Raw genomic sequence first — 110,420 nt, 5'->3', positions numbered from 1 at the left:
TCGTCATCATGCCATCCGACCCGGACGACGAGGTGGCGGCGCTCCGGCGCCTTGCGATCAGCGGCAATGTCGATGCGCTGTTCGTCGCCTATATGCGCGGCCACGACCCGCGGCTTCCCATGCTGAAATCCCTCTCCATGCCCTATGTCGTGCATGGCCGCTCCTTCGGAACGGATCCGGACTATCCCTATCTCGACATCGATAATGAGGGCGCCTTCTACGATGCGGCGCGGCTCCTGTTGCAGCTCGGCCATACGCGCTTTGCGCTGATGAACGGGCCAATGCATCTGGATTTCGCGATTCGCAGGAGGAATGGCGTGACAGCCGCTCTTGCCGAGCGCGGGCTCACTCTCGACGAGGATTGCATCAGCCATGCGTTGATGACCGATGAGCAGGGCCTGCTTTCGATGGAGCGCTTCCTGCAGCTGCCGAACCGCCCGACGGCAATCCTCTGCTCCAGCACGGTACTGGCGCTCGGGGCGATCCGCGCAGTGAACCAGGCCGGATTGCGGCTCGGCGAAGACATCTCGCTGATCGCCCATGACGACGTGCTGCCGCTGTTGAAGCCCGAGAGTTTTTCGGTGCCGCTGACGACGACACGCTCTTCGCTGCGGGCCGCAGGCGTTCGCATCGCGCAGCGGCTGATCGGCACGGTGAAACAGGCAGGCCCCTTTCCCGAACAGGAGCTCTGGAAAACCGAACTGATCGTCAGGGCCTCGACCGGCCCTGCCCCGCAGCAGCCTTAATCAGAACTGCGGCGGCGTCTGCCCTGCGGCCCGGTGGGCGGCGATGACGGTGTTGGCCATCAGCATGGCGATGGTCATCGGACCGACACCGCCTGGAACCGGCGTAATGGTGCTGGCGATCTCGGAGACTTCGCGGAAGGCAACGTCGCCGACGAGCCGGGTCTTGCCCTCGCCTCTTTCGGGGGCCGGGACGCGATTGATGCCGACGTCGATAACGGTTGCGCCCGGCTTGACCCAATCGGCCTTGACCATCTCCGGCCGGCCGACGGCAGCGACCAGAATATCGGCATTGCGGCAGACCTCGGCGAGGTTCCTGGTTCTGGAGTGAGCCATCGTCACCGTCGCATTGGCGTTGAGCAGCAATTGCGCCATCGGCTTGCCGAACAGGTTGGAACGGCCGATGACGACAGCATTGAGCCCGGAGAGATCCTCGCCATGGGTGCGGCGGACGAAGACCATGGCGCCGGCCGGCGTGCAAGAGACCAGACCGGTCTTCAGGTCGCCGGTGGCGAGCTTGCCGGCATTGACGACGCTGAGGCCATCGACATCTTTTTCCGGCAGGATCGACTGGATGATCGGTTCACTGTCGAGCGGTTTCGGCAGGGGCAACTGCACCAGGATGCCGTGGATCGACGGATCGGCGTTAAGCGTGGCGACAAGCGCTGCGAGCTCTTCCTGCTTCGTGTCCGCCGGCAGCGTGTGCTGCACGGACTTGAAACCACACTCCTTGGCCATGCGGCTCTTGGAGCCGACATAGGCATGGCTTGCCGGATCGTCGCCGACGATGATGACCGCAAGGCCTGTCGTGACGCCGCTCATCTTTTCCAGCGCTGCCGTCGCACTCTTGACCGTCTGAATGACCGATGCAGCTACGTTCTTGCCGTCGATTACTGTCGTCACGCGTATCTCCGCCCTGTTTTGCGTCAATCTAGGAATAGTTGACGAGCGTCAAATGCCCGCTAACGCCCTATCCTGTCGGAAAGCGGCAAGGCAATAACAAATTTGCAAGGAAATGGGTGCTTCAGCGCCGCGGTTGCCGCGTTTCCATCACATGAACCCGAAGCCGGTCCCGCAGGCCTGAGATTTCGGAGCGCAGCAGCGCGATCTCGTCGACCGCCGCCGGGGCTGGCAGGGGCAATGGCGGCGGAGAAGCAACGGGCGGAGATGCCGGCAACTCCGTTGCAGGAGACGCGACGGATTTGCGCAAGGACAGCAGGAAAGCCAGGGCAAGACCGAATGCCAGGCCCGCGGCGGCGCCGGCCAGAGCGCGGCCGGTCAGACCACTCTTTGCCGATATCGCCGATGTCAGCGGCGGTTTCAAAACGGTGACATGGCCGTCGCCGGCTGTCGCCGATGCGGACGTCGCATCATCCAGGCGCGAGCGGGCGGCATTCGCCTTCTCTCGCAGCTCGGTCAACCGCGACAGATCGACGCCGGTATCCCGGCTCTGGGCGATCAGCGTGTTGCGGCGGTCGTTCAGGCCCTTGCGTGCATCGACCGCAGCCTTGGCGGCGGCATTGGCGACCTGTGCGAGCCGGGCAAGCTCCCTGCCCATGTTCTCCTTGAGGCCGTCGGTTTCGGCCTGCTGTTGCAACAGGCGCGGATGACGCGGGCCAAGCTCAGCCGAAAGCTGCGCAAGCGTCGTCCTGGCGACCGAATATTTGTCGCGCCAGTCCTGCATCGCTGGCGAGAGCATGTCGGAGGGCACGGAACCGTCCAGCACGCCGGCAAGCTTCGCCGCCTTCAGCCGGTCGGCCTGCGCCTTGGCCGCGAGAATGTTCTGGTCTGCCTCTTTCAGGTCGGCATCAAGCCGGTCGATCTGGCGGCGAAGATCGATCGCCACCTTGACGTTGCCTTCGCCGCTCTTTGCCGTGAAGGCGGCAAGCTCCGCCTGAGCCTCGTCATAGGCCTTGCGCAAAACCGCGTCGGTTTCGGCGTTGCCGCCGCGTGCGTCGCCGCCCGCTGCCTCGGCCAGCCTTGCGGCGATACGGGTGGATTTGGCACCGTCGCCGGTCGTCACCCGCACCCGGATCGTGCCGGCGGCGGCATCGGGCACAATCTCGACTGCACGTCTCAGCGCGACCTCGGCGCGCGAGGCCGGATCGGCGGCAGCACCGGTCGCCGAGAGAAGATCGAGCGCAACGGCGAACGCATTGGCGCCCGTGCCGACGAATTCGGGATCGTGATCGAGCTTCAGGGTGGCGACCGTCGACGCAGCCACGCGCGCCGACAGCAGTCCCTTCGCCGCAGCCTGCGTGAAAGCGGCGCGGCTTGCGGCATCCGTTTTCACAGCAAGCGTCGCTTCGGCGCGGTAGAGGACGGGCGCAGCCGGCATCAGCATCGGCAGGCCGGCGCCCAGGATCGTTGCCGCAGCGACCGTTACCGCAAGGCCGGCCCTGTCCGCACGGCGTTGCGGTGCTGCCGGGCGGGGCTCGAGCGTTTCCTGATGAATTGCGGGTTCGACCGAAATCGCCGGCTGTCCGGCGGAAGCCACCGGCTCTTCATATCGCGCTGGTTCCGGCGGAAGACGACGGCCGACATCATTGGCAGCCCGGAGGCGATTGCCGAGAATTGTTTCGATGCGGCCGACGAGCGGCGCCTCGGGCGCCGCCCTCATGCGCTGCTCTTCCAGCACGCGGCCGATGGCGCGCAGCAGGTCGGCTTCGGGCTGGGCGATGTCCAGTCCGTTTGATCGGGGCGGCCGATAGGGATCGTCATGGGCGCGCGGCCTTGCGGCTGCGTGATCGAGAAAACTACTTCTGGCCCTGCTATCGTACATTTGCGCCACATCTCATGCACATGATGGCCGAGTTTACTCATCCGCATGCGAAGCAGATGATTAAGTCACTCTAAATTTTCATGGCAAAGAAATGGTTAACCGCAGCCGGCAAGAATTGCGGTTCGATTCTCGATAGCGCTGCTGCGCGTCAAACGCGCGGACACTGCAGGCTCAGCTCGCCTTCTTGCGATCGGCCGCCGGCTGCACGACGTTGCGGGCCTCTTCCGGATGGCTCAGCATTCTTTCGCGCCGGCGGAAGCGGTAGCGCAGGACATGAAAGAGGAAGACCGGAATGCCGACGATGTAGCGCCGCCACAGGCGCGCGGGCTCCTGTATCAGGCGATAGGCCCATTCCAGACGCATCATCCGTACGGTCTTCGGCGCCCGCGGCACGGCGCCGGAGACGAAATCGAAGAGCGCGCCCACCGTCAGCACCAGGCGCGCATGGTCGGCACGGATATTGTCATGAACCCATTTCTCCTGCAGCGGCGTCCCCATGCCGACGATCAGAATATCGAGTTTCTGGCGCTCGACCTCCTCGATGACATCCGTGGAGTCGACCTTGTCGAAAAATCCATCGGAAATAACCACAAACTCATGCCAGGGCGTGTGCTTGCGGAAATTTTCCGCCGCCGCCTCGACGACCGAGCGCTTGCCTCCGATGAGACCGATGCGGCGCGGGGTCTCCATGAAGGTGAGCAGGGCCGGCACGAAGTCGGTGCCGTTCAGATTGGCGGGAAATGGCCCACCATGGGCGATCTGCGATGCTATATTGAGGCCGATACCATCCGGCAGCACCAAGTTGTGCGACATGATCCGGTAATATTCATCGTCGCGCAGCGCCGTCAGCATGTTATGGGCATTGACGAAGCAAACCACGGTCTGGCCGACGGGAATGGACGCCAGCTCGTTGATAAAAACGAGGGCATCGTCCCAGCCGAGATCGCAGACCGGCAGATCGAAGATCGTCCGCCGCGACGCAAGCACCGCGAAGTTTGCAATCAAATTCATTCCTACCTCCTGCCGAGGGTGCGTCATGCGCCCGAAATCCCGGAAAACAAGCCCATATTTCCGCACCCCGGAGGTCTCGAAAGAACCGGTCGCGTCACGCATGGACGGCGTCGCCCCGATCGCGGAAAACGGCGCATGCCAAGCTGTGCCACCTGATATAGCAGGACGGTTTCAAACAACCCTTAGGAAAATTCCTTGGATTTTGATGCTCGCATAAGTAGTTTGTTAACCAAAGGCGGCCCAACGACAAACGGCGCCCGACGGCGCCGTTTGTGCATCGATGATCGGTTGCTTCAATGTGCGGGGGCCGATGCTTCCTCGGCTGGGGCGCCCTCGACGATCTTGACCGGTGCGCCGAGCTTCTTCGGTTGACCGGCCGAATTTTCCTTGACCTCTTCCTTGGAGAGATAATCGAGCTGCTCCAGCATCACGTCAGCGACATACTCGCCGCCGAGGCGCTCGTTCATGCCCTTCCTGATCTCCTCGCGAAAGGCTTTCGGGTCGAAGGATTTGATGTGGGCAAGATCGACCATCTTGTTGCCGACGAGCAGGCTGAAAAGTTCGTCGGTCGTCATCTCGGTGAGCGGCAAGGTCACGCCCTTCAGCATGTCCTTGTTCATCATGAAGGAAATGCGGCCGAGAAAATAACCGGTGATCGCACCGTCGCCGATGACCGGCACAGTGATCGTTTCACCCTTCACCAGTTCGAGCGCGCTCTGCTTGGAATCCGTTGCCGCGGGCGCCGGCGCCGTCGCCAGGTACACCGAAAAATAGACTGAGGCCAAGGTGATGGCGCAAACCCAGATACCGGTAAGGACGAGCTTGACCATCAGTTTCCACGCGCGGCGAATTGTTCCTGGGAATAGGTGCCGTCGGCGTCGGCGTCCTGAACCGCATTCTTCAGGAGGTCGGCCACGGCACGAACCGCTTCCAGATGCGCCTCGACACGCCTGGCGTTCAGAACCAGTTTCTTTTTCAGGCCGTGCAGCTGATCGAGATGGGCAGCGGCAAGCTCGGCCGGATCGGTATCGCGGAAAAGCATCGACAGCTCGTAGAGGCAACGGCTCTTGTGCGCGTTGGAGACCTTGAGATCAAATTGCGGATCGTTGCCGATCCGGGTGTTCTCATTGTCGATGATCATCTCGAGGCGTCCGAGAACGGATTTGATCCTGTATTCGTTCGAAACTATTTCCATTGTGTCCTCGATTATGTGTCGCTTGCTGTCTTGGAGTCGGCGGTCGGCGTGCCGAAGGTCCTGCGCTGGAAGTCGTCGATCATGCTGAGCGCTGTGTTGCGGTCGCGATCATCGGTCGAAGCGTTGACGATCTTGCCTTCCTGGCGGCGCAGCTGCTCGCTGTACATCTGCTTGGCGATGCCGATGCCATCGCCCTTGGCCATGGTGTTGCCGAGCTGCTCGGCCATCATGCCCTTCCAGATATCGCCGGTCGCGCCCTTGCCGTAAACGTCTTCGCTCTCGCTCGGCAGCATCGACTTGACGAAGTTCTGCAGCACCATGGCCTCGAACTTCCGGTAGCTTTCCGGAACCTCCTCGGTCTTGGCGCGGTTCTGGATGTTGGAGAGGCCGCTCTTCTGGCCGATATGATCGAGAACGTCGACCGTATTGGAGAAGCCCTTGCCGTTCTCGGCGAGGCTCGTCGCGGCAAAAGCCGCACGGTTTGCCTTCAATTTTTCCTGGGCTGCCTGAACCTCCATGGGGTCGGCAGCTTTGACCACGTCCAGGACCAGATCACTGGGGGGCGCAATAGCCACGTTACAATCCTCTGAATTAAGATCGCAACGATTATGGTTTTTGAAGCTTGCTGGAGGCTGGCGTTGCGAATTGCTGATCGATTACATCGTAAACGGCATTGTCGTCGGCCTCGCGGCGCTCAGCGTCCAAGGCCTCTTTCATGCCCTCTTGCAGCCGATCGGCCTTGGCGCGCTCGCGCGACAGCCGCATCTCGTGGATCTGCTGCATGCCGGTCAGCTGCTGATCCTTGATGGTGAGCCTGCCGAATCGATCGGCATAATTCTGCGAGAAAGCGTGGTGGACGGGATCCATCGAGCCAAGCGCGACGATGACATCGTCCATCGCCGCATTGACCTCGATGCGTTGACGGCTGGTTTCGGCCAGATCGTTTTCCGCCATCCTTTCGATATGCCGCTGCACCGACAGGAGACGCTTGAGCTTCTGGGAGCGGCTCTTCTCGATCATGACAGCCTCATCGCCCGATATAGATCGAACTGAAGGCTTGGCCGAACTGGCTGACCAGCGCCGCAATCGAGATGTAAAGAAGGAAGAGCCCGCCCATCAGGAGATAGGGCGTGGAAATGAAATAGACCGGGATCTGCGGCGCCAGCTTGTTGATGAAGCCGATCGAGACGTTGAAGATCATGCCGTAGATCAGAAAGGGGCTCGACAGCCGCAGCATGATGTAGGTCGTCTGCTCGAGCGTGTCGGTGAAGGAGATCAGCGTCGCGCGCATCTGCACCAGGCCGCCGAAAGGCATGGTCGTGTAGGAATCGATCAGGGCGCGGAAGACGATGTGGTGGAAATCCATGATGAAGAGAATCATGATGCCGGCAAAGGTGATGAAGGCGGAAAGGCTGGTCTCGGGAGTGTCTTCGATGACATCGGCCGAACCCGGCTGGGTATAGCCGACCATCATGGCGAGGATCGTCGCAGCGAATTGCATGCCGAGCGTATAGAGTCTGGCCAGCATGCCGTACATCACGCCGATCAGTGATTCGCTGAAGATCAGGCCGATATAGGTCGCGGATCCCGTATGAACGGCGGGATAAACGGTATCCCAGAGCAGCGGCATGACGGCGATCGACAGCGCGAGAGCAATGAAGACGCGCAGCTGCTCAGGCACGCGCGCCGAGGAAAAACCCGGAAGAACCAGCACACAGCCGCCGATCCGGCAGAAAACCAGAAACAGCGCAAGAACCGTCCCTTGCGGGTCTGTTATCATGAAATCGAGCCCAAAATCTTTATCTCGATGCCCTTGGCCAATTCGACATGCGACAGGACCGGGAGCGTGGCGAACAGCCGTTCGATGATCATGCGCACATAGGATCGTGTTTCCGGCGACGTGACAAGGGCGAATGGCAGGCCGCGATCCATGAACTCACGGATAACTTTGCTGGCCTGCTCGCTGAACTCCTCCAGGCTGCGCGGATCGATGTCGAATTCGATCACCTCGCCCTTGGCATCGCGCTTCAGCGCCTGGTGGAAGGCGAGATCCCATTTGCTGCCGAGGCGCAAGACACGCAAGACGCCATTATCGGCGAGATCGCCGCAGAGCTGCTGGGCCATGCGGATGCGGACATGCTCGACGATCTGCTCGGTCTTCCTGACATGCGGGGCAAGCTCGGCCACCGCTTCGAGAATGAGATGCAGGTTGCGGATCGAAACGCGCTCGGCAAGCAGGAGCTTGAGCACCGCCTGCAGGCCGGAATAGGACATGTGCGACGAGCAGATCTCATCGGCAAGCTTCTTGTATTCCGGATCGAGGCGGTCGATCAGCACCTTGACGTCCTTGTAGGATAGAAGTTGCGGCAGGTTGTTGCGGATGACCTCGCTCATGTGCGTGAGCACGACGGAGACGTTGTCGATCGGCTGGAAGCCTTCGCGTTTCAGATCGTCGGCGAAGTTTTCGAGGATCGAGACAGCCGGCATGCCGAAAGCGGGTTCGCGGATTTCGTCGCCGGGAATGCTCGGCTTGCGACCGGCGCCGGTGACGACCAGGACTTCACCTACGCGCAGCAGGTTGGATGCGACCGTCGTGCCATGGATGCGGATCTGATAGGACTTCTCGGGAATGGCGATGTCGTCCGTGACCTTGATTTCCGGCACGACGAAACCGTATTGAGTGGCGAACTTCTTGCGCATCTTGCCGACGCGGAACGCCAGCTCCTGGTGAGCGCCGAGCAGGCGGGTCGACACCATCTTGCCGAGCGCGAGCTCGATCTCGGAGGTGCGGAGCACCGACTTGACCGAATCCTTCTCCAGCTCCTTGCTTTGGACGACCTTCTTTTCCTCCTGTTCGCGGCGAAGCTTGTTTTCAGCCTCGACCTGCCGCGGAATGAACCAGGCGCCGAAGGCGAGAAGACCGCCGAGAACGGTGAAGGGAATGGTCGGCAGGCCCGGCATCAGGCCGAGAACGAACATCAAGACGGCCGAGACGGAGAGCGCGCGGGGATAGCCGCTCAGCTGGTTGACGACAGCCTGGTCCGTGGAGCCGGTCGTACCGCCGCGTGACACGAGAAGGCCGGCTGCGAGCGAAACGATGAGGGCCGGCATCTGCGAGACGAGGCCGTCGCCGACGGAGAGCTTGACGAAGACGTCGGCCGCTTCGCCAATCGGCATGCCGTGACGGAAATAGCCGATGATGATGCCGCCGAAGACGTTGATCGCGGTGATGATGAGGCCGGCGACGGCATCGCCGCGCACGAATTTCGACGCACCATCCATCGCCCCGAAGAAGGAGCTCTCCTCTTCGAGCTCTCTGCGCCGGCGCTGGGCTTCCTTTTCATCGATGATGCCGGCCGAGAGATCGGCGTCGATCGACATCTGCTTACCGGGGATGGCGTCCAGGGTGAAACGCGCGCCGACTTCGGCGATACGCGTGGCGCCCTTGGTGATGACGATGAAGTTGATGGTGATGAGGATCAGGAAGACGATCAGACCGATGACGAAGTCGCCGGACATGACGAGACTGGCGAAACCGGCAATGACGCCGCCGGCCGCATCGTGGCCTTCATTGCCGTGGGACAGGATGACGCGGGTCGTCGCGATGTTCAGCGCCAATCGTGTCATCGTTGCGATCAGCAGAATGGTCGGAAAAGACGAGAAATCGAGCGGCTTCTGAATCCATAGCGCGACCATCAGGATCAGCACCGAGAAAGCAATCGAGAAGGCCAGCCCCATATCGATCAGGAACGGCGGGATCGGCAGGAAGAGAATGCAGATGATGCCGATGATGCCGAGGGCAAAACCGATATCGCGCAGGCTCGGGGCGACTTTCGGAAGGGGGAGTGCAGGTGGTTGCGCCATGACGATTCCGTCTCTTCATGAGAGGAGGCGGACATGAGTCCGCCCAATTCGGATCGAGAATTAAATGGCGAAGCTTGCGCGAAGGTGGCTCAGAAACCCGACTGAATGCGCGAAAAGACCAGATTGGTGAAAATGGAGATCTGCGAGCCGACGAAGGGGGCGGTGATTCCGACCACGACCAGCACCGCGACAATCTTCGGCACGAAGGTCAGTGTCGCTTCCTGCACCTGGGTCAGCGCCTGGATCAAGGCGATGACGAGACCCACCACCATCGCAGCGAGAACCGCCGGACCGGAGGCAATCAGGACCGTCCAGATTGCGGCCTGGAACAGATCCAATGCATCAGCTTCATTCATCTGAAGGCAACCTCATATCGCCCCGAAGCAGCCCCGTTATGACAGGGCTGCGATTGATCGGCATTGTCAGGCGCGCTGACACCCCTTTGCGTCAGGAGCTGCTGCTCGGCGCCTCGTCGGCGACAGTGATTCCCGCCTGCACGAGTATCTTATCGCCATCCGTGGTCGTCGCAATGATGCCGTCGGAATAAACCTTGACGGAATCGATGACGCCTTTGACGGTGCCGTCGGCGCTTTCCATATATTTGCCGACATAGCTGCTGGCCTGGGTCAGGCTTGAGCTTGCCAGGAGCGTATCCAGCTTGGTGTTGGTCTGGATCGTCTGCTCGACCTGCGAGAAGGTGGCAAGCTGAGCGACCTGTTCGCTTGCATCCATCGGATCGGTCGGATCCTGGTTCTTCATCTGCGCGATGAGCAGCTGAAGGAAGTTGTCGTAGTTCAGCGTCGCCTTGCTCTGAGTTGAGCTCGAGCTCGTCGTGGTCGAACTCGTCACGCTTGACGTTGCGTCTACCGCCATGGTGCGATCTCCCTGCGAATTTGCTCGACCATCGTCGGGGGCAGTTCGTGATTGTTGAGGATATTGTCTTCGATCGCGTAGAGACCGCGGATCGCCTTCAAGGCGTCGAAGGCGCGGCCGGTCGACACAAGCGCATCGATCCGCTTCAACTCAGCGAGGATCTCTTCGTTCTTGAAGCAGGTGAGCAGCATGGTGATCGACTTGCGGAACATCGCCGTCGAGTGATCCTTGCCCTCGGGATTGATGAGGATCATCTGCGCGATGAAATAGAGCTGGCGCAGGGGCGTCGTTGCGCCTTCCGGCTGGAGGACGTGATTCTCGAGAAGGAACGTCACATCGTTCAGGAATTCCAGCGCGACCTTGCGGTCGACACGCAGGACGGCGCCGTTGATGAAGATTCTTTCTCCGGCCTTCAGAGAAATGCGAAGTGTACTTTTCATTTAAGTCCATCCCTGATGATGGTGGTAACGTCGATGATGCCCTGGTAGTTATTAGACAGACGTTTTCTGATCCTGTCGCATTCCTTCAATATCCAGATCGCAATCGAGATGAGGTTGGCCCTGAGCTGGATATCCAGCTGGTTTTCCGGATGTTTCAGATCCTCGATAAAGCTGATCCAAACCCGGCGCGTATAAAACAGGGCTTCGATGGCTTCCCGACCGTATTTTTCCTTGTCGCGCGCCAACGCCAGCAGTTCTATGGACCGGTCAAGAACCTGCCATTCCCGCTCTTTCGCGTCGGCCACCGAGTCCTGCATGACTTCGGCATATGAGAACTGATACATTCATGCATCCTTCTGTGCGCGCCTTTGATCATCAAAGGTAGTTTACGAGACTCAACTGCTGGATCTTCGAGACGATCGTGTAAGCGGTTTCAAGCTGCGTTTCCAAAGTCTTGACGAGGGTCGAGGCTTCGTAGGGATCGACGCCCTGGAGATCGACCAGCTTGTTCTTGATGATGTTCGACTGAGCGTCGAGAGCGTCATTGGACTTCTTGACGCGCTCCTGGGAGAGGCCAAGCTGACTTGCCTGCGTCACGAGGCCGCTTGTGGCTTTGGCCGTGTAGCTGATGGCCTGCTTGGACACCGTCGTCATTGCATCGGTGCTGAGGTTCTGGCCGAGCAGGGCGGTGGTCATGACCGAAGCAAGCGCCAAATAGCGCATGCCTTCGGAATTGGCATTGGTTGAAGATTCGATCACTTCCGAGTTGCTGATGCGGCTCGTCATGTTCTGGCTCGACGCCTGCGACCAGCCGGTCCCTGCAGCCGTCCAGTTCGCTTCGCTGAACATCGGCTCGACCGTCGACGTGATGAAGGTCTCCATTTCAGCGCCGGTGAGGTCGCTGACCGCTTTCGGCGGAACGAGACCGGCCGCATAAGTGTTGAGCGCAGTGACGATGGCGGCGCTCGTGGCCGTCGTCTTGTCGGTCAGCGGCTGCACGTCCGTGTTGATGCCGGAGAACAGATATTCCCCGTTCACCATGGTGTTGGCCGTATCCATCATGGTCGAAAGTGCGCTGGTGGCCGACTGAATGGCGACGGTTATGCTGCCCGGATCATGGCTACCCTGCAGCGCCGTCAGTTTCGAAACGAGGCCATCGCCGACGTCCTTCATCTTGGAAAGACCGAGCTGCGAGGATTCCATGCGTGCGCTGACAAGCGAATTGCTTGATTTGATTGAATCGATTCTGTCGGTCTCGCGGGTGAAATCTACGCTTCTGGCTGCATTGCCGCCGAGCGAGACGCCGATATCCGCATAGACCCCCGTGGTCGCTTCCATCGTCGCCTTCGTCATCTGGTTCTGCGCCTGACGGATCGTCAACCGCATTGCATTCTGAATGGCTGAACTTGAAATAAATGAGCTCTTCATGGCTTAACTCGCAATATCCAGCAATGACTTCAGCATTTCGTCTACGGCGTTCAGAATCTTGGTCGCCGCTTTGTAGGACTGCTCGATATCAAGGAGCAGCGTCAGCTCCTCGTCGAGGTTGACGCCGGTCTCATTGGAATAGGCTTCGTCGGAGCGCGACAGTGCCGCCGAAGTGTTTTCGGCCGCCGTCGTCGCGTTGCTGCGGTACTGCTCGAGCCAGCCGAGGGAATTCGTGGCATATTCCATGATGCTGACGTTGGAATCGATGCCCGTCGTGGCGTCGAAGCCGACCGGCGCTCCAGCTGCCGGGTCGAAATCCATGTCGGATGTCATCGCCGTATAAAGGCGGTCGAGTTCAGCCGTATAACCGCTGACGCCTGACGTGTTCAGGACGACGCCGGCGGCGTTGACGCCACCATCGCGCAGACGCATCGGATCGCCGCCCTGCGAGGTGATTACGCGGGTGCTGACCGTGATGGTAGACGCCATCCCAGCGACCGCGGTGGCGCCAGTATCGACCGTGCCGCCACTCCAGGTGAAAAGGCCTGGCACATAGGCCGGCGGCCCTGCCGTGTTCTGCTCCTTGAAGAGCGAGACGAGGCCACGGGCGATTTCGTCGAGCTGCTTCTGGAAGTTGGGGGCAATCTCGTCGCGAATCTGCAGGAGCGACTGGAGGCTTCCCTGCCCCGTCGTCGTCGAACCTTTGCCGAGCGGCAGCGCAACACCGTCGATATAGACAGAATTGCCGATCGTGGTGGCGGTATAGATATCCTGGGACTTGAACGTCACCTTGCGCGGGATCGTCTCGAAGAGGATCGTTCCGTCCGGCGTGCTCAGCACCATGTCGTTGTTGTCGCGCGTCGTCGCACTGACGCCGACGATTTGCGAAATCTGCTTCAGAACTTTCTCGCGTTCATCGAGAGCGCCGGATGCATCCGTACCGGAGGCAGTGGCGGTCTTGACCGCATTGTTAGCCTTCTCGAACTGGCCGAGGAGCGTATTCAGCGTATCGACGGCGGTGGTGATTTCCTTGTCGGCGTTGGCGCGAACGTCCTGAACGGACTGCGAGGCATTGTTCAACGAGTTGGCGACATCCTGGGCGGCGGTGATGGCCCCCTGTGCGGCGACGGTGCTGCCCGGCGAGGTTCTGAAAGCCTGCAGTTTCTGTTGGAAAACACCGAGATAAGTCGACGGCGAGGTTTCGTAGTCGTTGCCACCCATGATCGATTTGAGATCTTCGAGGCCGCCCAGCAGGGTCTGCTGAGCGCTGTCCTGAGAGGATGTCTTCAGATACTGGCGCAGCAGGGCGTCTTCCTGTGCCCGGTTGATCTGGACGACCTGCGCGCCATTCAGGGACGTGGTGAGCATCGCCTGCCGGCGCACATAATCTTTATTGCCCGCATTCGAGATATTGTTCGATACGACACTGCTCTGCGTGCCGGTATTGTTGAATATGTTCTGCGCGGTATTAAGTGCGGACGTGAGCGACATGGCTTACCCGTTACCCTACTTATCTCTTGAGGTTGACGAGGACGTCCATGATGTCGGACCCCGTCTGGAACACTTTCGAATTGGCGGTGTAGCTGCGCTGCGCTTCGATCATCTCGGTCAGTTCGCCGGCAAGATCGACGTTCGAACCTTCCAGAGCGCCTGACTTGATCGTGCCGAGGCCGTTGGTCTGAGGGAAGCCGGTGACGGTGACGCCCGACTGGCCATTGGCACTGTAGACGTTGCCGCTCATCAGCGTCAGCTTGTCCGGGCTTGCGACATTGGCGAGCGGAATACGATAAAGCGGCTTGGTACTGCCGTCTTCGTATTTGGCGTAGACGATGCCATCGCCATCGATCGTGACATCCTTGACCGGGCTCGCCGCCTGGCCGTTCGGTGTACCGGTGCCGGCAAAGGCGGCGCCCAGCTGCGTGAAGCCGGAGAGATCCATGTTGATCGATAGAGCATTCGTCGTATCGGCAATGGTGAGGGCGCCGCCCGTCAGCATCTTGCCGTTGCGGTCGAATGTGAGGTTTCCGGAGGCGACAACGGCGCCGGCGCCGCCGGTGTAAGGGAAGGAGGTCGTACCGCCCGTCGCCGCATCGGCGTTGCGGAAGACCGCGACCTCCCAAGTGCTCGCCGTACCGGTTGCCGGCGGCGGTGTCACGACCGAGGTCTTGGTGAAGTAGAAGTCGTACATCACCTTGTTGCCGAGATGGTCGTAGGCGACCATCGAAAACTTCTTGGTGTCGGCGGTCGTGGTGGCGGCGTTCGCGCTCGGCAGCGTCGCCGGAGCGACCGGAGCGATATTGGCGCCGGAATCGAGATTGCCCTTGAAGACACCCGATGTCGAGGCGATCGCGGTCAGCCCCTCCTGATTGACGTTGACGGGAACGAGGCCGTCGAAGCCGTTGACTACGACGGCGGGAGCGCCGGAGTCGTAGGAATAACCCATCAGCTGGAAGCCGGCGGCATTGACGAGATTGCCTTCATCGTCCTTCTGGAAGTCGCCGGCGCGGGTCAGAACCGGGGTGCCGTCGGGACCCTGGACGATGAAGAAGCCGTCGCCCGAAATCGCAAGATCGGTGGTGGAGGTCGTGTAAGAAATATCACCCTGGTCGGAGACGGCCTGGCGCACGGAGGTCTGAACGCCGCCGGAATTGTAGTTGCCGCCCGAGGAGGGAAGAACCAACGAGGAGAAGCTCGTCGATACGGCCTTGTAACCGGTGGTGTTCACGTTGGCGATGTTGTCGGAGACGGTGCTGAGGCGGTTGGCCTGCGCGTTCATGCCCGACACTGCCGTCTTCATGCTGCCGAAAATGCTCATCTGAAAACCTCGTTTTACCTGTTAAACTCGAGAGTATTTGTCGGGCCTTGCGTGAAGCTGTCTGTCATGGCGAGCAGCAAGGCCAATATCGAGGTTCAGCCGGGGGCCGCCACCCGGCCGGAAAAATCAGGCCCAATCGATGCAGTAGCCGAGGAAGCGCTTGGAATCGACCGGATCGACGCCGAGCTTCTTGCGCAGCTTCTTGCGCAGCTTCGAGATGTGGCTTTCGACGACGTTCTCCTCGACCTCTTCATCGAAGATGCCGTAGATGGCGTTGAAGATCTGGGTCTTGGTGACCCGGCGACCGCGGTTGGCGATCAAATATTCGAGGATGCGGCGCTCGCGCCGGGGAAGCGCAAAGACCTCGCCGTTGATTTCGGGGTCACGGCCATCCGAGAAGACGCGGATGCCACCGATATCGGTGTAGTTGGCGATCGCCTTCAGCCGGCGCCGGATCGCGGCCGCTCTGGCAAGAATTTCGCGCGGATGGACCGGTTTGCGCACCACGTCGTCGACGCCGCAATCGAAAAGCGCAAGGGTGTTTTCAAGCGAGGGCTGGTCGCTGACCGCGATCACCGGCGCCATCGAACGGTCCCGGATGGCCCGGGGCAATTCGAAGCTGCGCTGGCCCTGACCGATCAGGAAGGCCTCGACCGCCGCAATATCCGAATCGGCGGCAGTCTGCACCCACTCGCCGAATTCCGATGGATCAAAGCCGGTGGAGGGAATGCCCTCCCGGCCAAACAGGGATGTGTATCCGTCTTTTACGAGCTCACGCTCATCAACCACTACGATCATTCGTCCGCCTCCGAATCAGTGTGGCACTTCGATGATCTATGGGTACGAATCGCACGAATCGGCGACAACTCGTTAAAGTGAATGGCGGAAATTAATAATTGATTAAGACCTGCGTGGCGATTTGATCTACATCTAGTGGCTACGCCTGGATATCCACACAAAAGTTTCGTGGAAAAGTTAACGCTCGGTTAATTGTGACTTGCGTACCGATTTGGCGCCGGATTCCTGCCACATTGCGACACAGTTCGGTCACAATTTGGCAATTCTCTCTTTGGTTGAATTAATTCTGGCAGAAGTTACTCGCATTGGGAGTCCACTTGCCATAGCCGGTCGCCACCAAATTGGCGATAACGCGGCAGACATAATGCTTCTGCGCGGGATTGTTATTCGGACCCGCGTGGTATCTTGCTACCGCCATCGTCCAGGTCTCATGACGGTCATGCAGGTTGCGGAGAAACTTCGCCGCATATTCCACATTGCGATGCGGATCGAACATATCTTCGGCGGAGGGGAAATTCTCGCCGTGATAATAGTGATTGATCTGCATGCATCCGATGTCGATGAGCTTCGCCCCGCTTCTGCGGGCCACATCGAACTGCCTCATCGCATCCTGTTCCGAGGGCGGGAAAATCGCCTTGCCTTCGACGTTCATGGCATAGGGATAGAGTGAGCCCCTGCGGCCGGTCTCCGTCAGGCCGACCGAATAAAGGATGCCTTCCGGGATACCGTATTTGACCGCAGCCGACTGGATTTCGCGTTCGCAGGCACCGGTGGAAGCGGCTGCCTCAGAGGTAAACGCCGCCAGCGCCGCTGCTGCGAGCACCGCCAGCAGCGACGTCTTCGATACCGGTCTCGCCTGCGCCATTGAAGCCTCCATTCGTCCGCTGCGCCATCTGATTGTGGCGCTCGCGCGCCTCGCCGCCCTGCCCTTGCTGAGGCAGCGACTGCTGCTGGGAGGCCTGCCCCTGGCTGCCGGCCTGGTTGCCGGCGTCGGATCGCTCGACGGGGGCCATGCTGATGGTGACGTTGTCGACCGCATAGCCCTGGCTGCGCAGCGCTTCGAGAATCTTGCCGTGATCTTCCTTCAGCTGCCGGTAGGCGGCGCCGGTTTCGACCTTCAGGTCGACGTTCAGGGCGTCGCCGGCCAGGCGCATGGTCGCCGTCACCAGGCCGAGATCGATCGGGTTCATCTGGATCTTCAGCGTATTGACCACCTTGCCGGTGCTCGTCCATTCCGCCGCGTTGGAGAGCGCCGAACTCGGCTGCATGGCGCGCGCCCATTCGGAATCACCGGAGAGAGCGGCGGTGACCGCAGCGGAATTGGTATTCTGCGCCAGGCCGATATAGCGGCGCGATTCGAGGACCGAGACATTCTCGACATCGGTCTTCTTCGCACCGTCCTTGGACCCGGCCTGTTCCGCGCCGAGGTGAACGTCCATCGAAACGCCGCGGCCATCGGCGCGGCTGATCCGGAACGTCCGGCCGTCGGCGGCTTCGGTATTCTCGGCGCCGGGAACCTTGATATCATCAGACTTGACGCTTTCGACATTGCCGCTGACAACCCCCAGGGCGTCGGATGCGTGCCCGCTCGTTTTGGCGACGATACCGGCGGCCGACTTCTCGGCAGATCCGGCCTCGCCGGTCTTGGTAACGGCTTGATGGGCGGCTGCGGCGGCCGGCAAAGCGACCGTGCCATCAGCGGGCTCCTGCTGCAGCAGGCCGAGCACATCGGAAACGCCGCCGTCCTCGGCCTCACCGTCCGTATCCGCATCTGTTTTCGAGACGTCCGTCTTGACGCGCTTGACGCCTTTGGCCACCTGCGCGGCCTCGTCGGCGGACTGATCCTTGGGATCGGGCTTGCCGACGCCTGCCGGCAATTTGAGCCCATCCTTCGCCGGCTTTGCGGCGACCTTTTCGGCATTGGCGACCGTTTCTGGCTGCACCTCGGCCTGTGCCTTCAGTGCGGCGTCGCTGAGATCGATCAGCGGTCTGGCGCCGTTGCGGCTGCGGATCGTCCGCGCCACCTTCCCCGGATCGCCATTGGCGACACTCTGATCCGGCTGTGCATCGTCCGGCGCGCCGTCGACGGCGCTGCCGCCTGTCTCAGCAAGCACATGGGAGAAGCCGCCCTGCTGACCGGCGGCATCCCCCTTTGCAGCCTTTGCAGATTTCGCGGCCGCAGCCGCCTCCGCACCAGAGGCTCCGCCCGAGACGCTCAAGTCCATCATTGTTCGTTGCCTTCCTGCGCCAGAAGACCATCGATCTCGTCGAGCTTGGATCGGCTGGTCGTCACAAATGCGTTGAATGAGGTGTCGGTATCCTGGCTCTGGCCAGTCGATGCCACACCTCCTGGAACAGGCTCGGGAGGCGCGCCTGGCGTCCCCGGTTGCGTGGCTATCGCCGCAGCCTTTTCAGAAGTGATTTCTTGATGAGAAGTGTTAGGATTCGATGCTTGCGTCAAGCTTGCCGGATCCGGCGCACGCAGGATCTGCTCGGCGACGGACCGCGCCGCCGCCTGCAGGGCCTGATCCCGCGGCGAGAGCGTTTCGCCGTCGATGCCGCTGACATTCTTTGCCGCCTGGTCGATATCCTCCGTGGGAAGGCCGGCCATGCCGCCATAAAAATCGGCGAGCGGGCCGAAAGCGTTGTCGGTGCCCGCGCCAAGGAACTGCACATGTTCGACCGCCATGCGCGCCAGCTCGGGCTTGCCCGCTATCGCGGCAGCGCGGGCGATGCGCAGATAGACCTCGCGCTGGCGCGGGGCATCCATGAATGAGAGGATATCGACGACATCCTGCGGTTTGACGTCGTGATCATGGGCGACGACGAGCTTGACGAAAAGATCGGCGAACTGACTGGCATAGGGCGAATGCAGGAAGCGCCTGGCATAACGCTGCGAATAGGCGAGCCCCTTGTCGAGCATTCGCTTGTCGACGCAGATGGCGAGGGAACGGCGCAAGGCTGCCTCCTCGACGATCGTGCCCGGCGCGGCAAGGCGTGCCTGGTCGTAGAGATCAAGCGCATCTGTCGGTTTCGTGGCGATCAGCACGTTGCCGCCGATCAGCGCCAGGTATGGACCGATCTTCTTGTCGCGATATTCCCTGGCGGTTTCCTCCAGCGTCTTGGCGACGAGCAGCCCCTTGCCGGTCAGATATTTGCGCAGCACATCGGTGACGCGGTTATCGAAATAACCGTCGACGTCATGGGCGATCAGATATTCGAGCGTCTGGGGATTGCCGCCGCTCATTGTATAGATCAGCGCCGCATCGACATTGCGGTCATCATCGAAAATCTTTGTATCGGCGGTTCGCAGCCGCTCGTCGATGGTGCCCAGCATGAAGCGCTGCATTTCGCCGGCCGAATGATCACCGGCGACGACGGAATCCTGCACGAACTGCAGCGACCGCAGCATCTTGTAGGGCGCAAGATCGTCCGGATCCTGCGCTTTGCCTGCGGCAGGCGAAAGCATCGCCAGGCCGAGGGCCATAAATCCGACGTAGCGATGCTGCCGACGCGCCATCCGACTATCCCTATTCCGCCTGCACCAGGATCTCGATCCGGCGGTTGGCCGCATTGAACGGGTCGGCGGGGAGCTTCAGCCGACGGTCGGCGAAACCGGAGACCTGGGAAACGCGCGTCTCGTCCAGTCCGCCGCGCACGAGCATGTAATAGGCGCTCTGGGCGCGATCCATCGAAAGCCGCCAGTTCTCGTTCTGCCCGCCCTTGTATTGGCGCCCGTCGGTGTGGCCGCGGATGGCGACTGCGCCACCCCTCTCCTTCAGGATCGTCCCGATCTTTTCCATGGCGAGCACCATCTCCTGGCGCGGAACAGCCGAACCGATATTGAACATCGAATCATCGTTCTGGTCAGAGATGCTGACCAGCAGGCCGCCTTCGGCCGCCGTCACTGTCAGGCCTTCCGCGAGCTTGCCGGCAACACCGCCGATCTGTTGGGAGATCTGCGCTTGAAGCTGTTCAGCTTCCTTCTTCTGCTGCTCGGGCTCAGCCGCGCTCTGGTCGGCTTCCTTCTGATGCTCGGCGTCCTTCCGAGCTTCCGCCTTCTTCTGCTCGACCGCTTTGCCCTCCGTCACCTTGCCGTCCTTGGCCTCTGCGGCGCCCTTCATTTCCTTGGCTTCCTTAGCAGGGGCTTCCTTTGCGGACTTCTGGTCGGTCGCCAAAGGCACCGGCTTCATATCCTCGGCCTTGGCGATCTCCGTGGTCTCGCTCTCGGTCGGCTGCTCCTCGCTCTTGCCGGGCGGCAAGGGTTTTCCGGCCGTTGTCACCTCGACCTGCTTCGTCCAGAAATCCGGATCGAAGGGATCGCGATAGGCTTGCCCGCCATCGGCGCCGGTGGCAGGGCCGGAATCGGCCGCGCCGCCATCGCCCTTGGCGCTGACATTGGCCTGCTGGCCGACCTCCTGGGCGATCTCGGCGAGAACCGAATAGGGATTCTCGAAGAAATCGGCCTCGGAATAATTGGTCTGGTCGCCTGAGGTCGATGTCTGGTCGTCACCATCGGCGGCGGACTTACCCTCGGTCGGATTATCTTCCTTCTGTTTCGACTTTTCCTTCTTCTCCTCGCCCTCGGCGTGGTCGACAGGCTTCTTCAGGCCTTTCTCGGTCGGCTTTTCGTCGGCAAGCTTGATCGGATTGAAATAGGTCGCAACCGCGGCCTTGGTCTCCTCGTTGGCGGCGTTGACCAGCCACATGACCAGGAAGAATGCCATCATCGCCGTCATGAAGTCGGCATAGGCAATTTTCCACGCACCGCCATGGGCACCATCGTGATCACCGCCGCCATGCCGCTTGACGATAATGATCTCGTTTCTGCCGTGGTGATGGTTTTCGCCGTCGCTCATTCGAGAACTTTCTTCAAGCTGGCCGCCCAGGCGGACATACGGGTAACGATGACGGACTCACCGATTTCGACGGCTAGATCGACATCTTCGGCCTCGATGTGCCGAACCGCCGTGGCATGTTCGCCGAGCTCGGCTTTCAATATGTCGAAAAGGCCGGTCGGCCCTCTGACGACGATTGGTCCGGCCGCACCTTCGAGAATTGCTTCACGCAGCAAAGCGGCGAGACTTTCGGCAGCCTTGGCCGCAAGCGCTTCCGTCACGACGGGCGCAATGGCGATCGCCGCGCCGGCGCTGACGAGCTGAGCGACTTCTTCGGCGATATCGCGGACGCGGGATGCAATGACCGCGGCCGCCTCCACTTCGTAGCGAATCTTCAGTTCCTCGAGCGCGCGCGTATGGGCCTCGGCCAGAGCGCGCGCCTCGCTTTCGTATTTCTCGGTCAAATCAGCGGTCGCCGCCGCATGGCCTTGCGCATAGGCCTCGCGCCGCTCCGCCTCAATGTCGACCGGAGGTTCGCTCGGCGTCTCCGGAAAACCATCTCCGGCCAAATCGTCGATATCGATGATCGGCGCTGACGGCTTCGGTTCGCCGAAGTCCTTCAAATACCGAGAAAGCGAAATGCTCATAGAAACCATCCAGCATCCGGGAGACGTGCGGCTTGCCCGCCCCCGTTCAAAATGACCTTGCGCGCGACATGTCCTTCGCAGCGAACAAGGGCTTGACCTTGCGCCGGCACGATTTTCGGACGATGCCTTCATGCCGGAAACTAGGAAGTCAAACTTGCGCGAGGATGAATGGCGCCGCCGCCATTGGTGATCGCGCCCAGCTCTACTCCAGCAGAATGAGGATCTTGCTTGCCGCCGTGTTGAGGATCGAGATCGCTTCGACTGCCATCTGCTTCTGAGTTTCGATCGCCTTCTGGCGGATCGAGGCCTCATCCATATCGGTATCGACCAGCGCGCCGACGCTCTTGTCGATCGAATCCGACAGATCGGCCGCGTAGTCGATCTGGTCGTCAATACGCGTCTTCATCACACCGATGGAGGCGGCCGTCGTCGTCAGCGAGGAGAACAGGGAGTCGGTCACATCGAGCATGTCGACGAGCTGGGCGTCGGTGGTGTTCTTGTCGATCACGATCTCGCTGCCCGTCGCCGGCGTGGTCGACCCGGCGTCCAGCAGGTAATAGTTCCGCGGTCCCGTGCCGCTGTTGTTGATCGCCTGGGCATCAATCGCCTTGGTGAACAGGCCGCCGCTCGCATTGTTCTTGTCGATGAGGATGGTCTGCGACGAAGGGAAGTCGATGGTCTGGGCCTGGTATTCGCCCGTCGAGGCGCGCACGAAACCTGAAATGACCGACCATGTCGGTGGCGCTGCCTTGTCACTGTTCAGCAACCAGTTCTCGCCTGCAAACGACGTCGACCCGACAACGGTCTTCAGCTGCTCCTTATATTCGCTGATCTCGGCATTGATCTTGTCCTTATCGGTGCCGGGCTCTCTTGCCGCAACCAGCTTGGCGCGGATCTGGCTGACGAGATCGATCGCCGAATTCATTGCCGTGTAGGTCGCATCCACCTTGGCAGCCCCGAGACCGAGCGCATCGCCGATCGTGCCGAGATTGGTGCTATCCGAGCGCATGACAGTGGCGACCGACCAGTAGGAGGCATCGTCTGCGGCCGTCTCGATCCGATAGCCCGAAGACACTTGCTGCTGGGTCTGACTGGCTTCTTTGTTGATGCTGCGCAGCACCGCAAGTGCATTCACCGCGGCCGCGCTGGTAATCTTAACGGTCATCGACAGGGTCTCGGAATAAGATGAAAGGGCAGGCCGGATTGCCGGCGGCGACTGAAGTGGCCTCATGCCTCCGGCGAAATTTCACCGGCGCGTCGCAAAAGCAAATCAACTCAAGGCGAAGTTAACTCGATATCAACTTGTTGGGCAAGAGCGGCGCCAAGAGCGCGACAAGCGGATTATCTCGTACGTTAAGCTATTGATATAAAACAAAGAACCGCGCCGTTTCGGGCGCGGTCCGGAAGGTTTCCTGCTTGCGGCCGATCGGCGGCGCAAGATTCGATCCAGCTTCAGCGGCTGATTTAGCTGCGGAACAGCGTGAGGATGTTCTGCGCGCTGGAGTTGGCGATCGACAGCGACTGGATCGCCAGCTGCTGCTGGGTTTGCAACGCCGTCAGCTTGCTCGATTCCTCTTCCATGTCGGCATCGACGAGGCGGCCGACGCCCGAGTCGATCGAATCGCTGAGCGCTCCGACGAAGTTCTCCTGCAATTCGATACGGGTCGAAATCGAACCGAGCTGCGATGCAGCCTTGGTCATCGCTTCGAGGCCGGCCTCAATCGAGGTCAGGGCCATGGAGATCTCAGCCGAACCGAAGGTGCTGATGTCCATAGAGTAGATCGAACCGATCGTGCCGTAGGATGTGCCGATGATGCCGGAAGTTGTCTCGATCGTACCGGTCGAGGTCATGCCGAAGAGAACGTTGCCCGTGGAGCTCGTGTCCAGGACGTAGTCGGTCGTCTTGACCGAGACATTGCCGTTACCGTCGCGGACAAAGGTCGACACGACGCTCTTGGTGCCATCGGCGCCGGCGACCCAGTTTTCACCGGAGAAGGAAGCCGACTGTGCGATGCTCAGAAGCTGCTGCTGCAGCTGACCGATTTCCTCCTGGACCTTGGTCTTGTCGACGCCCTTTTCGGTTGCGGCAACGATCTTCGCCTTGATCTCGCTGATGACGTCGATGGCGCTGTCCATGGCGGAGTAGGCGGTGTCGACCTTGGCGGCGCCGAGGCCAAGAGCGTCGGACACGGCCGAAAGCGCCTTGTTGTCCGAACGCATGGTCGTTGCGATCGACCAGTAAGCGGCATTGTCGGCAGCCTTTTCAACACGATAACCCGACGAGACGTGGTTCTGCGTGTCTTCGAGGCTGTCGTTGATTCCGCGGAGTGTCTGAAGTGCGGCCATTGCCGCGACGTTCGTCAAAATGCTGGTCATGAAATGATTGCCCCTTGTTGGCATCTGGGAAAAAGGGACATTCCGGAATGTTACCGGGAACGGGGATCAGCCTCATGCCTGTTAACCGGTTTTTAATGTCGGTTAACCCGCCGTCTCGTTGAGCTGAGAAGACAACATTATGGTTAATCAATCGTTAACGGAAATAAGAAAGCCGCGCTTCATCGAAGCGCGGCTCGAGCAGAGGTGCCCGCCGGAGACCGGCGGGCCATATTTTCTGGCGTTTATTAGCCGCGGAAGAGCGACAGGATGGTCTGCGAAGAGGAGTTCGCAATCGACAGGGACTGGACGGCGAGCTGCTGCTGGGTCTGCAGGGCGCTGAGTTTGGAGGACTCTTCTTCCATGTCGGCGTCGACGAGACGGCCGATACCGGAGTCGATCGAGTCGCTGAGAGCCGATACGAAGTTCTCCTGAAGCTCGATGCGCTTAGAGATCGAGCCGAGAGCAGCACCGGCGCTGGTCATGGACTTCAGAGCCGACTCAACGTTGGTCAGAGCCGTTTGGATCTGGCCGAGGGTGAAGTTGGTGATGTCCATCGCGTAGACGGAACCGGTTGCGCCGTTCGAAGTACCGAGGATACCCGTGGAGGTTTCAACCGCGCCGGCGCTCATGCCGAACAGGACGTTGCCCGTGGAGCTGTTGTCGAGAACATAGTCGGTCATCACGACCGAAACGGCGTTGGAGCCGTCGCGGACGAAGGAGGCAACGACGTTCTTCGTGCCGTTAGCGCCGGCAACCCAGTTTTCACCGGAGAAGGAAGCCGACTGAGCGACGCTCAGGAGCTGCTGCTGCAGCTGGCTGATTTCTTCCTGGACCTTGGCCTTGTCGACGCCGTTTTCAGTCGCGGCAACCAGCTTGGCCTTGATGTCGCCGACGACGTCGATGGCGCTGTCCATGGCGGAGTAAGCCGTGTCGACCTTGGCAGCGCCGAGGCCGAGAGCGTCGGAAACAGCCGACAGTGCCTTGTTGTCCGAACGCATGGTCGTTGCGATCGACCAGTAGGCAGCGTTGTCGGCAGCCTTGCCGACACGATAGCCGGACGAAACATGAGCCTGGGTGGTCTGGAGACCCTGGTTGACCCCGCGCAGAGTCTGAAGGGCTGCCATTGCAGCGTTATTGGTGTTGATGCTCGTCATAGTAAGTTTGCCCCTTATTGGCAGATCTTAAAAAAGGGACATTCCGGATTTTCGTCCGGCCCACAGCGATCAGCATCATGCCTGTTAACCATTCTCGTTAGGGTTAACTCGCCGTTTCGATGGGCCTAGAAAACAGCAAGATGGTTAAGGAAAGCTAAATCCAAAATGGAAATTTCGTAAAAATATCTGATACTTAGGCGGACGCTCATTAACCTTATGTTAAAACATTTCGCGGCCGGGGCTGACCCGGCCGCGAAACTTGAAAGCCTTGTGCCGACCGCTTTAGCGGAAGAGCGACAGGATGTTCTGCGAAGAGGAGTTCGCGATCGACAGCGACTGGATCGCCAGCTGCTGCTGGGTCTGCAGGGCGCTGAGTCTGGAAGATTCTTCCTCCATGTCGGCGTCGACGAGACGGCCGATACCGGAGTCGATCGAGTCGCTGAGAGCCGACACGAAGTCTTCCTGGCTGTCGATGCGGCTGGAGAGCGAGCCGAGAGCGGCACCGGCGCTGGTCATCGACTTCAGAGCCGATTCGACGTTGGTCAGAGCCGTCTGGATCTGACCGGCGGTGAAGTTGGTGATGTTCATCGAGTAGATAGAACCGGTCGCGCCCGTCGACGTACCGAGGATACCCGTGGAGGTTTCGACCGTGCCGTTGCTCATGCCGAACAGAACGTTGCCGGCGGAACCGCTGTTGAGAACGTAATCGGTCGTGGTGATCGATACGGCGTTCGAGCCGTCGCGGACGAAGGAGGAAACGACGCTCTTGGTGCCGGCAGCGCCAGCAACCCAGTTCTCACCATTGAAGGATGCCGACTGGGCGATGCTCAGGAGCTGCTGCTGCAACTGACCGATTTCTTCCTGCACCTTGGCCTTGTCGACGCCGTTTTCAGTCGCGGCAACCAGCTTGGCCTTGATTTCGCCGACCACGTCGATGGCGCTGTCCATGGCGGTGTAAGCGGTATCGACCTTCGCAGCACCCACGCCGAGGGCGTCGGAAACGGCCGACAGTGCCTTGTTGTCCGAACGCATGGTCGTTGCGATCGACCAGTAAGCAGCGTTGTCGGAAGCCTTTTCGACGCGATAACCGGATGAAACGTGGTTCTGCGTCTTGTTGAGGCCCTGGTTGACATTGCGCAGCGTCTGGAGAGCGGCCTGTGCGGAAGAATTCGTGTTAATGCTTGTCATAAATCTGTCCCCTGGAAACTAGATACAAAAAGGAGGACATACCGGACTGTATTACCGGCGATGACGGACCAGCTTCATGCTACTCGGCGCCTGCTTGTTTGGCCCAAACCCGTCATGTCCAGGGCAATCTCGCAGCCAATGCTTGCCAACTTCTTAAAAATGGAGGCTCCGCTCCGGCACCTTACATTCCATAGTTAATACCGGCTGAATCTATCCCTTCGGATCCTAACGTATCGTGACAGAAGCCGTTTTCTCTCGGGCGAGACAGTGTCTTCATGAGGCGCACCTGTTTCAAGCAAGCTTCGAATGGCAACGTGGCAGGTGCCGGGATAGCATCATCGGATCAATCCACCCGTTGCCTGGGAGGCCGGATCGTGCGCGCCCGGCGATCGACAGCCATGCCAGAAAATTTCCTTCACGGAGTTGGGTTTTGAACAGCAAAGTTTCGTTCTCTGCGGCATCCAAAGATTACCAGGCGGGCCGCTACACAAAGTCCTTGGCGACGCTCAACCAGCTCATCGATACTCAGCAGGACGCCAAGACCTATGCGCTGCTGGCCAAGAACCTCGTGCAGCTCGGCTTCAAGGCCGATGCCGCGAAGGCCTATGGCCTGGCCGGCAATTGCGAAGGGCCGAACGCCTACGAATATCAGAAGCAGGCTGCCAAGCTGCACTACGAAACCGGCCACGAGGACGAAGCGCTGCTGATCGCCATGCGCAACCTCAGCAGGGCGCAGGAAGATCCCGAACTCGCCTTCATCATCACCGCGATCTATCTGAAGCGCCAGCAGCGAGATATCATCCGCCCGTTCAAGACGGTTCTGTCGGAAAGCATGAACCCCGATCACATGCGCCTGGCGGCCCTGCTGCTCAGCGACGATCTCAACGACACGACCAACCAGACGCTTGCGCGCAACCTCTTCAAGCGCTTTCCAGGCAATCACGCCTTCCGCTTTCTTCACCTTGTATTCGCTCGTGAATTCAACGATTTCGAAGAGGCGGCCAAGCATCAGGCAGTGATCGACGAGGCCCTGGCAAAGGGTGATCTGGAGATCCTGCGCAAGGACAATCCATTCTATCATCTGCACTGGTGCGGCAACGAAGATTTCAACCGATATGCAACGATAGGCACGACCCCGCTTGACCAGGAACGGGTCGCGTTCCGCCGCAACCAGCCGCACACATGGTCAAACAAGATCCGCATCGGATATATGTCATCGGACTTCTGGGATCGCCACGCGACGATGAAGCTGCTGCAGCGCATTCTCGAACTGCACGACAAGGACAGGTTCGAGGTGACGCTCTTCTGCCATACGGGCCCCGAATACCTGAAGCATAACGACACCGACCGCAGCCGCTGGGGCAGGATCGTCGACATTCACGGTTTCTCCGACCAGGCGGTGCTGGAAATCGTACGCGAGCACAATATCGACATCATGGTCGATCTGAAGGGTCACACGTCGGGCAGCCGCGCGTCAGCCTTCAACCTGCCGCTGGCACCTGTTCATGTCGGATGGCTCGGTTTTCCCGGCAGCACCGTCAACATCGACCTGGACTACGTCATCGGCGACCATTCGGTGCTGCCCGACGTGGCCAAGCCATTCTTCCACGAGAAATTCTGCCGGCTTCCGGAGAGCTACCAGCCGAACGATCCGATGCATCGCCCGAAGCCGCGTCCGGTCACCCGCGAGCAACTCGGCCTGCCGGAAGAGGCCTTCATCTTCGCCTCCTTCAACGGCAACCGCAAGATCACGCCCGATGTGGTCAACAGCTGGTGCCGCATCCTCAAGCGCGCGCCGAACAGCGTGCTCTGGTTGATGGCCAATTCGCCGCGCAACCAGGCGAACCTGCTGAAGCAGTTCCAGGCCGCCGGCATTGCGCCCAAGCGCATCATCTTCTGCCCGCGCGCGCCCTACGAAGATCACATCAGCCGCCAGCAGGCAGCCGACCTCGGGATCGACACCTTCCCTGTCAACGGTCACACGACCACCTCGGAGCAGCTCTGGGGCGGCCTGCCGGTTTTGACGGTCAAGGGCACCAACTTCGCCTCGCGCGTCAGCGAAAGCCTGCTCAGGGCGATCGATCTACCCGAGCTCGTAGCAAGCGACCTGCAGGCATACGAGGATCTCGCCGTCGAGCTGGCGCAGAATCCCGAGCGGATCGCCGAATACAAGGCACATCTGAAGGAGCAGCGTTATATCGCGCCGCTGTTCGACGCCGAACGTTTCTGCCATCACCTGGAGAAGGCCTACGAAATCATGGCCGAACGGGCGAAACAGCGCCTGGCGCCCGAGCACATGGATATTCCAGCGATGCCCCCGCGGACGGCCCCCTTCGCGGCCGAGTAACGGTTCGACTGCATGATGAACCCCGCCGGAGCGGATCCGGCGGGGTTTTCTTTTATCGAAATATAAGAGCTCAGCCGATCAGCTGAACGAGCGCACCAGGCTGCCGACGAGCAGGTTCCAGCCGTCGATCAGTACGAAGAAGAGAATCTTGAAAGGCAGCGAGATCGACGTCGGCGGCAGCATCATCATGCCCATCGCCATGGTGATGGTTGCAACGATGAGGTCGATGACCAGGAACGGCAGCACGACCAGAAAGCCGATCTCGAAGCCGCGGCGGATTTCGGAAATCATGAAGGCAGGGATCAGCACGCGATAGTCGATCGGATCGGTCGTCTGGATGTTCTGTCCGCGCTCGCGCGCAAGATCGACGAAGAGCGCCAGATCCTTGTCCCGGGTATTGGCCGCCATGAAGGTGCGGAAGGGTTCGGCGATACGCTGGACCGCCTCAGTCTCATTGATCTGGTTGGCAAGCAGCGGCTGCACGCCATTCTGCCAGGCCTGATCGAAAGTCGGCGACATGACGTAGAAGGTCATGAAGAGCGACAGCGACAGCAGGATCATGTTGGAAGGCGTCGAGGAGATGCCCATCCCCGAGCGCAGGATCGAGAAGGCGATGACGAAACGCGGGAAGCTCGTCACCATGATCAGGATGCCCGGCGCGACCGAAAGAACAGTCAGCAGGCCGAATGTGCGGATGATCCAGGCGGCGACGGAGCCATCGACCGGCACGTTCAACAAGTCGGTCGGCAGCTGCTGTGCCACCGCCAGTTCCGGTACCGCCATCATGGCGGCAAGGAAAACTATGAAACGAATCATTCGATGACAAAGGTCCTGAACATGACCTTCGATACCCGCCCTTGCGAGCGAAGGTCAACACGTTCCTGGATGTCATCCTTGAGATATTGAAAGCCGCGCGGCCCCTCGATCTGCTGCAGGGAAACCGTCCTGACATAGGCGAGGATATCCTGGTGAATGTCTTCGGCGATCTTGACGTCAGGCGGCCCGTTGAACAGCAGCGCGACTTCGAGTCGGACCCAGTTTTCCGAGGGGTAGGCGAGGTTCGATGTAATCGGCTCGAGCTGGACGACGTTGTTGGCCTCGGTCGAGATGCGCGCCAGACCTTCCTCGGCCTTCTTCTTGGCCTCGGCCTCCTTGGCCTGCTCTACCTCCTTGGCGCCCTTGATCTCGGGGGCGACGATCGTGCCGACCGCCCAGCCGCCGCCGGCGCCGAGGAGCGTCAGGACGGCAATGCCGATGATCGTCAGCAGGCCGGATTTCTTCTTCGATTGACCTGCGCTTATGTCTTCGTCTGCCATCGTCGTTCGGCCTCAAAGCGGCGAGAAAAGATCGACGGCCTGCTGGCCGCGCGGAGGCTGCTGCACTTCCATCAGGCGACCCCGGCCGCCATAGGAGATGCGGGCTTCGGCGATCTTGTCGTAAGAGATCTGGTTGTCGGCGTTGACGTCCTGTGGACGCACGATACCGGCGACGTTCAGGATGCGCAGCTCCTGGTTCAGACGGACTTCCTGCGAACCCGAGATGACGAGGTTACCGTTTTCGAGAATGCCGGTGACGACGGCCGCAACGAGAAGGGTGAGCTTGTCAGTGCGCTCGATCTTGCCCTTGCCGTCGGTGCTGGTGTCGGAACCATAGGTCAGATCGGTCTTGGATTCAGGCGTCCAGCCGAAGATCTGAGCATTGATGTCCCAGTTCATGCCGCTCGAATTCGTGCGGCTGCGGTTGGTCTCGTTGTCGAAGGAGGCCTTGTCGTTGATCTGGATGTCGACGGTCAGAATGTCGCCGACGTTCAAAGCGCGTGCATCCTTAAAGAGCGCGGCCTGCGAATCGCTCCAGAGCGAATAGCCCTGCGCCACGGCGCGCGGCTGCTTCGGATAGAGCGCCATCTGCGGGGTCTGGCCATAGGCAAGTCCGCTGCCGATCGGGCTCATGGCGGGCGCACGGCCGATCTCGCTGACTGCCGTCGGAGACTGGCAGCCCGCAAGGAGTGCGAGGGCGGCGATCGCGGCCGGGAAACGCATATTCATGAAGGATCCTTCGACGTATTGGGATCGGACGCACTGGCGATGACGCTGGCGATGGCCGCGGCCTTCTTCGAGTCCATCTCGTTGAGGATGAGGCTCGACTGGCGCGGGCCGAGCCGCATGATGACGGCCGACGCTACTTCGATGTTCATATCCTGCAGCTGCAGTGCCGCCGCATCCGGCTTCATCTTCTTGTAGATATCGGTGAGGCCGGCTTCGGCCTGCTTGAGGAAATCGTCGCGCCGCTTCAGCCAGTCCTGGTATTCGGCCTTGCGTTTGTCCATCTCTTCCATCCGGGCGTCGATGTCGGCGCGGAGCCTTTCCAGCTCCTGTTTCTGCAGCAGGTAGCGTTGGTCGCGGGCGGGATCGGCGATGTTGGTGCAGAATTGCTTGATCTCGTCCTGAGACGTGATGTCCCCCTCCGGATGCTCCTGTGCGAAGGCGCCGGGGATCGACAGAAGGACGAGGCCGGCTGCCGGCAGCGCCAGGCGGCGCAGCAGCTGCAGCACGGTCATGTCAGGATTCAGGATCGTCATCATTGCAGCACAAGCTCCGCCTGCAGGGCGCCCGCCGACTTGATGCCCTGGAGAATGGCGATGATCCCATCCGGTTTCACGCCGATATTGTTGAGGCCGGCGACAAGGGTCCTGAGGTCGGGACCGTCGATGATGGCAACGCGCCCACCGGTCTGCTCAGCCGCAATGTCGGTCTGCGGCTGAACGGCAGTCCGCCCGCGCGAGAATGGTTCGGGCTGAATGATCTGCGGCGTCTCGGTGACCTGAACAGTCAGAGTGCCGTAGCTGACGGCAACCGGCGAGACGCGGACATCGGAACCGATGACGATCGTGCCGGTGCGCTCGTTGATAACCACCTTGGCCGGCGTATCGGTTTCGACAATGAGGTTTTCGACGTCGGCCATCAGCCGGGTGAGATCGGCCGTGCGCGGTTTCTGGATCACCACTTCCTGCGAATCCTTGGCTTCGGCGACCGGGCCGCCGAAGCGCGCGGAGGCATAGCCATTGACGATGTCGGCAACGCGGATCGCCGTCGAGAAGTCGGGATTGCGTAGCTGCAGGACGAGATTGACTGAATCCTTGAAGTGGGACGGCAGTTCGCGTTCGATGATCGCGCCGCCGGGCACGCGGCCGGCGGTGGTGACGCCTTCGGTCACCGTCGCCGCCTGGCCCTGCGCCTGAAAGCCGGAGACGATAACGGAGCCCTGAGCGACAGCGTAGATCTGGCCGTCGGCGCCGGAAAGCGAGGTCATCACGAGCGTGCCGCCGCGCAGCGAGGTAGCATCCCCGAGCGAGCTCACCGTAACATCCAAACGGCTGCCGGGGCTCGCGAAGGGCGGCAGGTTGGCGGTGACCATCACGGCCGCGGTGTTCTTCGCGTTGGACTGGCCGCCCTGTGTCGAGATGCCGAGATTCTGGAGCATTGCCCGCATCGACTGCTCGGTGAAGGGCGAGGAACGGAAGCCGTCGCCGGTTCCCTGCAGGCCGACGATGAGACCGTACCCGATCAGCTGGTTATCGCGGCCGGCCTGAAGCGAAGCGATATCCTTGATGCGGGACGTCAGCGCCCAGGCGGGCGCCACGTCGGCCAAAGTCATGGCGACAACCGCAACAAAGGTGACGATACGGAAGAACAATTTCATTTCGCCCTCACATGGATCGTGCCGTCCGCAAGCACCGTGCCGCTGACGATGACGCCGGAATCCATATTACGCGCACGGACCACCTGCCCCGTCGCACCGTCTTCAAGCGGCGTGCCGGCGGCGGAGATCGTCATTGCGCCGAGAGAGAAGACCAGGCGGATCGAAGAGCCGCGCGTCACCGTATAGGGCTCGCGCAGCGCTGAAACCGAGATCGTACGGCCCGGCAGCAGCGTGCGTTTGGAAACCAGACCTTCGACCTGCGAAATCGATTTGGCATAATCGCCGGTGAGGTTGGGGTTGGTGACCTCAACCTCCTGAAGCTGGCTGCCCGACAATGTGTCGCCGGGATAGATGATCGTCGTCGGGACGACGGCATAACCCATGCCGGCATCCGCATTCACGGGCAAGATGATGCCCGCGATTGCGATCGTGGCTGCCGCCACCCATCCTGAGATGCGTCCTGCCCGGCAAAACATCATGTTTCGGCCCTTCCCTTTACTTCAGGTTCTTGCTGACGATGGAGGCCATTTCATCAGCCGTGGTGATCACCTTGGAATTCATTTCGTAAGCACGCTGAGCCGATATCAGCTCGGTGATTTCCTTCACCGGGTCGACGTTCGAGGATTCCAGATAACCCTGCTTCATATAGGCAAAGCCTTCCTCGTCAGGGTTGCCGACGACCGCCTCGCCCGAGGCCGGCGTTTCCTGGAAGAGATTGTCGCCGATCGGCTGAAGGCCCGCTTCGTTGACGAAATCGGCAAGCGTCAGCTGTCCGAGAACGGTCGGATCGGTCTGGCCCGGCAGCTTGGCCGAGACCTCGCCGGAGCGGCTGATGGTCAGTTCGGTCGAACCCTGAGGGATGGTGATCCCAGGCAGGACTTCATAGCCGTCGATGGTGACGAGCTGGCCCTGGTCATTCTTGTTGAAAGCGCCGGCGCGAGTATAGAGCGTCGTGCCATCGGTCGACTGGATCTGAAAGAAGCCCTTGCCGATCAGCGCCACGTCGAGATCGTTGCCTGTCTGCGTGAGTTCGCCCTGGAGATGCAGGTTGCGGACCGCGGAGGTCTGGACGCCGAGGCCGATATTGGCGCCTTCGGGAACGACGGCCTGGTTGGCCCGGTTGGCGACGCCCTTGGCGCGTTCGGTCTGGTAGAGAAGGTCGGTGAACTCGGCGCGAGCCCGCTTGAAGCCCGTCGTGTTGATGTTCGCAATGTTGTTCGCGATGACTTCCAGATTGGTCTGCTGGGCATCCATGCCCGTTGCTGCGATGGCGAGCGCTCTCATGTGTTCGTCCTCAATCAGTTACATCTGCATCTTGGTGACTTCGAGAAAGGCCGAAACGACCTTGTCGCGGATGGCAATCGCGGTCTGCAGCGTCTGCTCGGCCTGGAGCATGGAATCGACGACTTCACGGGTCGTCGCCGTGCCCTTGATGCCGGCGAAGGACATGCTTTCGGCACCCTTCAGGCTGTTGACGGCGTCGGTCGCCATGCCGCCCAGCACGGAGGCGAAGCTCAGGCCGTTGGCCGCACCTGCGGTGCCCGGCATGGCTGTTGCGGAGGACGAGGCGGAATTTTCGGTGTCGACGGCGCCGAGCGCGCGGGTCATCGAAAGATTGCTGACATTCTGGACGCTGCTGATCATTGATTATTGGCTCTTCAGAAGATCGATCGTGGACGAGATGAGGTCGCGGGTCTGCTTGATGGTCTGCAGATTGGCATCATAGGAGCGATTGGCTTCACGCATGTCGGCCATCTCGACCAGGATGTTGACGTTCGGCAATTTGACGACGCCCTTGGCGTCCGCCGCCGGATTGCTGGGGTCGAATTCGGTGCTGAAGTCGCCTTCGTCGACACCGACCTTCTTGACGTTGACGGTCTCGACGCCGCTGGTGCGGTCCATCTGCTGGCCGAAGGTGATCGTCTTGCGGCGATAGGGATCGGCGCCCGGCGTGTCACCGGTCGAGCGGGCGTTGGCAATGTTTTCCGAGACGATGCGCAGGCGCGTCGATTGCGCCTCGAGCCCCGAACCGGCGATTTTCATAGCTGCGGAAAGCGGATCCATGACACTTACTTCCTGACCGTCATCAACATCATGCGATTGAAGGAGCTGACCAGGGAGGTGTTCAGATCGTATTGGCGCTTGATGTCACCCGACTTGGAAAGCTCCTCGGCCAAACCGACGGTGTTGCCGGATTCCTGAATGCCGATCTCCTGGTCGAGGGCCGCTTCCTTGACGTCGATATCGCCGCTTGCGCTGAAATCGTTGCCGCTGAAGTGCGCCGGATTGGTGCGCGCCATGGTGATGTCAGATCTGTCCAGCACGGCATCGAAGGGCGTGACGTCTTTGGCGCGGAATTTCGGCGTATTGGCATTCGCGATGTTGCCGGCAACAACCTGCTGACGGATCGTCAGCCATTCCGCCTGTCGCGAAGCCAAGTCGAAAAGTTGGATCGGTTGCATGAGAACTCTCCGTTTTTACTATCCGGAACCTAGAGCGGTAATCTTGCGTGGGACTTACGGGAATCCGGCCATCGAGGCGCTTCGCCCAAGGCCGCCAGAGAAAAGGGCTCCTGCCGGTTTGCGGGGGAGCCCTCTTGTCTTCAGCCTTTGCGAAGAGGTTCAATCGTTCTTGTAGATATCGCCCTTGGAGGTGATGATCACCCACTTGCCCTCGCGCTGCTCGATCATCGCCAGGCGGCTTTCGTCGGGCAGGACCGAGCCGATGCGCACCACATACATGCCCGAGGGATCCTCGATCAGCGCTCGGCCGTTGGACACATGCAGAAGGCGGAAGGAAGACTTGCCCGGGAAAGGCTGGTCTTCCAGCATCGCGGCGCCGTCACGCTGTTTGCCGAGATCGGAGACCGTCGCCGTCGTCAGCGGATCGACCGGCGGAGCCTTCTTGGCTGCCTCGTTCTTGTTGACCATGGCCAGCGGTGAGACGCTGAAGACGTTGCGGGCGGGCCAATCCGGCAGTTCGCGCGAATTGCTGCTGGTGGCGACGTTGATGCCGAACTTGTCCGCATTGAAGAAGACGTACCAGGGGAAAAAGGCGGAGGCGCCGGCAAGCGCCAGGCCGGCGAAGGTGAGAAACCGATCCAGAGTGGCGGTCTTGTCGCGCGGCTTCAGGGAAGCGATGCGTTCATCATCGAAATCAGCCACTATTATCTCCTCTGCATGGGTGCGCCCTGATTGCCCATGCCGGCAGCAGCCTTGAGCGCGCCGGCGAGATCGGCAAAAGCGTCGACCGAGTCGCGATCGCCTGGAGACTGTTTCAGGACGTCGTAAATGATAGGGACCTGCTTGACCGCCATGTCGAGATCAGGATCGGCGCCTTGGCGATAACCGCCGATCAGCCGCAGATCCCTCGTTTCCTCAAAGCGGTGGATCAACACCTTCAATCGTGACACCAGCTTTTCCTGATCCGGCGTCCAGGCCTTGCGGGCAAGACGCGAGATCGAGGCGAGCGGATCGATCGGAGGATAGCGCCCTTCCTCGGCAAGACTGCGCTGCAAGACGATATGGCCGTCGAGAATGCCGCGCGTCGAATCGGCGATCGGGTCGTTGTGATTGTCGCCATCGACGAGGATCGAGATGATGGCGGTGATCGTGCCGGCGCCCTCCGGGCCAGGACCAGCGCGTTCGAGCAGGCGCGGCAGCTCGGTGAAAACGGAGGCGGGATAACCGCGGGCGATCGGCGGTTCGCCGGAGGCGGTCGCCACCTCGCGGATCGCATGGGCGAAACGGGTGACGCTGTCGACGATGAAGAGCACGTTCTCGCCCTTGTCGCGGAAATGCTCGGCGATGGTGACCGCCGTCAGCGGCGCCATCTTGCGCAGCATCGGGCTTTCGTCGCTGGTCGCGACGACGGCAATCGCCTTCTTCATATTGCTGCCGAGCGTATCCTCGATGAATTCGCGCACCTCGCGGCCGCGTTCGCCGACGAGGGCGATGACCACCTTGTCGAAGGCGTCGGCGCGGGCAAGCATGGACAGAAGCGTCGACTTGCCGACGCCGGAGCCGGCAAAGATGCCGAGACGCTGGCCGAGGCAGAGCGGCGAAAAGATGTCGATCGCGCGCACGCCGGTCTTGAAGCCGGTCGCCACGCGCTGGCGCGTCATCGAGGGTGGCGCGGCGTTGGAAATCGAGCGGCGATCGAGCCCCTGGGCGATCGGTCCCAGACCGTCGATCGGCTCACACAGCGAATTGATCGTCCGCCCGCACCAGCTGTCGGATGGCGAAATTCGGAAGGCGCCCTTGCGAATGACCGTGTCATGGATGCCGATCGGCTCACCGGGTTCGATCGGGCAGACATAGATCAGGTCCGGCTCGACACGCACGACCTCGCCGAGATGGATGCCGGTCGCCGATTTATGCGCGACGAATTCACCGAGACGAACATGACGGGAGAGACCGCGAACAGTATAGTGGCCGGCAGCGATGGTCTGGACGCGACCGCCATGAGCGACGGCGAATTCCGGCGATGCGTATCGATCGACGAGACCCGCCAGATGCGCGAGCTTCGGAGAAAGGCCGTCTTCGGACAGTAGCGTTGTGCTCATTGCTTAGCGGCTGCCCCCAAGCGTCTGGACGGCCTGCTTGAACGAATCCTCGCTGTCGCGCATCAGCGAGGAAATGCTTTCGAAGGCACGGTTGACTTCGATCAGCTGAGTGATCTCGCGCATGGCGTTAACGTTGGAATTTTCCAGATAGCCCTGCTCGACACCGACATTGAAGCGGTCGACGACGGCGCGCGGCTGGTCGGTGGTCATGATGCCGCTGTTTTCGTAACGCAGGTAACCCTTGCTGATATCGGCCTCGAACAGGCCGAGGGAGCCGACCTGGCGGTCGCCCTGATAGATGATGCCATCGCTGCCGACAGCCGGCTCGCCGGCCTTCGTGTCCAGCTGAATCGGTGCGCCGCCGGCATCGAGGACGGGATATCCCCGGATGGAGACGAGTTCGCCGGTTTCCTTGAGCGTAAAGCGGCCGTCCCTCGTGAGCACACGGCCGGCTGGCGTATCGAGCGCAAACCAGGCATCGCCCTTAATGGCGAAATCGAGCATGTTGCCGGTGTGCTGCAACTCGCCGTTCTGCTCGTTCAGATAGTCGTTGCCCTGAGAAACGAAGGCGACCTTGGTATTCAGCTTGTTCTTGGTGGCCGCCACCATCTCGTCGAACTTCACCTCGGTGGCACGAAAACCCGTGGTGTTCACGTTCGCCATGTTGTCGGCGATGGTGTTCAGGCGCTTTTCAAGCGCCATCTGCGACGACAGAGAAACGTAAAGACCGGATTGCATGTCTGTAAGCTCCAAGCATTGGCGATGAACGGAACGAAAAGCCGGGCGTCGTCTGATCTGGTTCGGCCGGAATTTCGCTGAGGCGGCATCTCAGAAACGGACGCGAGCCCCCATTCGTCTCCTTTAGATTGGCGACAGATGCTTGCGCGAAGCTGGCACGTGGAAATGCCCGGACCGACCCTTTCATCAGCCTCACGCAAGGCAGAAACCCTATCCGTCCTAGAGAAAAGCAACGTTCAGATTGGGCTGACGATGAACATCATTATCGGATTTATTGTTGTCTGCGGCTGCATCGTCGGCAGCTTCATGGCGATGGGCGGCGAAGTGGACGCGCTGTTCCAGCCCTTCGAATTTCTCATCATCGGCGGCGCCGGACTCGGCAGCTTCATCATGGCGAACCCGATGAAGGTGGTAAAGGATTCCGGTAAGGCGCTTGCAGAGGCCTTCAAGCACGCCGTTCCGAAGGAGCGGAACTATCTCGATACGCTCGGCGTGCTCTACTCGCTGATGCGCGACCTGCGCACCAAGTCGCGAAACGAAATCGAAGCCCATATCGACAATCCTGCCGAATCGACGATCTTCCAGCAGGCTCCGACAGTGCTGAAGAACAAGGAGCTGACGGCGTTCATCTGCGATTACGTCCGCCTGATCATCATCGGCAACGCCCGTAGCCACGAAATCGAGGCGCTGATGGACGAAGAGCTCAACACCATCATGCACGACAAGATGAAGCCCTATCACGCGATCCAGATCATGGGCGATTCCTTCCCGGCGATCGGTATCGTCGCGGCCGTTCTCGGCGTCATCAAGGCGATGGCCCACATCAACGATTCGCCCGAGGTGCTCGGCCATCTGATCGGCTCGGCGCTCGTCGGCACCTTCCTCGGCATTCTCCTGTCCTACTGCGTCTGCTCGCCGCTGGTTTCCCAGATCAAGATCGTCCGCAACAAGCAGCATCGCCTCTATGTCATCGTCAAGCAGACGCTGCTTGCCTATATGAACGGCTCGGTGCCGCAGGTCGCTCTCGAATACGGCCGCAAGACAATCTCGGCTTACGAACGTCCGTCCATCGATGCCGTCGAACAGGAAATGATGAACCCGGGCGGCGAGAACAAGGCGGCTTAAATGACCATGAGCGATGCTTCACATGACAAACCGGCAATGGATCCCGCCCTTCTCGCCAAGCTGACCGGCGGGCTCGGAGACAGGGGCAGGGTCGCCAAGATCTGCAGCGCCTTTGGGGATGTCTACAGCGAATTCTTTCCCGACGTCATCAAAAGCGAGACCGGCCTCGACGTGACCGTCAGCTATCTCGGCTGCGAGATCGGCTATAAGAACCACCTGATCGACGACCTCAGCCACAACGTCACGCTCGTCGACGCGACGTTGCGCAACTGGTCTCAGAATGTCGCGCTTGCCTGCGGCAACGGTTTCGTCATCACGTTGATGGAACACCTGCTCGGCGCCACCGCCGATACGATCGAGGAGCCGGCCGAGCGGCTGCTCTCGGTCATCGAACTCGATCTGGCGGTCATGGTCTTCGACAAGATCGCCAAGGTGCTGCGCTCGGCGGTGAACGCACCGGGCGGTTTCGAGCCCAGTCTTTCGGCCCCGCATGCGCATGACTCGCGCCCCCGGCCGGCGGAGGACAAGCCGGACGAATTTGCCGCCGCCATCAACATGTCGATCAAGCTCGCCGGCATTGTTTCAGAATTCGCACTGATCATTCCACAGACGGCGCTGCTCAAGACCAAGGTGACGCCGCCAAAGCCGAAGCGCCAGACCGGCGGCAATTCGCCGGAATGGACCGAACAGCTGGGCGATCAGGTCCGCCGCTCGCATGTCACACTCGAAGCCAGGATCAGGTTACAGGACCTGACGCTGCGCACCATATCGAAGCTGATGGCCGGCGACGTCATTCCGTTCCGCGACAGCGGCGACGTACGCGTCGAGGTCAGCGCCAACAGCAAGGAATTGTATATATGCGAATTCGGGCGTTCTGGCGAAAACTACATGGTCCGCGTCAAGGATACGATGAACTCGGATGACGAACTCATCCGTCATTTAATGAATTGATCGGTTCTCTGGCTTCTGGGCTGCAAAGGCAGTTTGAGGCAAGTTTCAACTGGAATAGTGATTTCATGGCAACGAAGAAAACACAGCAGAACAGTGACCTCTCCCTGGATATGCCGGGCAGCGAAGCCGATCTCGACCAGGCGATCGACGATCTGCGCGGCGTGCTGAAGAAGGACGCCGATAGCGACCTGTCGCAGTTTGGCGGTGAGCTGGAGAATGACGACTTCGCGGCAGGAACGGATCTGGCCGCCTTCGGCGGCGAGATTTCGGATTCCCCTTTCGGCGGCGATGATTTCGGCGGCGATTTCGGCGCAGGCAATGCCAGCCCGGTTGCAGGCATGGATTTCGGCGGCAGCTCTTCGTTCGAGGCGTCATCGGCGCCGCTCGGCAGCGCGCTGACCTCGAACTTCGAGCTGATCATGGACATTCCGATCGATGTCCAGATCATGCTCGGCACCAGCCGGATGCAGGTCTCCAGCCTGATGAATCTCAATGAAGGAGCGACGATCGCTCTCGACAAGAAAATCGGCGAACCCGTTGAGATCATGGTGAACGGCCGCAGGATTGCACGCGGCGAGATTACGGTTCTTGATAACGACGACACCCGATTCGGCGTGAAGCTGATAGAAGTTTTGAGTACGAAAAAAGCCTGATCCCTGTGGGGACGGAGAGGTTAGACCATGATGGACTTTGACGATTTCGGCGGCGCGCTAGCCGGGAAACCGTTGACCCAGGCTGAAAAGGCGGCGGCGGTCCTTCTCGCCATGGGAAAGGGTGTCGCCGGCCGGCTGTTGAAATATTTCACTCAGGCCGAGTTGCAGACCATTATCGCATCTGCCCAGTCGCTGCGCGCCATTCCGCCGGACGAGCTCCTGTCCCTCGTCTCCGAGTTCGAGGACCTCTTTACCGAGGGCGCCGGACTGATGGACAATGCCAAAGCAATCGAAGCCATTCTGGAAGAAGGCCTGACCCCCGACGAGGTGGACAGCCTGCTCGGCCGCCGCACGGCCTTCCAAGCCTACGAGACCTCGATCTGGGATCGCCTCAGCGAGGCCGAGCCGGCATTCGTCGCACAGTTCCTGCTGCGCGAACATCCGCAGACCGTCGCCTATATTCTGTCGATGATGCCCTCCGCCTTCGGCGCCAAGGTGCTGCTGCAGCTCCCCGACAACCGCCGCGCCGACATCATGAACCGGACGGTCAACATGAAGGCCGTCAGCCCGAAGGCGGCGCAGATCATCGAGAACCAGGTGATGACGCTGCTTGCCGAAATCGAGGCAGAGCGCAACGCTGCCGGCTCGACGAAGGTCGCCGATCTCATGAACGAGCTCGACAAGCCGCAGGTCGACACGCTGCTCACCTCGCTCGAATCGATCAGCCGCGAATCGGTCAACAAGGTTCGGCCGAAGATCTTCCTCTTCGAGGACCTCATGTACATGCCGCAGCGCAGCCGCGTCCTGCTGCTCAACGATATTTCGACCGACGTGCTCACCGTCTCGTTGCGCGGCTCGCCGGCCGATATCCGCGAATCGGTTCTGTCCGCCATCAGTCCGCGCCAGCGCCGCATGATCGAATCGGATCTGCAGAGCGGCATGGGCGGCGTCAACCCGCGCGAGATCGCCATTGCGCGCCGCGCCGTGGCGCAGGAGGCGATTCGCCTGGCCAACTCAGGCCAGATCGAGCTCAAGGAGAAGGAAGGCGAAGCTTCGGCCGCCGCATGAGCTTCTGAGACTGTTGACAAATCCGGCCGACAAACAGGCCATTGTTGATCGCCGCGCCTCAGGCGACTACCCTTCATCGATCGGCCGCATTCTATGCGTGTCGCAGAGCACTCGGTTCCTGCGGCGCGCTTTGGGTTTTTGCTTTGACGCATCTCGTCATCCCAGAATCGCTGCCCGGTTCGGGGTGGCACGCATGAGCTGCGGCCTGCTTTTTTGACGGAGGGCCGCGACTTGGCAGATGATGACAAGGACAGCAAAACAGAAGCCCCGACCGCGAAGAAGCGAACCGACGCCGCGGAAAAAGGCAATGTGCCGTTTTCGCGCGAGCTGTCGATCTTCGCGACCATCCTCGCCACTTTCATCTATCTGGTGTTCTTCCTTCCCGATAGCGTCGGCCGCATGGGCGAAACGCTGCGCGACATTTTCGAACAGCCCGACCAATGGAAAATCGAGACGGGCCCGGACATTCTGGCGCTCTTCGTCCGGCTCGGCTGGTCGAGCGCGGCGCTGCTGGCACCCGCCCTCATCCTGTTCATGGTCTTCGGCATCGCCTCCTCGATCTTCCAGAACCTGCCGACGCCTGTGCTCGAACGGATCAGGCCGCAAGCCTCGCGCATCTCTCCGGTGAAGGGCTGGTCACGGCTCTTCAGCCTGCCCGGCCTCGTCGAGTTCGGAAAGTCGCTGTTCAAGGTCGTCGTCGTCGGGGTCGTCCTGTTCTTCGTGCTCAGGAGCGAATATTTCGGCTCGATCGATGCCATGTTCTCCGATCCGCAGACAATCCTCGTGCGAATGATGACGGCGATGCGCAAGATCATCATCGTCATGCTGATCGCCACTGCGATCGTGGCGATCGCCGACCTTTTCTGGACGCGCTATCACTGGTTCACCGAGCTCAAGATGACGCGCCACGAGGTGAAGGAAGAAAACAAGCAGGCGCAGGGCGACCCCTTTGTCAAAAGCCGGCAGCGCTCGCTGATGCGCGACCGCGCCCGCCGGCGCATGATCGCCAACGTGCACCGCGCCACGCTTGTCATCGCCAACCCGACGCACTACGCCGTGGCGCTGCGCTATGCGCGTGAAGAGAATGACGCGCCGGTCGTTCTGGCAAAGGGCCAAGACCTGATTGCGCTCAAAATCAGGGAGATTGCCGAGCAGAACGGCATCCCGGTGTTCGAGGACCCACCGCTCGCGCGCTCCATGTTTGCGCAAGTCTCGGTCGATAGTGTCATACCGTCAGTCTTCTATAAGGCCGTTGCGGAGCTCATACACAGGGTCTACGCCGCAGACGCCAAGAACAAACGGGTAAGATAAGCCGAATGAAAAAATGCCCTCACTCTGCCCAGCGTGAAAAGATCCTCGCAGAGGCGATCAGCCCGGTCGCCACCGAACTGCGCCTTCTGGATGCCTCTGACCTCATTTCACTGCTGCGCTTCGAGTATTACGGCAATCTGGCCGATCTCGTCGCTTCGGCGGCGGAGCTTTTCTTTCATCCCGGCACCGTCAATTTCGGCCTTGGCGGAAATTATACGCTGGAATGGGGCGGCAAGCCGGAAGTCGTTCTCGACCTGGAAATCAAGCCGCGCGGCGTCACCGTCTATGCCCAGCTCACCCTTGCCGACAATCATGCCGGCATTGAAATCAACCACATCGCCTTCGAAGATCCCTCCTCCGATCCCGACGAGAATACTGCCTTTCTGGAAAAGAGCCTTCGGCAATCCCGCTACAGCGTGAAACCGCCGCGCGCGCTCGCCAGCTAATTTGCCTCAAGGCATTTTCGCCGTCCCTGAAGTCACGTCCCCCCGGTTCAGCTGATGTAGCCGAGCCGGATCGCCTTGGCGATCGCCTGGATGCGGTTGACGGAATCGAGCTTGATGGTCGCCGAGCCGAGATAGGCATTGACGGTGTGTACGGACAGGCCGAGTTTTTCGGCGATCTCTTCGCTGATACGGCCATCGCCGGCGAGCTGGAGACAGGCGACTTCGCGTTCGCTCAGCGCTTCGGCGGCCGCCGAGCGGCGTTCGTCCAGCGAGAGCAGATCCATCATCACGTGGCAGCAGCGGCCGTGCAGCTCGACAATCGTATCGCTGGCAGGATCGATATCATCGCCGGTGAAAAGGATGAAGCCATTGCCGACAGCGCCGAGCCGCACCGGGAAGGCGAGGCCGGAAAAAGGCAGAATTCCATCCTTCAGGCGCGTCATGAAGGGCGAGAAATCCGCCGGACCGGGGGCCGCCCTGTCATGAGCGCCGGCCCATGAAAGCGGCAGCAGCGACTTTTCGATATGGTCGAGAAGAATATCGCCATAGGCGTCCGTGAGGGCCTTGCCAAAACCGGTATTCGAAGGGCCCCAATTCTCGAGCTCGCAGACAAGCCGCTGCTTTGCCGGTAGTCCCGAGCCGCTGACACGGTAGATCGCGAAGCCCTGAGCGTCAGCGAGCTTCTGCATCGCAATCAGCCGCGGAAAAAGATCCGAACGGCTGGAAATCCTGTTCATCCGCACCATGCGCAGCGGATCGGCGCCGTTCATCGCCCTGCTTGATGGATGTGCCATGGATTCCCCTATACGAGATTGTTGCGGACCGCGAAGGCAATGGCCTCCGACCGGGTCTTGGTCGCCGTCTTGCGCATCACGCTGGTGATGTAGTTGTTGATGGTATTGCGAGATATTCCGAGAATCATCGCAATCTCGTCGCTGGTCTTGCCCTCGGCGATCCAGAAAAGGCATTCCAGCTCGCGGTCAGTCAGTTCGAAATCGCGATCGACCCTTGCGCCGCCGCAGCGAAGGAAGCTCGCGACATAGCCGGCAAGCAGTCCCACATCCCGCAGGCGCTCCGGCGACAGGATGAAGCCTTCGCCGAACAGGAACATCAAGGCGAGCCGCGAGCGGCCGACATTGAAGGTCAATGAGCAATACTGGCGGCTGGCGCCATCAGGCGCATCGGCGTGATCTGGCAGAAGAGCGAAGCTCGGCTGGAAAACCTGCATGCATTTTTCCAGCTCGGTCGAACGGGCATAGCCGCCGACCAGATCGTTAGCGATATCCTTGACCAGATCGAACGGCCAGTCAGACGATACGATGAAATCGAGGCCGCTTTCCTGGATGAGATCACAGCGCGCCAGAAGATAGTGCGAGGCACCCACATAGTCTGTCAGCGCACGCAGACCGGACTGCAATCTGCCAGTGTCGGCGACACCGTGCAGGCGCCGAATCAGCTCGTCGCGCGGCAAGAGAGCCGGCGCCACCACGCTCGCGAAATTCGCCATCTGCCTCTCGCCTTTGCTCGCCTGAGATATCGTCATATCCATTGGCAATTTCCTGGGGCTGAGGAACGATCAAACTCGGTGCAGCAGCATTTATTTTGTAAAGGATTCAATTCAAGCTCCGCTCGAATCCCATTTCGAATCACTCAAGGGTAAGCCAGCCGGTGTAAATCACCATCTCCGACTTCTAGGGATTTACTTTCGCTGCTGCTCATGCCGTGATTCGAGGACGACTCGCGCCCCTCAGAATACTGGAAAGGGTAAGATGATTCTGGCTGTACCGCAACTTCATTCGCGTTTTACGCGAGTGATCCTCAACAGTTTTGTCCAAATTTCTTGAGGCGATTGGATCTATTCCCCATTCGACACCCGCGGCCAAATACAGACTGGGTAACGAGATATCAGCTCTCTTGCGGGCGACCGATAACAATCCTGCTCAGGTAGTGAAAAGCCTGAATAACACTAAAAAGGCCGGGTTGCCCCGGCCTCCTTTTATGCTGCGTCGTCGATCGCCCATTTCCTGAGGATTTTGGCGGCGCGCTCCTCGTTGATTTCCACCATGCGGGCAAGCTTGCGTTCCGGGCCCTCCTTGACGCGGCGGTTGAAGTTACCATCGTCGTCGCCGAGGCTGAGCAGATCCTCGGTGCTGTCGAAGCCGAAATCGGAGCCGAAGCCATCCATGAGGGCGCCTCCAGGGGCGCCGGCCGCGGGCGCGAAGTCCGGAAGTTCGAGGCCAGCTGCTTCCGGCGTTGCGTCGCCAAGCACCGAGCCCACGCCGTTGCCGCTGACGCTGCGTACCAGCGGCCGCAGGCCCATCCAAACCACTACGAAGGCGACCGCTACGAAGGCCAGCGAGTTGATGATGCCGGCCAGGTTGCGGCTCAGCATATCCATGACGCGGACACCGCCGGTGGCGTCTTCCAGCAGCTGATTTTCGAGGAAATCCATCGCCGTGACGGTGACGACATCACCACGCTTGGCGTCGATGCCGGCCGCCGAAGCGACGATCTTCTGCATTTCGGCGATATAGGCATCGATCTTGGCCTGGTCGGCGGGCTCGCCGACCATCTTGGCGATGCGGCCTTTGTTGACCACGACGGCGATCGAAAGCTTCTCGACCTGATAGCTGTTGCGGGTCGTGGCCGTCGTCTTGCTGTTGATTTCGTAGTTGGTCTGCTCTTCGCGCTTGTCGGACTTGTCCTGTGATTCCGGACCGCTTGAGCCGCCGGCATCAGGGGCCGCCTGGGGAATGTTCTGTTCGACGGTCGTCGCGTTGTCGGACTGCCTCTGCTGCGACTGCTGGGCTTCCTTCGTCGAACGGACGGAGCGTTCGACCTTGGATTCGGGATCGTAGACCGTCTCCTGAATCTGCTGAGCATCGGTGTTGAGGTCGGCGGTGACGCTGGAGCGGAAGTTATCCATGCCGAGGAAGGGCGCTAAGGCCTTGTCGATGTTGGATTCGACTTCCTGCTGAACGTTCTGGACGATATTGAGCGAGCGGTTCAGCGAGCTATTGCTCGCCTCGTCGCCGGACGCGAGAAGCTGGCCGGCAGAATCAAGAATCGTGACGTCATCGACATCAAGCCCCGGCACGGCCGAGGCGACGAGGTGACGGATCGAGGTCGCGGCGCCGCGCCCGGTGGCGGCGCTGGCGCGAATCATCACGGAGGCGGTCGGTTTCTGCTCCGCCTTCCGGAAGTTTCCGACTTCGGGCATGACGATATGGACGCGCGCCGCCGTTATGCCCGAGATCGACTGGATGGTGCGTGCGATTTCGCCTTCCAGCGCTCGAACCCGCGTCACTTCCTGCATGAAGGAGGTCAGGCCGAGGGAGCCAACATTGTCGAAGAGTTCATAGCCGGCATTGGCGCTGTTCGGCAGGCCGCGCTCGGCAAGCATCAGGCGGGCCTTGCCCGTCATACCGGCGGGAACGGTGATGCTGGAACCGTCCGTGCCGACCTGGAAATTGATGTTGGCTTCGGCAAGCGCCATGCTGATCTGGTTGAGATCGGGAGCGTCGAGACCGACGTAAAGCGTTTCTTGGGCCGGTTTGTTGACGAAAAGGGCAGCGGCAAGGATGATTGCGATGGAAACGGCGCCGACGCCCCCCAGAATCATCAGGCGCGTCCGGCCCAGGGCACCAAAGTTCTTAAATATCTGAACTAATTGATTTAACAGATTCATTCTGTTCTCGCACGATCCGTCAAAGACAAAGCAGGCTTATTGCCTCACCTGACCAATAATCGGCGAAACTTGTGCGAGCGTTTCGTGAGGAGCGCGCGGGAGCGAAAGGCTGATGCATGTCGCGCAGCGATTTTGCGAGAACGACGTGCGTGAAAAGAGGACCTGAGGCGCGAGAGACGGCGTTGAAACCGCGCGCTTCAGAAGAAGTCGAAGTCGCCGGCGGCTTTGCTCAGCGGCTGAGAATGACCGTGGCGCGTGGAGCCGCCCAGCGCCTTCTGCATTTCCGCCAGCTTGACGAGGCTGAGCGCGGTGGCGACGTCGACCGTCCAGCCGAGCGGGATTTCGCCGGTGATGGTGTCGATGAATTCGGCAAGGCCGCGTGACTTCTGCACGGCCAGATCGATGCCCTGCATGACCTTCATGGCGTCCGGCGAGTTCAGAATTTCAGCGCCGCCGAGCTCGAGTAGCTGCGGTTCGATGCGCTCGATGAGGTAGGCCACATCGTGGAGTTCCGAAACGATGCGCATCAGGATGTCGCTCAGCGCTTCGACAGGCGCGGGCGGCTCCATCACCGGAGTAAATGTCATATGAAAATCCTCGCCATCAAAAAAATTCGATACTGGTTTCGGCGGGCTTCTGCGGAGCGGCGGGACGCTGCTGCTCGAGAGCGACGGTTCTCTGCGTTTCGGCGCCGGTCAAGGGGTATTGCCGGGCACGACCGGAGACCGGCCAATATTCGAGCTTGCGCCCATGCTCTCCGCCGGTGGAGGAGCCGACCACCGGAATGCCTTCATCCCTGAGGAACTGCATGGCGAAGGCCGCATTCTGCTCACCGACGTTGGAGAACGTCGAGATCGTCTTTGCGCCGCCGAAGATCTTTGCCTCCAGCCGGTCGCGCCGGGCGCCCTGCTTCAGGAGACCGTTGATCAGCAGTTCCATCAGATGCACGCCATAGCGTGTGGCATCGCCGCCTGATGTCGGCGACGTCGCCGAACCGGGCAGCAGAAAGTGGTTCATGCCGCCGATGCCGGCGACGGGATCTCTGAGGCACGCAGCCACGCACGAGCCGAGAATGGTCGAGAGAACCGCATTCGGATCGCTCAGAACCTTGTACTCGCCCTGAATGATGTGCACGCGGCGGGCTGCCCCCTCAGTGATCATTTCAAAGCTCCAAACACGGCTTCGATGGCCGCTTTCATCTTCTCGATCGTAAACGGCTTGGCGAGCACGTTGTTGGCGCCGAGCTGGGCCGCCCTCTGTACCAGCGCGCGATCGCCCTGGGCGGTGAGGATGATGAAGGCCGCCTTCTTGGTGTTCGGGTTGGTGCGCACGGCCTGGAGGAAGCCGATGCCATCCATCTTCGGCATGTTGAAATCGGAGATCACGAGGTGGTGCGGCTGCTCGGTCATGATTTTCATGCCCTGCTCGCCGTCGCCAGCGGATGTGATCTGCTTGAAACCGAGCTGGGTCAGCGCGTCGCTGAGCAGCAACCGGCTCGTTACCTGATCATCGACGATCAGAACTTTGATTTTCTCCGCGATCGACATTTATTCGGTCCCTTCCTTTCGGGCGGCTGTCAATTTCAGTATTTCTTCACCGATGGCAGTCAGTGGCAGCTGCTGCTCGACGGCGCCAAGTTCGTGAGCAACCCTTGGCATTCCGTAAACGACGCAGGTTTTTTCGTTCTGGCCGAGCGTTCTGGCGCCCGCGTGGCGCATTTTCAACAATCCGGCGGCGCCATCGCGGCCCATTCCGGTCAGAATCACGCCGACGGCGTTGCGGCCTGCGAGTTCTGCGACCGAATCAAAGAGCACGTCCACGGACGGGCGGTGACCGTTGACAGGCGCCCGGTCGACTAGACGGCAGCACGGGGCAGAGCCGCCGCTGACCTGGAGATGACGTTCGCCGCCCGGCGCCAGATAGATCTTGCCGATCTCGAGACGGGCGCCGTCGGTCGCTTCCTGCACCACCGGCGCGCAGAGACGGTTCAGCCGTTCTGCGAAACTCTTGGTGAAGGTCGGCGGCATATGCTGGGTGATGACGGTCGGCGGGCAATTTACCGGGAATTTCTGCAGTACTGCGATCAGCGCCTCGACGCCGCCTGTGGACGAGCCGATCGCGACGATCTTGCGGCCGACGCGAAAATCGGCCACGGAAGGCGGGGGCGCGACGGCGGCCGCCGGTTGGGAGAACTGACGCTGCGTGCGCGCGGCCGCCTTGACCTTCTCGGCAAGATCGCCGAACGGCCTGGGTTCGCCGGGGCCCGGTTTGCCGACGCAATCGAAGGCGCCGATCTCAAGCGCCGCAAGCGTCGCTTCGGCGCCGCGATGCGTCATCGTCGAGACCATGATCACCGGCATCGGCCGCAGCGTCATGATCTTTTCGAGGAAATCGAGGCCGTTCATATTCGGCATCTCGATGTCGAGCGTCACGACGTCGGGGTTCAACCGTTTGATCGCCTCGCGTGCTTCCAGCGCGTCGCCGGCCTGGCCGATGACACTGACTTCCGGGTCGGAGCTCAGCACTGCGGTAATCAGACCCCGCATGGTCGGCGAGTCGTCGACAACGAGAACTCTTGCCGGAGCGCTCATGCCTTCCTCCCGAGACCCTTGGTCGTGTAGCGATAGGTCGTGATGCCGATATTGTCGAAGACGTGCTTCGCCTCACCGGAGACGCGCTCGGAATGGCCGATATAGAGGTGGCCGCCTTCCGGCAGCAGGCCGGCGAAACGTTGCCAAATCTTCATCTGGGTCGGCTCGTCGAAATAGATGACGACGTTGCGGCAGAAGATGACGTCGAACTTGCCCTTGAACGGCCATTGCGCCATCAGGTTCAGTTCGTTGTAGGTGATCAGCCGCTTGACGCGGTCATCGACCTGGAACCTGCGCCGGCCCTGCACCTCGACTTCGCTGAACCATTGCTTGCGCATGGCGGGCGAAACGGTTTCGAGCGCACTCTCGTCGTAAGCGCCGGCCCGGGCGATGGCGAGGATTTTCGGATCGATGTCGGTCGCCAGGATCTTGAAGTCGTAGTCGGCGACATTCGGCATCAGCGATAAGACGGTCAGCGCGATCGAATAGGGTTCCTGTCCGTCGGAGGAAGCGGCCGACCAGATGCGCACCCTGCCGCCCGATCTCGCCCGCTGCAGAAGTTCCGGCAGAACATGGTCGCGCAGGTGCTCGAAATGATGGTTTTCGCGGAAGAAGCGGGTGAAGTTGGTCGTCAGATGCGAGAGCATTTCGCGGCGCGCCGCGGCACCGGCCGGCGAAGCGACGAGGTCGCAATATTCACGGAAACCCGACAGACCAAGATTGCGGATATGCTTGGACAGACGCGAATAGACGAGCGAGGCCTTCGTCTCATTGAGGAAGATGCCGGCATCCGAGTAGATCATGGCGGCGATTTCCGTGAGGTCGCGGCGCGTCAGCGGATATTCTCCGCTCGCCAGCACCTCATCGGCTCCCTGCCTCTGATCTTTTGCACCCATTGCACTCATGCGGCTTCGCTTTCGGTCTCGGAAAAGAGGGCTTCAAGTTCGATCAGGCAGATCATGCGCTTGTCGATGGCGAGAATTCCCCGGGCAAATTGGCGCTCGAGGTCGGAAGAGATTTCGGGCGTCGGCTGAATGATCTCGTCGGTGACCGTCAGAATGTCGGAGACGGCGTCGACCAGCAGGCCGACGACTTTGCGGCGGACCTGGGCGACGATGATGACATGGCGGGCTGTGGGATCGGCGGGCTTCATGCCGAGACGAGCGGCAAGATCAATGATTGGCAGCACCGCGCCGCGCAGGTTGATGACCCCCAGCATATAGGCAGGCGAGTGCGGCATCGCGGTCGCCGGGGTCCAGCCCCGGATTTCGCGAACCGACATGATGTTCACGCAAAATTCCTGATCTCCGATGCGGAACGCGATCAGCTCGCGATCCCCCTGGTTCAGACTTTTTACAGCGTACGACATTCCCTTACCCTACCGCTGCTAACGACATTTCCGCTTTGAGCGACTGGCCGCGCGAGGCGCCGACAACCGCGTCGACATCTAGGATGAGAGCCACGCGGCCGTCGCCGAGAATGGTGGCGGCGGCGATGCCGGGCACATGAGTGTAGTTCGCTTCCAGGCTCTTGATGACCACCTGGCGCTGACCCTGGATGGCATCGACCATCAGGGCACGCTGACCGCCGCCTTCCGATTCCACCAGCAGCGCCACGCCCTCGACCGGATTGGCCTGGGTCGCGCGGAAGTTCAGGATGCGGCCGACATCGACCAGCGGGCAGAAGGAATTGCGGATCGAGATCAGCCGGTGGTTCGCACCGAAGGAATGGATTGCGGAAGCTTCCGGCTGCAGGGTTTCGACGATCGCCGTCAGCGGCACGACCAGCGTCTGGCCCGCGACGGTGACCACCATGCCGTCGAGGACGGCGAGCGTCAGCGGCAGGCTCATGGTGAAGACCGAGCCGTGGCCCGGCTTGGACGTGATGTTGATGCGGCCGCCGAGCGCCTGGATCGAACGCTTGACGACGTCCATGCCGACGCCGCGGCCTGAAATGTCGGAGATCTTGTCGGCCGTCGAGAAGCCCGGCAGGAAGATCAGGTTGTCGATTTCCTCGTCCGACAGGTTGGCATCGGCCGGGATGAGATCATTGTCGATCGCCTTCTGGCGGACCTTTTCGCGGTTGATGCCGGCGCCGTCGTCGGCAAGCTCGATCAGGATGCGTCCCGAACGGTGCTTGGCGGTGAGGCGGACCGTGCCTTCCGTGTTCTTGCCGGCGGCGGCGCGCTTTTCCGGCGTTTCGATGCCGTGGTCGACGGCATTGCGGATCATGTGGGTGAGCGGCTCGGCCAGCTTGTCGATAACCGTCTTGTCGACTTCGGTGTTTTCACCTTCGGTAATGAGGCGGATCGACTTGCCGGTCATGTCGGCAATTTCGCGGACGATACGCGACATGCGCTGGAAGACCGGCTTTACCGGCTGCGCGCGGATCGCCATCACCGAGTCCTGGATCTCGCGGGTCAGCTGCTGCAGCTCTTCCAGGCCCATGTTGATCGAGGAGGTGCCGGTCGTGTCGTTCTCGATGACGCTCTGCGACAGCATCGCCTGGTTGATAACCAGCTCGCCGACGAGGTTGATCAGGCGGTCGACGCGGTCGAGATCGACGCGGATTGTCTGGCCGGCGCCGGCGGCGTTGTTCTGGGCGGCGGCATTGGCCGCGGCGGCTGCGGCGGCGGCTGATTCCTTCTTCTCGACGCGGGCGGCGGCTGCCGCCATCTGCGTGACGTTGGAAGCGGTCTCGGCGGCGGCGACGGCAGCGGCCGTGGCTTCGGACCGTGCAGCGGAAACGCTCTCCGTTGCCTCGGTCTCGTCCAGGATCGACAGGTCGAAGGGAACCGGCACCATCGGCAGTTCCTCGTTGCCCGAAGCGGCGTCACGGGTCTCCTCGACCGGCTTCACCGTCAGCTCGCAATCCCACTCGGCGAATTCGAAGACGGCGCGGATGGCATCCTCGCCCTTGTCGGTCTTGAGCGTGACGTTCCAGAAGAAATAGGCCGCCTCCGGATCGAGCTCCTCGAGACCCGGCAGCTCATCCATATTGCAGTAGATCGTCATTTCGCCGAGGCGCGAAAGGTCGCGCAGCAGCAGGGTGGCGTCGTTACCCTTCGAATAGAGTTCGTGGCGCGGCTTGAAGGTGATCTCGTAGGCCGGCAAGCCGGTCTCTGCGCCGTCCTCGTCGACGAAATCGTCGAAGGAAAAGGGGATTGGCTGGAAGCCGCTGTCGTCGGTCGGCTTGGGGGCTGGCGCCGGTGCGGCCTTTGCGGCGGCCTTGGGTGCAGGCGTCTCGGCCGAAGGAGACGGTAGCTCGCCATTGGCCAGAGCCTCCAGCTCCTTGACGAGGCCGCGGCTGCGGCTTTCATCGACGCTGCCGCCGTCGCGCGCAGCATTGGTCAGGTCGGCGAGCACGTCGGCCGACTTCAGCATCACCTTCAGGACGTCCTGGGTCGGCTCGAGCTTGTTGGAACGAACGCAATCGAGAGTGGTCTCGAATACATGGGCGAAGGCAACCAGATCATCAAGGCCGAAGGCGCCGGCGCCCCCCTTGATCGAATGCACGGCACGGAACACCGCATTGACGGTTTCCGGATCGCGATCGCCATCGTTCATTTTCAGAAGACCGGATTCCAGCTCGGCGAGCTGTTCCTCGCACTCCTGGAAAAAGATCTCTTTGATTTCGTTCATATCCATAGGAGCAAATCCTGGGTTTAAGCGGTTACGCGCTCAATTGCATCGATCAGCTTGGCCGGGTCGAAAGGCTTGACGATCCATCCGGTGGCGCCGGCCTGGCGGGCGCGGTTCTTCTTTTCCGCGTCGCTCTCGGTGGTCAGGACCAGGATCGGGATCGCCCGATATTTCTCGTTGCGGCGCACACCTTCGATGAAGCCGAACCCGTCGAGGCGCGGCATGTTGATGTCGGTCACGATCACGTCAGGATTGGATTCTTCGAGAACCTCGAGGCCCTCGACGCCGTCTTCCGCCTGGATGGTCTCGAAACCGGCATTGTTCAGCGTCACGAGCAGCATGTTTCGGATGGTGCGGGAATCATCCACGGTAAGCACTTTTTTCTTCATTGCCGAATCTCCTTGGCAAGCAGGTGGTCAATATTGACGCCAACCAGCTGCATGGTTTTGTGAAATGCGTCGGACACCTTGGAGAAGGTGAACGGCTGCTTGTCCTGCTCCCAGGTCTTCTCGGCGGACATCAGGACCTGAGCGCAAAGAGCCCCGATCCGCTCGACGCCCGATGCGTCGATCGAAAGACCGCTGCCCCTGAGGGAGATGAGTTTTTCACGCAAGGCGGAAGCCTCGTTGAGATCCAGCACCGCTGTCAAATTCAGCCTCTTGCCACTCTTCTTTGCTACCATCAGCTTGTCCTTGTCCCCTTGTCCCCGGCCCGAAAAGATGAGCTGCGGCGATCATCCGATAGGTTAGTAAACATTCCGCCCACCTCTGACGCTCGCGAGCGCCTGCGGAAGGCCAAAATCGTCATTTTCATATTCGTCTTCGACCGCAGGACGGCCGGCCGCTTCGATCGTGCGGGACGGCGCAGCGCGAACCGAGCCCAAGCGCCCGGAATGCACATTTTCGCGGGCTATGCGGAATTCGCGAATCGTCTGGCCGAGCTCAAGAATGACGGTATGGAGGTGGTCGGCGCCTTCAGCGGAACGTTCGGCCAAACCGGCGTTGTCCGCCACCTCTGCGCCAAGTCCTTTGACGTCGGCCGCCACGCCGTCGAGGCTTGCGGCATGCTCGCCGGTCCTGGTGGCGATGCCCGATATGGCGGCGTTGATGTCGGTGACCTGCCGCACGATGCTGCCGATCGAGTCCTGCGTTCGTCCGACCATCTGCACGCCGGCGTCGACCTGCGCCTTGGTCGTCGTCACCAGCGTCTTGATCTCGCGGGCGGCGTCGGCCGAGCGCTGGGCAAGCGCACGAACTTCCTGGGCGACGACCGCAAAGCCGCGGCCGGAATCGCCGGCGCGAGCCGCCTCGATGCCGGCATTCAGCGCCAGAAGATTGGTCTGAAAGGCGATCTCGTCGATCGCGCCGATGATCTGGCCGATCTTCTCGGCCGACTGCTCGATATCGGCCATGGCGCTGATCGCGCGGCCGACGACCTCGCCGCTTTGCTCGACCGCAGCGCGGGTAGAGGCGGCCGCCTGTTCGGCGGCGCGGCTGTCGGCGGCGCCGTCGCGCACGCTTCCGGCAATGCCGGCAAGGACAGCGGCGGAAAGCTGCAGCCGCTCGGCCTGGCCGGACGCCGTGCCGGCGAACTGCCGCGACTGGCCAGCAAGCGAAGCGGTCGCCGTCTCGGCCCTATCAGTGCGTTCGGTCATGGCGGCGAATTCTGCCTGGAGGCCATCCAAGGCGCCGTTCAGGGCGGCGGCGATCCCGGCATAGGCACCGTCGGCGTCGACAGGCGCGCGCCGCGTCAGGTCGCGGGCGGCAAGGCCTTCGATGACGTCGCCGAATATCCGGGCGATCTCCGCTTCACTTTCGGCGCGCTGATCGGCAAGCGCGCGGCTCTGGGCAGCGCGTAGCGCATTGAAGCGGAGCGAAACGGCGATTTCGACATCGACGATGACGATGCGGATGATCGCAGTCATCAGCTCGGAAATTTCGCGGGCGCGGCGCCTGGCCGAGGGCAGCAGGGGGCGGCCGGCAATCTCTTCGGCGAGGCCGGAAAGAACATGCTCCAGCACGACGCCGTGGCCAGCTACGTGCCAACGCGGGTCGAGGCCCATCTTGCTTTCGGTGTCGGAGAGAACCTTGACGCGCTCGGCATAGAGGCTGTCGAAGCGGGCATCCGTCAGCACGTCCCAATGTGAGGACTGCAGATCATGCAGACGATCGACCTGTCTGTCGCTCTCGAAGTTGCGCGCAGCGTCGGGATAGGACTGGAACCTGTGGAAGAGATCGCGCAGTCCCGCTTTCAGATGCGCTTCGAGGGCCGGCCGGTTACGGCGCACCAGTTCGCACTGATCGGCATCGAGACCGGCAAAACGCAGGCGATCACGCAAGCTGCCTGCCTGCGCTCCACGACCCTGATCTGATGGCATGTCCTGCCTCAACGCCTGTCCCCGACCCACTTTCCAGGCGAATGCCCGGCAAAAACTTTTGCAGCATTCGATCAACGCAAGCGCGGAGCCGGTCTTCACCACCGGCGACGACCGGCAGGTAAAGCCCCTGATCAGCTATGTTTCGAAGCTGTCTGAAGAGATGGATACCGGATCGACCCGGTACGGCGGTACGGCGTCATGCCTGCTGGGAACGAGCACATCTTCCCATTCCGACGTGTAACCCAATGTTTATGGTTAATTCCTTGCCCGAAGGTTAATAAGTCTTTTCAGGAACAGGCTTTTGGAGCAATTCAAGGCAGTTCGCAGGAAATACTTCCGCGGAGTTGCACGGCTGCTACAAGGCACACGCAAGCTCCGTGTTATAGGCCGGTCGACAACCAAGACATGACGTCGACAAGGACAGAGCAATGATTGTTCTCGGATTGGGTTCCTGTTTGATCGCAATCGGCATACTTGCCGCCATCGCCCGCCTCGATTTCCTTGCCGCAAATCGCGATATCGGGATGCTTCGGGTGTTCTGAAGCCTCTCTGGCTTCAAGCCGATCCAATCCCCGTTGGCAGTCCGGTGCCTTTGGTGTAATCGCACTCGCGCCTTTCACGTCAGCGGAACACTCGGTTCATGTCTCCCAGATCTGGTCTTCTCATCGTTCTCGGCTTCACGCTCTGGCGCGTCGTCACACTGTATTTCGATGCCACAGACCTGTTTGTCGACGAAGCCCAGTACTGGTTCTGGTCGCAGAATCTCGATCTCGGCTACTATTCAAAACCGCCGATGATCGCCTGGGTGATCCGGGCCATGACGGAGCTTTCCGGCTCCAGCGCCATCTATTTCATCAGGCTGCTCGGGCCGCTGATCCACATGGTGGTGGCGCTGGTGCTGATGAAGCTGGCAAGGCGCTTCGTCGGGCCGGAGATCGAAGGCTGGACGGGCGCCACCTACATCACGCTTCCCGGCGTGGCGCTCTCTTCGGTTTTCTTCTCGACCGACGTGATCCTGCTGTTCTTCATCGCCGTCGCCCTGCTCGCCTATTTCAGCCTGACGCAGCGGCGCTCTGTGGCACTGGCGCTCGTCATGGGTCTCGCCGTCGGCCTTGCCTTTTTGACGAAATATGCCGTTCTGTTCGTCGTACCAGGCGGCGCGATCGCCCTCCTCCTCATTCCCGCGGCGCGCATCGCTGTCCGGGACTTCATCATCGCGGTCGCGGTTGCCGCTGTCGTCGCCTCGCCGAACCTCTGGTGGAACCTGCAACACGACAATACGACGGTGCGCCACACGCAGGATATCGCCCACTGGAGCGATCTCGGCATCAATCTGCGCCGCGGGCTCGAATTCTTCTCCGCCCAATTCGGCGTCGTCGGGCCGATCATCTTCTTCGCAATGCTGTGGGCGGTCTATCGCATGATCAAGGGCCGAAGCGACGACCGCGAAAAGATGCTGATCTGGCTGTCGATGCCGGTGGTGGTGCTGATCACCCTGCAGGCGACCGTTGCCAAAGCCTATGCCAACTGGGCCGTGACCGCCTACGTCGCGGGGACCATTCTTGCCGTCTGGCTGCTTTACCGGATGTGGCCGAAGGGGCTGAGGCTGTCGCTCACCATCAACGGCATCGCAAGCCTGCTCTTTCCGCTGGCGACCATCTTTCCGCAGCAATTGCTGCTGCCGAACGGCGACGAATTGATGAAGCGCTATCTCGGGCGCGCCGAGGTCAGCCGCGAGGCGGGAGCCCTTGCAGCTCAGGCGGGCACCGACATCATCGTCACCGACAACCGCGACATGGTCGCTGATCTCTTCTATACGCTGCGGGATGCATCTTACAGAATCTATGCGCGCGCACCCGCAGGCCTGCCGGAGAGCTATTATGAGCAGGAATTCGCCCTGCCCGCCGACATCGCCGGCAAGGTGCTTTTCCTGACGGACACGCCGCTAATCTGCGCCACTGAAACGCCCGAGCTGCTGAAGAGCTGGCTGCCTGCCGCAGGCTACTACAAGCGAAAGACGCTTTACGTTTACAAGGTTTCTGCCGCCTGCCTGGCGCCCTGAGGGCTTCAGCCTGGTCGATTGGGCAGGCAGAGGCCGGTGCCGGCGCCTTCTACCTCAACGAACCTGACGCCGCCTTCCTCGAAGGCGAGGCGCAACTGCGCTTCGGTCGCACGGTGGATATCGTGGTGGCGTCCCTCGTAATCACGGATGGTGCTGCGCGAGACGGCCGCCTTCTCGGCGAGCTCGTTCTGGGTCCAGTCGAGCAGACCGCGTGCAGCCCGGCAGAGAGCGGGGCTTAGAATTGTTTCTCTCGCGCCTTGACCCATAATCTCAAAGTACCCATATTGGTTGATATAGATCATATATGTCATAATACGAACGAAATTTCCAGATCGGGAGAAGCGATGCCGCACGATACGCCCTTGATTTCGACAATCGTCGGCGGCCTGGTGCTGGCTTTCATCTTCGGCGCGCTTGCTCATCGGCTGCGCATGCCGCCGCTCGTCGGCTATCTGATTGCCGGTGTGCTGGTGGGGCCACATACTCCGGGTTACGTGGCCGACCAGAGCCTCGCGCCGGAGCTTGCCGAAATCGGCGTCATCCTGCTGATGTTCGGCGTCGGGCTGCATTTCTCCCTCAAGGACCTGCTGTCGGTGCGCGGCATCGCGCTGCCTGGCGCGGTCGTGCAGATCGGTTTTGCCACCTTGCTCGGCTGGGGCCTCGGTGCATTGATGGGCTGGCCGACCGGCGGCAGCCTGGTTTTCGGCCTGGCGCTTTCAGTTGCCTCTACCGTCGTGCTCCTCAAGGCTCTGCAGGAGCGCCGGCTCATAGAGACGGAGCGCGGCAGGATCGCCGTCGGCTGGCTGATCGTCGAAGACCTCGCCATGGTGCTGGCGCTGGTGCTGATCCCGGCTGCAGCCAGCATCGGCGGCGACGGCCATGGTCCCGTCGAGCCGCTGTCGGCGGGGCTGAACAGCCTGTTCGACCTCGATCTCGGCATCGGCGGCATGATCGCCATGACGCTGGTCAAGGTAGCACTCTTCGTGGCTCTGATGCTCGTCTTCGGCCGCAAGCTCATTCCCTGGACGATGCATCGCATTGCCCATGCCGGCTCGCGCGAGCTCTTCCGGCTCGGTGTGTTGGCCATCGCCCTCGGCGTCGCCTTCGGCGCGGCCAAACTCTTCGGCGTGTCCCTGGCGCTTGGCGCCTTCTTTGCCGGCATGGTGCTTGCCGAAAGCGAGCTCAGCCACCGCGCAGCCCAGGAAAGCCTGCCGCTGCGCGACGCCTTCGCCGTGCTCTTCTTCGTCTCGGTCGGCATGCTGTTCGATCCGAACATCCTGATCGACAGACCGCTGCCGATCCTCGCCACCGTCTTCATCATCGTCATCGGCAAATCCGTCGCCGCCTTTCTGATCGTGCTCGCCTTCAAGAAGCCGCCCGGCACGGCGCTGACGATTTCGGCAAGCCTCGGTCAGATTGGCGAGTTCTCCTTCATTCTCGCCGCTCTCGGCGTCGAGCTCGGGCTTTTGCCGGAGGAGGGCCGCGACCTGATCCTTGCCGGCGCCATCATCTCGATCATCGTCAATCCACTGCTGTTCTTCCTCTGCGACCGCGCGCGGCCTCTTCTCGACGGTGCAAGGCGCGAGGAAACCGTGGCCGAGCCGGCTTCCGCCGCCGATGTGGGTGCCGTTCAGGAACAGACGCCGCCCGAGGACGACGACGTGCGTCCGACCGCGCTTACCGGCCACGCAATCCTCATCGGTTACGGCCGAGTCGGCAGGATCGTCGGACAAAATCTCAAATCGTCAGGCACGCCCTTCCTCGTCATCGAGGATTCCGACAAGCGCATCGGCGAATTGAAAGCGCAGGGGATCGAAGCCTACCTGGGCAATGCAGTGGCGCGGGAAACGCTCGATCTCGCCAATCTTTCGTCTGCACGCAGCCTCGCCATCGCCATCCCGAACGCCTTCGAGGCCTGCCGCATCGCCGAGCAGGCGCGCAGCGTCAATCCCTCGATCCTTATCGTCGCCCGCGCCCATTCCGACGCCGAGGTCGACGAGTTGAAACAATACGGCGCCGACACCGTCATCATGGGCGAACGCGAAATCGCCCTTGGCATGGTTGACCGGCTCGCTCAAGTGCATCATGAGAGTGTTTCCTATGAAGACAGGCAGGAGCCTGCTACAATCATCCCGACGGGCACTGCTCCGCCGGAACGACAATGAGAGATTGCCGCGCTTTTGAGCCGATACGGGAGTGACATCGCCGGGACGGAGGAGATGGAGCTGGACCAGCACCGTCTGACGAGACGTATCGCCTTTTCCCTCCTCTTTGCCATTCTTGCCTATATCGGCCTGCTTTTCGGCGGCAATCTCATCATTGCGCCGGCGACCGCCGTCAATACGCTTTCTTCTTCCGGCCGCGATCCGCAGCCGCCGCAACTGAGCGCGCGCGATGCCGTGCGCGGCGTGCTTGCCGCCGAGCGCAGGCTTGCGCCGAAACAGACCGCCTACGACGCCGGACCGCCGGCCCCTGCCGCCGCCCCTGCTGTCGACTTTACCGGCTGGGACATGGCCGCTCCTCTTGCGGCATTCGAGCCTCCGCTTCATCAGGCAGTTTCCAGGACCCATCAGGCGCGCGCGCCCCCGATCATCGCCTGAGGCTTGCGCCGAGGGGCGCATCCGACCATTGACGACATGCCGCCAGCGCCCGGGCGCCGGCCCTCGATTATCTAAGGAATACAACATGCGTAATTCACCATGGCTGGTGTTCACCTATACGGTGATCATCGTGATCGGGCTATTGATCGCCCTGCCGAACGCCCTGCCGCAATCCGTGCTCCAGCGAATTCCGGCCTGGCTGCCGCATGAGCAGGTATCGCTCGGCCTCGACCTTCGCGGCGGTTCGCACCTCGTTCTGGAAGTCGACGAAGCTGATCTGACCAAGGAGCGGCTGCAATCGCTGCTGCAGGACGCCCGCCGCGTCCTGCGCGAAAAGGGCATCCAGCCGAAGGCCGTCGTGCGCAGCCAGAACCAGATCGTCGTGACGCTCGCCGATGCCGCGCAGAGCGACGCGGCAGTCACCGATCTTAAGACGCTTGCCAACCCGATCAGCACCGGCCTCAGCGCCGGTCAGGCGGATCTCAACGTCACCGCAAACGGAGCGACCATCACCGTCGGCTTCTCGCCGGCCGGCATCTCCGCCAATGTCGACAACGCCGTCCAGCAGAGCCTTGAAGTCATCCGCCAGCGTGTCGACCAGGTCGGCGTCTCCGAGCCGACCATCCAGCGCATCGGCGGCAACCGCGTGCTCGTCCAGCTTCCCGGCGCGCAAGATCCGTCGCGCCTGCGCGAACTTCTCGGCTCCACGGCAAAGATGTCCTTCCACATGCTGGCGCCGAACAATCAGCCCGGCCCCGGCGTCACCATGCTGCAGGACGACGAAGGCAGATCCTATCCGGTTCTCGACCGTGTCGAAATATCGGGCGACCGCCTATCGGATGCCCGCGTCAGCTTCGATCCTAACACGCGCGAGCCCATCGTCAGCTTCCGCTTCGACAGCGCCGGCGCCACGCGCTTTGCAGAGATCACCCGCCAGAATGTCGGCAATCCCTTTGCCATCGTTCTCGACAACAAGGTGCTGAGCGCCCCCGTTATCCGCGAGCCGATCACCGGCGGCTCCGGCCAGATCTCCGGCAACTTCTCGGCAGACAGCGCCACGACGCTTGCCGCCATGCTGCGCGCCGGCGCCCTGCCCGCCAAGCTGACCGTTATCGAGGAGCGCACGGTCGGCGCCGATCTCGGCGCCGACGCCATCAAGATGGGCATCTATTCCGGCATCGTCGGTTTCGCCCTTGTTGCAGCCTTCATCTTCGTGCTCTACGGCACCTGGGGCATCCTGGCGAACGTGGCGCTGCTGATCCACACGATCCTGACCTTCTCGGCGCTCACGCTGGTCGGCGCGACGCTGACACTGCCCGGCATTGCAGGCGTCGTTCTCGGCATCGGCCTTGCGGTCGATGCGAACGTCCTTATCAATGAACGTATTCGCGAAGAGACCCGCAAGGGCAAGGGTGCCTTTGCCGCCATCGATACGGGCTTCAATCGAGCCTATTCGACCATTATCGACGGCAACATGACGGCCCTGATCGCTGCGGCGATCCTGTTCTGGTTCGGTTCCGGGCCGGTTCGCGGCTTTGCGGTGACCATGGCGCTTGGCCTGATCATCTCGATGTTCACCTCCGTCGCGTTCGTTCGCGTCGCGATGATCGAGATTACCCGCCGCCGAAAGTTCAAGGTGCTGAACATCCGGCCGTTGATCCCCTTCAGCCCGTATGACAAGCACATCCAGTTCATGAAGGCGCGCTTCTTCGGCGTCACCGTTTCGGCGCTGCTTTCGATCGCATCGGTCGTGCTCTTCATCCATCCCGGCCTGAACTACGGCGTCGATTTCCGCGGCGGCATCCAGATGTCGGTCAAGACGAAGGAGGCGGCCGATCTGGCAAAGTTCCGCGAGGGTCTCGATAGTCTCGGCCTCGGCGAAATCACGCTGCAGACCTTCGGCGACAACAACAGCATTCTCGTTCGCGCGCAGCGGCAGGAAGGCGGCGAAGAGGCACAGACGGCGGCGGTGACCAAGCTGAAGGCCGAAGTCGCCAAGATCGATCCGAGCGCTACCGTCGAAGGCACCGACGTCATCGGTCCGAAGGTCAGCGGCGAGCTTGCCTCGGCCGGCATCCTGTCGGTCGTGATCGCCAGCATCGCGATGCTGCTCTATATCTGGGCGCGGTTCGAATGGCCGTTTGCCGTCGGCGCCATCGTTACGCTGGTGCTCGACGTCACCAAGGCAATCGGCTTCTTCGCAATCACCGGTCTCGACTTCAACCTCACGGCCATCGCAGCCATCCTGACGCTCGTCGGCTATTCGGTGAACGACAAGGTCGTTGTTTACGACCGAATGCGCGAAAACATGCGGCTCTACAAGTCGATGCCGTTGCGCGAGATTATCGACAAGTCGATCAACGAAACTCTTGCGCGAAGCCTCTACACCAATGCGACGGCCTTCCTCGCCCTGGTGCCGATGGCGATCTGGGGCGGCAGCGCCGTCTCCAGCTTTGCGATCCCGATGGTCTTCGGCATTCTTGTGGCCGGCGCCTCGTCGATCTTCATTGCCGCACCGATCCTGCTGTTCCTCGGCGACTGGCGCCGCCGCCACGCCAAGGCGGCAACGGCGACCGATGCGGCAGCCGAAATCATCCCGCCGGAAGAGGGTCGCTCGCGCAAGTCGGCGAGCTGAAAACGGGTTGTTAACGTATCCTTGAAGAGGGCGCCGGTTGCAGAGCCGGCGCTCTCTTTTTATTGTTGCCTATTGCCAGGATAAAATTATGCAGCAATTCAAGCTATTACAGCGTCCATCGCGCGGCTGAAAAAGAGAGCGCGACGATGCATCAGAGATCGGGGAAACCGCGCGATGTCACCCAACCCGACGAAACCGCTTGAAACCAATATTGCCGGCGACAACGAAGAACGCATTAAGCGCTTTCTTGCAATCGCCTCGCACGACCTGCAATCGCCGCTGCGCCATATCGCCATGTATGCCGAGCTGCTGCTCGACGATCTTGAGGAGACACTCGACAGCGAGCAGCTTCAGAGCCTCAAGATGATCCTGGAAAAGGTGCAGGCGGCCCAGCGTCTCACCAAGGCACTGATGAGCCTTGCCGGTGGCGCGCCGCAGGTGACGCTGGAAGAGGTCGACCTGAAGGTCTTGGCCGAAAAAATTTGGAGCGAACTCATCGAGGAGACGGGGGCTCTCGACGCGACGTTCGCCAGTCGGGACCTCCCCTCCATCCGCACCGACCCGGCGCTGTTCGGCTTGGTGCTCAGGCAGCTCATGTCCAACGCCCTCACCTATCGGAGCTCATCGCCGCCGCATGTGGCCGTGACGGCGGAGCAACAGCGGGCGAACTGGGCCATCCGGATTTCCGATAACGGCACTGGCATCGATCCCGCTTATCGAGAGCGCATCTTCGAGCCGTTCTGGAAATTACCGAAGGCGGGGGCAGCCCCTGGCGCCGGCCTCGGCCTGACGACGGCGCAGGAACTTCTGAAGGTGCTTGGCGGCGATATCCGTCTCGAGCATTCCGACGAAAACGGCAGCCACTTCACCATCCGCCTTCCCGCCGGCTGAGGCACATATTGCAATCGCTCAGCCTCATTTGCCGTGCTTGAAGCGCACCGCGATCTCAGATTCGGCCGACGTGCTTCCAAGCCTTCGCGCTGTTTTGCGCGGCTCAAATGCTGTAATCGTCCTTCCAGAAATCCGGCACATCGTAGTGCACATATTCGCGGATGATGTGCTGCAGCGTCTGGACGTCGATTTCGTCTTTGCCGATGCGAAAGTCGACGCCGTAATCCGGAAATTCCTGGAAATAGCCGCCCGATATGTCGGTCGAGACGACGCCGATCGGGCCGGTATAGCCGATGCCGCGCAGCTCCGGCACCGTCTCGCGGAAATCGGCATTGGGCAGAAGGCGATTGTCGAGCAGGATGAGATCGAAGCGCGCCGCGCGGATCTTTTCCAATGCGTCTCCGATCGACGGCGAATATTCGACTTCGACCGCCGGCTCGGAGAGATCGGCGATCTTCTTTTTGAGCGCGCGGAATTCGATGAACTCGTCGTCGACGAAGAGAACCTTGACGGCGTTCTGTCGGACCGTTTTGGTGATCATTTCAATTTCCCCAGTCCCGAAGCCGATTTTCACGAAACCAAACCATTCCTCAGGGCGATCGCCACCATGTGGACGCGGTTCACGGCATCGAGCTTGCGCGCGGCCGCAGTGATATGCGAATTGACCGTATGTTCAGACAGACCGAGGATGATGGCGATTTCGGCCGAGGTCTTGCCTTCGCTGGTCCATTTGACGATTTCCGCTTCGCGCTGGGTCAACCGCCCGGACATTTCCTGCGTCAGGATTTCCTCGTAGAGCTTGTCGAAAATGCGCATGGCATCAAGAAGCATGTCGGCAATCTCGCCCTGGTCCGGCTCTTCACGCTCGCCGCTCAGCACGAGACAATATCGCCGCCCTTCGGGCGTGAACAGCGGAATGAAGAGGAAGACGCCGCTGCGGAACTCGTTGAAAAGCAGATCGGAGGGATAGGTGTCCGGCTGCGCGCTCCGGCCATGGACGGGCGTTGCCAGAAACTGAGCGCTTTTTGCGCGGGTGGTCCCGAGCGCCTCCCTCAACGTCGCAATGAACAGGCCAACCCGTCGCTCGGCGACATTGGTGATGACGATATCGCGTTCGCCGAATGGAGCCGAAGCCTCGGAAATCCGGGCAAGCGCGAAATTATCGAAGTGGTAATGCTGCGCCGCCGCTTTCAGCAGGCGGAAAAAATCGGTGCGGTTGATCGCTCGGCTCAGCTCCGGTCCGGCATGAAAAGGAGTTGCCGCGGCATTGTTCATTCCCACTCTTCCTCTCCTCCCGCCATGCCCCCGATCCCCAAATCTTGGGATATACGTCTTAAACGCGAACAGCTACAAAAATTGCGAGACGGTTGATGAGAGATATCGAAACGGGGACTTTCGGTATACAAGGCGGATATCATCAATTATCTCAACTACAGGTGATGCACGGGCAGATATACTGAGGGGCAGTAATTCTTACCTGGGTGTCGTAAATCTTCCGCGTTCAACATCCATGAATGCGAGAAGGCAGTGCCAGACGTAAGCGCGAGAGAGCCGACAGGCCCATTCAGCTAAGGGGTTGGCTGGAAGTTCGTGGCGGCGAACACGGGTCAATCGGCTCTCTCAGCGCTTATTTTACGTTCCGTCCGTTTCGTTTCGGTTGCATCTTGGGATGCGCACTCGGCCTTGTCAATTGCGGTTCGTCACGTCGCCAGGACCAACGCCAGGAAACGCACCATTCGGCTTCCGCTGTTTCCTACACTTCCAGATTGAGAAGGATCGCTGCGAGGTCAAGCGGCTTCTCAAGGTAAAAATCGGCACCGGCTTCGAAAGCACGCATGCGATCCTCATCGGCATCCGACCCGCTGCAGACAGCGAGACGCATTGTTCTGAACCGGTCATCGCTGCGCAGCGTGCTTACCAGGCTGATGCCGCTGTCGAGGGGCATATAGAGATCGGCGACCAGCAGCTCCGGCGGAGCCCAGCCTTCGGCCACGCGCTGCTTCAGCGCCTCCAGCGCCGTCTCGGCGGTCGAGAAACAAAATAGATCGACGTCTATATGCTGCTTCTTGCGGATATAGTCGAGATAGAAGAGATCATCCCTGCTGTCGTCGACGTAAACTATCGTAGGCATCCGGCACCGTGATCTGGGTATTGTTCGAATGAACCTCGTTGTCTTCCGACGTCACGATATCGCGATTTCACGAAAATTCGATCTGTCCGATCGAAAAATCATTTCGGAAAAAGCGCGACGGCGGCGGCTGCTGCCTATTGAGTATTCCTCGATTTCGGAAAAAATGGCCGCGCGAACCGAGAGAGGATACACGGGTGCAGGATAAGGGCAACGTGGACCTGCAGGACCAGCGGAGGCGACGGCGCTACCGTGCCTTTGCAATTGCAGTCGGCTGCCTGCTGTTCCTTCTCGGAGTGAGCGCCCTTGCCGGCTGGCTGTTGCAGATCAAGCTCATCATTTCGCTCTTCCCCGGCTTTCCGTCAATGGCCTTCAACACCGGGGTCTGCTTCATACTATCCGGCCTTGGGCTTGCGGCCTCGATGCTTGATGGCCGCCGCTCTCGGATAGCGGCAACGATCATGACAGGAATCGCAGCGGTGATCGCGGCGGCCCGACTGGTGGAAATCGCTACGGTTGGGCGGGCCGTCCATAACGTCGACCAGTTGATCACCCGCCTGGTGATTCCTCCCGATTTCATCGCCGAGATCGGCGGCGGCATGGGCCCCAATACGGCGCTGATCTTTCTCATTGCCAATCTTTCGCTGCTGCTCTCGCTTCATGTGGAGAAGTCGAAAAACCAGGTCGTGCAGGAGCTGACGAGCTATGTCGTCGTCACGCTCGGCATGATCGCGCTCGCCGGCTATCTCACCGATGCCGAACAGGGCTACCGCTGGGGTCCCTATGCGGCGATGGCGTTGCACACGGCGGTCGGCATGGTGCTTTTCGGCGCGGGCCTGCTTGCCCGCTCCTGGTGGATGCAGCCGGCAAACCGGGCGCAGATTCCGCTCTGGATTCCGGCGGCAGTCTGCTTCACCGGCCTCGTCGTCGATCTCTATACGCCGCTCGGCCTTGCCAACGGCATTCTCTACGTGCCGCTGGTGCTGACGGCGCTCTGGTTCGGCAACAGGAATGCGCCGCTGTTCTTCGCCTTTGCCTGCACCGTGCTCCTCATGCTCGGCTTCTTCGCCGTCAGGCATGACGAGGCGGCATTCTGGCAGGAGATCGCCAATCGCACCATCACCGCCGCCACGCTCTGGCTGATCGCCATTCTCGTCTTCTATTTCCTGCGCAACAACAACAACCTGGAAGCCGAACGCGTTCGCTTCGGCGCGCTGGCGCGCAGCACGCCCGATGCCGTCCTCGTCATCGACGGGCGCGGAACGATCAAGAGTTTCAATCCGGCAGCCGAAAGCATGTTCGGCTATTCACCGCAGGAAACAATCGGCCGGAACATCAAGATGCTGATGCCTGAGCCTTATCATTCCGAGCATGACGGCTATCTCGCCCACTATCGCCAGACCGGCGAGGAGCGCATCATCGGCACGACGCGCATGGTCTCCGGGCGGCGCAAGAACGGCATCGTCTTCCCGATCGAAGTATCCATCAGCGTTGTCGTCAGCGGCGAGACCAAGACATTCGTCGGCATCGTACGAGATATCAGCGAGCGCGTGCGGCAGGAAGAACGGATGAAGACGACGCTCGCCCAGCTCGAGGCATATACGGCCGAACTCGAGCGCAGCAACCACGACCTCGACGAATTCGCCTATATTGCCTCGCATGACCTGAAGGAACCGCTGCGCGGCCTGCACAACCACTCGCGTTTCCTCCTCGAGGATTATGAGGACAAGCTCGACGCGGACGGCGTGCGCCGGCTGAACCGGCTCGTGCGTCTCAGCCAGCGGATGGAGAAGCTCGTCAACGACCTGCTCTACTTCTCCCGGCTCGGGCGGCAGCAGCTGGCAGTCAAACGCACCGATATCAGCCTGATCGTCAAGGACGTGGTCGCGACGATGGAGCTGCTGCTGGAAGAGCGGCATGCCAGGGTCGTGACCGACGGCCGGCTCCCTGACGTGGTCTGCGACGCGCCGCGGCTGACCGAAGTGTTCCGCAATCTCATCACCAATGCGATCAAGTACAACGACAAGCCGGCGCCGCTGGTCTCGATCGGCTATCTCGAGCGGTTCGTCGGCAAGGACGGCACGGTTGCCCGCAACGTGTTTTTCGTTAGGGATAACGGCAAGGGAATACCCCAGGAATTCCATGAGGATATTTTCCGCATTTTCAAACGGCTCGAAAAGTCGCAGGATTCCGACGACGGAACCGGAGCAGGCCTTACCTTCGTCCGCAAGATCATCGCGCGGCACAACGGCGATATCTGGCTGGAGTCCGAGGTCGGCGTCGGCACTACGTTCTATTTCACCCTGGGAAGAAAACGCGAGGGGCAGAATGCAGCAGCGTGACACGCAACCGATTTTGATCGTCGAAGACAGTGAAGACGATTTCGAAGCGACGATGCGGGCCTTCAAACGCACCAACCTGCGCAACTCGATCCGCTGGGCCGCCTCGGGTCAGGAAGCACTCGACATGCTCGGCGTGATGGTGCCGAAACCAGGGCTGATCCTGCTCGATCTCAACATGCCGGGACTCGACGGCCGCAAGACGCTGGAAGCGATCAAGTCGAACGACGGCTGGCGCAAAATCCCGGTGGTGATCCTGACGACGTCAGACGATGAACGCGACATCGAAGGCTGCTACGCGCTCGGCGCCAACACCTATGTGCAGAAGCCGGTCGATCTCGACGGTCTCTTCGCCGCGATCCAGCGGTTAAAGGAATATTGGTTCGAAATCGCGATCCTGCCGCTCGAGGACTGACGGTTTGGCGGAAGACTGCTGCATTCTCATCATCGACGACAACATCGACGACCGCGAGGTCTATCGGCGCATTCTGGGCCGCGTCTCCAGCACGGCCTATACCGTCCTCGAGGCGGAGACGGGTGAAGAGGGCCGCGCACTCAACAGCCGGAAACGGCCGAACTGCATCCTGCTCGACTATTCGCTGCCGGGGCGCGACGGGCTCGGTGTTCTTGCCGATATTTTGGAGGACGATCCCGTCGCCAACGTCATCATGCTGACCGGCCAAGGCAGCGAAACCGTCGCCGTCGAAGTGATGAAGAGCGGCGCGCGCGACTATCTCACCAAGGATTCCCTTTCACCCGAAACGCTGCATCGCTGCATCCAGAACGCCATCATGCACGGCATGCTGGAAGCCCAGCTGGAGCAGAAGCGGCAATCGCTTGAGATCTTCACACGCGCCATGGCGCATGACCTGAAGGAGCCGTTGAGGACGATCAAGTCCTTCAGCCGGATCCTGCACGGTTCTGCAGTGCTTCCGGCCGAAGACCGCGAGCTGCTCGATTATGTCTTGAGCGCCGCCGACCATATGGAAGACCTGATCGTCAAGGTCTCGAACTTCACCAAGCTCGAAGCCTATGGCGGACCGCAGCTGACGCCGGTCTCCCTGTCCGATGTACTCAACCAGGTGGAAGACAATCTGCGCCAGCAGATGGAGAGCCGCGGGGCCGTCGTCATTCGCGGTGTGCTGCCGGAAGTGATGGGTGATGCGACGCTGCTGACCCAGCTTCTGCAGAACCTGGTGTCGAATGCCATCCGCTACTGCGATCAAAAGGTTCCGGAGGTTCAAATCTCGAGCGAAGCGCGAGGGGGTAGCTGCCGCCTGACGGTGCGTGACAACGGACCCGGCATCGATCCCCAGCACCGCGAGCTGATCTTTCAGCCGTTCAAACGGCTCGTCGGCCGCGGCATCGAGGGCACCGGACTCGGCCTTGCCATCTGCCGCCGCATCGCGCAGCTGCATGGCGGCGCCATCTGGTGCGAACCGGACAAGGGACCAGGCGCCACCTTCATCGTCGAGATGCCGCTTGCCGAGGCACGGCCCGCACCGCCCGCCGCATCAGCCGTTCCGCCCAGTCTGAAGCCGGCGGAGCAGCCGGGTGAAGGTTCCGGCAGGCTTGCCGAGGTACTGCTGGTCGAAGATAGCCCCGCCGACATCCAGATCCTGAAGATCAAGCTGATGCGGCGGGAGAGGGTGACCTTCAACCTTCATGTCGCCACCAACGGCCGCGAGGCGATGCGGCTGCTCGAAGAGCGCGCCGGCATCGCCGATGTGCCGCAGATCGACCTGATGCTGCTCGACATCAACATGCCGATTATGGATGGTTTCGAGGTGCTGAACGCGCTTTCGGCCGACGCCCGTCTGAAACGGATTCCCGTCTGCATTCTCAGCACCTCAAGCGATGAGAGCGACATGCAGCGGGCCAGAAATCTCGGCGCGCGCGCCTATATGGTAAAGCCGCCGACCCTGCAGCAACTGGAAGAGGCGCTCGAAGATGTCGATCATTTGGAACTGCTGCAGCGCGGCGATTCGCTTGCGCTTTGCGCGGAACAAAACTAAGCGGTGGTCATTGGCAACGGTATGACTGTCGCAGCTCTCATACTCGCGCTCCTGACGACGCCGCTTCAATCAGGACTGCTCTCGATGGTATCAGGCATACATCACGTTACAGCCATCACCCGAAAGGTGCAGGCAAACGTGGATTTTTACGCCGGCTTTCTCGGCATGCGCCTCGTCAAGCAAACGGCCGGCTACGAGGATGCGACTCAGCTCCATCTCTTCTACGGCGATTCGGCAGGTACGCCGGGTTCGCTCGTCAGCTTCCTCATATGGGAAGACGGCGCGCCCGGTCGGGCGGGTTACGGCCAGATCAGCGAAATTTCACTGGCGATCGATCCGGCGAGCATCGGCTATTGGCTGACGCGCGCCATGAACTTCGGCCTGCGTTCGGAGGGACCGACCGATGAATTCGGTGAGCCTGTTCTCAGGTTGAAAGACCCCGATAATATCATCCTCAAGCTCACGGGCGCAAAGAACCTCACATCGCCTGCTGTCTGGGATGGCGCCTCGATCCCGGTCGAGCATGCCGTCAAGCGGGTGCGCGGCGCAACCATGCTGACGGAAAAGCCGGCCGAGAGCCGCAGCTTCCTCGAGCGCCATTTCGGTTACCGATTCCAGGCCAACCGCGGCACGATTGACAGGCTGGTATCACAATCGGGCGACGTCATCGATGTGCGCGATGCACGCGGCTTCTGGTCCGGCGCGCCGGGAACCGGCACCGTCGATCATGTCGCCTTTCGGGCCGCCGATGAGGAGGCGCTGCGTTCGGTTTCCATGGCGTTGGAGAAGACCGATGCTTCGCCTACCAACATGCACGACCGCAAGTATTTCCGCTCGCTCTATGCCCGCGAGCCCGGCGGCACGCTGGTGGAGCTTGCAACCGACAAGCCCGGCATGACTGTTGACGAAGAGCACGCAGCCCTCGGCACCAAGCTCTTCGCGCCGCCGGGAGCGATCACCAGTCTCGACGAGCTCAAGGTGGTTCTGCCGCAATTTTCGATGCCCGGCCAGCCGCGCATCAATTACCGCGAGCTGCCGTTCGTCCATCGCTTCTATACGCCGCCGAATCCCGATGGCAGTGTCTTCGTGCTGCTGCACGGCTCGGGCGGCAATGAGACGACTCTGATGCCGCTCCTCAACAAGGCGGCGCCGCGCGCGACCCTGCTCGGCGTCCGTGGCCGTGCGACGGAAGAAGGTTTTCCGCGCTGGTACAAGCGCATCACCCCCTTCTCCTTCGACCAGAACGACATCAAGACGGAGGCCGAAGCCTTTGCGGCCTTTATCGAAGGCGCCGTCAAATCCTATGGCCTCGATCCCAAGAAGATCGTCTATGTCGGCTATTCCAACGGCGCCAACCTGTTGAACTCGCTGCTCTACCTGCACCCGAACCTCGTTCACAAGGCGGTGCTGCTGCGCTCCATGCCGGTGCTCAGCGACTATCCGCATGCCGATCTGAAGGGCACGGACCTGCTCGTCATCAGCGGCAAGACCGATGCCTACGGCAAATATGCGAGCGAGCTGGAGGAAAGGCTGAAGAGTTCGGGCGCGACCGTCGATTCCGACGTCATCCCCGGCGGCCATGATCTCGGCGACGCCGATGTGCCGATCATTCAGAAGTGGCTTCTCCAGAGAATGGGGGATGATCCATCCCCGCTGGAGCAGCAGGCGGTCAAACCGACGAGCGAGCCGTTCGGGCAACCATGATGCCGGCGAGCACCACCGCAGCACCCAGCGCCTGCATCATCCCGATCGACTCGTCGAGCAGCGCCCAGGCGAGGATTGCGGCGACGACCGGCTGCAACAGCAGCGTCAGCGATGAAAAGGCGGGCGGCAGATAGGCCAGCGCATAGGTGATCGCCACCTGCCCGCCGGCATGACTGATAAAGGCGAGGCCGAAGAGGATCGACCAACCGTAGAGGGTCGCCGGCAGCATCTGCCCTTCGAAGAAGAAGGCTATCGGGAAGATGCAGACGGCAGCCGATGCCGTGCTCCACAGCATGATGCGGATCGTATCGAACCGGCTGCGCAGCCTGCCAATCGCCAGGATATAGCAGGCATAGAAGAAAGCGGCGATCATCGCGGTGCCGTCGCCGCCCAAGTCCCCGTGGCCGAGCCCTGCCGGTCCGCCTTTTAAGGTAACGACACCGGCGAGCGCCAGGACCAGCCCGAGCAGGAAGACGCCGCTGGTTCGCGCCTTAAAAAACAGAACGGCGATCAGCGTGACGAAAACAGGCGCGAGGTTTGCAAGCAGCGTCGCGTTGGCCACCGACGTCATGGTGAGCGAAAGATGCCAGGCGGCAAGGTCAAGCGCCAGCATCAGGCCCGGAAGAGCCAGCAGACCGTAATCGGAGAGGCTTTGCGGTTTCGGCCCCGTATCCTTCTTCATGAACGAGACGATGAAGATCGGGATCAGCGCCAGCGCCACACGCCAGAAGGCAGTAGCCATCGGCCCGACTTCAGACAGGCGAACGAAGATCGGCGAACCGCCGATCGCCGCCCCGCCGACAACAAGCGCGGCAAGCGCCAGACGATTGGAAGGCGAGGCTTCGGAGAAGGTGGAAGCAGTCTGCGACATGATCTCGATATTTCTGATTTCCCGCAGACCGGCGGCGGGCCATTGACTGCCGAGTGCGTAGCAGAAGTCGACCGCCGGCGACAGTCGAAGAACGACATCAGAACGGAAAATCAGGCCGGGTGGGTGTTCGTCGCGGCCTGCCGCAGCTTTGCGGCGATTTCCCCTGCAACAAAGAAGGCATGCTCGGTCACCTGCGGCAGACCCATCAGTTCGCCGAAAGTGCCGCGGGCCAACGGGCCGGAGATCAATAACGAAGACTCCGCCTTGCCCGAGGGGCCGATCGCCTCCGACTGCTCGGTGCAGGCAAGGCCGAGGCCTGTGGGATCAAGTGACAGGTGGCCGTTTGCGGCAAGCGCCGCGAGCCAAGGCTGGGTTTCGAGAATGCCGCCATGCGCCGGGCCGGTGGTGACGACGACGGCGTCATAGCTCCGCTCCAACGGCTGACGTTGATAGCGCGGCTGCAGGGTGCAAAGAACAAGCTCACCTTCAATGCGCGCATCGGCGACCGACCCGGCAACGATCTCCAGACGGCCGGCGGCAATCGCCGCGTCGAGCACGGCTTCCACCTGCGGCGCGATGCGGAACCGATGCACATCCCAATAGGGGCGCAGATGTCGGACAATACGGCGCCGTTCGGCAATCGGCAGCGCCTGCCAGAGATCGTGTCCCTGCGCCCGCACCTGATCGATCACGCCATGCCAGCTTATGCCCTGCGCTTCCGCAGCTCTTATGGCGGCGCGGATTCTTCTCAACAGTGAAACGGCGGAATGCGCCGCATCGGAGATGAACTCGCCGAAGAGCGGCTGCGGCATCGGTGCATGCCCGCGCGAGCGAAGACCGCGGCGCGAGATTGCCGTCACCGGACCGCGATGTCCGCGTTCAGCGAGCGAGGCGATGACATCGGCGGCGGTCAGGCCATTGCCGATGACCAGCACCCGGTCATGCCGGCCGATCACGCCGAGCGCGCCCGGCTTGGTGGTGTCGGCGACGAAGCGGGGATGGGCCGCCAAGCTGGCGGCAAGCCGGCCGGGCGCTGCAGGCGGCGGATGGCTGGTGGCGATCGCAACTATATCGGCCTCGGCGACCCCGCCTTTGTCGTCCTGGATCGACCAGCGGCCGCCCCGGCGCTGGAGACCGGTCACGCGGGCGCGGTTGTGGAGCACGACACCTTCTTCCAGCAATGGCTTCAAAAGGGAGGCGACATATTCGCCGAAGAGCCGGCGCCGGGGGAAGAGCATGCCGTCCGGTTGCCTCGCCCCGGGATCGTCCGCGACGGCGTCGCGGGCTTCGATCCAGGCCTGGAACTCGCCCAGATCATCGGGCTGCAGGCTCATCTTGGCGGCGGGAACATTGATGCGATGGGTCGGGTCGTCCGTGTCATAGGCAAGACCGCGGCCGAGCTCCGCCCGCGGCTCGAAGACCATGATTACAGGACGCTCGCCAACGTTTGCACGGGCGAGATGATAGGCGACGCCCGCGCCGGAGACACCACCGCCGATGATGGCGACGACGGGCTGGTCAGACATCGACAGAGGCTTGGGCTGCATGATGGCCGGCACAGTTGCTTCGATGCCCCGAGCATAGAAGCCGGACATAACTCGCGCAATCCTCCGGCCGCAATTGTCTATAATGTTTGTGAAGATCAGTCTTGTTTCGATATGACGGTCGAGAATTCGGGAGTGCCGCGGATGGTGTTGCTGACTGTGCAGATCTCGTCTTCGGCGGCGTCGACGATCTTGCGGCGGGTCTCTTCATCGACATCGCCCTTGATCGAGAAGACGATGTTGAATTTCGCAACACGTGAGAGCCCTTCCGCCGCCTTCTCACCGGTGACATCGGCCGTGATCTCGCTGATCCTGTCGAGAACCCCCATCTGACTGGCTGCAATGCGGGCGCTGAGCACGAGACAAGCCGAGAGCGAGGCATAGAGCAGATCGAGCGGGCTGAAGCCCGGCTGAGAGGGGGCGGTGACGATATCGATCTCACCCTTGGTGGTGGACGTGACATGCGGAAAGCCGCTGCGGCCGAGGGTGGCGATGGCGCCGGTCGGACGGGGGCGTGCCTTGAGATCGGCCATGAAGAAATCCTCTGAGAATAGCCTCGCAGAGATAGCGAGTTGCGCCGCGGCCCGCAACGGCGCCGCAACGCCTGCTAACGGAACCTTTCGATCCGTCATCGGTTGATTACACCTGAACGAGATCAGTGACAAAGGTGCACAGCGATGCCGCATGCCCGCAACATGCATCGTCAGGACCGGCGGATGGACGCCCGCGACCGGCTGATCGTCGCGCTCTATGCACAGCTGAAGGCCGAGCGGGAAACGCGCGAGACGCTGGAATGGGCGATCCGCAACGGCGCCATCTCGCAGGAGGTGCTGGAGGCGATCGCGTCCGATCCGGTCCCCGTCGTCACCAGTGAGGACATCGCCTCCCTGGAGAAAATCATCGCGCTTGACGAAAGGCGCAAACCAAATCGGAACCAGGGGTAGTGCCGAAAACTGTGCGCGGTTTTCAGCCGACATCATAACTCCCCATCGAACTGCAAAGAGGAGATCCGAAATGGCCGATATCACCTATCAGGTTGTGCCGCATGACAATGGCTGGGCTTACAAGCTCGGCGACACGCTGTCGGAAACCTATGCGACGGCCGAGGAAGCGATTGTCCACGCCAAGGATGCTGCGTCACGTCAGAAAATCGGCGACGGCGACGCGTTGCTTGCATATCCCTCGCCCGATGGCGGATGGGCGTTCCAGGAGCTCGAAACCGACAAGAGCAACGGTCGTCTGTGATTTTCAGCGGAGGATGGCATGACCGCGCGGGCAAGCTGGAAAGGTCATCTGAAGGTGGGCGACCTTGCTTGCGCTGTAGGGCTCTATACCGCCATCTCCTCCTCCGACCGCGTTTCCTTCAACATCATCAACCGCAGGACCGGCCATCGGGTGGAACGGCAATTCGTCGACAGCGAGTCCGGCAAACCGGTCGAGCGGGACGATCAGGTGAAGGGCTACCAGATGGAGAGTGGCGACTATATCGTCATAGAAGGCGACGAGATCGCGGAGATCATGCCGGAAAGTCACAAGGTGCTCAACGTCAAAGCTTTCATCGGCTATGACGATATCGACAAGCTCTATTTCGATCGTCCCTATTACCTCGCGCCCGTCGGCGAACATGATGAAGAAGCGCTGTCGCTGATCGTCCGCAGTATGCGCGACAGCAAGGTCGCGGCGCTCGCCGAAGCCGTGCTTTTCCGGCGGAATCGAACGTTGCTGATCCGGCCTAATGATGGCCACATCATCGCCACTATGCTGAACTTCGACTATGAGGTGCGCTCGGCTGACGCGGTCTTCAAAGACATTCCCGACATCAAGTTCGACAAGGAAATGCTCGAACTCGCCGGTCACATCATCGAAACCAGGCGTGGCAGCTTCGACCCGAGCGCCTATGAGGATCGCTACGAAGCGGCACTCGTCGAACTGGTGAAGGCGAAGATCGAAGGCCGGGCGCCACCCAAGAAGAAACCGGCGCCCGAAGGCAAGGTCGTCGACCTGATGGAGGCGCTGCGCCAAAGCGCCAAGCTGAGCGGCAAGGCGGCGCAGAAGGCTCCGGCAAAAAAGAAGGCTCCGGGGCGCGGCGACAGCCAAAGGAAGAAGGCAGGCTGAGATGGCCCTCGAGACCTATCAGGCGAAGCGCAATTTCAAACTCACTCCGGAGCCGCGCGGCCTCAAAGGCCGCGCGAGCGGCAACAGTTTCGTCATTCAGAAGCATGACGCAACGAGGCTGCACTACGACTTCAGGCTGGAGATGGATGGCGTGCTGAAGAGCTGGGCTGTCACCAAAGGCCCGAGTCTCAACCCGGAGGACAAGCGTCTTGCCGTACACGTTGAAGACCACCCGCTGTCCTACGGCGATTTCGAAGGCATCATTCCAAAGGGACAATATGGCGGCGGCACTGTCATCGTCTGGGATCGCGGCACGTGGACGCCGCTCGGCGATGCGCAGAAGGACTATCGCGAGGGCCATATGGAATTCGAGCTCGACGGCGAGAAGCTGAAGGGTCGCTGGCACCTCGTGCGCATGCATGGGCGCCCCGGGGAAAAGCGGGAGAACTGGCTGTTGATCAAGGGAGATGACGCCGAGGCGCGCCGCGACGGCGACATTCTCGAAGAGCGGCCGGAATCGGCAAAGACCGGCCGCCAACTCGAAGAGGTGGCGGAAAATCCGGACGCGACTTGGAAGTCCAAGTCGAAAGACGGCAGGCCGGCCGCCGCCAAGAAACCGGCGTCGAATGACAAATCCCCAGCACCGCGAGAACGGGAGTGGCCGAAGGGTGCGCGCAAGGGCGCCATGCCCGATTTCATCGAGCCGGCGCTTGCCAAATTGAAACCGAAGCCCCCGGCTGGCGATCGCTGGATCCACGAAATAAAGTTCGACGGCTACCGTCTGCAGGTCAGGGTCGAGAACGGCGAGGTCAAGATGTTGACCCGCAGCGGTCTCGACTGGACGGACAAATTCGGCAGGGAGGTGCTCGGGGCCTTTGCCGCCCTGCCCGTGAAATCGGCGGTGATCGACGGCGAAATCGTCGTCGAGCGCGATAGCGGCGCCTCGGACTTCTCGGCACTTCAGCACGATCTGAGTGAAGGCCGCGATGATCGCTTCGTCTTCTATGCCTTCGATCTTCTTCACCTCGACGGATATAATCTGCTGAATGCAGCGCTCACCGATCGCAAGCAGCTGCTCGAAAGCGTGCTGCCCGGTGATAATGATAAGCTGCGCTACAGCGGGCATTTCAACGAAAGCGGCGGCCTGGTGCTCGACCATGCCTGCCGGCTCAGCCTCGAAGGAGTGATTTCCAAACTGCGCGGCAGCAAATACAACTCGGGACGCAAAGGCGATTGGATCAAATCGAAATGTTCGCACCGGCAGGAGTTCGTCATCGGCGGCTACGTGCCGTCGACCTCGATGAAGAATGCGATCGGCTCGCTGGCGATGGGCTATTATGAGGACGGCGAACTCAAACATGTCGGGCGCGTCGGCACCGGATATACGGCGGCAACTGCGCAGATGCTCTATGAGAAACTGTCTCGTCTGACGCAGAACGAGAATTCATTCGACGACAAGCTGACATCAGAGGAGCGGCGCGGGCTGATCTATGTGAAGCCGCAGATGGTCGGCGAGGTTGAGTTCCGCGCCTGGTCGGCCGATGGCAATCTGCGCCATGCGGCTTTCCGCGGCTTGCGGGAAGACAAGCCTGCGAAGGACGTGACGCGTGAGACGGAAAAGACCATGGCCCCTGCCCTGCCGAAATCGGCTGTGACACTCACCCATCCCGACCGCATCTACTGGCCGGACGAGGGTGTTACCAAGGAAGGGCTGGCGAATTACTACGCCCAGGTCTGGCGCTTCATGGCGCCTTATGTCGTCAACCGGCCGCTGGCGCTCCTGCGCCTGCCGGACGGGATCAACGGCCGACAGCGGTTTTTCCAGAAGCACGCCTGGAAGGGCATGAACCCGCATATCCAGGAGATTACCGACCCTAAGGACAAGCAGGGGGAGAAGCTGCTCAGAATTACCGATTTCGACGGCATCGTGGCGCTGGTGCAATCGGCCACGCTTGAAATCCACCCCTGGGGCGCAACGACCGGCAATTGGGAAAAGCCCGATATGATCACCATGGACCTCGATCCCGATGACGAGGTGGCGTGGGCAGATGTGATCGCCGCTGCTTACCAATTGAAGGAGCGGCTGGAGGCCGAAGGCCTCGCCGCCTTCGTCAAGACCTCGGGCGGCAAGGGACTGCATGTGGTGACCCCGCTCACGCCGAAGGCCGGCTGGGCCGAGGTGAAGGGGTTCGCCAAGTGGCTTGCCGACAGCATGTCCGCCGACGATCCCGACCGCTATCTGGCGACGGCGACGAAGGCCAAGCGAAAGGGGAAGATCTTCATCGACTATCTCCGCAACGGTCGCGGCAATACGGCGGTCGCGCCCTATTCGACACGGGCACGGCCGGGCGCCGCAGTCTCGATGCCGCTGGAATGGAGCGAACTCACGGCCGACGTCGGGCCGGCCTATTTCACCGTTGATAATACGCCAACCCGGCTCGACGCCTTGCCGCAAGATCCCTGGGACGGATTTTTCGCCGCGGCGAAGCCGTTGGAAAAGAAGAAGCGGTAGAAGAAGCCCCCAATCTAGCGCGGCTTCCGCCCGCCTTCCGCCGTCAGGCTCTTCTTCAGCGCATCCATGATGTTGATGACGTTGCCGGTCGACTTTACCGGTGCGGTTTTCTTGGCGGGCGCCGCCTTCTTCAGGCTCTTCTGCTTGTTGCGGATCATCGATTTCAGCTGCTTCTGGATCGGGTCCTGCACCATGGTCGGGCCCCAATCCTTCGTCTCTTCCTTCACCAGCCGCTTCATCAGCGTCAGCAGCTTGCCGTCGATATCCGCCTTGTCGTCGATTTCGGTCGAGGGTTTGCGCACCTCATCGCCGTAACGCAGGGTCCAGAGCACGATGCCCTTGCCTTGCGGCTCCAGGAGCACGGCACGCTCGCGGCGATAGAGAACCAGGCGGGCAATGCCGACGACGTCGTTTGCCTTCATCGCTTCGCGGATGACGCAGAAGGCTTCCACGCCGACCTTGTCCTCCGGCGCCAGAAAATGCGCCTTGTCGTACCAGATCCAATCGATCGAGCCGCGCGGGACGAAACTCTCGATATCGATGGTCCGAGTGCTTTCGAGCCCGACTTCCTCGATCTCCTCGTCCTCAAGAATGATATAGTCGTCCTCGTCGCGAGGGTAACCCTTCACCTGGTCCCGGTCAGCCACCGGTTTATGGGTAACGCTATCGACATAACGGCTTTCGACACGGTTTTTTGTCTCGCGATTGAGGACGTGAAAACGCACCTTGTTGCCTTCGGTCGTCGCCGGCGTCAGCGAGACGGAGGCGGTGACGAGCGAGAGCTTGAGATATCCTTTCCAGAACGTCTGACGTGCCATGACTGTCCTGCCCTCCCGGACCGACGGAACATTGGCAATCAACGGCAAAAACCGGTCTTCGGTTCCAGGCCCGGCATGGCAGGCAGCACTTGGCTTAAATCGAGAGATACCGCTTCTGCCACGGCAGCTTCTTTTCCTCCCATGCACGCGGCGTGAACGCGTCATAGGCGGTCTCGGCAATTGCCAGCATCCAGTTGCGGCCCTTGCGGGCCAACAGCACGCAAGACAATTCCATGCCGGGCTCGACGGTGATGGATGGCCGATTAGCGCCTGGGATATCCAGTCCTTTGTCACGCCACTGGATCACGAACTCATCGGGCTCTGATGTCCATTCCCCCGAGGCGACGGAAGCCTTGCCGTCAGAGTTGAAACGGAGCGGCGGCGCCACAAGGTTCAAGAAGCTGCCGTCATTATGATAATTGCCGTCGATCTCGCCGGCGGTGGCTTTACCCTTTCCCGACAGAACCATGTCCTGCCCGCATCGCATGAAGATATTGCGCCGGAAACTCCCCGACCATGGCCGATTGGCGAAGAAGGCAATGTCGCATCCGCTGATGACGTTGTCGTGGATGTCGATATCCTTGCGAAAGGCCAGCTCCTGGTCGGAAAAGCCGCTCAGGCTGATCCCGCGATTGTTGTTCTCGATCCAGTTGTCATAGACGTGATGGCCGGCATGATCAGCCTTGTCGCCGACGCCGTAGCCGAAGGAATAGTCGTTCATCCTGCCGTCGCGCATGATGTTGCTGCGCACCACGGCATCGTCGCCGATCGATGAAAAGGAGAAGTTCTTGCCGCCGATGAAATTATACTCGACGAGATATTTCCGGGTTTTGTCGCAGACCAGGGCCCCTTTGTTCGAGGTGCTCGTCGGCGACTGCAGGAAGAGGTTGCCGCGGATCACGACGTCCGAACTGATATTGTCGTCGCTGTTCTGATAGGCGAACTGGCAGCAGTCCGCGCCCTCGCCCGGAGCCGCCCCCATGCGGTTGTTTTCCAGAAGAACGTTCTTCGTCTTCGTCAGATAGATGCCGTCGCCCTTGACATTCTCGGTTTCGCAGCGCCTGACGACGAGGTTGCTGCCATTGTGAAACTTGAAGCCACGAGGTGAGTTCTTGACGACGACGTCTTCGATCACCGTATCGGAAAACACTTGATAGGCGAGGCCGATATCCTCTGCACCGTCGATGACCTCAGCCCGCGTGGATACGCCGTGAACTTTCTTTCGCAGGATTGCGGGCATCGGATCTCCATCGACGCGGTTACCGCAGCGCAGCGCATCTTCTCAGATGCGCCAAGAGCTGCAGCAGCATTATCCTTAAATCAATTGCGATCTAAGACATACGCAGCCGCTGCGAATTAATGAAGGGGCATGTGGCAGGAGTTTGACGGCCTGCCTCAACTTCGTACGCCGCCATGAGACCTCGGAGGCCCACGCCTAGCGATCGGTCACCGCGTTTCGAGTATCCGCATCAGCCGGCCGCGATAGCTGTCCAGGATAACGGCAAGCACGATGACAGCGCCGATGACGATCGGCTTGATGTTGTCGTCGGCGCCCAGCAACTGCAATCCCGTCGACAGCACCTGCAGAATGCAGGCACCGACCAGCGTTCCAACGATCGAGCCTTTGCCGCCCGAGAGGCTGGTGCCGCCGATGATGACCGCAGCGATCGCGTTCAATTCATAGCCGATGCCTGCAACCGGACTGCCGACATTGAGGCGGAGCAGATAGACCATGGCGGCGATGCCGGCGGTCAGGCCCGAGATGGTGAACACCGCGATCTTATAGCTTTTCGGCTCGTGCCCCGACAGCCGCACAGCCTCTTCATTGGTGCCGATCGCGAAGACGAAACGCCCGAGCACGGTGTAACGCAACACGAACCAGCCGACGAGGACGACGACGATCGCAATCAGAAAGATCGACGGGAAGATGCCCCAGAAGATCAGATTTCCGAAATCGACGAAGGGCTGCGGCAGGCCGGTGATGGTGGAGTTGTCGCTGACGACGCGTGCCGGGCCGCTGGCGACATTCAGCATGCCGAGCGTGACGATGAAGGACGGCAGCTTCCACTTTTCGCAGACCCAGCCGTTGATGGCGCCAAGGAGCGCGCCGGTGCCCATCGAGGCGAGCGAAGCGAGCACGATCGCCTGCCAGGGAGAGAACCTGGGGTCGATCATGATCGTCGCGCCGATGACCGTGCAAAGGGCCAACAGCGAGCCCACCGAAAGGTCGATGCCGCCGACCAGGATGACAAAGGTCATGCCCGAGGCAAGCACGGTGTTGATGGCAATCTGAACGAAGATTTTCAGGAAATTCTCCGGCGTCGCGAAATATGGCGCCGTCGCCGAGAAGAAGATGACGATCAGGACGAGGGCGATGGCAACGCGCGCATGATTATTCCCGAGCTCTTCGCTCGGTAGAGGACAAGGCGCCGACCGAACGGGATGCTCTGCAGGATCATCATGCCGGAATGCGGGCGATGACCTTGATCTCGAAATCGAAGCCCGCCAGCCAGTTCACGCCGATCGCGGTCCAGTTCGGATAGGGCGGCTTGCTGAAAAACTCCTGCTTGACGGCCATGATCGTTTCAAACTGGTTCTCGGGATCGGTATGGAACGTCGTCACATCTACTATGTCGTCAAAGGTACAGCCTGCAGCCTCCAGCGTCACCTTGAGGTTTTCGTAAGCCAGCCGGACCTGGCGCTGAAAGTCCGGTTCAGGTGTTCCATCGGAACGGCTGCCGACCTGGCCGGAGACGAACAGAAGATCGCCGGTTCGAATGGCGGCCGAATAGCCGTGTTTCTCGTAAAGAGCATGCCTGTCTGCCGGAAATATTGCTTCGCGTCGGGTCATTGTCGATCTCGCTTCCTTATCGTTGATTGGACACCGCCTCGTCATTTGATATACGGTGCGTATGTGTAGTAAACCGCATACGCATCGTATGTCAAGTTCATATACGTTTCGTATGTGAGATTGGAGATGAGATGGCAAGGAAACGCAGCGAGACGATGGAGGAAAATCGCGTGAAGCTGATCGCGGCCGCGCGAAAAGCCTTTGCCGAAAAAGGGTACGCGGCCGCTTCGATGGATGAGCTGACTGCCGAAGCCGGCCTGACCCGGGGAGCGCTTTATCACAACTTCGGAGACAAGCGCGGGCTGCTTGCGGCCGTTGTCGATCAGATCGACACGGAAATGGCGTCGCGCGCAAAGGAGATCGGCACCCGTGCGGGCGATGACTGGCAGGGCCTGCTCGCCGAGGGCGCCGCCTATATCGAAATGGCGCTTGATCCGGAAGTCCAGCGCATCGTCCTGCTCGATGGGCCTGCTGTCCTCGGTGATCCTTCACAATGGCCGAGTCAAAGCAGCTGTCTTCAGGCAACCAGGCAGACAATCGAGCGCCTTATCGCCCAGGACGCCCTCAAGCCGGTCGACGCGGAAGCAGCCGCCCGGCTGCTCAACGGCGCCGCGCTCAATGCCGCCCTCTGGATCGCTGCCAGTGACGAGCCGGAACATGTGCTACCGAAAGCTGTCGAGGCCTTCGGCGCCCTGGCCGCAGGCCTTCTCAAGGCGTCCGCACAAGCTTGCGATATACTGGCGGCAAATCGGGAATCTTGATGGGAGAGAGCGGTGCGGAGTGGGCCAACACTGTCTTCTGTCACCAGTAGCTCCCGAAAACCAGAAAAACAGCACCGACCGCAATGACAACCAGCGCCGGCCAGTTCCGCGCCAAGCTGAGAAATCTCAGGCCTTGGCGCCGAGGTTCGAGCGTGGCGCCGCCTTGCGGCATCAGGTGCGGATCACTCGGCTTTCGGCGAAGCGTCGGCCGCAAGAGAAAAACAAGGCCACCGATTATGAGAGCGGCACCAATCAGAACTGCCCACATCGTCACCTCCGCCGGAGATACGTGGTGCGAGTTAAACCAGATCCTGCTGTGATTGTTCCGTTGGCCGATTGAGCTGCTGCTTTTTGCATTTGCGGCTTTTCAGGATAAACGGATTTGTCACTGCCCGGCCAAACATGTATTCGATCGCCGAAAAGCTCTTGCATCAACCTTGGCGGCTGTTCTGCCGCGCCCCAACCGAACGCGATTTGCAAATGACCGAACATGCCATGACCTGGGGGATCGCCGGCCTCACTGCGATGGGCGTCGTCGTCCGCCCTTTTCGGTGGCCGGAAGCGATCTGGGCCGTCTTCGGCGCCCTGCTCCTGCTCGCCTTCCGCCTGCTCGGACCCCATGATGCTCTGGCGGGCGTTGCCAAGGGCGGCGACGTTTATCTCTTTCTGATCGGCATGATGCTGCTCTCCGAACTTGCTCGCCGCGAAGGCCTGTTCGACTGGATCGCCGCCATTGCAATCGCCTACGCCCAAGAATCACCCCGGCGTCTCTTCGTGCTCGTCTATCTTGTCGGCGTGGTTGTCACCGTCTTTCTTTCCAACGATGCGACGGCCGTGGTGCTGACGCCCGCCGTCTATGCCGCCTGCCGGACGGCGCGGGTGAAGGATCCGATGCCCTATCTGTTGATCTGCGCCTTCATCGCCAATGCCGCGAGCTTCGTCCTGCCGATTTCAAACCCCGCCAATCTGGTGATCTTTGCCGGCGGTGATATGCCGCCGCTGTCCCGCTGGCTGTCGACATTCATGCTGCCGTCGATCATTTCGATCGTCGCCACGTTCCTCTGCCTCTACTGGACGCAGCGCCGCGCCCTTGCAGAAGACACTCTTGCCGCCGACACGCAGCGGCCGCCCCTCTCCCGCAGCGCCCGCCTGGCGGGATGGGGAATCCTGTTGACGGCCATTGTCCTGATCGCGGCGTCGGCCATGCATGTGGATCTCGGCGTGCCGACCTTTGTTGCCGGCACGATCACCACCGCGATCGTTCTGATGCTGACGCGGCAAAGCCCGGCCGAGACGATGAAGGGCATCAGCTGGAGCGTTCTGCCGCTAGTCGCCGGCCTGTTCGTCATCGTCGAAGCGCTCGATCACACCGGCTTGACGAACATTCTCTCCGATCAGCTGGCTGCGCTTGCCTCGTTCTCGCAATCGCAGGCGATCGGCGTGGCGGGCCTGCTCGTCGGCGTAATCTGCAACCTCGTGAACAATCTTCCGGCCGGCCTGCTTGCCGGCAGCGTGGTGCAGGCCGCCGGTGTCTCCGACAAGATTGCCGGCGCCGTGCTGATCGGCGTCGATCTTGGCCCCAATCTGTCGGTGACAGGCTCGCTAGCGACGATCTTGTGGCTGTCTGCCCTGCGCCGCGAAGGCCTGCATATCGGCGCCTGGACCTTTCTAAAACTCGGAACCGTCGTCATGTTCCCCGCACTCGTTCTGTCTCTGGGGTCGCTCTTCCTGTTTTAAGTGCCTACAGGCGAGACGCATGCCGCTCTAACCTTTTGGATCTACACAATTATCTGCTAAAATGGCGCGAGCGGCCTTCATGCAGGCAGTTTCCGAAGCAAGAATTTACTTGCGCAGCGAATGCGACACATTCGAACGCCTGACGGCCATTCAGCGGGAGGATCGATGATGGGCATCATCGACGAGCGTGAAGAAGCACTCGAGAAAGAGTACATCCTGAAGCTTGAGCGTTCGTTCCATATCCAGGCGAGGCGCGACCGGATGCTGGCACGCTGGGCGGCCGAGCTCATCGGACGAACCGACTTCGACGTCTATTTCGACGAAGTCATTTCCGCCGGGTTGCTGGAGTCAGGAGACGAGAACGTCTTCAGAAAGATTCTCAGCGACCTGCAATATGCAGACGTCGCTATCAGCGCTCAGACGGTTCGCGAGAAAATGAAGCAGCTTCTGCTTGAAGCGGCAAGGTCCCTCGACGAAGCCGGCTAAAGCCTTTCCGGGCGATGTGCGCCAGCCTGCCGGCACTTTCGTGCCGGAGAAGACATCTCATGACTGTCTCTTCCCGTCCGGCGCAGGCCCTCATGCCAGCTGAGCACCTCCTCGGGAAAATGAGGCGTCTGGTCGCCGCGTCATTTGGGGCGCGGCAAGACAAACGGATCAACCGCGATCTTGCCGCCACCGAACACGACTAATGCCAGCGCCATTGCCGCCCAGGGCAAATGAAAATTCGCCCAGCCATCCGGGATGGTGAGCTGGATAATCGCCGTCATCAGCAGCAGACCGAGAGCAGCAAAGCGTGTGGCCAGGCCGAGGATCAGCAGAATTGGCAGGACCAATTCTCCAATTCCGGCGGCCGTCGCCATCGTCAGAGGAAACGGGTAGGCAACTGCGCTACCGAAGATATGAAGCTTGAACTCCTCCTCGAAAAGATATCGTGCGCCCGATGAAAGCGTCAGGAAGCCGTCCCATTTCGTCAGCCCCGACTTGAAGAAAGGAATAGCCAGCGCAAAACGCAATGCCAGCAGCGGCAACGACTTGGGAACGGAAGCGAGCAGCGCTTCAGCGCGTGTGACGAAGGAGGCAGCGGCAGCACCAAAGCCGTGCGAAGGGGCCACTTCGGTTTTCATGTGGAGTTTCCTTTATACTGTTGAAGGGCGCTGAACGCGCCGAGACCGACAAGACCGACCAGCGCCGTTCCGAAATCGAATCCGGGGGCAGCTGCAAACGCCGCCTTTGCCGCCTCGCCAAGAGTGGCGGCGTTGAACAAGGCGGCTGCAAAGATGGCGTCCCGCGGTGGCAGGACATGAATATTGACCGACATTTCCGGTCGTGCGACGAGGACCGCTTGCCCACGCCAATCGGAGACCGGCGAAACCATCTCCTCTTGATGTGCGCTCCAGATCGAACCAATCGGAAAAATCGACTGGATCAGGTGCGCCGATGGGTGCGGGACGAGCCGCAAGTCCGAAAGCATCTCCGGCGTCACGGCTTTGAATGCCGCAAGATCGAGAGGCGCCCTGTCGGCGGCGTGGTAAGCGTCTGTCAAGGCCGCCTCGAGCCTGGCGATATCGGGCAGGTAAGCAAGCGCTCTTGCAGGTTCAAAAGCTGCGATGAAATCCGGGAAATCGTCGCCATATTGCATGATCAGCGGTGAGCACGGCTTGTGATCCTGGGCATAGGCGCGCGCCATGGCCAGAAAGAATTCCGAACCAACGAGCCTCTCCGTCACCGGATAGCGTTGCGCTAATGCCTTTGTGAGCCCGACGAACACATTGTTGCGGTAGACGGCAAACCGCACCGTGTCGGGTTTGCCGCGTGCGTTGATGACGCCGTCGGGCACCGGCCGGTCGGCATGCAGCAAGGCATCGGCGAAGGCAGTTTGGCGGGTTGCGAAATCCATCGTTACGCCGCCCGGGTCCGGCGCCCGCCGCGGCGAAACGTTTCGGCGGCGAGCATCGCATCCGCGCGTTTCGCCTCTGAATACAGCGTGGCGAAATCCGGAACATTATTGTCCCATTCAATTAGCGTCGGGATTGCGCCGGTGCGCGCGAGGGTATGTGCGTAGAGCGCCAATACATCGCTCTTCACTGCCGTCGCGTGTGCGTCGATCAGCAGCCGGTCGCCGGTGGAGTCGACGGTTTCGTCGTAGCCGGCGAGGTGAATCTCGCCGACGAGCTCGACCGGAAAACGATCTATATAGGTGGCGGCATCGAGCCGGTGGTTCACCGCCGAGACCATCACATTGTTGACGTCGAGCAGAAGGCCACAGCCCGTCCGCTGCGCGATCGCCCCGAGAAAATCCACTTCATCGATCGTACTGTCGGCGAACAGTATATAGGTGGAAGGGTTTTCCAGCAGCAATTGTCGCCCGAGCGCCTGTTGCGTTTCATCGACATGGTCGACGACGCGTGCCAGCGTTTCTTCCGTGTAGGGTAGCGGCAACAAATCGTTGAGAAATCCCGTTTCATGCGTCGACCAGGCCAGATGTTCGGAAAAGCTCTGCGGCCGATAGCGGTCGATCAAGCTGCGAAGTCGATTCAGATGCGCCTTGTCGAGCCCACGCGGCGAGCCGATCGACAAACCGACACCGTGCAGCGACAGCGGATAGTGTTCCGTGATGGCCTGGAGATAGCGATGCGGCGGTCCACCTGCGCCCATGTAGTTCTCGGCATGGACCTCAAAGAAGCCGACATCCGGCAGATCGGCCAGAATAGTCTCATAATGCTCGGGCTTTAGGCCGAGGCCGCCCCGTGCAGGCAGCAGGACAGGTCGGGTTGTCGAAGCAGTCATCGCATTCTCCCGGTTTGGCGAGAAAAGATGGAGGCCCGAGCATCGGGCCTCCCTTTAGGGGTCAGCCTTTGGTCGGCTCGAGCTTACCCATGTGCCCCTTGACATTCATGCTGGTGCAGGTGCCGGCTGGGACTGCCTTCCAGGCGTTCCCCTGATAATCCATCGTCGATGTACCTGCGCAGGTCGTGCCGGCACCGGCGGCACAATCATTGTGACCCTTGAGCGCGATGCCATAGCATTTCTCCTTGCCCACCATTTTCTCCGCCGGCAGCGGTGCGGCGAGGGCAGCGGATGAAATCGCAGTGGCAAGCGAGCCTGCGAGGGCAAGGGTCAGAGTGGAACGGTTCATGGATGGTCTCCTCTTGAAAGGTCCGCGTACCGATCATCGGCCGCGTAATCCCTCTTTCGAGCCGACGATCCCGCTTGTTACAGCCATGACGAACACGAATTGGTGATCGGCCTTTTCAAGACGCCGGCTGCGGGCGATGACACAATGTTGGAGGCGGCACCGCAAACCGGCCCTCTCGCATGTCTTTGGATGAGATGTCGAAGCTCGAACTCGTCCGTGCTGAAAATGGGGAAATGACTCAGCTTATGGGTATTCACCTGTGACGGCTTCAAGGACCAGCGGTCCTTCCGCCTCTAGCCTGACACGGCCCCTGCCGACGCGGGCGAGGCGGATGGGCGCCTGCTTTTCTTCGAGCCGACGGCGCAACAGCAAGAGCCGGGTCTCGAGATTGTCCTTGATCTCCGGCATGCGTGCGCCGGCCGTCAACCGCATTTCCCGGTTGGTGAACTCGCTTCTGCCGTCGCTCAGATGCCAATCGAGCATGAGGCGCAGCAGAGTGCCGGCAACGCCCTTCACGATGTAAGTGCCATCGATAAAGACGCTGTCATCGAAGCGGTGATGGACGACGCGGATTTCTTGGCCGGCCGCAGCAGGCTCAGGCGTGCTGATCGCAGGTCTCTGTTCGGCGACAGCCGCTGCCCGCTCGCTGGCTCTCAGAGCGCCGGCCGCCTGTCCCGCCAGTATCTCGAGAGCAGCCTCGTCCTCTTCGCGAAAAGCGAGCCGCTCCGGACTCTCGATGAAGAGCACGCCCGTCACCGTGCCGCCGGCGATCATGGGAACTGCAATCTGGCTCATCGCCGCCGGCAAATGCGGAAAAGCGATCGTGCGCGTCGCGTTTTCAGCCCCTTCCGCCTCCAGGCCGATCGCTTCGCCAAACCGGCGCACACGGCTCATGTCACTGACCTTGATCGTCTGTCCACCCGCTGCCGCAGCCCCGATCAATCCATCGCCGCCTGCGATTTCCGATCCGAGGCCCGAGCGCTCGTAGCCGATGCTGCCTGTCGTGATCAGACAGCCGCGATGGTTGTCGTGGATGAGCACGAGCGCGTTGCCGTATCCCAACACGTGCTTGACGCCGGTGAGCAGGTTGTCGATGATCTCATCGGCCTCCGACTGTCGCTCGATCGCCTTGATCGCCTTGGAAAGATCAGGGAGGCTGACAGGCGCCCGGCTGCTCGGCGGCGAAGCTGTTTCCACCGGCGAGGGAACCTTCTCAATTCCGTACACCCGGAAAATATCGGCGCTCCTCAGCCGCATGACATCCGACATGCCGATTTGCGCGCTGCTCGCCTTGAGCTGGCGGGCGATCTTGTCGAACAGCGGGCCGGCATCGACCGAACGAACGAAACCAATGTCGAGCAGGAACTGATCGCCGGAGAACCCGTCCACCAGGATCAGCGTGACCTTTGGATTGGCGCGTATATTCGCCGCCGTCTTGGCGAAGAACTGGTTGGAGAGTGCGACATGCTCCTCATCGACCCGCACCACATGGGAAAGATAGGATATGTTCGGCATGCCGTCGGCCGATGCCGTGGCGATGATGGAGGGAATGACACCCTCGAAGCAGGCGGAAAGATCGGAAAGCCGCAGATTCATTGGGACCGCGCGCCAACATGGTTGCCCGCCAGCATGCCGGCGAGCGGGCCGGGCGTCTGGACATATATTTCACTGATCACCAGCCGGGCGACCCGCGCCTCACGCGCCGTCAGCCATGGCGAGATGAGATGCCGGGGGACGCCGAGCGATTCGAGCTCGTTCGTCGCCGCGGTGATGAAGTGATCGGCGCGATCGAGGTCGGAACTCTGGATCTCTCGCATGCCGGCGCTCCCCTTCAGCTGGAAACTTACATAATCCGAAGGGGTTACGAAGGTGGCGGCGATCCGCCCGGTCTGCCGGATACCGATTTCGAGCCGCGGCCACTGCCAGGCTGAAAAGATGACGTCGATCGTTTCTCGGTCTTCCAGAAGATGGAAGCCGACGCCGCGTCCCGCCGAAGGACGGCCGGTCTCGTCAGCCACCGCGATGATGCACATCAGCGGCCTGTTGAAAAAATCGAGGAGCCTGTCGTCAAGCCTCACTGCCGCCCCCATTGCTTGCCCAACCCTCCTTAGCAAACTTTTAGGATTCCCGGTACGGCTTGCACATTCATTTAGGAACGCCGGTTTTTTCGCTGCGCTATAGAAGCGACGTACCGGCTCAACGGCCTCGACTACCATCACACCTCCGGTGTTCGGCGGCCCCGTGCCGCCGGGCGAATGACAATCGCGCCCGCCCCGTATACCGGAGCGGGCACGGATTTCTGCGTTTCGCCCCAGGGCGAAACCGCCGGCGGTCGATGCGGCACGAATTTGGAGAAAGAGAAATGGAGAAGTTTGATCATGCGGCGGTTTCGCCGCCGGGGCATGGGATGCCGGCAATGGCCTTCGGCAAGCATGTCATCCGTATTATGGCGGGCAATACCGGCGGTTCGCTCGGCCTGTTCGAAGCGTGCGTGCTGCCTGGCGAAGGTCCGCCACTGCACGTGCATGAACGCGAGGACGAGTTGTTCCGCGTTCTTGCCGGCCGCTTCGGCTTCTGGTGCGCCGGCGATTATGTCGAACTCACGGAAGGGGGCTCTATCGCCTTGCCGCGCGGTGTGCCGCACCGGTTCCGCAATGTGGGGCAGACGGAGGGCCGCCTCATGGTCGTCGTCACGCCGGGCGGGTTCGAAAGCTTCTTTCCGATCGTCGAACTCTGCAAGCCGGAAACGCCCGAGCAGATCGCCTCGATCGCCAGGGGCTTCGGCCTGACCTTCCCACCCGAGGACGATCGCAAGGTCGCCTGAACCAACGCAAACACGTCTCGATAATGAGCAACGGTCCACTTGAAAGGAGACCGAACGATGACACATGCAACTTCCAACGAAAACGCAGTGACCCTGACAACCGCGCAACTCGATGCCTATTTGGCTCGGATCGGGGTCGAGCGGCCTTCGCGCCTCGACATAGACAGCTTGTCGCAGTTGCATCGCGCCCATCTCATGAGTTTTACATGGGAGGCACTGGACGCCTTCATGGGATGGCCCTCCTCGATCACCCCGGCTGCGGCATTCGCCAAGATGGTCGAAAGGCGGCGGGGCGGCTGGTGTTATGAGATGAACGGCCTCTTCGGCGCCGCGCTTGCTGCACTGGGCTTCCGTGTGACGCGCCTTTGCGGCGCGGTCGACCGGGAAAAGCTTGGCGACATCGCCATCGGCAATCATCTGACGCTGCGTGTCGATCTCGACCGTCCCTATCTCGCCGAGGTCGGCATAGCGGACGCCATCATCGAGCCGGTGCCGCTTGTGGCCGGGCCGATCAGCCAACGCGGCTTCGATTTCTCCATCATGCCGGCCGACGGGAGCTGGCTGCGTTTCAATAATCATGTTCTCGGCATCGCGAAAAGCTTCGATTTCCGGCTCGACCACAGCGACGAAGCCGCGATGGCCGCAACACATGGCTGGCTGATGCAAGATCCCGGCTCTCCTTTCACCAATGCGCTCGCGGTGTTGCGGCATACGGCGGACGGCTACGTCGCCCTCCAGAACGACCGTCTGCGCCGCGTGACGGCGAACAGCCTCAGCGAGGAGCCCATTACGAGCGCCGCCCATCTCGGCGACACGTTCGAGACAGTCTTCGATCTCGACATCCCCCGGTCCAACCGCGTCTGGGAGCGCCTCCAGACGATCCGCCGCGACAAGGCTGCGTGAGCCGACAACCTCATCATTTCCCATCCGAGGAACCATCAATGCTTCGCACAACTGCACTCGCCCTTGCTCTTACCTTGAGCACGACCTTCGCTGCCCTTGCCACCGCAACCGATCTTGCGCCGGGTGGGGCCTACAAGACCGATCCCTCGCATTCGAGCTTCAATTGGTCATTCGACCATTCCGGCCTGTCCCACTACACCGCGCGCTTTACCGGGGTCGATGCGCGGCTCGACTGGAAGCCCGAAAAACCTGAAGCCTCCACGCTTTTGGTCACCATCGATCCGCTTTCGGTCCGCACTGATTATCCATGGCCTACCAAGGTCAACTTCGATGCGGAGATCGGCGGAGACGAGAGCTTCCTTGCAGCCAAGCCGATCACCTTCGTTTCCAAGGCGATCCATGTGACGGGCGAGAAGACCGGCACCGTCGAAGGCCTCCTGACCTTGCGCGGCGAGACGCACCCGGCAAAACTCGACGTCACCTTCAACGGCTCAATGGCGAAGCACCCAATGATGGGCGTCCCGAAGATCGGTTTCTCGGCGACCGGCAGCATCCGCCGCAGCGATTGGGGACTGGATTTTGCAATCCCCGAACTCGGCGACATCGTCACCTTCGCGATAGAAACGCAGATGGTGCCGGCTGATTACTCATTCCAGTGAGAAGCAAGGCGAGCGGCAGGTCCAACCGGACCTGCGCCGCCTGCGGTGGATCGGGGCCGATTTCGCTGGAAATGGCGACGCGACCCCTTTATCTTACAGGCGATGGCGTGTGCTGCGTGCGCCGCGGGCTTTCCCGAAATCGACGGAGACTGAAGATCAACCTTCCAAAACACAGGGAGCGCTGACCGGTGTCGCAGCCTATCTCTCCAGGTCTCATCCGATCCACCCTTCGCCAGTTCCTGGATAGCGAAGCTTCGGGCGGTCTCGTGTTGATGGCAGTCGCGTTGGCGGCAATCGTGACGGCGAACTCACCGCTTGCAGAGGGTTACTTCCACGCACTTCACATCTATCTGGGGCCGCTCAGCCTGCTGCACTGGATCAATGACGCGCTGATGGCGCTGTTCTTTCTCCTCGTCGGGCTCGAGATCAAGCGCGAAATGCTGGACGGCCAACTCTCCAGCTGGAGCCGCCGCATTCTGCCGGGTGCGGCGGCACTGGGAGGCATGCTGTTCCCCGCCCTCTTCTATATCTTGTTCAACCGGGAAAACCCGGCCGCCCTGCGTGGCTGGGCGATACCGACGGCGACGGACATCGCGTTCGCGCTCGGCGTCATCTCGCTGTTGGGCCCGCGCGTGCCTGCCTCGTTGAAGATCTTCCTAGCGGCACTGGCGATCATCGACGACCTGGGGGCGGTCGTGGTGATTGCGCTGTTCTACACCAACGATCTCAATCTTCTGGCGCTTGCCGGGGCCGCGGCGGTGCTCGCGGCGCTTTACGGCATGAACCGTGCCCGTATTCTGAAGCTCTGGCCCTATCTGCTGCTCGGCGCCGTGCTCTGGGTGCTCGTCTTCGCATCCGGCATCCACGCAACACTGGCCGGCGTTCTTCTCGCTCTTGCGATTCCGCTGAAGGTGACGCCGGGAACACCCGAAGCAAGCCACGACCAGTCGCCGTTGCACCATCTCGAGCACGTCCTCCACAAACCCGTTGCCTTCATCGTCGTTCCGATCTTCGGCTTCGCCAATGCCGGTGTCTCCTTCTCCGGCGTCTCGGCAGCCACGCTGACGGAGCCATTGACGCTCGGCGTAGCGGCAGGCCTGTTGCTTGGAAAACTGGTCGGCGTTCTCGGCACCGTCTTCCTGCTCGTCAAACTTGGTCTCACCGACCTCCCGGCAAAGGCGAGCTGGGGGCAGATGACCGGTGTGGCCGCCCTCTGCGGCATAGGCTTCACCATGAGCCTTTTCATCGGGCTGCTTGCATTCAACGATCCCGACGTCCAGGACCACGTGAAGATGGGCATCCTGCTGGGATCTCTGCTATCCGGTCTGGTCGGCGCGGCGATGCTCGCAACATTCAATCGCCGATCCTGAGAGAGCGGGGCTGCAGGTCTCCATGAAGAACTCGGCCGATGGCGTCCTTTGTTTCGGCCGAAAGAGACGTCCCGTTTTGGAATCAAACATCTACAAGAAAAGCCTGCTCGAATTGTGCGCAAATTTTGGATAAGGTCGGCCAGTCGCTGGCCTAGCCGTGACTTTTGTCTGTTCGCTATTTTTATTGTTCCGCGCCAGCATCGCTTACACTTCGGTTTTAAATGTCGGTACCTTTACGTTCAGCCTCACTGCAGAATAGATGCCGCAGCTACAGTGTTGAAGATCTCATGGCGGACGCCTCCTTTGCTGCAGCTCTGCGCGAATCCGCATCCGAGTTACTGGCAATTCATCGCAGAGCTCCCAGAATAGTGCGTTATGTGGCCGATCTGCAGAAGTGGCTGCTCAGCCAGGCGGCATTGGCGTTGCATTTTGAGCGGAAACTCAACCCGTCCTGCCCCCCTTTGACCGCTTCCAACCTCGCAAAGTTTCTCGTTGAGAACCACATCGCCAGCCACAACACCGTCGTCTCACATATGAAGGAGATGGCGTATTACAAATTATTTGAGCCGGTGGAGACGACGGATCGGCGCGCCAAACCGTTACAAGCGAGCGCCTATGCTGAAGCCTTGATCCGGCAATGGTTCGAGGGGCACCTTCGTTCGCTCGACGGCATGGATGCGGGAGATCGCTGTCGGTGGTCGGAAGCGGATGAGACAATTCTGTATCGCGCTCAGCCGCGTATTGCACGTCGACTGTTTAACCATCCGGATTGGTACAGCCCGCCCGAAAGCATTGCGCTGTTCGTGAGGTCCGAATCCGGAAGCAACATATTGCACGACCTCATGTCGCGTGTGCCATTGCCACCGGTCGTAGGTGAACGAACCTGGGTGGGCGATGTCTCCGCTCAATTGACCGCAGCCGAATACGTCATTTCCCGCAGTCACGCCAGCAGATTGCTGGCGGCCGCGCGAACCCAAGGATTGCTGGGATGGCAGGCTACCCAAATGAGCGGAGATTGCTGGATTTCCGCGAGATTCGTCCTCGACTACAGACGCTGGCAGGCCACGAAATTCTCGATTATCTCCGAGGTTTTGGCGAGTATCGAGTAGATGCGTGCCTGTGATCGCGCCGGCGAATGTTTTCCAAGAACGGCACAGATAGTCTCGGCCGCCCTGCCCGGACCTACACGCTTTATGTGAAATGCTAGGGTGCCCGCGTGGCTGAGGTTAAGCCGCGATCAGGTTCCGAACGCCGCGGACTGCGACAGCCGCAGCGCCGTGTCGTCGATGTTCATGAAATCGCCTCGTTAAGGTGGATAAGTTTTGCAGAAGATTGCAAATCTCCGCAGCCGGAGTCATTCATGCGGGCGCCGATCGAGCGGTAAGCCCTGCTCAAGCAGCTGCGAATATTCTGCCCAGAACCACGATGCCTGCCGAAGGAGAAAAGCGAATGCGTGTCTTGGTTCTGACTGTTGTTCGTCTCGGACCTGCTTTGGTCTATGCCATCGGCGCAATATTTGCCGCCAGCATGCTACTGCTGGCGATGTATCCATCACGCCCGTTTGCTTGGGCGCTTTACCTGACTTTGCTGCCGGTGTTGCGCCTACCCCTTATGTTACTTAGCGTGGCGGGGATGGGAGCGTGGGAGCTTCTCGCGGCGTTTGCATCGATGGCGATTTTCGGCGTCTATCTTTCTTTTCATCCGAAACGGTTTCTTAGGGCACGCTTCGTTCATGCTCATATTGCGCTGATCGGGTTGGTGCTTGCCAATGCGGCTGCAAGCACAGCTGAAGCAGGTCGCAGCGGGACGTCACTCCCCGGTTATGTCGACTGGTCACTGCCGTTGCCTACCGCGCTCCTCGGAACCGCGTTGATCATCCTGGCCGCCCTCGCGTGCCTTTCTACTCATGCCGAAATCATCCGAGGCATCCGGATCCGGGCCTGCATTGATCGGCTGCTGGAGCATCGCGTGTCCTTGCATTGACGGACGCCGGTGTAAGTCACATCCCCAATAGTTGGTATTTACCGATTTAATCAGTTGCGATTGCCATTTCTCGCAACCGTGCGAAGATGCGTTCAAACAACGCGGGGGTACCAATGAGCAATCGACACTTGATTATTGCAGACATTATCGGCCGTATTGGAATCTGCTCCTATTCAATACTAGGTGTGTGGACGAAGATCACACGGATGATGACAACCGGCGACTATCCGTCCAGGGGCGTCGTATTCCTAATAGCTGAAATCGCTGCGATCTTATTTATCGGCATGATGTGTGTCGTGACCCTAACGAGAATGCCCCAAGTGCGGTCTGCGCGCGGCGTTGAACCATACCTGACGGCGATGGCAGGCACCTTCCTCTTCCTGCTGATCGCCTTCCTGCCGCCGCCAATGGTATTGCCAGATACTGTGCGTCTTGCCGCAACGGTTTTGATGATCATTGGCTGCCTTTCATCGGCATATATGCTTGCGATCCTCGGCCGCAGTTTCAGCATAGCACCGGGTGCAAGAGCTCTGGTCACAACGGGGCCATATTCCATCGTCCGCCACCCGCTCTATCTGACCGAGGAGATATTCGTTATCGGGATGATCCTGTTCAGCTTTTCTCCGTGGACGGTATTTCTCGGAATCGTGCATTGGTGCCTGCAACTTCGCCGGATGATTAACGAAGAGACGGTTCTCCGGGCGGCATTTCCAGACTACCGATCATATGCCGAGCGCGTCCCCAGGGTGGTTCCGTTTCTGCCCATGCGCGGCAAACGCGCCACGACCACTGCGTGACGGCTTGTGAATGCTCTTTTCTCGCTAGGCTTGGTGATCGAGGGGTTGACGGACAATCATGATCTGGTCGCTACAGGTACTGCGTTTCATCGCCGCATTGATGGTCGTCTACCTGCATGCGGCGCTGACGGCCTACCAAGCCACCGGATCAAGCGGGATTTTCCCGCCGATGATCCAGGTTGCAGGCACCGCCGGCGTCGATATTTTCTTCGTCATTTCCGGGGTCATCATCACCCGGACAGCGCGCGGCCTGACATGGCAGCAATTCGCGTGGAAACGAATTCGTCGCATCCTCCCGATGTACTATCTCGCATCTATCCCGGCAGCATTCATCGCCGCAAAATCCGGCTTCGGCTGGCGGGAGACAATCGCGACGCTAACCCTGTGGCCGGCGTTCGATCAGATGGCAGCGCCCGTCCTGCCTGCCGCATGGACGCTCTGTTTCGAAATGCTCTTCTATGGGGCGGCGACGCTTGTCCTCCTCGACCGGCGTTACTTGCCGGCGATCCTCGGGATCTTCGCGGTGTCGCTGACGTTCCGATCGACAGCGCCGGTGTTCCAATTCCTCGGCAACCCCATCATCCTCGAATTCATGATAGGTGCCGCCTTGGTGTACGCGCCGGCAGTCAAAGGCGCGAGATGGGGCATACCAGTTGGCGTAATCGCAATTCTCGCCGCCGGCTCGCTCGGCATGGCACCCCACGGCGATACGCTGGACTTCCTGATCGGTCAGGATGCTTTGCAGCGCGTGGCAGTTTATGGCATTCCTGCCGGATTGATTGTTTTCGGCACGATGCAGATCAATGTCGGAAAGAGCGTCTGGGCTTACCTCGGAGAGGCCTCCTACGCGCTCTATCTCTTTCACACCGTCCCGATTTCGGCACTGCTGACGCTGTGGATATTCTATCCCTTGCCGCCCGATATCATCATCGCGATCGGTGTCGCGGTCTCCCTGCTGTTCTGCTGGCGCATTCACGAGAAGGTCGAAAAACCGCTCCAGAGACTATTCAACCGATTGCCCCGCGGCGTAGTTACGGGGCGATCACTATCAGATAGGTATTAAGCGCGTTGTACAAGTCGGTGCATCAGTATCGCTCAGCTGCGGATACCGCCGAGGGCGACCTCGAGGCGCTCTTCACCCGCATCGGACGCGGCGATCCGGTCCAGCTGAACATGCAGAGCGGCACCGTCTTCGTCATCACCGGGAAGCAGCGCCGATGAGCCTCGATCTCTTCAAAACCGAGATGCGGATGAGCGCTGCCATCTCCGACTGCACCCTGTACCGTGACGAGCTGCGCCGCGTTTGGGATGGGGGCAAGCCCTTCCTCGTCGTTTGCATGCTCAACCCCTCCGACGCCGATCACCGACGCAATGATCCGACGGTGCTCGTGCTCATCTGGTTTGCCAAGCTCTGGGGCTATGGCGGCATCCTGATCGTCAACCTTCACGCCTGGCGCTCGCCATCCCCGAAGGAGTTGATGAAGGTCAAGGACTCGATCGGTCCGCGCTGCGACAACTTCATCGATCGCGCCCTTATCATTGCCAGTCACCAGAACACGCCTGTGCTGGCAGCATGGGGCAATGGTGGCGATTACCTCAGCCGTGACACGTGGTTCAAGCACCGCGCCCGCCAGCAGCTCGTCGACATCGTCTGCCTTGGCCTGACAAAAGGCGGCTTCCCCAAACATCCGATGGCGCGCGGCCAACACCGCATTCCGCGCGACCAGCAGCCGGTCATATTCCAGAGAGCGATGGAGGTCGCGTGATGAGCCGCGGACATCCGATAACCTCGACAAACGGTCGCGGGCCGACGTTTGTCGTTTGTAGAAACATGTTCGTGGAGCGATTGCCGGAAGCCCCGCTCGCATTTCACAATTAAGGGGCTGGTCAGGGCCAGTAAGCAGCGTCCTGATCGGCGCATCGCTCGGGGCGCAATTCATTCCCAAATTCACGCCGATAGATTGGAGCGGTCTTGTCGCAGTAGGTCTTGGCGTCCAGCCCGAAGGGTCTGCGGCCCGCGCGGCAATGCAATCTCCAGAGCCTAAAGCCGCCAATCAGAGGCGGCTTGCGAAAGGTGCGATCGAGCTGATTTCGAAGGGCGACGACGAAAGCTAAATTCGGCATGCCGCGTGAACAAAGATTTTCGTTCATGCATAATATCAGGACACTTAGGCTGGAAAAATCAAACAATATCAATGCTGATTATCGTGATGGTGCCCAGGGGCGGAATCGAACCACCGACACGCGGATTTTCAATCCGCTGCTCTACCAACTGAGCTACCTGGGCCAACCCGCTTCGCTACGGTGTTCTAGATGAAAAGAACCGCGGGGCCTTGGTTCGCCCCGGAAGCGAGCGGGGTTATAGCATCTTGTTCGGCCATGGCAAGCGTCAAATGACTCTTTTTTGACTGTCTTGACGGTTTTGCGGATTCATGTGGAAAAATAAGAACTTCGGAGAGGAAATCTCCTAGTTTTCCTCGTCAGGATAATCGGCCTTCGTTTCGTCGTCGGCCACCGGAATGGCATAAGAGCCGGTCAGCCAGCGGGAGAGATCGAGCTCGCGGCAGCGGTTGGAGCAGAAGGGGTAATGTTCGCGGTTTGATGGTTTGCCGCATTCCGGGCAAGGGCGCGTCTTGCGCAACGGTTCGACCTTGGCGGCGGCTTTCTTGTCTTCGGGCATGATCGGTCCGTCCTAAAGCATGTCGCGCAAAAGTGTCAGCGGTTTTGCGACAACGACATGCATAAAAACAAGTGTTAAAACGCGACGCGCGGATCTGAAAGATCGTGACGCGCTTTAAGCATCGGCCGTCGGTCAGCCCTCGGGCCACCGGCTATGCACATCGAAGCCCTCGCCGGTCAGAAGCAGAATGGTTTCATAAAGCGGCAGGCCGACGACATTGGTGTAGGAGCCCACCATCTTCTGCACGAAGGTGCCTGCAAGACCCTGGATGCCGTAGGCGCCCGCCTTGCCGCGCCACTGGCCGGAGGCCAGGTAGTTCTCGATCTCGAAGCCGGACAGCCGCTTGAAGCGCACCTTGGTCTCGACGATCTTCTGGCGGATCTTGCGTTCGGGCGTCACCAGGCAAACGCCGGTATAGACGAGATGGTTGCGTCCCGAGAGGAGGTGCAGCGAGCTCAGCGCCTCGTCGGCGAATTCAGCCTTGCCGAGAATGCGCCGACCCACGGCGACCACCGTATCGGCGGAGAGGATATAGCTGCCCTTCCAGGTGATATCACCCTTGATGGCGGCAAGTGCGGCCTCGGCCTTCTCGGCCGACAGCCTTCGGGCGAGCGAACGCGGGTGCTCCGACTTCTTCGGCGTCTCGTCGATATCCATCGGCATCAGGCGCGAAGGCTCGATGCCGGCCTGGTTGAGCAGGTCGACGCGACGGGGCGAGCCCGAGGCCAGAATGAGCTTGTATTTCAGCGCCATGAAACCTCGACCATCGGCGGACGGGAGCGGGCAGACTTACTTGAAACGATAGGTGATGCGGCCCTTGGTCAAATCGTAGGGCGTCATTTCCACAAGCACCTTGTCGCCCGCCAGAACGCGGATGCGGTTCTTGCGCATGCGGCCAGCGGTATGGGCGATGATCTCGTGTTCGTTTTCAAGCTTCACGCGAAACGTCGCATTCGGCAGAAGTTCGGTGACGATTCCCGGGAATTCGAGGACTTCTTCTTTCGGCATATAGTGGTTTTCTTCCTGTGTGTTGCAGAGGCAGCGCAGAGCGCGCCTTTAAAATTTGGGCGGAAACTACACAATCAACGCAGGTTTGTGAACCTTGTTGATCAGGCTTTCCTTTATTTGTTTTCATGCCGATTGCGCGGCAATGCCATTTCGTCTGAGCAGCCGGCTTTCGATGAGACCGGCCAGGTGGTCGCGGACCTCGCGATAGCTGTCCAATATCTGTTCGCGCGTCCCGCTGACGACCGTCGGATCCATGGTCGGCCAATAGACGACGTCGACCGCGTTCGACCGCGTCAGTTCCAGCGCCGCATGATGGGCCTGCGGCGAAAGCGTGATGATCAGATCGAAATAATCGTCCTCGAGTTCATCAAGCGTCTGCGGCTGGCGGCGCCCAAGGGAAAGCCCGATTTCCTCGAGCACGACATCGACGAAGGGATCGCGCTCGCCGGCGCGAACGCCGGCCGACCTTATATAGGTATTGGACGGCAGAATGCTACGGGCGATCGCTTCGGCCATCGGCGAGCGGATGGCGTTCAGACCGCACATGAAGAGGATCGCGCCCGGCCTCTTCGCGTCTTCGACATCGCCGGCAAGCTCCATCGCCCTCATCCACGCCAGTAGAGCACGCAGACCAGCGTGAAAAGCCGCCGGGCGGTGTCGAAATCGACCTCGATCTTGCCGGCCAGCCTGTCCTTCAGCGTCTGCGAGCCTTCATTGTGGATGCCCCGCCGGCCCATGTCGATCGCCTCGATACGGCTTGGCGTCGCCGATCGGATCGCTTCGTAATAGCTTTCGCAGATCATGAAGTAATCCTTGACGATCCGCCGGAAGGGGGTAAGCGACAGGATGTGGGTGGCGACATCGCCGCCTTCTTCCGTCTTGATGGCGAAGACCAGCTTCGAATCGACCAGCGAGATGTTCAGCCGATAAGGGCCGCCGGAATGGCCGAGCGGCTCGAAGCTGTTCTCCTCGATCAGATCGAAGATGGCGACGGCGCGCTCATGCTCGACATCGGGCGTCGAACGGCCGATCGTATCGTCCAGGACGACGTCGCAAAGCCGGAATTCGCCCGCCGCCATCCCCTCACCTAATCGAGGTTGAGGCGGATCGCGACCGACCGCGCATGGGCATCGAGGCCTTCGGAGACCGCAAGCGCGATCGCCGCCGGGCCCAGGGTGCGCAACTCACCCGGCCCAAGGCGCAGGATCGAGGTGCGCTTGACGAAATCGAGCACTGATAGACCGGAGGAAAAGCGGGCCGAACGCGCCGTCGGCAGCACATGGTTCGAACCGCCGACATAATCGCCGATGACCTCGGGCGTATGAGCGCCGACGAAGATCGCGCCGGCATTGCGGATGCCGTCGAGCAGCCGGTCGGGATCGGCGACGGCGAGCTCGAGATGTTCGGCTGCGATGCGATTGGCAAGCGGAATGGCCTGCTTCAGATCGGCAACGAGGATGACCGCGCCAAAATCGCGCCAACTTGCCGCTGCCGTCTCGGCGCGGTTCAACGTCTTCAGCTGGCGTTCGACCGCCTGCTCCACCGCCTTGCCGAATAGGGCATCGTCGGTGATGAGGATCGCCTGGGCGCTGGCATCGTGCTCGGCCTGCGCCAAAAGGTCGGCAGCGATCCAATCGGGATTGTTGTCCTTGTCGGCAATCACCAGCACCTCGGAGGGGCCAGCGATCATATCGATGCCGACGGTGCCGAAGACGTGGCGCTTGGCGGCGGCGACATAGGCATTGCCGGGGCCGGTGATCTTTGCGACCGGCGCGATCGCCTCGGTGCCATAAGCGAGAGCGGCGATCGCCTGAGCGCCGCCGACACGGTAGATCTCGGTGACGCCGGCAAGCCTGGCGGCGGCGAGCACCGCCGGATTGACGGCACCGCCGGTGGCGGGAACGGCGATGACGATGCGGTCGACCCCGGCGACCTTGGCCGGCACCGCATTCATCAGCACCGAGCTCGGATAGCTCGCGGTGCCGCCCGGAACATAGAGCCCGACCGCCTCGATCGCCGTCCAGCGCGAGCCGAGACCGACGCCCATGTCGTCCTCGTAGATATCATCCTTCGGCAGCTGACGGCGATGGTGGCTCTCGATGCGCAAGGCCGCGAGCTTCAGCGCGCCCAGCACTTCGGCAGGCACCGCCTCGATTGCGGCGTCAATCTCCTCAGGCGTGACGCGCATCGGCACGGTGGCAAAATCGATGCCGTCGAATTTCTGCGAATATTCGGCCAGCGCCACATCGCCGCGCGCCCTGACATCATCGATGATGGCGCGGGCGATGGCATTCACATCCTCGGACACTTCGCGCTTCGTCGTCAGAAAGGCGGCAAAATGCTGCTCGAAACCTTCCGATGCCTGATCCAGCCAGATTGCCAAGAGCTATATTCCTTCTCAACTCGAACCGCGATGTTCAAACTTCAGGCATCAAGCCCTTTAGGGGTGGCGGGGTTTGGAAGCCGCCTGCCATGCGCCGCCGATATCGGCCATCTGGACCTCGATACATTCGACATCGAGCGCAATCGAGGCCGTTCCAGACAGCGCCAGCTCGATCGTGCCATCCGGCCCCTCGCCCTTCTTCTCGAAACGCAGCGCCAGCAGCGACAGCACCTCATCGCGTTTGCCGCGATCGACGCCGAGCGAACGGACGGCAAGCACGCGCTTGAACACCAGGGCGGCGCGGCGGCGCTCGAAACCCTTGCGCTTGCGCGCCGCACTTTCCCAGACGAAACGATTGGCGGCAAGCGCGAACTGGGCACCCCGCGGCGACCAGTCGATGTCGCCGACCTTGAAGACGCTATCCTGCATATGCGCAGAAATGATCGCGAGGTCCTCGTCATCAAGCGCAACAAGCTTCAGGTCGGTCATTCAGGCTCAATCCCCAGAGCAGGATGCCGAAAAGTGCGAGCAGTTTTCGGACGACATCATGCTTTTGCTATTTAACGGGCATCGCCGGAATGGCGATGCGTCAGACAAGGGAAATAAGATGCTGCGACCGATTACGCAACCGGAATGAAGGTCTCTCTTATTCGCTGATGCGCTCGACGACGGCGCCGCAGCGGGTCAGCTTCGCTTCGAGCCGCTCGAAGCCGCGGTCGAGGTGGTAAACGCGGGAGACTGTGGTTTCGCCCTCGGCGGCGAGGCCGGCGATGACGAGCGAGACGGAGGCGCGCAAATCGGTCGCCATGACGGGCGCGCCGCGCAGGCGCTTGACACCCTCGATCTTCGCGGTCTGGCCGGAGAGCGTGATCCTGGCGCCGAGCCGGGCAAGCTCCTGCACGTGCATGAAGCGGTTTTCGAAGATCGTCTCGGTGACATGCGAGATGCCGGAGGAGCGGGTCATCAGCGCCATGAACTGTGCCTGCAGATCCGTGGGGAAGCCCGGGAAAGGATCGGTGACAATATCGACCGGCTTGATGCCGGCGCCGTTGCGCCTGATGCGCATGCCGTTATTGGTCGCGGAGATGTCAGCGCCAGTCCGGCGCAAGGTTTCCAGCGCGGTCTCGAGCAGCGCCACATCGGTATTTTCGAGCACGACGTCACCGCCGGCCATGGCGACGGCCATGGCGTAGGTGCCGGTCTCGATGCGGTCCGGCAGGACGCGATGACGCGCGCCCGACAGCGAGGTGACGCCTTCGATGGTGATGGTCGAGGTGCCGGCGCCTGATATCTTGGCGCCCATGGCATTCAGGCAGTTGGCGAGGTCGGCGACTTCGGGTTCACGGGCGGCGTTGCCGATGACAGTGGTGCCGCGGGCAAGGGTCGCGGCCATCATCAACACATGGGTGGCGCCGACTGAGACCTTCGGGAAGGTGTAGCGCGCACCGATCAGCCCGCCGTCGGGCGCCCGGGCATTGATATAGCCGGCATCGATCTCCATGGTCGCACCGAGTGCCGTCAGGCCATCGATGAAGAGATCGACGGGGCGCGTGCCGATGGCGCAACCGCCCGGCAGCGAAACGCGGCAATGGCCCTCACGCGCCAAGAGCGGCCCAATAACCCAGAATGAGGCGCGCATCTTCGAGACCAGTTCGTAGGAGGCTGTGGTATCGACGATGGTGCGGCAGGTGAAATGGATCGTGCGGGCGTAGGAATCCTCCTGGCGCTCGCGGCGGCCGTTGACGGCGACATCGACGCCGTGATTGCCGAGGATGCGCATCAGAAGCTCGACGTCTGCCAAGTGCGGCACGTTTTCCAGCGTCAGCGTGTCACTGGTCAGAAGCGAGGCGATCATCAGCGGCAGTGCGGCATTCTTGGCGCCGGAAATCGGAATGATGCCATTCAGCTCATTACCGCCGACAATTCTGATACGATCCATGTGCGCTTACTTCCTGAAAGTTCTGCCTTGAAAGAAGGAGTGAGGTGTTTAGGGGATTTATGAAGAGGCTTCAATTCGTCCGGGACGGAACATTACGATTCGTCCATTTTTGCGGCGGGCAGCCCGTTAGTTTCGTCGGCCTGGCCGGAACGGCGGGCACGCACCTGCTGTTTGCGTCTGGAAAGATTTTCCCTGAGCTTTTCGGCGGCGCGCTCGCGGCGCAGTTTCGCCTGTGCCTCGATCGCCTCTTTACGGCTCTTCTGGCCGGCTTCGGTCTTGTCGTTCATGTCAACAGAATTAGCCGAATTCGCGCCGATCCAAAAGTCCCTTGCATCTCTATCCACGCGAAGTTGGATTTTGCGGCTTGCGCTTGTCGTCAAGCTGTGGCAATAGCCGCCCCGTTCCCGCAATTGAGCCGCCCGGCTCCACGCGGATCTGGTCCTGCTGCCGTAGCTCAGTGGTAGAGCACACCCTTGGTAAGGGTGAGGTCGGTGGTTCAATCCCACTCGGCAGCACCAGTTTTCTTTCAGACATCATTTTCTTACGCGCCCAGCGGCCCCTCATCCGGCTGCCGGCACCGACCGGGGTCGAGCCACCGGTCTCGACCCGTCCTTCGGACCCCGCTCGCGAGGCGAAGGCACCAAGCCGCGACCTCTCCGTCCCTCGCCAAGCTCTCGCGTGGCCGTCCCCTCGCCCCGTTTACGGGGATCCGCAGGACGGGTCGAGACGAGCGGCTTGACCCAGGTAAGGGTTAGGGTAAGGGGCAGCCATTCGCACGAACTGAACAGCCATATAGTGCAATCGGGAATTTCGGTTGCCTCGAGATAATGAGGTATGAACGGGGAGAGCTGCAACAGTTCATGAATCTCTCCGGTTACCACCAGGTCTTCGCGTGGAATTTGCGTGTGGGGTCGCGGGGAAACTCCACCATCGATGCCTTCAATATACCAGCGAAGAGCATTCTCTGCCATGAAAAGGGCGGCGAGATCTATCGCCGTCCGTTCACCGTACCGACTGAGAGTCGCCCGCTGCAGTCTTGGGATGGCCTCAATGGAGAGACGCGAGAAGAAAGCGTCTTCAGCGGACACATCTGCGCCGTGAGCGAGAGCCGGCATAACCAGCGCCGCGCCGAGAAAAGCAGTCCGGATCAATTTTCGATCTAACCCCTGTCGAGCCCTCAGCTTTCCGAGCATGGTAGCGTTGGCAGGCTCGGGTGCCATGCAACTTCTCATCGACTGCTCGAAATTCCTCTTGGCGTGCACACCCCGGCGATCCGCCTTACTCAAGCTGGCATTCCGCCTTATCAGCAACAAACGATTCACCATTGTTGACGGCAAAAATCGCGCTAGAATGCCTACCATGGCGGTGTCTGTCCTGGGATGGAGGGCGCTGCACCCTGTTTCTATCGACAATCGTGGAGGAGTATCGATGGCAACTGAACGATGGAACAGCCCGGTCACCGTCGGTTTCGAGGGAGCCGATGCGCGAACGGTCAACGGGCCGTTCGATGCCCTGAAATGCCTGGCAGATTTCTGGCCGAGTTCGCGCGGGCTTCATTACATCAAGGCCCGCAGCACCTGCCGGGCGGCGCTCGACGGCCGCAAAAGTATGGAGGAGGCTAGAGCCGAGTTCCTGGCAGCGGCCGAAGAGGCGAAGCTGAAGCTGCATTGACGCGGCAGGGCGTCCGGCCGTTTTCGGTTTGGTCAGTAAACTGTGCCGGTACGATACATTGTTTAATTTTCACTTAACCCTGCAGCGAGCCGGCGCCGGGTTTGGGCGCAAAGGGCGTTGCGCCAGAGCCGGCTGTTTCGATAGAAAACATCCAGCCGTCATGATGACGGTCAGAGGCTCGTCATCCGGAAACGCAGGCGAGCCTCGTTCGAGCGGATCGGTTTCAGCAATCCGCGCCGGCCTCATTCTCCATCGCGATATATCCCACACCGATGATCGTGCCGTCAGCCGCGCGGATGAAGGACGGCAGGTAGTGCGGTTCTGCCGGCTCACAATCGACGCTGCCGGTATATTCGTTAAGGGCGATCTGATCCTTCGGCAAAGCGGAATAATCCATGCCGGTTTCGAGCGAGGCATAGGCTGGGCCGGCAAAGACGCCGCAGCCGATGATCAGAGTGGACGCCCAGAGGCGAAGAAGCGTCTGCATGATGGTCTCCAGCGTTCAGGTCCGGCATTTCAACACCTGGAGGGCGCTTTGGTTCCCTCAGCGCCACAGCAGGCGACGGCGCATCGGGCAGCCCTTGGCGAAAGAGGCCGCGCTTCCATATCTATCGGCAGTCTGAACAGGGATGACTGCAATGAAAGCGTTTCTGCCCGCCTGGTTTGCCGGGGCATTGCTGGCCGGCTGCTCCTCGGCCGATACGGCCGCGCTCGAACCCATTCCCGGCAGCATCACCTATGGCGGCCAGCCGCGTACCAAACTCACCAAGTCGCCGGTCGGCAGCGCCGTCTACAACCAGTTCTACAATGAGACGGGTCAGCGTGTGGAGGAAACCTATATTCTCCAGCCGGACCGCAGCCTGAAACTGGTGCGGCGCGTGATCGGCCCGGATTTCCCCGATTGAGGTCCCGTGCCGCTTGACAGCGGCTGAAATCGCGAACATTCAAGGAACATCTAATCTTCTCGCAGTGATTCTGCGGGAGCCCGACCGGACGGCTGGATGTATCTCGAAAAGCTCAATCCCCAGCAGCGCATGGCCGTCGAGCACGGCACGCTCACCGACGGCAGTCATATTGCCGGGCCGCTGCTGGTCATTGCCGGCGCCGGCTCCGGCAAGACGAACACGCTGGCACATCGCGTCGCCCATCTGATCGTCAAGGGCGCCGATCCGCGCCGCATCCTGCTGATGACCTTCTCGCGCCGGGCAGCCGCCGAGATGGCGCGGCGCGTCGAGCGCATCTGCCGTGATGTGCTGGGTTCGAATGCCGGCATCATGGCCGATGCGCTCAACTGGTCCGGCACCTTCCACGGCATCGGCGCGCGGCTGCTGCGCGATTATGCCCAGCAGATCGGCCTCGATGCCGATTTCACCATTCACGATCGCGAAGACAGCGCCGATCTGATGAACCTCATCCGGCACGATCTCGGCTTCTCGAAGACGGAAAGCCGCTTTCCGTCCAAGGGCACCTGCCTTGCCATCTATAGCAGGGCGGTGAATTCGGAGACCGCCCTCGATCAGGTGCTGCGCGACGCCTTTCCCTGGTGCGCAGCGTGGGAGCAACAACTGCGTGAGCTTTTCGCCTGCTATGTCGAGGCGAAGCAGGCTCAGAACGTGCTCGATTACGACGACCTCCTGCTCTACTGGGCGCAGATGGTCGGCGAGAGCGTGATTGCCGAGGATATCGGCAGCCGCTTTGACCATGTGCTCGTCGATGAATATCAGGACACCAACAGGCTGCAGGCCTCGATCCTGCTGGCTCTGAAGCCCCAGGGACAGGGGTTGACCGTCGTCGGCGACGATGCGCAGTCGATCTACTCCTTCCGTGCGGCGACGGTGCGCAATATCCTTGATTTTCCCGCCGCCTTCAGCCCGGCCGCCGATATCGTCACCCTCGACCGCAATTACCGCTCGACGCAGCCGATCCTGGCGGCTGCCAATGCCGTCATCGATCTCGCCTCCGAGCGCTTCACCAAGAATCTCTGGACCGAGCGGCAATCGGCGGAGCGGCCGCGCCTGGTTTCTGTGCGGGACGAGGCCGAGCAGGCGCGTTATGTCGCCGACAAGGTGCTCGACAATCGCGAGGAAGGCCTGAAGCTCAAGCAGCAGGCCGTGCTCTTCCGCGCCGCCCATCACAGCGGGCCGCTGGAGGTCGAGCTGACCCGGCGCAACATTCCCTTCGTCAAGTTCGGTGGCTTGAAGTTTCTTGATAGCGCGCATGTCAAGGACATGCTGGCCGCGCTTCGCTTTGCGCAAAATCCGCGCGATCGGGTGGCGGGATTCCGGCTGATGCAGATCCTGCCGGGTGTCGGGCCGTCGACGGCGCAGAAGGCGCTCGACCTGATGGCCGAGGATGTGAGTCCGCTCTCCGCTCTCGCCGGTATGCCGCCCCCGCCACGCTCCGGCGAGGACTGGACCGCCTTCGTTTCGATGCTGCAGGAGCTGAGATCCGGCAAGGCCGGCTGGCCGGCGGAAATCGAGCTGGCGCGGCAATGGTATGCGCCGCATCTGGAGCGGCTGCACGAGGACGCTTCGACACGGCAGGCCGATCTGTTGCAGTTGGAGCAGATCGCCGGGGGTTATGCCTCCCGCGAACGTTTCCTCACCGAGCTCACGCTCGATCCGCCGGATGCGACCAGCGATCAGGCCGGCGTGCCGCTTCTCGACGAGGACTATCTCATCCTGTCGACCATCCATTCCGCAAAGGGCCAGGAATGGACGAAAGTCTTCATGCTGAACGTCGTCGACGGCTGCATTCCGAGCGATCTTGCGGTCGGCACCACCGCCGAGATCGAGGAGGAGCGCCGGCTGCTCTATGTGGCGATGACGCGCGCCCGCGACGGTCTCGACCTTGTCGTGCCGCAACGCTTCTTCACCTATGGGCAGAACGCCCAGGGCGACCGGCACGTCTATGCCTCGCGCAGCCGCTTCATTCCCGCGACGCTGCTGCAGTTTTTCGAGGCCTGCAGCTGGCCACAGGTGAAGTCGGAAGCCGCCGCTCAGGCGCAAGCGCGCCAGGTGCGCATCGACGTCGGCGCCCGCATGCGCGGCATGTGGCGATAGAGTGCGTTGCATAGATCGGCTCTATGCAACGCTTTTGGTTCGGCGCTCAATAGTCCCAGAAGACCGGCACCCAACGGAAGGCTTCGCCGTCCACCGCCACCCGGCCGACGGACGGGAACGGCAGGTGGGTGGCCACAAGCTGTTCACCGGTCGCCGCCAGCTCCCGCAAAAGATCGCGGCGGACACGAGCCGCTTCTTCGGGATCATGTTCGAAACCATTGTACCAGTCGGGGTGCTCGAACCCGACCGCGAACACGGCATCGCCGGCGAATGTCAACCTGTCGCCGCCGGACGTCAGGCGGACCACGCTATGTCCGGGAGTATGGCCGCCGGTGCGTTGGGCCACCACACCAGGCGCCACCTCGGATTGCTCGTCGAACAGCATGAGATGGCTGCCGTACTCGCTCAGGAAACGTATTGCCGTCGCCCGAAGCGCGTCAGGGAAGCCGGGCGGCATGGACACGTGGCTGAAATCGGGCGCTTCCCAGAACTTCGCCTCGGCAGCCGCCACGTGAATCCTGAGGTCTGGGCGCAGTCGGTCCTTGACCCCTTCGACCAGCAGCCCGCCGATGTGGTCCATGTGCAGGTGCGTCAGCACCACGTCGGTCACGGATGCCAGATCGATGCCGGCGCCTTCCAGTCGCTTGATCAACTGACCCGCGCGCGGCAAGTTCAAGTCCGGATCCAGCCCCAAGCCTGCGTCGATGAGGATGGTCTGGCCGCCGCTGCGCACCAGGACCACGTTCAGCGCCCAGTCGAAAGCGTCCCGCGGCAGGTTGGAAGCGGTAGCACACCATCGCTGATGATCAGCACTTCGATTTCGCCGATCCGTACCGCGTAGCGCGACGGAACCAATTCTTCATGTTTCGGACTGCCAGGCTCCTGCTGACCAGTCGTACGGATTCTTGCTTCTGCCTGCGACATGATGCGCTCCTATTTTGATCGAGAGATGTCCGTTATGGGTCACGTCGCGGACTGCCCGACCTGAGAGATAGGTGACGTTTCGTACCGGAGACATGGGTTACACTTTTCGATTTTGATCGGGAGGTGTGGATGCCGTGGAGAGAGACT

The 110,420-nt window shown here is 60.9% G+C and carries 119 protein-coding genes, 2 tRNA genes and 1 pseudogene (1 of these 122 running past the window's edge); 39 read left to right on the top strand and 83 right to left on the bottom strand.

Annotation, left to right across the window (positions count from 1 at the left end; translation table 11 throughout):
• Positions 1-746, top strand: the 3' portion of a protein-coding gene (locus FHT70_RS15665; RefSeq protein WP_183702714.1) for a substrate-binding domain-containing protein. The gene continues 283 nt to the left of window position 1, outside the view; only the last 746 of its 1,029 coding nucleotides appear in the window; its start codon lies off the left edge, out of view; it ends in the stop codon at positions 744-746.
• Here FHT70_RS15665 and folD read toward each other — a convergent pair whose 3' ends face one another.
• From folD to FHT70_RS15535, 26 genes are all read right to left on the bottom strand, one after another.
• On the bottom strand, positions 747-1,646 hold the full coding sequence (gene folD / locus FHT70_RS15660; protein ID WP_183702711.1) for a bifunctional methylenetetrahydrofolate dehydrogenase/methenyltetrahydrofolate cyclohydrolase FolD: 900 nt from the start codon (positions 1,644-1,646) through the stop codon (positions 747-749).
• 121 nt (positions 1,647-1,767) lie between these two features.
• Positions 1,768-3,525, bottom strand: coding sequence for a succinoglycan biosynthesis protein exop (locus FHT70_RS15655; RefSeq protein WP_183702708.1), 1,758 nt, complete (start codon positions 3,523-3,525; stop codon positions 1,768-1,770).
• Positions 3,526-3,696: 171 nt separating this feature from the next.
• Positions 3,697-4,536 (bottom strand): WecB/TagA/CpsF family glycosyltransferase, encoded by an 840-nt coding sequence (locus FHT70_RS15650; protein ID WP_183702705.1) that lies wholly within the window; start codon positions 4,534-4,536, stop codon positions 3,697-3,699.
• A 293-nt stretch (positions 4,537-4,829) separates the two neighbouring features.
• Positions 4,830-5,366, bottom strand: a complete 537-nt coding sequence (locus tag FHT70_RS15645) for a hypothetical protein (protein WP_183702702.1) — start codon at positions 5,364-5,366, stop codon at positions 4,830-4,832.
• Entirely contained in the window at positions 5,366-5,731 is a 366-nt protein-coding gene (locus tag FHT70_RS15640) for a hypothetical protein (RefSeq protein WP_003556590.1), read from the bottom strand. The genes FHT70_RS15645 and FHT70_RS15640 overlap by 1 nt, the downstream gene beginning before the upstream one ends.
• Before the next feature lie 11 nt (positions 5,732-5,742).
• Positions 5,743-6,306, bottom strand: coding sequence for a rod-binding protein (locus tag FHT70_RS15635; RefSeq protein WP_183702699.1), 564 nt, complete (start codon positions 6,304-6,306; stop codon positions 5,743-5,745).
• A gap of 31 nt (positions 6,307-6,337) precedes the next feature.
• Positions 6,338-6,751 (bottom strand): hypothetical protein, encoded by a 414-nt coding sequence (locus FHT70_RS15630; RefSeq protein WP_183702696.1) that lies wholly within the window; start codon positions 6,749-6,751, stop codon positions 6,338-6,340.
• Positions 6,752-6,758: 7 nt separating this feature from the next.
• Entirely contained in the window at positions 6,759-7,511 is a 753-nt protein-coding gene (fliR, locus tag FHT70_RS15625) for a flagellar biosynthetic protein FliR (RefSeq protein ID WP_085776976.1), read from the bottom strand.
• Positions 7,508-9,595 (bottom strand): flagellar biosynthesis protein FlhA, encoded by a 2,088-nt coding sequence (gene flhA, locus FHT70_RS15620; protein WP_085776975.1) that lies wholly within the window; start codon positions 9,593-9,595, stop codon positions 7,508-7,510. The genes fliR and flhA overlap by 4 nt, the downstream gene beginning before the upstream one ends.
• A gap of 89 nt (positions 9,596-9,684) precedes the next feature.
• Positions 9,685-9,951, bottom strand: coding sequence for a flagellar biosynthesis protein FliQ (fliQ, locus tag FHT70_RS15615; protein WP_011424049.1), 267 nt, complete (start codon positions 9,949-9,951; stop codon positions 9,685-9,687).
• 91 nt (positions 9,952-10,042) lie between these two features.
• Positions 10,043-10,468 (bottom strand): flagellar hook assembly protein FlgD, encoded by a 426-nt coding sequence (gene flgD / locus FHT70_RS15610; protein ID WP_085776974.1) that lies wholly within the window; start codon positions 10,466-10,468, stop codon positions 10,043-10,045.
• A complete protein-coding gene (flbT, locus tag FHT70_RS15605; RefSeq protein ID WP_012482697.1) occupies positions 10,459-10,908 on the bottom strand; it encodes a flagellar biosynthesis repressor FlbT in 450 nt (149 codons plus the stop codon). The genes flgD and flbT overlap by 10 nt, the downstream gene beginning before the upstream one ends.
• On the bottom strand, positions 10,905-11,252 hold the full coding sequence (flaF, locus tag FHT70_RS15600) for a flagellar biosynthesis regulator FlaF (protein WP_064800698.1): 348 nt from the start codon (positions 11,250-11,252) through the stop codon (positions 10,905-10,907). Before flaF ends, flbT begins: the two co-directional genes overlap by 4 nt.
• A gap of 31 nt (positions 11,253-11,283) precedes the next feature.
• Positions 11,284-12,336, bottom strand: coding sequence for a flagellar hook-associated family protein (locus tag FHT70_RS15595; protein WP_097600338.1), 1,053 nt, complete (start codon positions 12,334-12,336; stop codon positions 11,284-11,286).
• A 3-nt stretch (positions 12,337-12,339) separates the two neighbouring features.
• Entirely contained in the window at positions 12,340-13,827 is a 1,488-nt protein-coding gene (flgK, locus tag FHT70_RS15590) for a flagellar hook-associated protein FlgK (RefSeq protein WP_085776972.1), read from the bottom strand.
• 19 nt (positions 13,828-13,846) lie between these two features.
• On the bottom strand, positions 13,847-15,151 hold the full coding sequence (locus FHT70_RS15585; RefSeq protein WP_085858094.1) for a flagellar hook protein FlgE: 1,305 nt from the start codon (positions 15,149-15,151) through the stop codon (positions 13,847-13,849).
• A gap of 126 nt (positions 15,152-15,277) precedes the next feature.
• A complete protein-coding gene (locus tag FHT70_RS15580; protein ID WP_064709879.1) occupies positions 15,278-15,949 on the bottom strand; it encodes a winged helix-turn-helix domain-containing protein in 672 nt (223 codons plus the stop codon).
• 280 nt (positions 15,950-16,229) lie between these two features.
• Positions 16,230-16,814, bottom strand: coding sequence for a lytic transglycosylase domain-containing protein (locus tag FHT70_RS15575; protein ID WP_183702693.1), 585 nt, complete (start codon positions 16,812-16,814; stop codon positions 16,230-16,232).
• The gene (locus FHT70_RS15570) at positions 16,735-18,177 is read right to left on the bottom strand and encodes a flagellar hook-length control protein FliK (RefSeq protein ID WP_183702690.1); all 1,443 of its coding nucleotides are present in this window, start codon (positions 18,175-18,177) and stop codon (positions 16,735-16,737) included. Before FHT70_RS15570 ends, FHT70_RS15575 begins: the two co-directional genes overlap by 80 nt.
• Positions 18,174-19,469 (bottom strand): chemotaxis protein MotC, encoded by a 1,296-nt coding sequence (gene motC, locus FHT70_RS15565; RefSeq protein WP_183702687.1) that lies wholly within the window; start codon positions 19,467-19,469, stop codon positions 18,174-18,176. The genes FHT70_RS15570 and motC overlap by 4 nt, the downstream gene beginning before the upstream one ends.
• A 10-nt stretch (positions 19,470-19,479) precedes the next feature.
• Positions 19,480-20,808 carry a MotB family protein gene (locus FHT70_RS15560; protein ID WP_183702684.1) on the bottom strand — a complete coding sequence of 443 codons (1,329 nt, stop codon included), beginning with the start codon at positions 20,806-20,808 and terminating at the stop codon, positions 19,480-19,482.
• Entirely contained in the window at positions 20,805-21,434 is a 630-nt protein-coding gene (locus FHT70_RS15555; protein ID WP_183702681.1) for a hypothetical protein, read from the bottom strand. Before FHT70_RS15555 ends, FHT70_RS15560 begins: the two co-directional genes overlap by 4 nt.
• A 202-nt stretch (positions 21,435-21,636) precedes the next feature.
• Entirely contained in the window at positions 21,637-22,599 is a 963-nt protein-coding gene (locus FHT70_RS15550) for a flagellin (protein ID WP_097600373.1), read from the bottom strand.
• Positions 22,600-22,898: 299 nt separating this feature from the next.
• Positions 22,899-23,810, bottom strand: coding sequence for a flagellin (locus FHT70_RS15545; protein ID WP_085776964.1), 912 nt, complete (start codon positions 23,808-23,810; stop codon positions 22,899-22,901).
• Between the two features lie 245 nt (positions 23,811-24,055).
• Positions 24,056-24,964: a flagellin gene (locus tag FHT70_RS15540; protein ID WP_085776963.1), complete on the bottom strand. Its 909-nt coding sequence runs from the start codon at positions 24,962-24,964 to the stop codon at positions 24,056-24,058.
• A 282-nt stretch (positions 24,965-25,246) separates the two neighbouring features.
• Positions 25,247-26,152, bottom strand: coding sequence for a flagellin (locus FHT70_RS15535; RefSeq protein ID WP_183702678.1), 906 nt, complete (start codon positions 26,150-26,152; stop codon positions 25,247-25,249).
• A gap of 430 nt (positions 26,153-26,582) precedes the next feature.
• On the opposite strand from FHT70_RS15535, the gene FHT70_RS15530 reads away from it, so the two are divergent.
• The gene (locus FHT70_RS15530; protein WP_183702675.1) at positions 26,583-28,499 is read left to right on the top strand and encodes a glycosyl transferase; all 1,917 of its coding nucleotides are present in this window, start codon (positions 26,583-26,585) and stop codon (positions 28,497-28,499) included.
• Positions 28,500-28,577: 78 nt separating this feature from the next.
• Here the strand turns inward: FHT70_RS15530 and fliP are convergent, their stop codons facing one another.
• The 13 genes from fliP to flgF form a co-directional block, all read right to left on the bottom strand.
• Positions 28,578-29,315 carry a flagellar type III secretion system pore protein FliP gene (gene fliP, locus FHT70_RS15525; RefSeq protein ID WP_097600331.1) on the bottom strand — a complete coding sequence of 246 codons (738 nt, stop codon included), beginning with the start codon at positions 29,313-29,315 and terminating at the stop codon, positions 28,578-28,580.
• Positions 29,312-29,815, bottom strand: coding sequence for a flagellar basal body-associated FliL family protein (locus FHT70_RS15520; protein ID WP_183702672.1), 504 nt, complete (start codon positions 29,813-29,815; stop codon positions 29,312-29,314). Before FHT70_RS15520 ends, fliP begins: the two co-directional genes overlap by 4 nt.
• Before the next feature lie 12 nt (positions 29,816-29,827).
• On the bottom strand, positions 29,828-30,544 hold the full coding sequence (gene flgH / locus FHT70_RS15515) for a flagellar basal body L-ring protein FlgH (RefSeq protein ID WP_085776958.1): 717 nt from the start codon (positions 30,542-30,544) through the stop codon (positions 29,828-29,830).
• Positions 30,541-31,080 (bottom strand): MotE family protein, encoded by a 540-nt coding sequence (locus tag FHT70_RS15510; protein ID WP_085776957.1) that lies wholly within the window; start codon positions 31,078-31,080, stop codon positions 30,541-30,543. Before FHT70_RS15510 ends, flgH begins: the two co-directional genes overlap by 4 nt.
• On the bottom strand, positions 31,077-32,198 hold the full coding sequence (locus tag FHT70_RS15505) for a flagellar basal body P-ring protein FlgI (protein ID WP_183702670.1): 1,122 nt from the start codon (positions 32,196-32,198) through the stop codon (positions 31,077-31,079). The genes FHT70_RS15510 and FHT70_RS15505 overlap by 4 nt, the downstream gene beginning before the upstream one ends.
• Positions 32,195-32,677 (bottom strand): flagellar basal body P-ring formation chaperone FlgA, encoded by a 483-nt coding sequence (gene flgA, locus FHT70_RS15500; RefSeq protein ID WP_097600329.1) that lies wholly within the window; start codon positions 32,675-32,677, stop codon positions 32,195-32,197. Before flgA ends, FHT70_RS15505 begins: the two co-directional genes overlap by 4 nt.
• Positions 32,678-32,693: 16 nt before the next feature.
• Positions 32,694-33,482 (bottom strand): flagellar basal-body rod protein FlgG, encoded by a 789-nt coding sequence (flgG, locus tag FHT70_RS15495; RefSeq protein WP_011424026.1) that lies wholly within the window; start codon positions 33,480-33,482, stop codon positions 32,694-32,696.
• Positions 33,483-33,500: 18 nt separating this feature from the next.
• Positions 33,501-33,842, bottom strand: coding sequence for a flagellar hook-basal body complex protein FliE (locus FHT70_RS15490; RefSeq protein WP_183702667.1), 342 nt, complete (start codon positions 33,840-33,842; stop codon positions 33,501-33,503).
• Between the two features lie 3 nt (positions 33,843-33,845).
• A complete protein-coding gene (gene flgC, locus FHT70_RS15485; RefSeq protein ID WP_064693821.1) occupies positions 33,846-34,262 on the bottom strand; it encodes a flagellar basal body rod protein FlgC in 417 nt (138 codons plus the stop codon).
• A 5-nt stretch (positions 34,263-34,267) separates the two neighbouring features.
• A complete protein-coding gene (gene flgB / locus FHT70_RS15480; protein ID WP_085776953.1) occupies positions 34,268-34,660 on the bottom strand; it encodes a flagellar basal body rod protein FlgB in 393 nt (130 codons plus the stop codon).
• A gap of 159 nt (positions 34,661-34,819) precedes the next feature.
• Complete coding sequence (locus FHT70_RS15475; protein ID WP_097600327.1) at positions 34,820-35,362, bottom strand: flagellar protein; 543 nt, start codon at positions 35,360-35,362, stop codon at positions 34,820-34,822.
• Positions 35,363-35,364: 2 nt separating this feature from the next.
• Positions 35,365-36,762: a flagellar protein export ATPase FliI gene (gene fliI / locus FHT70_RS15470; protein ID WP_085776951.1), complete on the bottom strand. Its 1,398-nt coding sequence runs from the start codon at positions 36,760-36,762 to the stop codon at positions 35,365-35,367.
• Between the two features lie 3 nt (positions 36,763-36,765).
• Positions 36,766-37,500, bottom strand: coding sequence for a flagellar basal-body rod protein FlgF (gene flgF / locus FHT70_RS15465; RefSeq protein ID WP_097600325.1), 735 nt, complete (start codon positions 37,498-37,500; stop codon positions 36,766-36,768).
• Between the two features lie 252 nt (positions 37,501-37,752).
• Here flgF and motA point away from each other — a divergent pair, with 252 nt between their 5' ends.
• The 6 genes from motA to FHT70_RS15435 all read left to right on the top strand — a co-directional run bounded on the left by motA (position 37,753) and on the right by FHT70_RS15435 (position 43,054).
• Positions 37,753-38,625: a flagellar motor stator protein MotA gene (motA, locus tag FHT70_RS15460; protein WP_097600324.1), complete on the top strand. Its 873-nt coding sequence runs from the start codon at positions 37,753-37,755 to the stop codon at positions 38,623-38,625.
• Positions 38,626-39,576, top strand: coding sequence for a FliM/FliN family flagellar motor switch protein (locus FHT70_RS15455; RefSeq protein ID WP_097600323.1), 951 nt, complete (start codon positions 38,626-38,628; stop codon positions 39,574-39,576).
• A 65-nt stretch (positions 39,577-39,641) separates the two neighbouring features.
• On the top strand, positions 39,642-40,229 hold the full coding sequence (gene fliN, locus FHT70_RS15450) for a flagellar motor switch protein FliN (protein ID WP_183702786.1): 588 nt from the start codon (positions 39,642-39,644) through the stop codon (positions 40,227-40,229).
• A 27-nt stretch (positions 40,230-40,256) separates the two neighbouring features.
• On the top strand, positions 40,257-41,297 hold the full coding sequence (gene fliG, locus FHT70_RS15445; RefSeq protein WP_085776947.1) for a flagellar motor switch protein FliG: 1,041 nt from the start codon (positions 40,257-40,259) through the stop codon (positions 41,295-41,297).
• Positions 41,298-41,528: 231 nt separating this feature from the next.
• The gene (gene flhB, locus FHT70_RS15440) at positions 41,529-42,608 is read left to right on the top strand and encodes a flagellar biosynthesis protein FlhB (RefSeq protein WP_097600321.1); all 1,080 of its coding nucleotides are present in this window, start codon (positions 41,529-41,531) and stop codon (positions 42,606-42,608) included.
• 5 nt (positions 42,609-42,613) lie between these two features.
• A complete protein-coding gene (locus tag FHT70_RS15435) occupies positions 42,614-43,054 on the top strand; it encodes a hypothetical protein (RefSeq protein ID WP_097600320.1) in 441 nt (146 codons plus the stop codon).
• Between the two features lie 47 nt (positions 43,055-43,101).
• On the opposite strand, the gene FHT70_RS15430 is transcribed toward FHT70_RS15435, so the two are convergent.
• The 13 genes from FHT70_RS15430 to FHT70_RS15370 all read right to left on the bottom strand — a co-directional run bounded on the left by FHT70_RS15430 (position 43,102) and on the right by FHT70_RS15370 (position 55,351).
• Positions 43,102-43,848, bottom strand: coding sequence for a helix-turn-helix transcriptional regulator (locus tag FHT70_RS15430; protein ID WP_020920381.1), 747 nt, complete (start codon positions 43,846-43,848; stop codon positions 43,102-43,104).
• A gap of 8 nt (positions 43,849-43,856) precedes the next feature.
• Complete coding sequence (locus tag FHT70_RS15425; protein WP_183702664.1) at positions 43,857-44,603, bottom strand: LuxR C-terminal-related transcriptional regulator; 747 nt, start codon at positions 44,601-44,603, stop codon at positions 43,857-43,859.
• Positions 44,604-45,050: 447 nt separating this feature from the next.
• Complete coding sequence (fliF, locus tag FHT70_RS15420) at positions 45,051-46,742, bottom strand: flagellar basal-body MS-ring/collar protein FliF (RefSeq protein ID WP_085776942.1); 1,692 nt, start codon at positions 46,740-46,742, stop codon at positions 45,051-45,053.
• 197 nt (positions 46,743-46,939) lie between these two features.
• Positions 46,940-47,329, bottom strand: a complete 390-nt coding sequence (locus FHT70_RS15415; protein WP_064800665.1) for a hypothetical protein — start codon at positions 47,327-47,329, stop codon at positions 46,940-46,942.
• A gap of 16 nt (positions 47,330-47,345) precedes the next feature.
• Entirely contained in the window at positions 47,346-47,903 is a 558-nt protein-coding gene (gene cheD / locus FHT70_RS15410; RefSeq protein ID WP_085776941.1) for a chemoreceptor glutamine deamidase CheD, read from the bottom strand.
• Complete coding sequence (locus FHT70_RS15405) at positions 47,900-48,289, bottom strand: response regulator (RefSeq protein WP_011424008.1); 390 nt, start codon at positions 48,287-48,289, stop codon at positions 47,900-47,902. Before FHT70_RS15405 ends, cheD begins: the two co-directional genes overlap by 4 nt.
• A complete protein-coding gene (gene cheB / locus FHT70_RS15400; RefSeq protein ID WP_183702662.1) occupies positions 48,290-49,333 on the bottom strand; it encodes a protein-glutamate O-methylesterase CheB in 1,044 nt (347 codons plus the stop codon).
• Positions 49,330-50,238 carry a protein-glutamate O-methyltransferase CheR gene (gene cheR / locus FHT70_RS15395; protein ID WP_097600317.1) on the bottom strand — a complete coding sequence of 303 codons (909 nt, stop codon included), beginning with the start codon at positions 50,236-50,238 and terminating at the stop codon, positions 49,330-49,332. Before cheR ends, cheB begins: the two co-directional genes overlap by 4 nt.
• Positions 50,235-50,702: a chemotaxis protein CheW gene (locus FHT70_RS15390; RefSeq protein ID WP_011424005.1), complete on the bottom strand. Its 468-nt coding sequence runs from the start codon at positions 50,700-50,702 to the stop codon at positions 50,235-50,237. Before FHT70_RS15390 ends, cheR begins: the two co-directional genes overlap by 4 nt.
• Positions 50,703-50,706: 4 nt before the next feature.
• Positions 50,707-52,980 (bottom strand): chemotaxis protein CheA, encoded by a 2,274-nt coding sequence (locus FHT70_RS15385; protein WP_097600316.1) that lies wholly within the window; start codon positions 52,978-52,980, stop codon positions 50,707-50,709.
• Between the two features lie 17 nt (positions 52,981-52,997).
• Positions 52,998-53,363, bottom strand: coding sequence for a chemotaxis response regulator CheY1 (gene cheY1, locus FHT70_RS15380; protein ID WP_003570362.1), 366 nt, complete (start codon positions 53,361-53,363; stop codon positions 52,998-53,000).
• Entirely contained in the window at positions 53,360-53,656 is a 297-nt protein-coding gene (locus tag FHT70_RS15375; RefSeq protein ID WP_183702660.1) for an STAS domain-containing protein, read from the bottom strand. The genes cheY1 and FHT70_RS15375 overlap by 4 nt, the downstream gene beginning before the upstream one ends.
• Positions 53,657-53,719: 63 nt before the next feature.
• Complete coding sequence (locus FHT70_RS15370; protein WP_183702658.1) at positions 53,720-55,351, bottom strand: globin-coupled sensor protein; 1,632 nt, start codon at positions 55,349-55,351, stop codon at positions 53,720-53,722.
• Between the two features lie 640 nt (positions 55,352-55,991).
• Between FHT70_RS15370 and FHT70_RS15365 the strand changes: the two genes are divergently transcribed.
• Positions 55,992-57,413: a glycosyltransferase family 39 protein gene (locus FHT70_RS15365; RefSeq protein WP_183702656.1), complete on the top strand. Its 1,422-nt coding sequence runs from the start codon at positions 55,992-55,994 to the stop codon at positions 57,411-57,413.
• Positions 57,414-57,418: 5 nt separating this feature from the next.
• Here the strand turns inward: FHT70_RS15365 and FHT70_RS15360 are convergent, their stop codons facing one another.
• Positions 57,419-57,724 carry a helix-turn-helix transcriptional regulator gene (locus FHT70_RS15360; protein ID WP_183702653.1) on the bottom strand — a complete coding sequence of 102 codons (306 nt, stop codon included), beginning with the start codon at positions 57,722-57,724 and terminating at the stop codon, positions 57,419-57,421.
• A 33-nt stretch (positions 57,725-57,757) separates the two neighbouring features.
• On the opposite strand from FHT70_RS15360, the gene ybaL reads away from it, so the two are divergent.
• The 4 genes from ybaL (at position 57,758) to FHT70_RS15340 (ending at position 63,539) form a co-directional block, all read left to right on the top strand.
• Positions 57,758-59,578, top strand: a complete 1,821-nt coding sequence (gene ybaL, locus FHT70_RS15355) for a YbaL family putative K(+) efflux transporter (protein ID WP_183702650.1) — start codon at positions 57,758-57,760, stop codon at positions 59,576-59,578.
• Between the two features lie 54 nt (positions 59,579-59,632).
• Positions 59,633-60,013, top strand: coding sequence for a hypothetical protein (locus tag FHT70_RS15350; RefSeq protein ID WP_183702648.1), 381 nt, complete (start codon positions 59,633-59,635; stop codon positions 60,011-60,013).
• Positions 60,014-60,098: 85 nt separating this feature from the next.
• Positions 60,099-62,648, top strand: a complete 2,550-nt coding sequence (secD, locus tag FHT70_RS15345; RefSeq protein ID WP_097600310.1) for a protein translocase subunit SecD — start codon at positions 60,099-60,101, stop codon at positions 62,646-62,648.
• 174 nt (positions 62,649-62,822) lie between these two features.
• The gene (locus tag FHT70_RS15340) at positions 62,823-63,539 is read left to right on the top strand and encodes an ATP-binding protein (protein WP_183702645.1); all 717 of its coding nucleotides are present in this window, start codon (positions 62,823-62,825) and stop codon (positions 63,537-63,539) included.
• A gap of 103 nt (positions 63,540-63,642) precedes the next feature.
• Here the strand turns inward: FHT70_RS15340 and FHT70_RS15335 are convergent, their stop codons facing one another.
• The 3 genes from FHT70_RS15335 to FHT70_RS15325 all read right to left on the bottom strand — a co-directional run bounded on the left by FHT70_RS15335 (position 63,643) and on the right by FHT70_RS15325 (position 65,670).
• Positions 63,643-64,080 (bottom strand): response regulator, encoded by a 438-nt coding sequence (locus FHT70_RS15335; protein ID WP_097600308.1) that lies wholly within the window; start codon positions 64,078-64,080, stop codon positions 63,643-63,645.
• A gap of 29 nt (positions 64,081-64,109) precedes the next feature.
• A complete protein-coding gene (locus FHT70_RS15330; RefSeq protein WP_085776927.1) occupies positions 64,110-64,814 on the bottom strand; it encodes a helix-turn-helix transcriptional regulator in 705 nt (234 codons plus the stop codon).
• A gap of 478 nt (positions 64,815-65,292) precedes the next feature.
• Positions 65,293-65,670, bottom strand: a complete 378-nt coding sequence (locus tag FHT70_RS15325; protein WP_097600307.1) for a response regulator — start codon at positions 65,668-65,670, stop codon at positions 65,293-65,295.
• 194 nt (positions 65,671-65,864) lie between these two features.
• Between FHT70_RS15325 and FHT70_RS15320 the strand changes: the two genes are divergently transcribed.
• The 4 genes from FHT70_RS15320 to FHT70_RS15305 are packed head-to-tail and all read left to right on the top strand — an operon-like array spanning position 65,865 to position 71,725.
• Positions 65,865-68,009: a PAS domain-containing sensor histidine kinase gene (locus tag FHT70_RS15320; protein ID WP_183702642.1), complete on the top strand. Its 2,145-nt coding sequence runs from the start codon at positions 65,865-65,867 to the stop codon at positions 68,007-68,009.
• On the top strand, positions 67,996-68,421 hold the full coding sequence (locus FHT70_RS15315; protein WP_064800648.1) for a response regulator: 426 nt from the start codon (positions 67,996-67,998) through the stop codon (positions 68,419-68,421). Before FHT70_RS15320 ends, FHT70_RS15315 begins: the two co-directional genes overlap by 14 nt.
• Positions 68,422-68,425: 4 nt before the next feature.
• Positions 68,426-70,021 carry a response regulator gene (locus tag FHT70_RS15310; protein WP_183702639.1) on the top strand — a complete coding sequence of 532 codons (1,596 nt, stop codon included), beginning with the start codon at positions 68,426-68,428 and terminating at the stop codon, positions 70,019-70,021.
• A 21-nt stretch (positions 70,022-70,042) separates the two neighbouring features.
• Complete coding sequence (locus FHT70_RS15305) at positions 70,043-71,725, top strand: VOC family protein (RefSeq protein WP_210282847.1); 1,683 nt, start codon at positions 70,043-70,045, stop codon at positions 71,723-71,725.
• Here the strand turns inward: FHT70_RS15305 and FHT70_RS15300 are convergent.
• The 3 genes from FHT70_RS15300 to FHT70_RS15290 form a co-directional block, all read right to left on the bottom strand.
• On the bottom strand, positions 71,691-72,596 hold the full coding sequence (locus tag FHT70_RS15300) for a DMT family transporter (protein ID WP_183702636.1): 906 nt from the start codon (positions 72,594-72,596) through the stop codon (positions 71,691-71,693). The genes FHT70_RS15305 and FHT70_RS15300 overlap by 35 nt on opposite strands.
• Positions 72,597-72,706: 110 nt before the next feature.
• Positions 72,707-74,191, bottom strand: a complete 1,485-nt coding sequence (locus FHT70_RS15295) for an FAD/NAD(P)-binding protein (protein ID WP_183702632.1) — start codon at positions 74,189-74,191, stop codon at positions 72,707-72,709.
• Between the two features lie 47 nt (positions 74,192-74,238).
• Positions 74,239-74,673, bottom strand: coding sequence for an OsmC family protein (locus FHT70_RS15290; RefSeq protein ID WP_183702629.1), 435 nt, complete (start codon positions 74,671-74,673; stop codon positions 74,239-74,241).
• A 144-nt stretch (positions 74,674-74,817) separates the two neighbouring features.
• Between FHT70_RS15290 and FHT70_RS15285 the strand changes: the two genes are divergently transcribed.
• From FHT70_RS15285 to ligD, 4 genes are all read left to right on the top strand, one after another.
• The gene (locus tag FHT70_RS15285; RefSeq protein ID WP_183702626.1) at positions 74,818-75,084 is read left to right on the top strand and encodes a hypothetical protein; all 267 of its coding nucleotides are present in this window, start codon (positions 74,818-74,820) and stop codon (positions 75,082-75,084) included.
• 70 nt (positions 75,085-75,154) lie between these two features.
• Positions 75,155-75,385: a DUF2188 domain-containing protein gene (locus FHT70_RS15280; RefSeq protein ID WP_077992584.1), complete on the top strand. Its 231-nt coding sequence runs from the start codon at positions 75,155-75,157 to the stop codon at positions 75,383-75,385.
• An 18-nt stretch (positions 75,386-75,403) separates the two neighbouring features.
• Entirely contained in the window at positions 75,404-76,255 is an 852-nt protein-coding gene (locus FHT70_RS15275; protein ID WP_183702623.1) for a Ku protein, read from the top strand.
• 1 nt (position 76,256) lies between these two features.
• Positions 76,257-78,767, top strand: a complete 2,511-nt coding sequence (gene ligD / locus FHT70_RS15270) for a DNA ligase D (protein ID WP_183702620.1) — start codon at positions 76,257-76,259, stop codon at positions 78,765-78,767.
• A gap of 14 nt (positions 78,768-78,781) precedes the next feature.
• On the opposite strand, the gene FHT70_RS15265 is transcribed toward ligD, so the two are convergent.
• From FHT70_RS15265 to FHT70_RS15250, 4 genes are all read right to left on the bottom strand, one after another.
• Complete coding sequence (locus FHT70_RS15265) at positions 78,782-79,585, bottom strand: Ku protein (RefSeq protein ID WP_183702617.1); 804 nt, start codon at positions 79,583-79,585, stop codon at positions 78,782-78,784.
• A 94-nt stretch (positions 79,586-79,679) separates the two neighbouring features.
• Positions 79,680-80,825, bottom strand: a complete 1,146-nt coding sequence (locus FHT70_RS15260; protein WP_183702614.1) for a right-handed parallel beta-helix repeat-containing protein — start codon at positions 80,823-80,825, stop codon at positions 79,680-79,682.
• Between the two features lie 206 nt (positions 80,826-81,031).
• On the bottom strand, positions 81,032-81,961 hold the full coding sequence (locus FHT70_RS15255; RefSeq protein ID WP_183702780.1) for an ABC transporter permease: 930 nt from the start codon (positions 81,959-81,961) through the stop codon (positions 81,032-81,034).
• A gap of 82 nt (positions 81,962-82,043) precedes the next feature.
• Positions 82,044-82,436 carry a RidA family protein gene (locus FHT70_RS15250; protein WP_183702611.1) on the bottom strand — a complete coding sequence of 131 codons (393 nt, stop codon included), beginning with the start codon at positions 82,434-82,436 and terminating at the stop codon, positions 82,044-82,046.
• Between the two features lie 131 nt (positions 82,437-82,567).
• Here FHT70_RS15250 and FHT70_RS15245 point away from each other — a divergent pair, with 131 nt between their 5' ends.
• The gene (locus tag FHT70_RS15245; RefSeq protein ID WP_183702609.1) at positions 82,568-83,197 is read left to right on the top strand and encodes a TetR/AcrR family transcriptional regulator; all 630 of its coding nucleotides are present in this window, start codon (positions 82,568-82,570) and stop codon (positions 83,195-83,197) included.
• 40 nt (positions 83,198-83,237) lie between these two features.
• On the opposite strand, the gene FHT70_RS30325 is transcribed toward FHT70_RS15245, so the two are convergent.
• On the bottom strand, positions 83,238-83,465 hold the full coding sequence (locus FHT70_RS30325; RefSeq protein ID WP_184457179.1) for a hypothetical protein: 228 nt from the start codon (positions 83,463-83,465) through the stop codon (positions 83,238-83,240).
• A 212-nt stretch (positions 83,466-83,677) separates the two neighbouring features.
• Here FHT70_RS30325 and FHT70_RS15240 point away from each other — a divergent pair, with 212 nt between their 5' ends.
• Positions 83,678-84,934 (top strand): arsenic transporter, encoded by a 1,257-nt coding sequence (locus tag FHT70_RS15240; protein ID WP_183702606.1) that lies wholly within the window; start codon positions 83,678-83,680, stop codon positions 84,932-84,934.
• A gap of 168 nt (positions 84,935-85,102) precedes the next feature.
• Entirely contained in the window at positions 85,103-85,420 is a 318-nt protein-coding gene (locus FHT70_RS15235) for a DUF1476 domain-containing protein (RefSeq protein ID WP_183702603.1), read from the top strand.
• 140 nt (positions 85,421-85,560) lie between these two features.
• On the opposite strand, the gene FHT70_RS15230 is transcribed toward FHT70_RS15235, so the two are convergent.
• The 6 genes from FHT70_RS15230 to FHT70_RS15205 all read right to left on the bottom strand — a co-directional run bounded on the left by FHT70_RS15230 (position 85,561) and on the right by FHT70_RS15205 (position 90,160).
• Positions 85,561-86,058 carry a DoxX family protein gene (locus FHT70_RS15230; protein ID WP_183702600.1) on the bottom strand — a complete coding sequence of 166 codons (498 nt, stop codon included), beginning with the start codon at positions 86,056-86,058 and terminating at the stop codon, positions 85,561-85,563.
• Positions 86,055-86,831, bottom strand: a complete 777-nt coding sequence (locus FHT70_RS15225) for a DNA-binding domain-containing protein (protein WP_183702597.1) — start codon at positions 86,829-86,831, stop codon at positions 86,055-86,057. Before FHT70_RS15225 ends, FHT70_RS15230 begins: the two co-directional genes overlap by 4 nt.
• Positions 86,832-86,833: 2 nt before the next feature.
• Complete coding sequence (locus FHT70_RS15220; RefSeq protein ID WP_085776891.1) at positions 86,834-87,721, bottom strand: DUF692 domain-containing protein; 888 nt, start codon at positions 87,719-87,721, stop codon at positions 86,834-86,836.
• 61 nt (positions 87,722-87,782) lie between these two features.
• On the bottom strand, positions 87,783-88,070 hold the full coding sequence (locus FHT70_RS15215; protein WP_183702594.1) for a DUF2282 domain-containing protein: 288 nt from the start codon (positions 88,068-88,070) through the stop codon (positions 87,783-87,785).
• Positions 88,071-88,313: 243 nt separating this feature from the next.
• A complete protein-coding gene (locus FHT70_RS15210; RefSeq protein ID WP_085776889.1) occupies positions 88,314-89,666 on the bottom strand; it encodes a GAF domain-containing protein in 1,353 nt (450 codons plus the stop codon).
• Positions 89,663-90,160: a pyridoxamine 5'-phosphate oxidase family protein gene (locus FHT70_RS15205; RefSeq protein WP_085776888.1), complete on the bottom strand. Its 498-nt coding sequence runs from the start codon at positions 90,158-90,160 to the stop codon at positions 89,663-89,665. The genes FHT70_RS15210 and FHT70_RS15205 overlap by 4 nt, the downstream gene beginning before the upstream one ends.
• A gap of 272 nt (positions 90,161-90,432) precedes the next feature.
• Here FHT70_RS15205 and FHT70_RS15200 point away from each other — a divergent pair, with 272 nt between their 5' ends.
• The 10 genes from FHT70_RS15200 to FHT70_RS15155 all read left to right on the top strand — a co-directional run bounded on the left by FHT70_RS15200 (position 90,433) and on the right by FHT70_RS15155 (position 98,372).
• Positions 90,433-90,894, top strand: coding sequence for a cupin domain-containing protein (locus FHT70_RS15200; RefSeq protein ID WP_085776887.1), 462 nt, complete (start codon positions 90,433-90,435; stop codon positions 90,892-90,894).
• 57 nt (positions 90,895-90,951) lie between these two features.
• Positions 90,952-91,797, top strand: coding sequence for an arylamine N-acetyltransferase (locus FHT70_RS15195; protein ID WP_183702591.1), 846 nt, complete (start codon positions 90,952-90,954; stop codon positions 91,795-91,797).
• A 38-nt stretch (positions 91,798-91,835) separates the two neighbouring features.
• Positions 91,836-92,456 (top strand): YceI family protein, encoded by a 621-nt coding sequence (locus FHT70_RS15190; protein ID WP_183702588.1) that lies wholly within the window; start codon positions 91,836-91,838, stop codon positions 92,454-92,456.
• 188 nt (positions 92,457-92,644) lie between these two features.
• The gene (nhaA, locus tag FHT70_RS15185; protein ID WP_183702585.1) at positions 92,645-93,826 is read left to right on the top strand and encodes a Na+/H+ antiporter NhaA; all 1,182 of its coding nucleotides are present in this window, start codon (positions 92,645-92,647) and stop codon (positions 93,824-93,826) included.
• Positions 93,827-94,113: 287 nt separating this feature from the next.
• The gene (locus FHT70_RS15180) at positions 94,114-94,935 is read left to right on the top strand and encodes a hypothetical protein (protein WP_183702582.1); all 822 of its coding nucleotides are present in this window, start codon (positions 94,114-94,116) and stop codon (positions 94,933-94,935) included.
• A 340-nt stretch (positions 94,936-95,275) separates the two neighbouring features.
• Entirely contained in the window at positions 95,276-95,809 is a 534-nt protein-coding gene (locus FHT70_RS15175) for a hypothetical protein (RefSeq protein ID WP_085776882.1), read from the top strand.
• Between the two features lie 113 nt (positions 95,810-95,922).
• Positions 95,923-96,606: an isoprenylcysteine carboxylmethyltransferase family protein gene (locus tag FHT70_RS15170; RefSeq protein ID WP_183702580.1), complete on the top strand. Its 684-nt coding sequence runs from the start codon at positions 95,923-95,925 to the stop codon at positions 96,604-96,606.
• Positions 96,607-96,664: 58 nt separating this feature from the next.
• On the top strand, positions 96,665-97,669 hold the full coding sequence (locus FHT70_RS15165) for an acyltransferase (RefSeq protein ID WP_183702578.1): 1,005 nt from the start codon (positions 96,665-96,667) through the stop codon (positions 97,667-97,669).
• Positions 97,670-97,674: 5 nt separating this feature from the next.
• Positions 97,675-97,827, top strand: a complete 153-nt coding sequence (locus FHT70_RS15160; RefSeq protein WP_183702576.1) for a hypothetical protein — start codon at positions 97,675-97,677, stop codon at positions 97,825-97,827.
• The gene (locus FHT70_RS15155; RefSeq protein ID WP_183702574.1) at positions 97,824-98,372 is read left to right on the top strand and encodes a DUF1643 domain-containing protein; all 549 of its coding nucleotides are present in this window, start codon (positions 97,824-97,826) and stop codon (positions 98,370-98,372) included. The genes FHT70_RS15160 and FHT70_RS15155 overlap by 4 nt, the downstream gene beginning before the upstream one ends.
• A 121-nt stretch (positions 98,373-98,493) precedes the next feature.
• Here the strand turns inward: FHT70_RS15155 and FHT70_RS15150 are convergent, their stop codons facing one another.
• From FHT70_RS15150 to FHT70_RS15100, 11 genes are all read right to left on the bottom strand, one after another.
• The gene (locus FHT70_RS15150; RefSeq protein WP_183702792.1) at positions 98,494-98,757 is read right to left on the bottom strand and encodes a hypothetical protein; all 264 of its coding nucleotides are present in this window, start codon (positions 98,755-98,757) and stop codon (positions 98,494-98,496) included.
• A 60-nt stretch (positions 98,758-98,817) separates the two neighbouring features.
• A tRNA-Phe gene (locus FHT70_RS15145) sits at positions 98,818-98,893 on the bottom strand.
• Positions 98,894-99,073: 180 nt separating this feature from the next.
• Positions 99,074-99,286, bottom strand: a complete 213-nt coding sequence (gene yacG / locus FHT70_RS15140; protein WP_085776878.1) for a DNA gyrase inhibitor YacG — start codon at positions 99,284-99,286, stop codon at positions 99,074-99,076.
• A 132-nt stretch (positions 99,287-99,418) separates the two neighbouring features.
• Positions 99,419-100,039, bottom strand: a complete 621-nt coding sequence (locus FHT70_RS15135; RefSeq protein ID WP_085776877.1) for a Maf-like protein — start codon at positions 100,037-100,039, stop codon at positions 99,419-99,421.
• 36 nt (positions 100,040-100,075) lie between these two features.
• Positions 100,076-100,294 carry a translation initiation factor IF-1 gene (gene infA / locus FHT70_RS15130; RefSeq protein WP_003545338.1) on the bottom strand — a complete coding sequence of 73 codons (219 nt, stop codon included), beginning with the start codon at positions 100,292-100,294 and terminating at the stop codon, positions 100,076-100,078.
• A gap of 123 nt (positions 100,295-100,417) precedes the next feature.
• The gene (locus FHT70_RS15125) at positions 100,418-100,903 is read right to left on the bottom strand and encodes a low molecular weight phosphatase family protein (protein WP_183702572.1); all 486 of its coding nucleotides are present in this window, start codon (positions 100,901-100,903) and stop codon (positions 100,418-100,420) included.
• The gene (locus FHT70_RS15120; RefSeq protein ID WP_085776876.1) at positions 100,900-101,373 is read right to left on the bottom strand and encodes a UPF0262 family protein; all 474 of its coding nucleotides are present in this window, start codon (positions 101,371-101,373) and stop codon (positions 100,900-100,902) included. Before FHT70_RS15120 ends, FHT70_RS15125 begins: the two co-directional genes overlap by 4 nt.
• Before the next feature lie 8 nt (positions 101,374-101,381).
• Positions 101,382-102,677 (bottom strand): histidinol dehydrogenase, encoded by a 1,296-nt coding sequence (gene hisD / locus FHT70_RS15115; RefSeq protein ID WP_183702568.1) that lies wholly within the window; start codon positions 102,675-102,677, stop codon positions 101,382-101,384.
• Between the two features lie 57 nt (positions 102,678-102,734).
• Positions 102,735-103,166, bottom strand: coding sequence for a DUF2948 family protein (locus FHT70_RS15110; protein WP_085776874.1), 432 nt, complete (start codon positions 103,164-103,166; stop codon positions 102,735-102,737).
• A 157-nt stretch (positions 103,167-103,323) separates the two neighbouring features.
• Positions 103,324-104,616, bottom strand: coding sequence for a UDP-N-acetylglucosamine 1-carboxyvinyltransferase (gene murA / locus FHT70_RS15105; protein ID WP_085776873.1), 1,293 nt, complete (start codon positions 104,614-104,616; stop codon positions 103,324-103,326).
• A 92-nt stretch (positions 104,617-104,708) separates the two neighbouring features.
• Entirely contained in the window at positions 104,709-104,903 is a 195-nt protein-coding gene (locus FHT70_RS15100; RefSeq protein WP_085776872.1) for a hypothetical protein, read from the bottom strand.
• 156 nt (positions 104,904-105,059) lie between these two features.
• Here FHT70_RS15100 and FHT70_RS15095 point away from each other — a divergent pair.
• The 3 genes from FHT70_RS15095 to FHT70_RS15085 all read left to right on the top strand — a co-directional run bounded on the left by FHT70_RS15095 (position 105,060) and on the right by FHT70_RS15085 (position 106,287).
• A tRNA-Thr gene (locus FHT70_RS15095) sits at positions 105,060-105,134 on the top strand.
• A 342-nt stretch (positions 105,135-105,476) separates the two neighbouring features.
• Positions 105,477-105,779 (top strand): hypothetical protein, encoded by a 303-nt coding sequence (locus FHT70_RS30695; protein ID WP_183702565.1) that lies wholly within the window; start codon positions 105,477-105,479, stop codon positions 105,777-105,779.
• A gap of 265 nt (positions 105,780-106,044) precedes the next feature.
• Positions 106,045-106,287 (top strand): DUF982 domain-containing protein, encoded by a 243-nt coding sequence (locus FHT70_RS15085; RefSeq protein WP_085776871.1) that lies wholly within the window; start codon positions 106,045-106,047, stop codon positions 106,285-106,287.
• A 223-nt stretch (positions 106,288-106,510) separates the two neighbouring features.
• Here FHT70_RS15085 and FHT70_RS15080 read toward each other — a convergent pair whose 3' ends face one another.
• Positions 106,511-106,774 carry a hypothetical protein gene (locus FHT70_RS15080; protein ID WP_085776870.1) on the bottom strand — a complete coding sequence of 88 codons (264 nt, stop codon included), beginning with the start codon at positions 106,772-106,774 and terminating at the stop codon, positions 106,511-106,513.
• A 151-nt stretch (positions 106,775-106,925) separates the two neighbouring features.
• Between FHT70_RS15080 and FHT70_RS15075 the strand changes: the two genes are divergently transcribed.
• On the top strand, positions 106,926-107,192 hold the full coding sequence (locus FHT70_RS15075) for a hypothetical protein (RefSeq protein ID WP_183702562.1): 267 nt from the start codon (positions 106,926-106,928) through the stop codon (positions 107,190-107,192).
• A 96-nt stretch (positions 107,193-107,288) separates the two neighbouring features.
• Positions 107,289-109,349 (top strand): ATP-dependent helicase, encoded by a 2,061-nt coding sequence (locus tag FHT70_RS15070; RefSeq protein WP_183702559.1) that lies wholly within the window; start codon positions 107,289-107,291, stop codon positions 109,347-109,349.
• A gap of 46 nt (positions 109,350-109,395) precedes the next feature.
• Here the strand turns inward: FHT70_RS15070 and FHT70_RS15065 are convergent.
• Positions 109,396-110,273, bottom strand: a pseudogene (locus FHT70_RS15065) (MBL fold metallo-hydrolase).
• Positions 110,274-110,420: the final 147 nt, after the last annotated feature.

The organism is Rhizobium sp. BK049, assembly GCF_014193135.1.
Classification (GTDB): domain Bacteria; phylum Pseudomonadota; class Alphaproteobacteria; order Rhizobiales; family Rhizobiaceae; genus Rhizobium.
The sequence above is the reverse complement of the archived record's forward strand: the minus strand, read 5'-3'. Positions and strand labels throughout refer to the sequence as shown.

Excerpts from the sequence above, each read along its gene's own strand:
- fliF (WP_085776942.1), bottom strand. The coding sequence starts at position 46,742 with ATGAATCTGTTAAATCAATTAGTTCAGATATTTAAGAACTTTGGTGCC.
- FHT70_RS15540 (WP_085776963.1), bottom strand. The coding sequence starts at position 24,964 with ATGACGAGCATCAACACCAATAACGCTGCAATGGCAGCCCTTCAGACT.
- FHT70_RS15655 (WP_183702708.1), bottom strand. The coding sequence starts at position 3,525 with ATGTACGATAGCAGGGCCAGAAGTAGTTTTCTCGATCACGCAGCCGCA.
- FHT70_RS15430 (WP_020920381.1), bottom strand. The coding sequence starts at position 43,848 with ATGGCACATCCATCAAGCAGGGCGATGAACGGCGCCGATCCGCTGCGC.
- fliG (WP_085776947.1), top strand. The coding sequence starts at position 40,257 with ATGATGGACTTTGACGATTTCGGCGGCGCGCTAGCCGGGAAACCGTTG.
- FHT70_RS30695 (WP_183702565.1), top strand. The coding sequence starts at position 105,477 with ATGAATCTCTCCGGTTACCACCAGGTCTTCGCGTGGAATTTGCGTGTG.
- FHT70_RS15210 (WP_085776889.1), bottom strand. The coding sequence starts at position 89,666 with ATGAATCTGCGGCTTTCCGATCTTTCCGCCTGCTTCGAGGGTGTCATT.
- flbT (WP_012482697.1), bottom strand. The coding sequence starts at position 10,908 with ATGAAAAGTACACTTCGCATTTCTCTGAAGGCCGGAGAAAGAATCTTC.
- FHT70_RS15110 (WP_085776874.1), bottom strand. The coding sequence starts at position 103,166 with ATGACCGACCTGAAGCTTGTTGCGCTTGATGACGAGGACCTCGCGATC.
- secD (WP_097600310.1), top strand. The coding sequence starts at position 60,099 with ATGCGTAATTCACCATGGCTGGTGTTCACCTATACGGTGATCATCGTG.
- FHT70_RS15295 (WP_183702632.1), bottom strand. The coding sequence starts at position 74,191 with ATGTCCGGCTTCTATGCTCGGGGCATCGAAGCAACTGTGCCGGCCATC.
- FHT70_RS15580 (WP_064709879.1), bottom strand. The coding sequence starts at position 15,949 with ATGATCGTAGTGGTTGATGAGCGTGAGCTCGTAAAAGACGGATACACA.
- ybaL (WP_183702650.1), top strand. The coding sequence starts at position 57,758 with ATGCCGCACGATACGCCCTTGATTTCGACAATCGTCGGCGGCCTGGTG.
- flgD (WP_085776974.1), bottom strand. The coding sequence starts at position 10,468 with ATGGCGGTAGACGCAACGTCAAGCGTGACGAGTTCGACCACGACGAGC.
- FHT70_RS15520 (WP_183702672.1), bottom strand. The coding sequence starts at position 29,815 with ATGGCAGACGAAGACATAAGCGCAGGTCAATCGAAGAAGAAATCCGGC.
- flgA (WP_097600329.1), bottom strand. The coding sequence starts at position 32,677 with ATGATGTTTTGCCGGGCAGGACGCATCTCAGGATGGGTGGCGGCAGCC.
- FHT70_RS15645 (WP_183702702.1), bottom strand. The coding sequence starts at position 5,366 with ATGGTCAAGCTCGTCCTTACCGGTATCTGGGTTTGCGCCATCACCTTG.
- flgF (WP_097600325.1), bottom strand. The coding sequence starts at position 37,500 with ATGCAATCCGGTCTTTACGTTTCTCTGTCGTCGCAGATGGCGCTTGAA.
- FHT70_RS15435 (WP_097600320.1), top strand. The coding sequence starts at position 42,614 with ATGAAAAAATGCCCTCACTCTGCCCAGCGTGAAAAGATCCTCGCAGAG.
- cheY1 (WP_003570362.1), bottom strand. The coding sequence starts at position 53,363 with ATGAAGAAAAAAGTGCTTACCGTGGATGATTCCCGCACCATCCGAAAC.
- FHT70_RS15245 (WP_183702609.1), top strand. The coding sequence starts at position 82,568 with ATGGCAAGGAAACGCAGCGAGACGATGGAGGAAAATCGCGTGAAGCTG.
- FHT70_RS15535 (WP_183702678.1), bottom strand. The coding sequence starts at position 26,152 with ATGACAAGCATTAACACGAATTCTTCCGCACAGGCCGCTCTCCAGACG.
- FHT70_RS15640 (WP_003556590.1), bottom strand. The coding sequence starts at position 5,731 with ATGGAAATAGTTTCGAACGAATACAGGATCAAATCCGTTCTCGGACGC.
- FHT70_RS15220 (WP_085776891.1), bottom strand. The coding sequence starts at position 87,721 with ATGACTGCTTCGACAACCCGACCTGTCCTGCTGCCTGCACGGGGCGGC.
- FHT70_RS15315 (WP_064800648.1), top strand. The coding sequence starts at position 67,996 with ATGCAGCAGCGTGACACGCAACCGATTTTGATCGTCGAAGACAGTGAA.
- FHT70_RS15290 (WP_183702629.1), bottom strand. The coding sequence starts at position 74,673 with ATGGCCGATCTCAAGGCACGCCCCCGTCCGACCGGCGCCATCGCCACC.
- FHT70_RS15085 (WP_085776871.1), top strand. The coding sequence starts at position 106,045 with ATGGCAACTGAACGATGGAACAGCCCGGTCACCGTCGGTTTCGAGGGA.
- FHT70_RS15235 (WP_183702603.1), top strand. The coding sequence starts at position 85,103 with ATGGGCATCATCGACGAGCGTGAAGAAGCACTCGAGAAAGAGTACATC.
- fliP (WP_097600331.1), bottom strand. The coding sequence starts at position 29,315 with ATGATTCGTTTCATAGTTTTCCTTGCCGCCATGATGGCGGTACCGGAA.
- fliQ (WP_011424049.1), bottom strand. The coding sequence starts at position 9,951 with ATGAATGAAGCTGATGCATTGGATCTGTTCCAGGCCGCAATCTGGACG.
- FHT70_RS15260 (WP_183702614.1), bottom strand. The coding sequence starts at position 80,825 with ATGCCCGCAATCCTGCGAAAGAAAGTTCACGGCGTATCCACGCGGGCT.
- FHT70_RS15335 (WP_097600308.1), bottom strand. The coding sequence starts at position 64,080 with ATGATCACCAAAACGGTCCGACAGAACGCCGTCAAGGTTCTCTTCGTC.
- FHT70_RS15250 (WP_183702611.1), bottom strand. The coding sequence starts at position 82,436 with ATGACCCGACGCGAAGCAATATTTCCGGCAGACAGGCATGCTCTTTAC.
- FHT70_RS15075 (WP_183702562.1), top strand. The coding sequence starts at position 106,926 with ATGAAAGCGTTTCTGCCCGCCTGGTTTGCCGGGGCATTGCTGGCCGGC.
- fliI (WP_085776951.1), bottom strand. The coding sequence starts at position 36,762 with ATGAGCACAACGCTACTGTCCGAAGACGGCCTTTCTCCGAAGCTCGCG.
- FHT70_RS15425 (WP_183702664.1), bottom strand. The coding sequence starts at position 44,603 with ATGGATATGACGATATCTCAGGCGAGCAAAGGCGAGAGGCAGATGGCG.
- cheD (WP_085776941.1), bottom strand. The coding sequence starts at position 47,903 with ATGATCACTGAGGGGGCAGCCCGCCGCGTGCACATCATTCAGGGCGAG.
- FHT70_RS15330 (WP_085776927.1), bottom strand. The coding sequence starts at position 64,814 with ATGAACAATGCCGCGGCAACTCCTTTTCATGCCGGACCGGAGCTGAGC.
- flgG (WP_011424026.1), bottom strand. The coding sequence starts at position 33,482 with ATGAGAGCGCTCGCCATCGCAGCAACGGGCATGGATGCCCAGCAGACC.
- FHT70_RS15230 (WP_183702600.1), bottom strand. The coding sequence starts at position 86,058 with ATGAAAACCGAAGTGGCCCCTTCGCACGGCTTTGGTGCTGCCGCTGCC.
- FHT70_RS15280 (WP_077992584.1), top strand. The coding sequence starts at position 75,155 with ATGGCCGATATCACCTATCAGGTTGTGCCGCATGACAATGGCTGGGCT.
- infA (WP_003545338.1), bottom strand. The coding sequence starts at position 100,294 with ATGCCGAAAGAAGAAGTCCTCGAATTCCCGGGAATCGTCACCGAACTT.
- FHT70_RS15510 (WP_085776957.1), bottom strand. The coding sequence starts at position 31,080 with ATGATGACGATCCTGAATCCTGACATGACCGTGCTGCAGCTGCTGCGC.
- FHT70_RS15180 (WP_183702582.1), top strand. The coding sequence starts at position 94,114 with ATGGCGGACGCCTCCTTTGCTGCAGCTCTGCGCGAATCCGCATCCGAG.
- motC (WP_183702687.1), bottom strand. The coding sequence starts at position 19,469 with ATGGCGCGTCGGCAGCATCGCTACGTCGGATTTATGGCCCTCGGCCTG.
- FHT70_RS15405 (WP_011424008.1), bottom strand. The coding sequence starts at position 48,289 with ATGTCGATCGCGGAGAAAATCAAAGTTCTGATCGTCGATGATCAGGTA.
- FHT70_RS15165 (WP_183702578.1), top strand. The coding sequence starts at position 96,665 with ATGATCTGGTCGCTACAGGTACTGCGTTTCATCGCCGCATTGATGGTC.
- FHT70_RS30325 (WP_184457179.1), bottom strand. The coding sequence starts at position 83,465 with ATGTGGGCAGTTCTGATTGGTGCCGCTCTCATAATCGGTGGCCTTGTT.
- fliR (WP_085776976.1), bottom strand. The coding sequence starts at position 7,511 with ATGATAACAGACCCGCAAGGGACGGTTCTTGCGCTGTTTCTGGTTTTC.
- FHT70_RS15555 (WP_183702681.1), bottom strand. The coding sequence starts at position 21,434 with ATGAGCATTTCGCTTTCTCGGTATTTGAAGGACTTCGGCGAACCGAAG.
- ligD (WP_183702620.1), top strand. The coding sequence starts at position 76,257 with ATGGCCCTCGAGACCTATCAGGCGAAGCGCAATTTCAAACTCACTCCG.
- FHT70_RS15300 (WP_183702636.1), bottom strand. The coding sequence starts at position 72,596 with ATGTCGCAGACTGCTTCCACCTTCTCCGAAGCCTCGCCTTCCAATCGT.
- FHT70_RS15575 (WP_183702693.1), bottom strand. The coding sequence starts at position 16,814 with ATGGCGCAGGCGAGACCGGTATCGAAGACGTCGCTGCTGGCGGTGCTC.
- FHT70_RS15630 (WP_183702696.1), bottom strand. The coding sequence starts at position 6,751 with ATGATCGAGAAGAGCCGCTCCCAGAAGCTCAAGCGTCTCCTGTCGGTG.
- FHT70_RS15550 (WP_097600373.1), bottom strand. The coding sequence starts at position 22,599 with ATGACCGTTAAGATTACCAGCGCGGCCGCGGTGAATGCACTTGCGGTG.
- FHT70_RS15190 (WP_183702588.1), top strand. The coding sequence starts at position 91,836 with ATGCTTCGCACAACTGCACTCGCCCTTGCTCTTACCTTGAGCACGACC.
- FHT70_RS15080 (WP_085776870.1), bottom strand. The coding sequence starts at position 106,774 with ATGCAGACGCTTCTTCGCCTCTGGGCGTCCACTCTGATCATCGGCTGC.
- FHT70_RS15265 (WP_183702617.1), bottom strand. The coding sequence starts at position 79,585 with ATGGCACGTCAGACGTTCTGGAAAGGATATCTCAAGCTCTCGCTCGTC.
- flaF (WP_064800698.1), bottom strand. The coding sequence starts at position 11,252 with ATGTATCAGTTCTCATATGCCGAAGTCATGCAGGACTCGGTGGCCGAC.
- FHT70_RS15100 (WP_085776872.1), bottom strand. The coding sequence starts at position 104,903 with ATGAACGACAAGACCGAAGCCGGCCAGAAGAGCCGTAAAGAGGCGATC.
- flgH (WP_085776958.1), bottom strand. The coding sequence starts at position 30,544 with ATGAATATGCGTTTCCCGGCCGCGATCGCCGCCCTCGCACTCCTTGCG.
- FHT70_RS15390 (WP_011424005.1), bottom strand. The coding sequence starts at position 50,702 with ATGTCGTACGCTGTAAAAAGTCTGAACCAGGGGGATCGCGAGCTGATC.
- FHT70_RS15240 (WP_183702606.1), top strand. The coding sequence starts at position 83,678 with ATGACCGAACATGCCATGACCTGGGGGATCGCCGGCCTCACTGCGATG.
- FHT70_RS15200 (WP_085776887.1), top strand. The coding sequence starts at position 90,433 with ATGGAGAAGTTTGATCATGCGGCGGTTTCGCCGCCGGGGCATGGGATG.
- FHT70_RS15285 (WP_183702626.1), top strand. The coding sequence starts at position 74,818 with ATGCCGCATGCCCGCAACATGCATCGTCAGGACCGGCGGATGGACGCC.
- cheR (WP_097600317.1), bottom strand. The coding sequence starts at position 50,238 with ATGAGTGCAATGGGTGCAAAAGATCAGAGGCAGGGAGCCGATGAGGTG.
- FHT70_RS15325 (WP_097600307.1), bottom strand. The coding sequence starts at position 65,670 with ATGCCTACGATAGTTTACGTCGACGACAGCAGGGATGATCTCTTCTAT.
- FHT70_RS15585 (WP_085858094.1), bottom strand. The coding sequence starts at position 15,151 with ATGAGCATTTTCGGCAGCATGAAGACGGCAGTGTCGGGCATGAACGCG.
- FHT70_RS15155 (WP_183702574.1), top strand. The coding sequence starts at position 97,824 with ATGAGCCTCGATCTCTTCAAAACCGAGATGCGGATGAGCGCTGCCATC.
- FHT70_RS15305 (WP_210282847.1), top strand. The coding sequence starts at position 70,043 with ATGACTGTCGCAGCTCTCATACTCGCGCTCCTGACGACGCCGCTTCAA.
- murA (WP_085776873.1), bottom strand. The coding sequence starts at position 104,616 with ATGGATCGTATCAGAATTGTCGGCGGTAATGAGCTGAATGGCATCATT.
- FHT70_RS15175 (WP_085776882.1), top strand. The coding sequence starts at position 95,276 with ATGCGTGTCTTGGTTCTGACTGTTGTTCGTCTCGGACCTGCTTTGGTC.
- flgC (WP_064693821.1), bottom strand. The coding sequence starts at position 34,262 with ATGGATCCGCTTTCCGCAGCTATGAAAATCGCCGGTTCGGGGCTCGAG.
- FHT70_RS15365 (WP_183702656.1), top strand. The coding sequence starts at position 55,992 with ATGTCTCCCAGATCTGGTCTTCTCATCGTTCTCGGCTTCACGCTCTGG.
- FHT70_RS15370 (WP_183702658.1), bottom strand. The coding sequence starts at position 55,351 with ATGCCATCAGATCAGGGTCGTGGAGCGCAGGCAGGCAGCTTGCGTGAT.
- FHT70_RS15385 (WP_097600316.1), bottom strand. The coding sequence starts at position 52,980 with ATGGATATGAACGAAATCAAAGAGATCTTTTTCCAGGAGTGCGAGGAA.
- FHT70_RS15135 (WP_085776877.1), bottom strand. The coding sequence starts at position 100,039 with ATGGCGCTGAAATACAAGCTCATTCTGGCCTCGGGCTCGCCCCGTCGC.
- FHT70_RS15150 (WP_183702792.1), bottom strand. The coding sequence starts at position 98,757 with ATGAACGAAAATCTTTGTTCACGCGGCATGCCGAATTTAGCTTTCGTC.
- fliN (WP_183702786.1), top strand. The coding sequence starts at position 39,642 with ATGGCAACGAAGAAAACACAGCAGAACAGTGACCTCTCCCTGGATATG.
- FHT70_RS15545 (WP_085776964.1), bottom strand. The coding sequence starts at position 23,810 with ATGACCAGCATTTTGACGAACGTCGCGGCAATGGCCGCACTTCAGACA.
- FHT70_RS15360 (WP_183702653.1), bottom strand. The coding sequence starts at position 57,724 with ATGACATATATGATCTATATCAACCAATATGGGTACTTTGAGATTATG.
- FHT70_RS15595 (WP_097600338.1), bottom strand. The coding sequence starts at position 12,336 with ATGAAGAGCTCATTTATTTCAAGTTCAGCCATTCAGAATGCAATGCGG.
- FHT70_RS15350 (WP_183702648.1), top strand. The coding sequence starts at position 59,633 with ATGGAGCTGGACCAGCACCGTCTGACGAGACGTATCGCCTTTTCCCTC.
- FHT70_RS15650 (WP_183702705.1), bottom strand. The coding sequence starts at position 4,536 with ATGAATTTGATTGCAAACTTCGCGGTGCTTGCGTCGCGGCGGACGATC.
- flhA (WP_085776975.1), bottom strand. The coding sequence starts at position 9,595 with ATGGCGCAACCACCTGCACTCCCCCTTCCGAAAGTCGCCCCGAGCCTG.
- flgK (WP_085776972.1), bottom strand. The coding sequence starts at position 13,827 with ATGTCGCTCACGTCCGCACTTAATACCGCGCAGAACATATTCAACAAT.
- FHT70_RS15170 (WP_183702580.1), top strand. The coding sequence starts at position 95,923 with ATGAGCAATCGACACTTGATTATTGCAGACATTATCGGCCGTATTGGA.
- FHT70_RS15490 (WP_183702667.1), bottom strand. The coding sequence starts at position 33,842 with ATGATCAGCAGCGTCCAGAATGTCAGCAATCTTTCGATGACCCGCGCG.
- FHT70_RS15125 (WP_183702572.1), bottom strand. The coding sequence starts at position 100,903 with ATGAGGGCGATGGAGCTTGCCGGCGATGTCGAAGACGCGAAGAGGCCG.
- FHT70_RS15215 (WP_183702594.1), bottom strand. The coding sequence starts at position 88,070 with ATGAACCGTTCCACTCTGACCCTTGCCCTCGCAGGCTCGCTTGCCACT.
- cheB (WP_183702662.1), bottom strand. The coding sequence starts at position 49,333 with ATGAGCGCTCCGGCAAGAGTTCTCGTTGTCGACGACTCGCCGACCATG.
- FHT70_RS15195 (WP_183702591.1), top strand. The coding sequence starts at position 90,952 with ATGACACATGCAACTTCCAACGAAAACGCAGTGACCCTGACAACCGCG.
- FHT70_RS15340 (WP_183702645.1), top strand. The coding sequence starts at position 62,823 with ATGTCACCCAACCCGACGAAACCGCTTGAAACCAATATTGCCGGCGAC.
- FHT70_RS15415 (WP_064800665.1), bottom strand. The coding sequence starts at position 47,329 with ATGACATTTACTCCGGTGATGGAGCCGCCCGCGCCTGTCGAAGCGCTG.
- FHT70_RS15120 (WP_085776876.1), bottom strand. The coding sequence starts at position 101,373 with ATGGCGGCGGGCGAATTCCGGCTTTGCGACGTCGTCCTGGACGATACG.
- flgB (WP_085776953.1), bottom strand. The coding sequence starts at position 34,660 with ATGCAACCGATCCAACTTTTCGACTTGGCTTCGCGACAGGCGGAATGG.
- FHT70_RS15070 (WP_183702559.1), top strand. The coding sequence starts at position 107,289 with ATGTATCTCGAAAAGCTCAATCCCCAGCAGCGCATGGCCGTCGAGCAC.
- FHT70_RS15505 (WP_183702670.1), bottom strand. The coding sequence starts at position 32,198 with ATGAAATTGTTCTTCCGTATCGTCACCTTTGTTGCGGTTGTCGCCATG.
- yacG (WP_085776878.1), bottom strand. The coding sequence starts at position 99,286 with ATGCCCGAAGACAAGAAAGCCGCCGCCAAGGTCGAACCGTTGCGCAAG.
- FHT70_RS15455 (WP_097600323.1), top strand. The coding sequence starts at position 38,626 with ATGACCATGAGCGATGCTTCACATGACAAACCGGCAATGGATCCCGCC.
- FHT70_RS15275 (WP_183702623.1), top strand. The coding sequence starts at position 75,404 with ATGACCGCGCGGGCAAGCTGGAAAGGTCATCTGAAGGTGGGCGACCTT.
- FHT70_RS15225 (WP_183702597.1), bottom strand. The coding sequence starts at position 86,831 with ATGGATTTCGCAACCCGCCAAACTGCCTTCGCCGATGCCTTGCTGCAT.
- FHT70_RS15560 (WP_183702684.1), bottom strand. The coding sequence starts at position 20,808 with ATGAGCGACGGCGAAAACCATCACCACGGCAGAAACGAGATCATTATC.
- FHT70_RS15570 (WP_183702690.1), bottom strand. The coding sequence starts at position 18,177 with ATGATGGACTTGAGCGTCTCGGGCGGAGCCTCTGGTGCGGAGGCGGCT.
- FHT70_RS15205 (WP_085776888.1), bottom strand. The coding sequence starts at position 90,160 with ATGGGGGCGGCAGTGAGGCTTGACGACAGGCTCCTCGATTTTTTCAAC.
- motA (WP_097600324.1), top strand. The coding sequence starts at position 37,753 with ATGAACATCATTATCGGATTTATTGTTGTCTGCGGCTGCATCGTCGGC.
- FHT70_RS15375 (WP_183702660.1), bottom strand. The coding sequence starts at position 53,656 with ATGGTAGCAAAGAAGAGTGGCAAGAGGCTGAATTTGACAGCGGTGCTG.